107 protein-coding genes and 3 pseudogenes (2 of these 110 cut by a window edge) are annotated in these 111,962 nt (G+C 65.1%); 63 read left to right on the top strand and 47 right to left on the bottom strand.

Annotation, left to right across the window (positions count from 1 at the left end; all coding sequences use genetic code 11):
- The 4 genes from D1F64_RS01355 to fdhF all read left to right on the top strand — a co-directional run.
- A protein-coding gene (locus D1F64_RS01355) for an acyl-CoA dehydrogenase family protein (protein ID WP_117414339.1) crosses the window boundary here: on the top strand, positions 1-853 show its 3' portion. The gene continues 356 nt to the left of window position 1, outside the view; 853 of the gene's 1,209 nt are visible here — the last part of the coding sequence; the start codon falls outside the window, past its left edge; it ends in the stop codon at positions 851-853.
- 66 nt (positions 854-919) lie between these two features.
- Entirely contained in the window at positions 920-1,819 is a 900-nt protein-coding gene (locus D1F64_RS01350) for a LysR family transcriptional regulator (protein WP_117410957.1), read from the top strand.
- 104 nt (positions 1,820-1,923) lie between these two features.
- Positions 1,924-3,597, top strand: coding sequence for an NADH-ubiquinone oxidoreductase-F iron-sulfur binding region domain-containing protein (locus D1F64_RS01345; RefSeq protein ID WP_117410956.1), 1,674 nt, complete (start codon positions 1,924-1,926; stop codon positions 3,595-3,597).
- 1 nt (position 3,598) lies between these two features.
- Positions 3,599-6,373 (top strand): formate dehydrogenase subunit alpha, encoded by a 2,775-nt coding sequence (gene fdhF, locus D1F64_RS01340; protein ID WP_117410955.1) that lies wholly within the window; start codon positions 3,599-3,601, stop codon positions 6,371-6,373.
- 192 nt (positions 6,374-6,565) lie between these two features.
- On the opposite strand, the gene pyrF is transcribed toward fdhF, so the two are convergent.
- Positions 6,566-7,288, bottom strand: coding sequence for an orotidine-5'-phosphate decarboxylase (gene pyrF, locus D1F64_RS01335; protein WP_117410954.1), 723 nt, complete (start codon positions 7,286-7,288; stop codon positions 6,566-6,568).
- Positions 7,289-7,463: 175 nt separating this feature from the next.
- Here pyrF and hisB point away from each other — a divergent pair, with 175 nt between their 5' ends.
- From hisB to coaA, 7 genes are read left to right on the top strand one after another with little or no spacing between them, the layout of a single operon-like run.
- Positions 7,464-8,057 (top strand): imidazoleglycerol-phosphate dehydratase HisB, encoded by a 594-nt coding sequence (gene hisB, locus D1F64_RS01330; RefSeq protein WP_117410953.1) that lies wholly within the window; start codon positions 7,464-7,466, stop codon positions 8,055-8,057.
- A gap of 49 nt (positions 8,058-8,106) precedes the next feature.
- Entirely contained in the window at positions 8,107-8,586 is a 480-nt protein-coding gene (locus D1F64_RS01325; RefSeq protein ID WP_117410952.1) for a DUF2628 domain-containing protein, read from the top strand.
- Positions 8,583-9,230 carry an imidazole glycerol phosphate synthase subunit HisH gene (hisH, locus tag D1F64_RS01320; protein ID WP_117410951.1) on the top strand — a complete coding sequence of 216 codons (648 nt, stop codon included), beginning with the start codon at positions 8,583-8,585 and terminating at the stop codon, positions 9,228-9,230. Before D1F64_RS01325 ends, hisH begins: the two co-directional genes overlap by 4 nt.
- 37 nt (positions 9,231-9,267) lie before the next feature.
- Positions 9,268-10,008, top strand: a complete 741-nt coding sequence (hisA, locus tag D1F64_RS01315) for a 1-(5-phosphoribosyl)-5-[(5-phosphoribosylamino)methylideneamino]imidazole-4-carboxamide isomerase (RefSeq protein WP_117410950.1) — start codon at positions 9,268-9,270, stop codon at positions 10,006-10,008.
- On the top strand, positions 10,008-10,784 hold the full coding sequence (gene hisF / locus D1F64_RS01310; protein ID WP_205470607.1) for an imidazole glycerol phosphate synthase subunit HisF: 777 nt from the start codon (positions 10,008-10,010) through the stop codon (positions 10,782-10,784). Before hisA ends, hisF begins: the two co-directional genes overlap by 1 nt.
- A 39-nt stretch (positions 10,785-10,823) precedes the next feature.
- A complete protein-coding gene (locus D1F64_RS01305; protein WP_117410948.1) occupies positions 10,824-11,147 on the top strand; it encodes a phosphoribosyl-ATP diphosphatase in 324 nt (107 codons plus the stop codon).
- Positions 11,148-11,178: 31 nt separating this feature from the next.
- On the top strand, positions 11,179-12,132 hold the full coding sequence (coaA, locus tag D1F64_RS01300) for a type I pantothenate kinase (RefSeq protein WP_117410947.1): 954 nt from the start codon (positions 11,179-11,181) through the stop codon (positions 12,130-12,132).
- Between the two features lie 92 nt (positions 12,133-12,224).
- Here coaA and D1F64_RS01295 read toward each other — a convergent pair whose 3' ends face one another.
- Together D1F64_RS01295 and D1F64_RS01290 are read right to left on the bottom strand one after the other, a co-directional pair.
- Positions 12,225-13,916 (bottom strand): cache domain-containing protein, encoded by a 1,692-nt coding sequence (locus D1F64_RS01295; protein ID WP_117410946.1) that lies wholly within the window; start codon positions 13,914-13,916, stop codon positions 12,225-12,227.
- A gap of 155 nt (positions 13,917-14,071) precedes the next feature.
- Positions 14,072-16,267, bottom strand: coding sequence for a PBP1A family penicillin-binding protein (locus D1F64_RS01290; RefSeq protein WP_117410945.1), 2,196 nt, complete (start codon positions 16,265-16,267; stop codon positions 14,072-14,074).
- Between the two features lie 189 nt (positions 16,268-16,456).
- Here D1F64_RS01290 and D1F64_RS01285 point away from each other — a divergent pair, with 189 nt between their 5' ends.
- Positions 16,457-16,759, top strand: coding sequence for a DUF1330 domain-containing protein (locus D1F64_RS01285; RefSeq protein WP_117410944.1), 303 nt, complete (start codon positions 16,457-16,459; stop codon positions 16,757-16,759).
- A gap of 54 nt (positions 16,760-16,813) precedes the next feature.
- Here the strand turns inward: D1F64_RS01285 and D1F64_RS01280 are convergent, their stop codons facing one another.
- From D1F64_RS01280 to D1F64_RS01265, 4 genes are all read right to left on the bottom strand, one after another.
- On the bottom strand, positions 16,814-17,662 hold the full coding sequence (locus tag D1F64_RS01280) for a GNAT family N-acetyltransferase (RefSeq protein ID WP_248304829.1): 849 nt from the start codon (positions 17,660-17,662) through the stop codon (positions 16,814-16,816).
- A 348-nt stretch (positions 17,663-18,010) separates the two neighbouring features.
- Positions 18,011-19,918, bottom strand: coding sequence for an ATP-binding protein (locus tag D1F64_RS01275; RefSeq protein ID WP_248304828.1), 1,908 nt, complete (start codon positions 19,916-19,918; stop codon positions 18,011-18,013).
- Positions 19,819-20,382 (bottom strand): hypothetical protein, encoded by a 564-nt coding sequence (locus D1F64_RS22980; RefSeq protein ID WP_162901220.1) that lies wholly within the window; start codon positions 20,380-20,382, stop codon positions 19,819-19,821. The genes D1F64_RS01275 and D1F64_RS22980 overlap by 100 nt, the downstream gene beginning before the upstream one ends.
- Positions 20,383-20,471: 89 nt before the next feature.
- A complete protein-coding gene (locus tag D1F64_RS01265; RefSeq protein WP_117410941.1) occupies positions 20,472-22,478 on the bottom strand; it encodes a methyl-accepting chemotaxis protein in 2,007 nt (668 codons plus the stop codon).
- Between the two features lie 428 nt (positions 22,479-22,906).
- Between D1F64_RS01265 and D1F64_RS22975 the strand changes: the two genes are divergently transcribed.
- Positions 22,907-23,074, top strand: a complete 168-nt coding sequence (locus D1F64_RS22975) for a hypothetical protein (protein WP_162901219.1) — start codon at positions 22,907-22,909, stop codon at positions 23,072-23,074.
- 23 nt (positions 23,075-23,097) lie between these two features.
- Here the strand turns inward: D1F64_RS22975 and D1F64_RS01260 are convergent, their stop codons facing one another.
- From D1F64_RS01260 to rsmI, 8 genes and pseudogenes are all read right to left on the bottom strand, one after another.
- Positions 23,098-23,382: a hypothetical protein gene (locus tag D1F64_RS01260; RefSeq protein WP_117410940.1), complete on the bottom strand. Its 285-nt coding sequence runs from the start codon at positions 23,380-23,382 to the stop codon at positions 23,098-23,100.
- The gene (locus tag D1F64_RS01255) at positions 23,379-24,098 is read right to left on the bottom strand and encodes a hypothetical protein (protein ID WP_117410939.1); all 720 of its coding nucleotides are present in this window, start codon (positions 24,096-24,098) and stop codon (positions 23,379-23,381) included. Before D1F64_RS01255 ends, D1F64_RS01260 begins: the two co-directional genes overlap by 4 nt.
- 171 nt (positions 24,099-24,269) lie before the next feature.
- Entirely contained in the window at positions 24,270-24,617 is a 348-nt protein-coding gene (locus tag D1F64_RS24160; protein ID WP_248304827.1) for a hypothetical protein, read from the bottom strand.
- Between the two features lie 60 nt (positions 24,618-24,677).
- Positions 24,678-25,231 (bottom strand): annotated as a pseudogene (locus tag D1F64_RS24155) (ATP-binding protein); the annotation flags it as partial.
- Entirely contained in the window at positions 25,156-25,797 is a 642-nt protein-coding gene (locus D1F64_RS24150) for a magnesium chelatase domain-containing protein (RefSeq protein WP_248304569.1), read from the bottom strand. The pseudogene D1F64_RS24155 and the gene D1F64_RS24150, both read right to left, overlap by 76 nt.
- A 79-nt stretch (positions 25,798-25,876) precedes the next feature.
- Positions 25,877-26,821, bottom strand: coding sequence for a glutathione synthase (gshB, locus tag D1F64_RS01245; RefSeq protein ID WP_117410938.1), 945 nt, complete (start codon positions 26,819-26,821; stop codon positions 25,877-25,879).
- 178 nt (positions 26,822-26,999) lie between these two features.
- On the bottom strand, positions 27,000-27,371 hold the full coding sequence (locus D1F64_RS01240; protein WP_117410937.1) for a YraN family protein: 372 nt from the start codon (positions 27,369-27,371) through the stop codon (positions 27,000-27,002).
- Positions 27,361-28,353 carry a 16S rRNA (cytidine(1402)-2'-O)-methyltransferase gene (gene rsmI, locus D1F64_RS01235; protein ID WP_117410936.1) on the bottom strand — a complete coding sequence of 331 codons (993 nt, stop codon included), beginning with the start codon at positions 28,351-28,353 and terminating at the stop codon, positions 27,361-27,363. The genes D1F64_RS01240 and rsmI overlap by 11 nt, the downstream gene beginning before the upstream one ends.
- Before the next feature lie 242 nt (positions 28,354-28,595).
- Here rsmI and D1F64_RS01230 point away from each other — a divergent pair, with 242 nt between their 5' ends.
- The 6 genes from D1F64_RS01230 to D1F64_RS24145 all read left to right on the top strand — a co-directional run bounded on the left by D1F64_RS01230 (position 28,596) and on the right by D1F64_RS24145 (position 33,720).
- On the top strand, positions 28,596-29,819 hold the full coding sequence (locus D1F64_RS01230; protein WP_205470605.1) for a penicillin-binding protein activator: 1,224 nt from the start codon (positions 28,596-28,598) through the stop codon (positions 29,817-29,819).
- A 48-nt stretch (positions 29,820-29,867) separates the two neighbouring features.
- Entirely contained in the window at positions 29,868-31,076 is a 1,209-nt protein-coding gene (gene coaBC / locus D1F64_RS01225) for a bifunctional phosphopantothenoylcysteine decarboxylase/phosphopantothenate--cysteine ligase CoaBC (RefSeq protein WP_117410934.1), read from the top strand.
- A 21-nt stretch (positions 31,077-31,097) separates the two neighbouring features.
- Positions 31,098-31,553 carry a dUTP diphosphatase gene (gene dut, locus D1F64_RS01220; protein ID WP_117410933.1) on the top strand — a complete coding sequence of 152 codons (456 nt, stop codon included), beginning with the start codon at positions 31,098-31,100 and terminating at the stop codon, positions 31,551-31,553.
- A gap of 41 nt (positions 31,554-31,594) precedes the next feature.
- Entirely contained in the window at positions 31,595-32,263 is a 669-nt protein-coding gene (locus tag D1F64_RS01215) for an HAD-IA family hydrolase (protein WP_117410932.1), read from the top strand.
- A 203-nt stretch (positions 32,264-32,466) separates the two neighbouring features.
- Positions 32,467-33,429 (top strand): cysteine synthase A, encoded by a 963-nt coding sequence (cysK, locus tag D1F64_RS01210; RefSeq protein WP_117410931.1) that lies wholly within the window; start codon positions 32,467-32,469, stop codon positions 33,427-33,429.
- A 63-nt stretch (positions 33,430-33,492) separates the two neighbouring features.
- Positions 33,493-33,720, top strand: a complete 228-nt coding sequence (locus D1F64_RS24145; RefSeq protein WP_117414337.1) for a GDCCVxC domain-containing (seleno)protein — start codon at positions 33,493-33,495, stop codon at positions 33,718-33,720.
- Between the two features lie 51 nt (positions 33,721-33,771).
- Here D1F64_RS24145 and trpS read toward each other — a convergent pair whose 3' ends face one another.
- From trpS to D1F64_RS01170, 7 genes are all read right to left on the bottom strand, one after another.
- A complete protein-coding gene (gene trpS / locus D1F64_RS01200) occupies positions 33,772-34,824 on the bottom strand; it encodes a tryptophan--tRNA ligase (RefSeq protein ID WP_117410930.1) in 1,053 nt (350 codons plus the stop codon).
- Between the two features lie 97 nt (positions 34,825-34,921).
- Positions 34,922-36,481, bottom strand: coding sequence for a murein biosynthesis integral membrane protein MurJ (gene murJ, locus D1F64_RS01195; RefSeq protein WP_117410929.1), 1,560 nt, complete (start codon positions 36,479-36,481; stop codon positions 34,922-34,924).
- A gap of 67 nt (positions 36,482-36,548) precedes the next feature.
- The gene (locus D1F64_RS01190) at positions 36,549-39,374 is read right to left on the bottom strand and encodes a [protein-PII] uridylyltransferase (RefSeq protein WP_117410928.1); all 2,826 of its coding nucleotides are present in this window, start codon (positions 39,372-39,374) and stop codon (positions 36,549-36,551) included.
- Positions 39,375-39,539: 165 nt separating this feature from the next.
- Positions 39,540-39,911, bottom strand: coding sequence for a helix-turn-helix domain-containing protein (locus tag D1F64_RS01185; RefSeq protein WP_117410927.1), 372 nt, complete (start codon positions 39,909-39,911; stop codon positions 39,540-39,542).
- An 11-nt stretch (positions 39,912-39,922) separates the two neighbouring features.
- The gene (locus D1F64_RS01180; protein WP_248304568.1) at positions 39,923-40,534 is read right to left on the bottom strand and encodes a Smr/MutS family protein; all 612 of its coding nucleotides are present in this window, start codon (positions 40,532-40,534) and stop codon (positions 39,923-39,925) included.
- Positions 40,521-41,630: an MltA domain-containing protein gene (locus tag D1F64_RS01175; RefSeq protein ID WP_117414336.1), complete on the bottom strand. Its 1,110-nt coding sequence runs from the start codon at positions 41,628-41,630 to the stop codon at positions 40,521-40,523. The genes D1F64_RS01180 and D1F64_RS01175 overlap by 14 nt, the downstream gene beginning before the upstream one ends.
- 149 nt (positions 41,631-41,779) lie before the next feature.
- Complete coding sequence (locus tag D1F64_RS01170; RefSeq protein WP_117410925.1) at positions 41,780-42,493, bottom strand: Tim44/TimA family putative adaptor protein; 714 nt, start codon at positions 42,491-42,493, stop codon at positions 41,780-41,782.
- 396 nt (positions 42,494-42,889) lie between these two features.
- Between D1F64_RS01170 and D1F64_RS01165 the strand changes: the two genes are divergently transcribed.
- The 3 genes from D1F64_RS01165 (at position 42,890) to polA (ending at position 47,635) form a co-directional block, all read left to right on the top strand.
- The gene (locus D1F64_RS01165) at positions 42,890-43,390 is read left to right on the top strand and encodes an FxsA family protein (protein ID WP_117410924.1); all 501 of its coding nucleotides are present in this window, start codon (positions 42,890-42,892) and stop codon (positions 43,388-43,390) included.
- A gap of 158 nt (positions 43,391-43,548) precedes the next feature.
- Positions 43,549-44,604, top strand: a complete 1,056-nt coding sequence (locus tag D1F64_RS01160; RefSeq protein WP_205470604.1) for an acyltransferase family protein — start codon at positions 43,549-43,551, stop codon at positions 44,602-44,604.
- 109 nt (positions 44,605-44,713) lie between these two features.
- Complete coding sequence (gene polA, locus D1F64_RS01155; protein ID WP_117410923.1) at positions 44,714-47,635, top strand: DNA polymerase I; 2,922 nt, start codon at positions 44,714-44,716, stop codon at positions 47,633-47,635.
- 885 nt (positions 47,636-48,520) lie between these two features.
- Here polA and D1F64_RS01150 read toward each other — a convergent pair.
- From D1F64_RS01150 to acnA, 3 genes are all read right to left on the bottom strand, one after another.
- Positions 48,521-49,492, bottom strand: coding sequence for an IS110 family transposase (locus D1F64_RS01150; RefSeq protein WP_117410922.1), 972 nt, complete (start codon positions 49,490-49,492; stop codon positions 48,521-48,523).
- A gap of 482 nt (positions 49,493-49,974) precedes the next feature.
- Positions 49,975-50,421: a type II toxin-antitoxin system HicB family antitoxin gene (locus tag D1F64_RS01145; RefSeq protein ID WP_117410921.1), complete on the bottom strand. Its 447-nt coding sequence runs from the start codon at positions 50,419-50,421 to the stop codon at positions 49,975-49,977.
- Positions 50,422-50,854: 433 nt separating this feature from the next.
- Positions 50,855-53,536: an aconitate hydratase AcnA gene (gene acnA, locus D1F64_RS01135; protein ID WP_117410920.1), complete on the bottom strand. Its 2,682-nt coding sequence runs from the start codon at positions 53,534-53,536 to the stop codon at positions 50,855-50,857.
- 465 nt (positions 53,537-54,001) lie between these two features.
- On the opposite strand from acnA, the gene D1F64_RS01130 reads away from it, so the two are divergent.
- From D1F64_RS01130 to D1F64_RS01100, 7 genes are all read left to right on the top strand, one after another.
- Positions 54,002-54,463 (top strand): cupin domain-containing protein, encoded by a 462-nt coding sequence (locus D1F64_RS01130; protein ID WP_248304567.1) that lies wholly within the window; start codon positions 54,002-54,004, stop codon positions 54,461-54,463.
- A gap of 163 nt (positions 54,464-54,626) precedes the next feature.
- Positions 54,627-55,280 (top strand): heme ABC exporter ATP-binding protein CcmA, encoded by a 654-nt coding sequence (gene ccmA / locus D1F64_RS01125; protein WP_117410919.1) that lies wholly within the window; start codon positions 54,627-54,629, stop codon positions 55,278-55,280.
- Between the two features lie 38 nt (positions 55,281-55,318).
- The gene (gene ccmB, locus D1F64_RS01120) at positions 55,319-55,978 is read left to right on the top strand and encodes a heme exporter protein CcmB (RefSeq protein WP_117410918.1); all 660 of its coding nucleotides are present in this window, start codon (positions 55,319-55,321) and stop codon (positions 55,976-55,978) included.
- 68 nt (positions 55,979-56,046) lie between these two features.
- Positions 56,047-56,820, top strand: a complete 774-nt coding sequence (locus D1F64_RS01115) for a heme ABC transporter permease (RefSeq protein ID WP_117410917.1) — start codon at positions 56,047-56,049, stop codon at positions 56,818-56,820.
- 13 nt (positions 56,821-56,833) lie between these two features.
- On the top strand, positions 56,834-57,052 hold the full coding sequence (ccmD, locus tag D1F64_RS01110) for a heme exporter protein CcmD (protein WP_117410916.1): 219 nt from the start codon (positions 56,834-56,836) through the stop codon (positions 57,050-57,052).
- Positions 57,049-57,651: a DsbE family thiol:disulfide interchange protein gene (locus D1F64_RS01105; protein WP_117410915.1), complete on the top strand. Its 603-nt coding sequence runs from the start codon at positions 57,049-57,051 to the stop codon at positions 57,649-57,651. Before ccmD ends, D1F64_RS01105 begins: the two co-directional genes overlap by 4 nt.
- A 173-nt stretch (positions 57,652-57,824) precedes the next feature.
- Positions 57,825-58,586 (top strand): DUF1223 domain-containing protein, encoded by a 762-nt coding sequence (locus D1F64_RS01100; protein WP_248304566.1) that lies wholly within the window; start codon positions 57,825-57,827, stop codon positions 58,584-58,586.
- 94 nt (positions 58,587-58,680) lie between these two features.
- Here the strand turns inward: D1F64_RS01100 and D1F64_RS01095 are convergent, their stop codons facing one another.
- On the bottom strand, positions 58,681-59,910 hold the full coding sequence (locus tag D1F64_RS01095) for an ammonium transporter (protein WP_117410914.1): 1,230 nt from the start codon (positions 59,908-59,910) through the stop codon (positions 58,681-58,683).
- Positions 59,911-60,000: 90 nt separating this feature from the next.
- The gene (locus D1F64_RS22970; protein WP_162901218.1) at positions 60,001-60,468 is read right to left on the bottom strand and encodes a hypothetical protein; all 468 of its coding nucleotides are present in this window, start codon (positions 60,466-60,468) and stop codon (positions 60,001-60,003) included.
- On the opposite strand from D1F64_RS22970, the gene D1F64_RS01090 reads away from it, so the two are divergent.
- The gene (locus D1F64_RS01090) at positions 60,458-61,270 is read left to right on the top strand and encodes a ferredoxin--NADP reductase (RefSeq protein ID WP_117410913.1); all 813 of its coding nucleotides are present in this window, start codon (positions 60,458-60,460) and stop codon (positions 61,268-61,270) included. The two genes, D1F64_RS22970 and D1F64_RS01090, sit on opposite strands and share 11 nt — an antisense overlap.
- A gap of 18 nt (positions 61,271-61,288) precedes the next feature.
- On the opposite strand, the gene mutS is transcribed toward D1F64_RS01090, so the two are convergent.
- Entirely contained in the window at positions 61,289-63,967 is a 2,679-nt protein-coding gene (gene mutS, locus D1F64_RS01085; RefSeq protein ID WP_248304826.1) for a DNA mismatch repair protein MutS, read from the bottom strand.
- A 200-nt stretch (positions 63,968-64,167) separates the two neighbouring features.
- On the opposite strand from mutS, the gene D1F64_RS01080 reads away from it, so the two are divergent.
- From D1F64_RS01080 to D1F64_RS01045, 8 genes are all read left to right on the top strand, one after another.
- Entirely contained in the window at positions 64,168-66,447 is a 2,280-nt protein-coding gene (locus D1F64_RS01080; RefSeq protein WP_117410911.1) for an NADP-dependent malic enzyme, read from the top strand.
- A gap of 168 nt (positions 66,448-66,615) precedes the next feature.
- Entirely contained in the window at positions 66,616-67,272 is a 657-nt protein-coding gene (locus D1F64_RS01075; protein WP_117410910.1) for a phosphoribosylanthranilate isomerase, read from the top strand.
- Positions 67,273-67,283: 11 nt separating this feature from the next.
- A complete protein-coding gene (gene trpB, locus D1F64_RS01070) occupies positions 67,284-68,498 on the top strand; it encodes a tryptophan synthase subunit beta (protein WP_248304565.1) in 1,215 nt (404 codons plus the stop codon).
- A 59-nt stretch (positions 68,499-68,557) separates the two neighbouring features.
- Positions 68,558-68,992 (top strand): DUF2267 domain-containing protein, encoded by a 435-nt coding sequence (locus D1F64_RS01065; protein WP_117410908.1) that lies wholly within the window; start codon positions 68,558-68,560, stop codon positions 68,990-68,992.
- Between the two features lie 207 nt (positions 68,993-69,199).
- The gene (locus D1F64_RS01060; RefSeq protein ID WP_117410907.1) at positions 69,200-69,379 is read left to right on the top strand and encodes a DUF1127 domain-containing protein; all 180 of its coding nucleotides are present in this window, start codon (positions 69,200-69,202) and stop codon (positions 69,377-69,379) included.
- Between the two features lie 203 nt (positions 69,380-69,582).
- Positions 69,583-70,425, top strand: coding sequence for a tryptophan synthase subunit alpha (gene trpA / locus D1F64_RS01055; protein WP_117410906.1), 843 nt, complete (start codon positions 69,583-69,585; stop codon positions 70,423-70,425).
- Positions 70,426-70,464: 39 nt separating this feature from the next.
- Positions 70,465-71,415: an acetyl-CoA carboxylase, carboxyltransferase subunit beta gene (accD, locus tag D1F64_RS01050; protein ID WP_117410905.1), complete on the top strand. Its 951-nt coding sequence runs from the start codon at positions 70,465-70,467 to the stop codon at positions 71,413-71,415.
- Positions 71,416-71,435: 20 nt separating this feature from the next.
- On the top strand, positions 71,436-72,752 hold the full coding sequence (locus tag D1F64_RS01045; RefSeq protein ID WP_117410904.1) for a folylpolyglutamate synthase/dihydrofolate synthase family protein: 1,317 nt from the start codon (positions 71,436-71,438) through the stop codon (positions 72,750-72,752).
- Between the two features lie 28 nt (positions 72,753-72,780).
- On the opposite strand, the gene D1F64_RS01040 is transcribed toward D1F64_RS01045, so the two are convergent.
- From D1F64_RS01040 to D1F64_RS01030, 3 genes are all read right to left on the bottom strand, one after another.
- Complete coding sequence (locus D1F64_RS01040; protein ID WP_117410903.1) at positions 72,781-73,314, bottom strand: MmcB family DNA repair protein; 534 nt, start codon at positions 73,312-73,314, stop codon at positions 72,781-72,783.
- A gap of 73 nt (positions 73,315-73,387) precedes the next feature.
- Positions 73,388-73,903, bottom strand: coding sequence for a CAP domain-containing protein (locus tag D1F64_RS01035; protein ID WP_117410902.1), 516 nt, complete (start codon positions 73,901-73,903; stop codon positions 73,388-73,390).
- Complete coding sequence (locus D1F64_RS01030) at positions 73,903-74,373, bottom strand: SRPBCC domain-containing protein (protein ID WP_117410901.1); 471 nt, start codon at positions 74,371-74,373, stop codon at positions 73,903-73,905. Before D1F64_RS01030 ends, D1F64_RS01035 begins: the two co-directional genes overlap by 1 nt.
- Positions 74,374-74,655: 282 nt before the next feature.
- Between D1F64_RS01030 and D1F64_RS01025 the strand changes: the two genes are divergently transcribed.
- The 7 genes from D1F64_RS01025 to D1F64_RS00995 all read left to right on the top strand — a co-directional run bounded on the left by D1F64_RS01025 (position 74,656) and on the right by D1F64_RS00995 (position 80,799).
- Complete coding sequence (locus D1F64_RS01025) at positions 74,656-75,168, top strand: TIGR02281 family clan AA aspartic protease (protein WP_117410900.1); 513 nt, start codon at positions 74,656-74,658, stop codon at positions 75,166-75,168.
- A 167-nt stretch (positions 75,169-75,335) separates the two neighbouring features.
- Positions 75,336-76,835, top strand: coding sequence for a phosphomannomutase/phosphoglucomutase (locus D1F64_RS01020; protein ID WP_117410899.1), 1,500 nt, complete (start codon positions 75,336-75,338; stop codon positions 76,833-76,835).
- 7 nt (positions 76,836-76,842) lie between these two features.
- The gene (locus D1F64_RS01015) at positions 76,843-77,853 is read left to right on the top strand and encodes an aldose epimerase family protein (protein ID WP_117410898.1); all 1,011 of its coding nucleotides are present in this window, start codon (positions 76,843-76,845) and stop codon (positions 77,851-77,853) included.
- A 23-nt stretch (positions 77,854-77,876) separates the two neighbouring features.
- Positions 77,877-78,911: a histone deacetylase family protein gene (locus D1F64_RS01010; RefSeq protein WP_117410897.1), complete on the top strand. Its 1,035-nt coding sequence runs from the start codon at positions 77,877-77,879 to the stop codon at positions 78,909-78,911.
- 19 nt (positions 78,912-78,930) lie between these two features.
- Positions 78,931-79,530 carry a LysE family translocator gene (locus D1F64_RS01005; RefSeq protein ID WP_117410896.1) on the top strand — a complete coding sequence of 200 codons (600 nt, stop codon included), beginning with the start codon at positions 78,931-78,933 and terminating at the stop codon, positions 79,528-79,530.
- On the top strand, positions 79,527-80,453 hold the full coding sequence (phnD, locus tag D1F64_RS01000) for a phosphate/phosphite/phosphonate ABC transporter substrate-binding protein (RefSeq protein WP_117410895.1): 927 nt from the start codon (positions 79,527-79,529) through the stop codon (positions 80,451-80,453). The genes D1F64_RS01005 and phnD overlap by 4 nt, the downstream gene beginning before the upstream one ends.
- Before the next feature lie 106 nt (positions 80,454-80,559).
- Positions 80,560-80,799: a hypothetical protein gene (locus D1F64_RS00995; RefSeq protein WP_117410894.1), complete on the top strand. Its 240-nt coding sequence runs from the start codon at positions 80,560-80,562 to the stop codon at positions 80,797-80,799.
- Here D1F64_RS00995 and D1F64_RS00990 read toward each other — a convergent pair.
- From D1F64_RS00990 to D1F64_RS00970, 5 genes and pseudogenes are all read right to left on the bottom strand, one after another.
- Entirely contained in the window at positions 80,747-81,961 is a 1,215-nt protein-coding gene (locus tag D1F64_RS00990) for an acetate/propionate family kinase (RefSeq protein ID WP_117410893.1), read from the bottom strand. The genes D1F64_RS00995 and D1F64_RS00990 overlap by 53 nt on opposite strands.
- A pseudogene (locus D1F64_RS00985) lies at positions 81,958-83,372 on the bottom strand (bifunctional enoyl-CoA hydratase/phosphate acetyltransferase). Before D1F64_RS00985 ends, D1F64_RS00990 begins: the two are co-directional and overlap by 4 nt.
- A 192-nt stretch (positions 83,373-83,564) precedes the next feature.
- A complete protein-coding gene (locus tag D1F64_RS00980; protein ID WP_117410892.1) occupies positions 83,565-84,149 on the bottom strand; it encodes a TadE/TadG family type IV pilus assembly protein in 585 nt (194 codons plus the stop codon).
- Positions 84,146-84,739 carry a TadE/TadG family type IV pilus assembly protein gene (locus D1F64_RS00975; RefSeq protein WP_117410891.1) on the bottom strand — a complete coding sequence of 198 codons (594 nt, stop codon included), beginning with the start codon at positions 84,737-84,739 and terminating at the stop codon, positions 84,146-84,148. The genes D1F64_RS00980 and D1F64_RS00975 overlap by 4 nt, the downstream gene beginning before the upstream one ends.
- Before the next feature lie 286 nt (positions 84,740-85,025).
- Positions 85,026-85,502 (bottom strand): pilus assembly protein N-terminal domain-containing protein, encoded by a 477-nt coding sequence (locus D1F64_RS00970; RefSeq protein WP_117414331.1) that lies wholly within the window; start codon positions 85,500-85,502, stop codon positions 85,026-85,028.
- Positions 85,503-86,038: 536 nt separating this feature from the next.
- Here D1F64_RS00970 and D1F64_RS00965 point away from each other — a divergent pair.
- The 5 genes from D1F64_RS00965 (at position 86,039) to D1F64_RS00945 (ending at position 91,176) form a co-directional block, all read left to right on the top strand.
- Positions 86,039-86,218, top strand: a complete 180-nt coding sequence (locus D1F64_RS00965; RefSeq protein WP_117410890.1) for a Flp family type IVb pilin — start codon at positions 86,039-86,041, stop codon at positions 86,216-86,218.
- Between the two features lie 240 nt (positions 86,219-86,458).
- Entirely contained in the window at positions 86,459-86,962 is a 504-nt protein-coding gene (locus D1F64_RS00960; RefSeq protein WP_117410889.1) for a prepilin peptidase, read from the top strand.
- A 261-nt stretch (positions 86,963-87,223) separates the two neighbouring features.
- Positions 87,224-88,429, top strand: a complete 1,206-nt coding sequence (locus D1F64_RS00955; protein WP_117410888.1) for a PAS domain-containing protein — start codon at positions 87,224-87,226, stop codon at positions 88,427-88,429.
- Between the two features lie 445 nt (positions 88,430-88,874).
- A complete protein-coding gene (locus tag D1F64_RS00950; RefSeq protein ID WP_205470603.1) occupies positions 88,875-90,110 on the top strand; it encodes a cytochrome P450 in 1,236 nt (411 codons plus the stop codon).
- A gap of 58 nt (positions 90,111-90,168) precedes the next feature.
- Positions 90,169-91,176: a lysophospholipid acyltransferase family protein gene (locus D1F64_RS00945; RefSeq protein WP_117410886.1), complete on the top strand. Its 1,008-nt coding sequence runs from the start codon at positions 90,169-90,171 to the stop codon at positions 91,174-91,176.
- Between the two features lie 12 nt (positions 91,177-91,188).
- On the opposite strand, the gene D1F64_RS00940 is transcribed toward D1F64_RS00945, so the two are convergent.
- The gene (locus tag D1F64_RS00940; RefSeq protein WP_117410885.1) at positions 91,189-92,139 is read right to left on the bottom strand and encodes a catechol 2,3-dioxygenase; all 951 of its coding nucleotides are present in this window, start codon (positions 92,137-92,139) and stop codon (positions 91,189-91,191) included.
- Between the two features lie 140 nt (positions 92,140-92,279).
- A pseudogene (locus D1F64_RS00935) lies at positions 92,280-92,477 on the bottom strand (tripartite tricarboxylate transporter permease); the annotation flags it as partial.
- 180 nt (positions 92,478-92,657) lie between these two features.
- On the opposite strand from D1F64_RS00935, the gene D1F64_RS00930 reads away from it, so the two are divergent.
- The 3 genes from D1F64_RS00930 to D1F64_RS00920 all read left to right on the top strand — a co-directional run bounded on the left by D1F64_RS00930 (position 92,658) and on the right by D1F64_RS00920 (position 95,193).
- Positions 92,658-93,230 carry an NADPH-dependent FMN reductase gene (locus D1F64_RS00930; protein ID WP_117410883.1) on the top strand — a complete coding sequence of 191 codons (573 nt, stop codon included), beginning with the start codon at positions 92,658-92,660 and terminating at the stop codon, positions 93,228-93,230.
- A 35-nt stretch (positions 93,231-93,265) separates the two neighbouring features.
- The gene (locus D1F64_RS00925) at positions 93,266-93,865 is read left to right on the top strand and encodes a nuclear transport factor 2 family protein (RefSeq protein ID WP_117410882.1); all 600 of its coding nucleotides are present in this window, start codon (positions 93,266-93,268) and stop codon (positions 93,863-93,865) included.
- 464 nt (positions 93,866-94,329) lie between these two features.
- A complete protein-coding gene (locus D1F64_RS00920; protein ID WP_117410881.1) occupies positions 94,330-95,193 on the top strand; it encodes a DMT family transporter in 864 nt (287 codons plus the stop codon).
- Here D1F64_RS00920 and D1F64_RS00915 read toward each other — a convergent pair.
- Positions 95,190-96,419, bottom strand: coding sequence for a LysR family transcriptional regulator (locus D1F64_RS00915; protein WP_117410880.1), 1,230 nt, complete (start codon positions 96,417-96,419; stop codon positions 95,190-95,192). The genes D1F64_RS00920 and D1F64_RS00915 overlap by 4 nt on opposite strands.
- Positions 96,420-96,549: 130 nt before the next feature.
- Here D1F64_RS00915 and D1F64_RS00910 point away from each other — a divergent pair, with 130 nt between their 5' ends.
- The 8 genes from D1F64_RS00910 (at position 96,550) to D1F64_RS00875 (ending at position 105,002) form a co-directional block, all read left to right on the top strand.
- Positions 96,550-97,287 (top strand): PIG-L deacetylase family protein, encoded by a 738-nt coding sequence (locus D1F64_RS00910; protein ID WP_117414330.1) that lies wholly within the window; start codon positions 96,550-96,552, stop codon positions 97,285-97,287.
- The gene (locus D1F64_RS00905) at positions 97,287-97,985 is read left to right on the top strand and encodes a 4-carboxy-4-hydroxy-2-oxoadipate aldolase/oxaloacetate decarboxylase (protein ID WP_117410879.1); all 699 of its coding nucleotides are present in this window, start codon (positions 97,287-97,289) and stop codon (positions 97,983-97,985) included. The genes D1F64_RS00910 and D1F64_RS00905 overlap by 1 nt, the downstream gene beginning before the upstream one ends.
- A 79-nt stretch (positions 97,986-98,064) precedes the next feature.
- Positions 98,065-98,949 (top strand): amidohydrolase family protein, encoded by an 885-nt coding sequence (locus tag D1F64_RS00900; protein WP_205470602.1) that lies wholly within the window; start codon positions 98,065-98,067, stop codon positions 98,947-98,949.
- 263 nt (positions 98,950-99,212) lie between these two features.
- A complete protein-coding gene (locus D1F64_RS00895) occupies positions 99,213-100,277 on the top strand; it encodes a 4-oxalomesaconate tautomerase (protein ID WP_117410878.1) in 1,065 nt (354 codons plus the stop codon).
- A gap of 34 nt (positions 100,278-100,311) precedes the next feature.
- On the top strand, positions 100,312-101,202 hold the full coding sequence (locus tag D1F64_RS00890; RefSeq protein WP_117414328.1) for an NAD(P)-dependent oxidoreductase: 891 nt from the start codon (positions 100,312-100,314) through the stop codon (positions 101,200-101,202).
- Positions 101,203-101,406: 204 nt separating this feature from the next.
- Positions 101,407-103,218, top strand: coding sequence for an alpha-amylase family glycosyl hydrolase (locus D1F64_RS00885; protein ID WP_248304564.1), 1,812 nt, complete (start codon positions 101,407-101,409; stop codon positions 103,216-103,218).
- 93 nt (positions 103,219-103,311) lie between these two features.
- Positions 103,312-103,953 carry a DUF4433 domain-containing protein gene (locus D1F64_RS00880; RefSeq protein ID WP_117410876.1) on the top strand — a complete coding sequence of 214 codons (642 nt, stop codon included), beginning with the start codon at positions 103,312-103,314 and terminating at the stop codon, positions 103,951-103,953.
- 11 nt (positions 103,954-103,964) lie between these two features.
- Complete coding sequence (locus D1F64_RS00875) at positions 103,965-105,002, top strand: macro domain-containing protein (protein ID WP_117410875.1); 1,038 nt, start codon at positions 103,965-103,967, stop codon at positions 105,000-105,002.
- Between the two features lie 232 nt (positions 105,003-105,234).
- Here D1F64_RS00875 and D1F64_RS00865 read toward each other — a convergent pair whose 3' ends face one another.
- From D1F64_RS00865 to D1F64_RS00845, 5 genes are all read right to left on the bottom strand, one after another.
- Positions 105,235-105,783 (bottom strand): MBL fold metallo-hydrolase, encoded by a 549-nt coding sequence (locus D1F64_RS00865; RefSeq protein WP_117410873.1) that lies wholly within the window; start codon positions 105,781-105,783, stop codon positions 105,235-105,237.
- A 28-nt stretch (positions 105,784-105,811) separates the two neighbouring features.
- Entirely contained in the window at positions 105,812-106,018 is a 207-nt protein-coding gene (locus D1F64_RS00860; protein ID WP_117410872.1) for a hypothetical protein, read from the bottom strand.
- A 139-nt stretch (positions 106,019-106,157) separates the two neighbouring features.
- Entirely contained in the window at positions 106,158-107,504 is a 1,347-nt protein-coding gene (locus D1F64_RS00855; protein ID WP_117410871.1) for an ammonium transporter, read from the bottom strand.
- A gap of 22 nt (positions 107,505-107,526) precedes the next feature.
- On the bottom strand, positions 107,527-107,865 hold the full coding sequence (locus D1F64_RS00850) for a P-II family nitrogen regulator (RefSeq protein ID WP_117410870.1): 339 nt from the start codon (positions 107,863-107,865) through the stop codon (positions 107,527-107,529).
- A 336-nt stretch (positions 107,866-108,201) separates the two neighbouring features.
- Positions 108,202-108,747 carry a DUF924 family protein gene (locus D1F64_RS00845; protein ID WP_117410869.1) on the bottom strand — a complete coding sequence of 182 codons (546 nt, stop codon included), beginning with the start codon at positions 108,745-108,747 and terminating at the stop codon, positions 108,202-108,204.
- 155 nt (positions 108,748-108,902) lie between these two features.
- Here D1F64_RS00845 and D1F64_RS00840 point away from each other — a divergent pair, with 155 nt between their 5' ends.
- Positions 108,903-109,127 (top strand): sulfurtransferase TusA family protein, encoded by a 225-nt coding sequence (locus D1F64_RS00840; protein ID WP_117410868.1) that lies wholly within the window; start codon positions 108,903-108,905, stop codon positions 109,125-109,127.
- A gap of 21 nt (positions 109,128-109,148) precedes the next feature.
- On the opposite strand, the gene D1F64_RS00835 is transcribed toward D1F64_RS00840, so the two are convergent.
- Positions 109,149-109,448: a 4a-hydroxytetrahydrobiopterin dehydratase gene (locus D1F64_RS00835; protein ID WP_117410867.1), complete on the bottom strand. Its 300-nt coding sequence runs from the start codon at positions 109,446-109,448 to the stop codon at positions 109,149-109,151.
- A 281-nt stretch (positions 109,449-109,729) separates the two neighbouring features.
- On the opposite strand from D1F64_RS00835, the gene D1F64_RS00830 reads away from it, so the two are divergent.
- Positions 109,730-110,182 carry a host attachment family protein gene (locus D1F64_RS00830; RefSeq protein WP_117410866.1) on the top strand — a complete coding sequence of 151 codons (453 nt, stop codon included), beginning with the start codon at positions 109,730-109,732 and terminating at the stop codon, positions 110,180-110,182.
- A gap of 11 nt (positions 110,183-110,193) precedes the next feature.
- Here D1F64_RS00830 and D1F64_RS00825 read toward each other — a convergent pair whose 3' ends face one another.
- Both D1F64_RS00825 and D1F64_RS00820 read right to left on the bottom strand, forming a co-directional pair.
- On the bottom strand, positions 110,194-111,372 hold the full coding sequence (locus D1F64_RS00825) for an FAD-binding oxidoreductase (RefSeq protein WP_117410865.1): 1,179 nt from the start codon (positions 111,370-111,372) through the stop codon (positions 110,194-110,196).
- Positions 111,373-111,463: 91 nt separating this feature from the next.
- A protein-coding gene (locus D1F64_RS00820; RefSeq protein WP_117410864.1) for a phosphatase PAP2 family protein crosses the window boundary here: on the bottom strand, positions 111,464-111,962 show its 3' portion. The gene runs 383 nt beyond the window's last position; the window shows 499 of its 882 coding nt (coding positions 384-882); its start codon lies beyond the right edge, outside the window; it ends in the stop codon at positions 111,464-111,466.

The raw sequence follows: 111,962 nt of genomic DNA, 5'->3' as shown, positions 1-111,962 counted from the left end.
GCAGCCAATCGTCGACGGGGAGGTCAATTCCTCCTTCGTGATGACGGAGCCTCATCCCGGCGGCGGCTCGGATCCCGGCATGATTCAAACCCGCGCGGAACGCCACGGCAACGTGTGGAGAATTTATGGCCGCAAGTGGTTCATCTCGGGCGCCGCGATCGCCAAGCACTTCATCTTGATGGCGCGCACCAGCACGGACCCGAACGAGACGCGCAAGCACTTGACAGCTTTCCTGTTTCACCGCGACCAACCTGGCTGGCGCATCGTGCGGCGGATCGACAACATGGGGCCGGATGAGCACGGCGGCGTCTGCGAGCTGGAATTCGACGGGCTGGAGATTTCGGACCGTGATCGGCTGATGCAGGTCGGTGACGGCTTGAAGGTGACGCAAATCCGCCTGGGGCCGGCGCGCCTGACCCATTGCATGCGCTGGCTGGGGCTTTCCAAGCGGTGCATGGAGATCACTCAGGACTATGTCTCCACTCGTGAGGGCTTCGGTGTGAAACTTGGCGCGCGCGAATCCGTCCAGACGGCGCTCGGCGAGCTCGCGCACGACATCCAGATCGGCCGCCTGTTGGTGATGCATGCCGCCTGGAAGCTCGATGGGGGCGACCGCGCCCGAAAAGAAGTGTCCAGCGCCAAGATCCACGTGGCCGACACGCTGCACAAGGCTGCGGACACCGGTATCCAGCTCAACGGCGCACGAGGCTATTCCAACGACACGGTGCTCGAATGGATCTATCGTTATGCACGGTGTGCGCGTCTCGTGGATGGCGCTTCCGAGGTGCACAAGATGGTGCTGGCGCGCGCCTATGACGCGGAAGGCGGCGACTTCTGGCAATGGGGCGCCTGAGGTCGCTGTGCGCGGCAGGCGGACCTTGACGGGCCGCGCGGGAAACGGGAGAGGAATGCGGACGGCATGGATGTCAAGGATCTTCGTCTCGTCGTGGCGCTTGCGGAGCATCGCCATTTCGCCCGCGCCGCCGCGGCCAGCAGTATCTCTCAACCCGCGTTCTCCGCGCGCATCCGCAAGCTGGAAGAAGAACTCGGCGCGCCGATTGTCGAACGCGCCCAACGTTTTGAAGGTTTCACCGCCGAAGGCGAACGGGTCCTGTCGTGGGCGCGGCGCATCCTCGCCGATTGCGACGGACTGATTCAGGACATGGCCGACGCGCGCGATGTGTTGTCGGGCAAGCTGACCCTTGGCGTGGTGCCCTCTGCGCTGCCGGCCTGCGGTTGGCTGACGGGAGCCTTTGCGGCCGTCCACCCGGCGGTATCGGTGACGATCCTGTCGCGCACCTCGATCGCCATACAGGCGGGACTCGACGACTATTCCCTGGAAGCCGGCGTTTCCTATCTGACCAACGAACCGCTGCGCGGCGTTCGCACGGTGCCATTGTTCACCGAGCGTTATTGCCTCGTCGGCTCGCCGGACTTGCTCGCGCGGCCCGCCGGCACGGGCATTAGCTGGGCGGCGGCGGCGGCCTTGCCATTGTGCCTGCTCAGCGATGACATGCAGAACCGCCGCATCGTCAATGCGGCCTTCGCCTCGGTCCAGAAGGCGCCTGAGCCGCACGTGGTTACCAATTCCTTCACCGGCATTCTCAGCAATGTGCGCACGGGCCATTTCGCGACTGTGCTGCCGGAAGCCCAGGCGACCAATCATAATCTCGAGGGGCTGATCGCTCTGCCGCTGACGACGCCGGAGATAACCCAGAGCGTCGGCCTGATCATTCCCGACCGTGACCCGGTCCTGCCCGTCACGAAGCGTCTGATCGAACTCGCCGAAAACCTGCAGCACCCGATGCGATCAGTTTGATAATCAAAGCAAATCAACCGATCCGCATTCGCGATTTGCCGTCGTGGCCATAATACTAATCTAATGGAGGGTAAGTCCCGGTTTCGGGGACACGGGAGAAAGACATGCTCAAAAATGGCGCGAAGCGCCGGGATAATTCGAAACCGAAAGGCCGGCCACTTGACCTGACCGCGCTTTACGATGTCGAAACCCTGCTTGGTGAGGAGGCCCGCACGCCCGATCTGCTGATTGAGCATCTGCACAAGCTCCAGGACAAGTTTGGCTGCTTGCATGCCCGCCACCTGCGCGCGCTCGCTGATGCGATGCGTCTGTCGCAGGCCGAGGTGTTCGAGGTCGCCAGCTTCTACCACCATTTCGACATCGTCACCGAAGACGGCACGGCGCCGGCGCCGCTGACCGTCCGCGTCTGCGATTCGCTCTCCTGCGCGCTGGCCGGAGGTGAGGCGCTCGCCGAAAGGCTCGAGGGCCTGTGCGACAGCCAGAACGTGCGCGTGCAGCGGGTGCCGTGCATCGGCCGGTGTCAGCACGCACCTGCGGCGCAGGTCGGCAAACGCGCGGTCGACGTGGCCGACGAAGGCAAGATCATCTCCACCATCGCGGCCGGCGATACCACGCCGGAGATTCCCGCCTACACCGACCTCGCGGCCTATCAGGCGGACGGCGGCTATGCGCTGCTGAAGGCCGTCAAGGCCGGCGAGCACACGGTGGAAAGTCTCATCGAGCTGATGTCGGACGCGGGCCTGCGCGGACTTGGCGGCGCGGGCTTTCCCGTGGGCCGCAAGTGGTCCATCGTGCGCGAGCAGCCCAGCCCGAGGCTGATGACGGTCAACGCCGACGAGGGAGAGCCCGGCACCTTCAAGGACCGCGCCTATCTGGAAAGCGATCCGCACCGCATGCTGGAAGGCGCGCTGATCGCCGCCAATGTGGTCGGCGCGCAGCGCATCTACATCTATCTGCGCGACGAATATCCGGCCGCCCACGAGATCCTGACACGCGAGATCGCGGCGCTCGATGCCGCGGGCCTGACCAAGGAGATCGGCATCGATCTGCGGCGCGGCGCGGGCGCCTACATCTGCGGCGAGGAATCCGCGATGATCGAATCGATCGAGGGCAAGCGTGGCCTGCCACGCAACCGGCCGCCCTATATCGCGCAAGTGGGCCTGTTCGGCCGCCCGACCCTGAACCACAACGTCGAGACCCTGTTCTGGATTCGCGACATCGTGCAGAAGGGCGCGGATTGGTTCGCAAGCCAGGGACGCCGCGACCACAAGGGCCTGCGGTCCTTCTCGGTTTCAGGCCGCGTGAAGAACCCCGGCGTCAAGCTGGCCCCGGCCGGCATCACGGTGCTCGAACTGATCGAGGAATTCTGCGGCGGCATGGCCGATGGCCACGCCTTCAAGGGCTATCTGCCCGGCGGCGCGTCCGGTGGCATCCTGCCGGCGTCGCTCGGCGACATCCCACTCGATTTCGGCACGCTGGAAAAGCATGGCTCCTTTGTCGGCTCGCACGCTGTCGTCATCCTGTCCGACAAGGACGACATGCGGCAGGCGGCGCTCAACCTGATGCGCTTCTTCAAGCACGAGAGCTGCGGCCAATGCACGCCGTGCCGCTCCGGCACCGAGAAAATGGTCGACCTGCTGGCCAGCGGCAACTGGGACAAGGACCTGATTCACGATCTGGAACAGGTGATGCGCGACGCCTCGATCTGCGGCCTCGGCCAGGCAGCGTCGAACCCGGTCCGAACCGTCATGACGTTTTTCGCCAAGGAGGGCATGTGACATGACCACCCAGGGAATCACCTTTTCTCTCAACGGCCGCGACGTTGTCGCCGAGCCCGGGGAAACCATCTGGCAAGTGGCCAAGCGCGAAGGCGTCGCCATCCCGCATCTGTGCCACAAGGATTCGCCCGGCTACCGTTCGGACGGCAACTGCCGCGCCTGCATGGTGGAAGTGGAAGGCGAACGCACGCTGGCCGCATCCTGCATCCGCACGCCGTCCGAGGGCATGGTGGTGAAGAGCGAGGGCGAGCGCACCGAAAAGGCGCGCGCCATGGTCTTCGAGCTGCTGATGGCCGACCAGCCCAAGCGCGACGAGAGCCCCGATCCGGACAGCGATTTCTGGACATGGTCGGACCGGGTCGGCGTCTCCGCCTCCCGTTACGCGCCCGGTCAGGCAAAGCCGCGCGACATCTCCCACCCCGCCATGGCCGTGAACCTGGACGCCTGCATCTCGTGCGGGCTGTGTGAGCGCGCCTGCCGCGAAGTGCAGGTCAACGATGTCATCGGCATGAGCTATCGCGGCGGCCACACGGTGCCGACCTTCGATCTCAACGATCCGATGGGTCTGTCGACCTGCGTCGCCTGCGGCGAATGCGTTCAGGCATGCCCCACCGGCGCGCTGTTCGAGAAAACCCTGATGGACGCCGAGGCCAAGAAGCGCACCGTCTGGGCGGATTACACCGTCGACAGCGTCTGCCCCTATTGCGGCGTCGGCTGCCAGACCAAGGTGTCCGTAAAGAACGCCAAGATCGTTCAGGTCGACGGCCGCGACGGCCCGGCCAACGAGAACCGGCTCTGCGTCAAGGGCCGCTTCGGCTACGATTATGTGCGCCATCCGCACCGCCTGACCGAGCCGCTGATCCGCCGCGACGACGCGCCCAAGGATGCCTTCGCGGAAATGGACCCCGGCAACCCTTACGAGGTGTTCCGCAAGGCGACCTGGGAAGAGGCTTTGGCGCGCGCGGCATCAGGTCTCAAGACCCTCGCTGACGAGGATGGTGGCAAGGCGATCGCCGGCTTCGGCTCCGCCAAGGGCTCCAACGAGGAAGCCTATCTGTTCCAGAAGCTGATCCGTCAGGGGTTCGGCACCAACAACGTGGATCACTGCACCCGCCTGTGCCACGCATCGTCCGTGGCCGCGCTGATGGAAGGCGTGGGGTCGGGCGCTGTGTCCGCGCCGTTCACCGCGGCCGAGGATGCGGATTGCATCATCGTCATCGGCGCGCGGCCCGAGCAGAACCATCCCGTCGCCGCCACCTATCTCAAGCAGGCGGCCAAGCGCGGTGCCGAGTTGATCGTCATGGATCCGCGCGGCCAGGAGCTGATGCGCCACGCGACCCATTCGCTGCGCTTCAAGCCGGGCACGGACGTGGCGCTGCTCAATGCCATGCTGAACGTCATCGTCACGGAGAAGCTCTACGACGAGCAGTACATCCAGGCGCACGCCGACGGCTTCGAGGCGCTGAAGGAGAAGATCGTCGAGTTCTCTCCCGAGGAAATGGAGCCGGTCTGCGGCATCTCCGCCGACGAGATTCGCACCGTGGCGCGCAAATACGCCACCTCGCCGCGCTCGATCATCTTCTGGGGCATGGGCGTGTCGCAGCACGTGCACGGCACCGACAACGCCCGCTGCCTGATCGCGCTGGCGCTGACCACCGGCCAGGTCGGCCGTCCTGGCACCGGCCTGCACCCGCTGCGCGGCCAGAACAACGTCCAGGGCGCATCTGACGCCGGCCTGATCCCGATGCTCTATCCGGACTACCGCTCGGTCGAGGACATCAACATCCGCGGCGAGTTCGAGGATGCCTGGGGCCGGCCGCTGGATGCCAAGCGTGGCCTGACCGTCGTGGAGATCATCGACGCGATCCACGATGGCGAGATCCGAGGCATGTATGTGATGGGCGAGAACCCGGCGATGTCGGATCCCGACCAACTGCACGCGCGCTCGGCGCTCGCCAAGCTCGACCATCTGGTGGTGCAGGACATCTTCCTCACCGAGACGGCCTGGCACGCAGACGTGATCCTGCCGTCATCCGCACATGCGGAGAAGCTCGGCACCTTCACCAACACGAACCGTCAGGTGCAGATCGGCCGTCCGGTGCTGCCGCTGCCAGGCAACGCGCGTCAGGATTGGGAACTGATCGTCGAACTGGCCAACCGCGTCGGCCTCGACTGGCGCTACAAGAAGGGCGTTTCCGACGTTTACGAGGAAATGCGCGGGCACATGGCGTCGCTCGACAACATCCCGTGGTCACGGGTGGAAAGCGAAGGCTCGGTCACCTATCCGGCGGATTCCGAGGACAAGCCGGGCAACGAGATCATCTTCACCGACACCTTCCCCACGGCCGACGGCCGCGCCCGCATCGTTCCCGCCGCGGTGACGCCGCCCGACGAGCTGCCGGACGAGACCTATCCGCTGGTGCTCACCACCGGCCGCATGCTCGAGCATTGGCACACGGGCTCCATGACACGCCGGTCCGAGACGCTCGACGCACTTGAGCCGGAGCCCGTCGCGGCCATGAACCCGCGCGAGATCGAACGTCAGGGATTGGGCGTCGGCGACATGATCACCGTGTCCACCCGGCGCGGCGCGATCTCATTGACGCTGCGCTCCGACCGCGAAGTGGCCGACGGGATGATCTTCATTCCCTTCTGCTTCTTCGAGGCCCCGGCCAACCGGCTCACCAACCCGCAGCTCGATCCCTTCGGCAAGATCCCGGAGTTCAAGTTCTGCGCGGCGCGCGTGGACGCGATGCCCGCCGTGGCGGCGGAGTAGCCGGCGATCTTGACTGGAATACGGAAAAGGGCGGCCTCGCCGCCCTTTTTCATGCGCGGACACTGGATGGTCACGCGAAATGATGCGCGCCTAGAGCAGATCCGTTTCTTACAGAATCGGATCTTTGCTCTAAGTCCTTGTTTTGGCGCAAATCCGGACGGATAACCGGTGCCCACTTATCCTGGATTTGTTCTAAAGCGCGGCTTCGATCTCGGCGACGACGGCCTGCGCCGCCGCGCGGCGGTCGGCGGCTTGCGTGATCGGACGGCCGATGACGAGATAGTCCGAGCCGGCTGCAATCGCCTCGCCCGGCGTCATGATACGCTTCTGATCGCCCGCATCCGAGCCAGCGGGGCGGATGCCTGGGGTGACCAGCACCATGTCGGGGCCGGCGAGTTCCCGCAGCTGGCCGACTTCCAGCGGCGAGCAGACGATGCCGCCCATGCCGGCGGCTCTTGCGGCAATGGTGCGCGTCTTGACCAGTTCCTCGACATCGCCGTTATAACCGGCCGCCTTCATGTCCTCGGTGTCCATGGAGGTCAGCACCGTGACGCCGAGCAGGCAGACAGGGGCCTCGCCCCGGCCGGCGACGGCCGCGCGCATGGTCTTGGGATAGGCGTGGATGGTGACGAAATGCATGCCCATCCGGATGATGTTCTCGACCGCCTTCTGCACCGTGTTATCGATGTCCAGAAGCTTTACATCGAGAAACACCCTGTGCCCCTCGCGCGCCAGTTCCTCGGCGAACGGCAGGCCGCCGGCGAACTGCAATTGCATGCCCACCTTGTAGACGCCGACGACGCCTTTGGTTTCCTGAACGATCGCGCGGGCTTCTTCAACGGTGGCCACATCGAGCGGCAGGATCAGCCGGTCGGTTGCGGTCTCGGGCTTGAACGAGGGCAGTGTGGCTGGCATGCGGGCGCTCCGAATCACTCGAGTGCCTTCCGATTAGCATCGCGTCCGCGCGCTTGCGAGACAAAACGCCGCAAGCTTGCGCGCGCCAGCTATTTCAAAGCGCGTGGCGGGCTGATACAAAGCGCCGTCCGGGCAACGGCTTGGGTTGCACGATTTGGCAGTATGAGGATCCGCGATGCGCACGGCTTCGATTTCGCGCACGACCAAGGAAACCGACATTTCCGTCAGCGTCTCGCTGGACGGCACGGGCGCCTATGATGTGGCGACCGGGGTTGGTTTCCTCGACCACATGATCGAGCAGCTGGCGCGGCATTCGCTGATCGACATCACGGTGCGCGCGACCGGCGACACGCATATCGATTTCCACCACACCACGGAAGACGTGGGCATCGCGCTCGGCCAGGCCCTGCGCGAGGCGCTGGGCGACATGACAGGCATCACCCGCTATGGCGACGTGCATCTGGTGATGGACGAGGCAATGACCCGCTGCGGCGTCGACGTTTCCGGCCGCCCGTTCCTGGTGTGGCAGGTGGAATTTCGGACGCCCAAGGTCGGCGACTTCGACACCGAGCTGTTCGAGGAGTTTTTCCGCGCGTTTGCGATGAACGCCGGCATCACCCTGCATGTGACCAATCTCTATGGCTCCAACAGCCATCACATCGCCGAGACCTGCTTCAAGGCCGTGGCACGTGCCTTGCGCACCGCCGTGGAGCCCGATCCGCGCCAGACGGGCCGCGTTCCGTCCACCAAGGGTCAACTGGGCGGCTGACGCACGGCCCCGCGCGGCCATCAACGATCATGCACAGGGGTGCACACCCATGACCATCCACACTGTCATGTGTCCGCCGCCGTCCGGTGACGAGACCCGGGACGCGGAACGGATTGTCTTCATCAAGGAAGGCTTCTGCTGGCCGGCGCTGTTCTTTTCCCTGATCTGGCTGCTGTGGCACCGGATGTGGCTGGTGCTCGTGGGCTATCTCGCGATCGAAGCCGTCTTGCTGGTCGCCGGCGCGCTGATCGGCGGCCCCGCGGGTGGCGTGCTCTCGGCGCTTTTCGCCGTGCTCTTCGCGCTGGAGGCCAACGCCTTGCGCCGCTGGACGCTGGAAAGAGGCGGCTGGGAATTCGCGGGTGTCGTGTCCGGCGCCAATCTGGCGGAATGCGAGACGCGGTTCTTTCATCATTGGGTGGAAGCGGGAGCCCATCGCGCGCCGCAGCCTTTGGCCCCTGAGACACGCCGCGCGCAGGCGCCGAACGAGGATGTATTGGGCCTGTTTCCGGCTCCGGAGAATGCGCGATGAGCGTGGCGATTATCGATTACGGCTCGGGGAATCTGCGCTCGGCCACCAAGGCGTTCGAGCGCGCGGCGCGCGAGACCGGCCTGTTTCCTCAGGTGCGGCTGACGGCGGACCCGGATGTGGTGGCCGCCAGCGACCGCATCGTGCTGCCGGGTGTGGGCGCTTTCGCCGATTGCAAACGGGGTTTGGCTGCGGTCGACGGAATGGTCGATGCGCTCACCGAGGCGGTGATCGCCAGGGGCAAACCGTTCCTGGGCATCTGCGTCGGCATGCAACTGATGGCGACACGCGGCCTCGAGCATGAAGTGGCGCAAGGACTTGGCTGGATCCCCGGCGATGTCATCGCGATGAAACTCTCCGACCCCGCGCTGAAAATCCCGCACATGGGCTGGAACACCATCGATACGCGTCCGCACCCGGTGCTTGACGGCATCGAGACGGGCGAGCGCGGCAAGCACGCCTATTTCGTGCATTCCTATCATCTGGCGGCAGATGACCCCGCGCATGTGCTCGCAAGCTTCGAGTACGGCGGCACCTTCACCGCCATGGTCGGACGCGACAACATGATCGGCACTCAGTTCCACCCGGAAAAGAGCCAGCATCTGGGCCTGTCGCTGATCGCCAATTTCCTGAAATGGGCGCCGTGACCGGCGCTCTCCATCGACCTTACACAAGCGAAACCGAATGATCCTCTTTCCCGCCATCGACCTCAAGAACGGCCAGTGCGTGCGCCTGAAGCTCGGCGATATGGACCAGGCGACCGTCTTCAACGATGATCCAGGCGCCCAGGCCCGTGCGTTCCAGGACCAGGGATTCGAGTGGCTGCATGTGGTCGATCTCGACGGCGCGTTTGCCGGAGAGAGCCGTAATGGCGCGGCCGTTGACGCAATTCTCAAGGCGACGAGCAATCCGGTGCAGCTCGGCGGCGGCATCCGCACGATGGCGCATATCGACGCGTGGCTGGAAAAGGGCGTGGCCCGGGTGATCCTGGGCACCGTCGCCGTGCGCGATCCCCAATTGGTCAAGCAAGCCTGCAAGACATATCCCGGCCGCGTCGCCGTGGGCATCGACGCCAAGGGCGGCAAGGTGGCGGTGGAAGGCTGGGCGGAAACGTCGGAACTCACCGCCATCGATCTCGCGAAACGCTTCGAGGACGCAGGCGTCGCCGCGATCATCTACACCGACATCGAGCGAGACGGCATCCTCAAGGGGCTGAATATTGCCTCCACTCTGGAGCTGGCCAACGCCGTCTCGATCCCCGTCATCGCCTCGGGCGGCCTTGCCTCCATCGACGACATCAAGCGGCTGATCGAGCCCGATTGCGATATTCTCGAGGGCGCGATCACCGGCCGCGCGCTCTATGACGGCCGTCTCGATCCCAAGGAAGCCATGGACATGATCCGCGCCAGCCGGGAGGCTGTCTGATGCTGAAGGCCCGCGTGATCCCCTGTCTCGATGTCAAGGATGGTCGTGTCGTCAAGGGCGTCAATTTCGTCGATCTGGTCGATGCCGGCGATCCGGTGGCGGTCGCCAAGGCCTATGATTCGGCTGGCGCCGACGAATTGTGCTTCCTCGACATCACCGCCAGCCATGAAAAACGCGGCATCATTCTCGATGTCGTCCGCCGCACGGCCGAGGAATGCTTCATGCCGGTGACGGTCGGTGGCGGCGTTCGCTCCGTCGAGGACATCCGCAACCTCCTCAATGCGGGCGCCGACAAGGTGTCGATCATGACGGCCGCCGTGCACAACCGCGACTTCGTGCGCGAAGCGGCGGAAAAATTCGGCAGCCAGTGCATTGTCGTCGCCATCGACGCCAAGCGTGTGTCGGGCGAGGGCGAACCGCCGCGCTGGGAGATCTTTACCCACGGCGGGCGCACTCCCACGGGGCTCGATGCCGTGCAATACGCACGTGACGTGGTGGCGCTGGGCGCGGGTGAACTGCTGCTCACCTCGATGGACCGCGACGGCACCAAGATCGGCTTCGACGTGGAACTCACCCGCACCATCGCAGACGCGGTGCCTGTTCCGGTGATCGCCTCGGGCGGCGTCGGCACGCTGGATCATCTGGTCGAGGGGATCCGCGACGGCCACGCGACGGCGGTGCTGGCGGCCTCGATCTTTCACTTCGGTGAATACACCATCCACGAGGCGAAGCAGCACATGGCCGACGCGGGCGTCCCCATGCGTCTGGACGACTGATCGCGCGCAGGCTGCTTGCCGAAAGGGCCCATTCGACAGATGACCGATTTCACGCTTGAAGACCTCGCCTCCATCGTCGCCACGCGGGCGCGCTCGGATGACGAGACATCCTACACCCGCCAGTTGATCGGCAAGGGCATGGCGAAATGCGCCCAGAAGCTGGGCGAAGAGGCGGTCGAGACCGCAATCGCCGCCGTTCAGGGCGACAAGGCCGAACTGACGGCGGAAGCCGCCGACCTTCTCTTTCACCTCACAGTGGTGCTAGAAGCGGGCGGCGTGCCGCTCGGCGACGTTATGGCGGAGCTCGCCCGGCGCACCGGCCAGACGGGCCTTGAGGAAAAGGCGTCGCGGCCGCAGGATTAACAAGGACGCGGGACAGCCCGCGGTGGATTGCATGGACACCTCCATTCCCGACGAGCTGTCGCCCTATCGCGTCTTCACCGAAAGCGAATGGGCCCGCCTGCGCGCCGACACGCCGATGACACTGTCGGGCGAGGAAGTCACGCGCCTTCAGAGCCTCAATGATCCGGTGTCGTTCGCCCAGGTGGAGAGCATCTATCTGCCGCTCTCACGGCTGCTGTCGTTCTATGTCGAGGCGACCCTGAACGTGCATCTGGCGACCCGCCGGTTTCTGGGCACCAACGACACCAAGACGCCCTTCATCATCGGCATCGCAGGCTCCGTCGCTGTGGGGAAGTCGACCACGGCACGCCTGCTCCAGGCGCTGCTGGCGCGCTGGCCGGCGAGTCCCAAGGTGGATCTGGTCCCCACCGACGGCTTTCTGTTTCCCAACGCGGTGCTGCAGGAACAGGGACTGATGCGGCGCAAGGGGTTTCCGGAAAGCTACGACCTGCCGGAATTGCTGCGGTTTCTCTCGGAGATCAAGGCGGGGCGGCGCAACGTGAGCGCGCCAGTCTATTCGCACTTCTATTATGACGTGATGGCGGGCCAGCAACAGATCGTCGACCGCCCGGATATCCTTATCGTCGAGGGGCTGAACGTGCTGCAGACAAGCAAGTTGCCGCGTGACGGAAAGGCGATTCCCTACGTCTCGGATTTTTTCGATTTCTCGGTCTATATCGACGCCGACGAGGAAGTGCTGCGCGAGTGGTACGTGGAACGGTTCATGCGCCTGCGCGAGACCGCCTTCCGCGACCCCAGTTCGTTCTTCCACACATACAGCAAGCTGGGTGACAACACCGCTGTGGAGATCGCCAACGATCTCTGGGACAACATCAATCTGGTGAACCTGCGCGAAAACGTCGTGCCCACGCGTCCGCGCGCCGACCTGATCCTCACGAAGGGCGAAAGCCACGCCATCGAACGTGTGGATCTGCGTCGGATCTGATCCCAGCGGCGGTGTATATTCATGGGCGAATGAATCAAAAGGCCCGCCGGATTTCTCCGGCGGGCCTTTGCTGTATGCCGAGGTAGCCCCGATCAGGCGGCGGCCGCGTTTTCGCGGATGCTGTCGAGGAACGAGGTGACGCGTTCGCGCAGTATCTTCGCTTCGCTCTCCAGCGACAGAGACGCGTCGGAGACCATGGCGGCGGCGTCATTGGTCACATTGGCGGCCTGCGACACGCCTTCGATGTTGGTCGAGACGTCCTGGGTGCCCGTGGCGGCTTCCTGCACGTTGCGGGCGATTTCCGTGGTCGCGGCGCCCTGCTCCTCCACCGAGGCCGAGATGCTCGAGGTGATCTCATTGATCCGCCCGACCGTGTCGGTGATGGTGCTGATGGCGGTCACCGCCAGCTGGGTCTCGCTCTGGATGGAGGAAATCTGCGTTGAGATCTCTTCGGTCGCCTTCGACGTCTGGGTCGCCAGCTCCTTGACTTCCGCGGCCACCACCGCAAATCCCCGGCCCGCCTCGCCGGCGCGCGCCGCCTCGATGGTGGCGTTCAGCGCCAGCAGATTGGTCTGCTCGGCGATCGCCTGAATCAGCGAGACGACCTCGCCGATGCGACTGGCCGCTTCCGACAGGCCTTGGATGCGCACGTTGGTGGTGTCGGCCTGGGCGGAGGCCTGCGAGGCAATCTCGCTCGACGACGACACCTGGCGGCTGATTTCCGCAACGGAGGCCGCCAGTTCCTCGGCGGCAGAGGCCACCGTCTCGACGTTGCTGGAGGCTTGCGCCGCGGCGCTCGCCACCGTCATGGACTGGTTGGTGGTCTGCAGCGCGCCGGAGTTCAGGTCGCTTGAGGCGGTGCGCAGGTTGCTGACCGAGGTGGAGATCGTGTCCATCAGGCCGCCGATCTGGGTTTCGAACTCGGCCGACAGTCTCTGCATCGTCAGCGTGCGTGCATGATCGCTCTCACGCCGCGCGGTTTCCGCCGTCTCCAGAGTGCGCCGGGCGCGCTCGTTCGCGATGAACACCTCCATGGCGTTCGCCATCTCGCCGATCTCGTCGCCGCGATCGGTGCCCTCGACATCGATCTCGGTGTTGCCCTCGGCCAGGTCGCGCATGTTGCCGGTCAGCGAGGCCAGCGGCCGCGTCAGGCTGCGTATCCCCGTGAACGCCACACCAACGGCGATCAACCCGCCGACAAGTCCGATCACGATGATCTGGATCGCCCGCGTCCAGAAGGTCGCCTCCACATCGTCGGTGTACATTCCGGTGCCAATCACCCAGCCCCAAGGCTCGAAGGTTTCCGCCCAGCTCGTCTTGTCGAGCAGCTCCGTGCCGCCCTTGCGCACCTTGACATAAGACACGGCGCCGCCACCGGCCTTGGCCGCCGCGAACATTTCGCGGATGTGATACTTGCCGTTGTCATCGGTGGCGCTGAGGGCGTCGTCGCCTTCGGTCTTAGGATTGGAGGCAACCACGCGGGTGCCGTCAGCGGCATAGGCGAACACATAGTTGTTCCCGTCGTAGCGCAGGGCGCGGATGATGTTGCGCGCCTGGACGGTCGCCTCGTCATGCGTCAGCGCACCGGCCTTTTCCTGCGCGTCGAAATAGGTGGCGATCGACTTCGCCACTTCGACCAGCGTGCGGGTCTTGGCGATGCGCTCGCCATACAACACTGTGTTGAGCGATGTCAGGCCGACGCCGGCGATGATGACGGAGAGTACGGCAAGGGTCAGGACCGGGATCCAGATCTTGACGCCGATACCGAATTTATTAAAGGTCATGACACTGCCTAAGCAATTGGAAGGATTTGCGATATTCCCTTCCAACCTTTAACCCATGGTAAAAATTTCCGAGGTGCCGTAACGGCGGATCACGATTTTTTCGCCATGCAGCAAAGTTACGCGAATCCGCGGATCCAAATGACGCGCCGGCGGTATCAGCCGCCAAACAGCCTGCGGAAGAAGCCGCCCGAGGACGGCGGCGGGAGAATGCGGCCACCCTGCTCACCATTGACCGTGCGCAGGTTGCGCGGCGGCACAGGCACGTTTCCGTTGCTGTCCGCGAGCCGGTTCCAGCCCACCGGCACGCCCGGCAGCTCCGTGACCTGCACGCCCTCGTGCGCGGCGAGCATGTAGTCGTGCCAGATGCCGGCCGGCAGGCTGCCGCCCGTCGCCCCTTTGGTGGGGGAGTTGTCATCGTTGCCCAGCCACACGCCAGTGACCAGATCGGCCGTGAACCCGATGAACCAGGCGTCACGCAGATCCTGACTGGTTCCGGTCTTGCCGCCGGCCGGACGATCGCCGAGGCTGGCGCGCTTGCCGGTGCCTGTCTGCAACGTCTCCGCCATCATGCTGTTGATCTCGCGCAGCACATCCGGCTGAATCACCTGGCCCGGTCCACCGCCGGTCCGCTGGTACAGGATCTCGCCGCTCTGCGTGCGGATCGAGCGGATCACATGCGGCACGACGCCGTAGCCGCCGTTGGAAAACGGCACATAGGCGGCAGTGAGCTCGAGCGGCGTGACTTCCGAGGTGCCCAGCGCCAGCGACGGGTTGGCCTTGAGCGGCGAGGAAATGCCCAGCCGCTGCGCTGTGCGCGCCACCCGCGCGGGCCCGACCTCGTTCGCGAGCGATGCGGCGACGGTGTTGAGCGAATAGGCCAGCGCCATCTTCAGCGAGACGGGTCCGTAGTATTTCTTGGTGTAGTTCTTCGGCTGCCAGCCCTTGATCGAAATCGGTCTGTCGACGCGCATCGTCTCCGGCGTCAATCCACTCTCGAGCGCCGCCAGATAGACAAAGGGTTTGAAGGCCGACCCCGGCTGGCGCATGGCGACGACGGCGCGGTTGAACTGGCTCGAGGCATAGTCGCGGCCGCCGACCAGCGCCTTGATCGCGCCCGAGGTGTCCAGCGTGACGATGGCGCCCTGAGTAACGCCGAGTTTTCCGCCCTTGTCCGCCAGAGCCGCGCGCAGTTCCTTCTCGGCCTTGCGCTGCAGATCAAGATCGATGGTCGTGTCGACAATGAGATCCTCGGACACCGGGCCAACGTACCCGTCCAGCAGTTCCATTGCCCAGTCGGCAACGTAGTTCTCGGACGCGGAGTTGTGCCGCGAGACCACCTGCGCGGGCGCGGCGATGGCGTTCTTGGCCTGGTCCGCGCTGATGAAGCCGGTGTCGTGCATCGCCGTCAGCACCAGTTGGGCGCGGCGTTCGGCCAGATCGGGATTGCGTGTCGGCGCATAGCGCGAGGGCGCCTTCAGCAGGGCGGCCAGAGTCGCGGCTTCCGCAAGGCTCACCTGGCGCGCGGACTTCCCGAAATAGCGCCGCGCAGCTCCGTCCACACCGTAGGCGCCGGCGCCGAAATAGACGCGGTTGAGGTACATCTCCAGGATTTCATCCTTGGAGAATTTCGCCTCCAGCCACAGCGACAGCACCACCTCCTGCATCTTGCGGCTGATGGTGCGCTCGGGTTTGAGGAACAGATTCTTGGCAAGCTGCTGGGTCAGCGTGGAACCGCCTTGCACCAATGTGCCGCGCGTCAGATTGGTGACCATGGCGCGGGCGAGGCCGATCGGATCAATGCCGAAGTGGCTGCGGAAGCGCCGGTCCTCGATCGCGATGACGGCGTTGGGCAGATAGGCGGGGAGCTGTTCAAGCCGCACGGCTTCCCCGCCGGTGTCGCCGCGGTTGGCGATCAGCCGCCCCTGGACAGAGACGATCTGGATGTTGGGCGGCCGATTCGGCACGCGCCATTCGGAGCTCGGAGGCAGGTGTGCCGCGTAATAGGCCAGAACACCGGCAACGGTGATGATTCCCCAGATGCCGAGCACCACGCTCCAATAGGCGGTGCGCTTGAGAAGCCGGCCGAGCCGGCCACGGGACTTTGCCGCGCCGCGCTTGCGGCCCGAGGGTGCATTGGCGGCACGGCCTCTGGCCGCCGGGGCCTTGCCATTCTGTGTCTTGCCCGCGGGACCCTTGGCGGGCGCGCGGGGTTTGACGGAGGATTTCGGCGCGGGTTTGCCGCCGCGCTTTTCGGGCGGACGCACCTGGGCGCCCGGCGCTGCGCCCGCGCCACTTGTGACGCGTTCGAAGCTTGGTTCGATCCGTTCGCCCTGCCGTCTGCGCCTGACCATGCGGCTTGCCCGAAATGGTTGATACACCCGGTGCGCGGCCCATCTGCCGCACGCCCCCATCTCAAGGTTAAATGAGGCCTTTTAAGGGGCAGTTAAGCTTGACGGAATTCGCAATGGCTGACTCTCTTGTCGGCAACGGTTAACGCACCACCGGGTGCGGCCGCGAAAAAGCGCACAGGGAGCATTGAAATGACAAAGGGATATTGGGTCGCACGCGTCGATGTGCAGGATCCGGAAGCGTACAAGGAGTATGTCGCGGCGGGTGCGGCGGCGTTTTCGAAATACGGCGCGCGGTTTCTCGCGCGCGGCGGCAAGTTCGAGAAGCTGGAGGGCACATCACGGGCCCGCAATGTACTGATCGAGTTCGAAAGCTACGAGCAGGCGCTGGCTTGCTACAACTCGCCGGAATATCAGAAGGCCAAGGCCATCCGGACCCAGGTGTCGGAAGGCGATCTGATTATCATTGACGGCTATGACGGTCCGCAGCCGTGACGCAAAAATGCCGCGCATCCCGCCTTGGATGCGCGGCATCACCGATTCGGCGCATCAACTCGCGTAGCGGCTGGCGTCGGCGCCGTAGTAGTTCACATAGCGCGCGTTGAGCTTGGAGACGGGCATCACGATCAGCACGTCGGTGGTGCCGAACTGGTGGTCGACCACGGCCCCGTCGCCCACATAGGCGCCCAGCCTCAGGTATCCCTTGATCAGCGGAGGCAGCTCACGCAAGGCCGCGCGCTCGTCAATCGCCTCGTGCGGCATGCGGTTCATGTCCACGTAGCGGTCCTCGACGGCCCGCACGCGCCACTCTTCGGGCGCTGCCGCTTGGTGATGCAGGAACGACAGCGGCAGGGCGAGGCGTTCCGGATCCGTGCCTTCGATCGAGGCGCAGCCGATCATCGCATCGATGCCGTGCATCAGGATGTAGGACCAGATGCCGTGCCACAGCAGTTCGACGGTGCGCTTGTTGCGGTAGGGCTTGAGCACACAGGAACGGCCCAGTTCCAGAAAGCGCATGCCGGGCTTTGAATCGATGAGCTGCTGGATGTCGTATTCGCCGCTCGTATAGAAGCCGCCGTTTTGTTCGGCCACGTCCTGGCGCAGCAGGCGGTAGGTGCCGACGATCTTCGGCTTGAGCCGTCCGAACGGCTTGGCCCGCGTCGGCGCGTCGTGATCGAGCACGAGCAGGTGATCGCAAATACCGTCAAAGGCATCAATGTCGCGCTTGGCGTTCAGCGTCAGCGCATCGGCGATCGCCGACATTTCCTCATAGAATACATGATAGCGCAGCGCCTGCGCCTTGCGGACCTCGGACGCCTTGCGGGCAAGACGCACTTCCAGCGAGCCAATACGGCCGAGCGAGACGGTCTCGCCGGTCTGCGGCTTCAGTCCGGCCATGCCCGGAAAGCCCGCGCCGGGGATCCAGCGACCGTTGCCGGTGCGTCCCAGCGGCATGAACTTCCGCATCAGCATGGCGGGAGACAGCTTGCCATACTGCTTGCCGGGTGCTGACTGTTTCATAGGCGTTCGCCCTTGTTCCCCAAACGAACCGGTTTCCGGCTCAATGCGCCGCCGTCCGGTTCCATGCTCCTCACGCGCTTGTCGCGCGCGTCCGAATCAGTCCGCCGCGTTCACCGGCGAATTCCGACACATTGAGCATATTTCTCCGACAGTTCCATGACACATCAGATCGGGTCACGACCATCGTGGTAGGTACATTATCATAGATAGGGGAAAAAAGAGCGTTCAACACCCGGCCGCGGTGACTTGCGCCAGTGCCGCAAGCGCGCCGCGCAGGGCATCCGGGTCGAGAGGCTTTGTCAAAAAGCCGCTGGCGCCGGCGGCTTCGACCTCCGAGCGTGACTCCGGCATCACATCGGCGGTCAACGCGTAAACCGGCAACGGGGCGCGGTTGCGATCCGCCTCGCCGGCGCGTATGGCGCGGATGACCTCCAACCCGTCCACCTTGGGCATGTGCAGGTCGGTGAAGACCGCATCGAACGGTTGCCCGCCCGGCGCCCAGCTTTCCTTGACCGCGTCGATCGCCGCCTGCCCGTCCTGCACGACGATGGCCGTGTGGCCGAATTTTTCGACAAGCGCAACGGTGAGCCGCAGGTTGATCTCATTGTCCTCCGCGACAAGCAGCCGCAGGGCCGGGCCGGGCGGTGCGGTGTCATCGGCGCTTGAACCCGTCCAGTCGCCAGGCACATCGGTGATATCGCCGCCGCCGACAAGGGCTGCGGTAATCCGCAGCAGAGAGTGCGAGCGTACAGGCTTGATCAGATAGGCATCGAAACCCGCCGCCTTCAGCGCGGGCAGGCTCGCGCGCTGCGCCGGGGTAATGAGCACAAGGGCGGGCGCCGAATTTCCGGCCGAACGTTGCGCATCAAGCCAATTGGCGGGATCCGCGACACTCATGTGATCGACGATAAGGCCGGCCGCGGGATCACCGTTTGCGGTGCTTGCGTTGTCGGTTTGCGACGGGCTGCGGGTCCGGATCCTGACGCCCACGGCGGAAAGCCTTCGGGCGATCAGCGTTGCCTCGATGCCCTCGCTTGCGACGAGGTCGATCTGACGGCCGGCGAGAACAGGCTGCAGCGCCGCGGTCCCACCCGTGTCCGCACCGGGATGTGCGACATCGATGGTGAAGGAGAAGGACGCGCCGGAGCCCGGGTCGCTGCGAATCGCGATTGATCCGTTCATCCGTGCGACGATGCGCTGGGAGATCGCCAGGCCGAGACCGGTGCCACCGTAGCGGCGGGCGGGACCGTGATCGACCTGTTCGAATTCCTGAAACAGGCGCTTGGCCGCGTCCGGCGCGATGCCGATGCCCGTGTCGTGCACGCTGACCGATAGCCGGCACTGCGCGGCTCCCACCGATTGCGCGCAAATCTCGATCAACACGCCGCCGTCGTCCGTGAACTTGATGCCGTTGCCGGCAAGATTGATCAGCACCTGGCGCAGGCGCGGCCCGTCGATCAGCACCTGGGCCGGTACGTCGGGCGCCACATAGCCCGCGATCTCCAGCCCCTTGGCCTGGGCGCGCGGCGCGAGAAGCTCGACGACGCCTTCCACCAGCGCCTCGAGACCGGTGGGCCGCGGGGCCAGCTCCAGTTTTCCCGCCTCGACCTTTGAGAAATCCAGCACCTCGTCGATCAAGGTCATGAGGGCCTCTCCGGACGTGTGGATGGCATCGGCGTAACTGTTTTGCGCGGCGCTGAGTTGCGTGTCGCGCAGCAATCCGGTCATGCCGAGAATGCCGTTGAGCGGCGTGCGAATCTCGTGGCTGACGGTTGCGAGAAAGCGCGACTTGGCGCGATTGGCCGATTGCGCCTGGTCGCGGGCCTCCATCAGAGCGTCTTCCGCCGCCTTGCGCGGCGTCACGTCGCGCAGAATCGTCTGCACCAACGCGGCGCCGCTGCCGCTGTCACGCACCCGCACATCGAGTCGCGAGAACCAGCGCCAGCCGGCCACGGTTTCCAGTTTCAAATCCGGCGGGCCGGGGCGTTCGTTCGCGGGGTCGCCGTCCGCAGGCGGCGGATCCAGCGCCACCATCAGCGGCCGCCCGACGACCTGGTCGAGGTCCGCGCCGAAGCATCGCGAAAAGGCTTCGTTGGCGTAGACGACGCGGCCCTTGTCGTCGCGCCGGAAAATGACATCCCGAGCGCGTCGATGACAGAGCGATGGCGCTCATCCGATTCGCGCAGCTCCCACGCCTTGTCTTCCAGCCGTTCGGCATGGTCGCGCAGAAGATCGGCTTCCGCGTCGAGCGCGGCGATTCGGCCGGAGCGGCTCGCAAGCTCGGGTCCGAGCACGATCCACACGCCGCCGCAGCCCGCGAGGAAGGCAATGGCGACGCCTGCCAGAGGGCCCGGTGCGGGCACTGTGGCCAGTAGCACCGCGGCCAGGGCGCCGGCGACGACAAGAACGCCCGCAAGCGCGAGAGTCCGGCGCGAAGCACCAGCGACTGGTGTCGAATCCGGGGCAGGTTGGTCCTGGGTTCCGGAGCGCAGGCCACCGTCCGCTGCGGCGTCGCCGCGGACCGTGTCACGCTGACTGCCGACGGGATCCGCCGTGCCGCGCGCTGGTACTCGATGGCTGGTGTGCGACTGCAACATGGCGCGTGACGCGCTCCCCCTGGTCATGTCAGAGGGATCAGTGTGCCGCAAAGGACTTGCCAAAGCCTTGACGGCACACTGTTTGCGGATCAGGCGGCGCGGACGCCGTCAAGGAAGCGGCTGACCTCGCCGCGCAGCGATTCCGACTGCATCGACAGCTCGCCGGCCGCCGACAGCACCTGGCTTGCTGTAGAGCTGGAGGTTGCAGCCGCCTCGGTGACATGGCCGATGGAGCTGGAGACTTCCTGTGTGCCGATTGCGGCCTGCTGCACGTTACGGGCGATTTCCTGGGTGGCCGCGGACTGTTCCTCCACCGCGCCGGCGATGCTTGCCGCGATCTTGGTCAGATCATCGATCGAATTGGTCACAGCCGAAATCGCTTCCGTGGAACTCGCGGTCGCGTCCTGGATGGCGGCGATCTGCTCGGAGATATCCGTGGTCGCCTTCGACGTCTGGGTCGCCAGCTCCTTGACCTCGGAAGCCACAACCGCGAAGCCCTTGCCGGCTTCCCCGGCGCGCGCCGCCTCGATGGTGGCGTTAAGCGCCAGCAGGTTGGTCTGCTCGGCGATATCCTGGATCAGGCCGACGATGGCGCCGATCTTCTGGGCCGCGTCCGAGAGGGTTTTCACCTTGTCGACCATGACATTGGCTTCGCCCGCCGCCGCATTGGCCCTGTTGGAGGTTTCGCTGGCCTGACGGCCGATTTCCTCGACCGAGGCGGCCATCTCCTCGGACGCGGTGGCGACCGTCTGGACGTTGCTGGAGGCCTGTTCCGATGCGGCGGCCACATTGTTGGCCTGTTCGCTGGTCCGCGCGGCGGTGTCGGTCATGCTTTCGGCCGCCGACTGAAGTTCGGTGGCGGCGCCGGAGACCGTACCAACGATCGATCCGATCGCCGCGTCGAAGTCGTCGGCCAGCTTGTGCATCATTGCTTTCTGCTGCTTTTTCGCCTGCTCGCTTGCGACCTGCTGCTCCTCTTCCAGACGAAGCTTCTCGACTGCGTTTGCCTGGAACACCTGCACGGCTGCGGCCATGGAGCCGATTTCGTCCTTACGACCAACGCCGAAGATGGCGCCGTCGAGCTTGCCGCCGGCCAGCTCCGTCATGGCGTCCGTGATGGCGACGATGGCGCGCGGCAGGGTGGTTCCAAGAAACAGGGCGATGGCAAGGCCGAGCACCGTGAACAGGACGCCAAGCAACGTGGTGCGCGAAACAATGCCCGTGATTTCGCCTTCCGCGCGCGGTCCGAGATCGTTCTGGGTGTCGACGACGTCGGCGAGGACTGCCTGATATCCTGCGGTCATCTCCGGGCCGATCAGATCCAGGCCGTTTTCACGGTAGTCGCGGCGCTCGGCGAATTTGCTGGAGACCTGCTCGAGATCCGTCATGAAGCGTTCGGTCAGCTCGATCGCTTGCGTCGCCAGATTGCGGTGGTCGGTGGTTTCCAGTTTCCCGACAAGGTCTTTCAACTGATCCCGCGCCAGCGTCATGGTGCGGGACGCTTCCTCGTAGTCCTTTTGCGCGAGGCTCGCGAACAGCTGCTCTGTCGCGATGCGGCCCATCAGAACCTGTTCCTGGGCCCGGCCCGCGAAGTAGGAAGAGACCTGATCGCCGTCCTCATACGCGCTTTCCACGATCGCCGTCAGATTCTCCCGAATTTTCTGTCCCGCCTGCTCGAGGCCGACATGCAGCGCCGTGGTGTCGCTCTGGATGGAGGCATACCGTTCGAAGTCCGCCGCGTATTCGGACATGCCCGCTTGCAGCGTGTCGAGCTTCGCGATGCGGTCGGAATCCCGGAACAGCGCCTTGATCTCAGCGCCGCGCGCGCGAATGTCGGCGATTTTCTCATGCACGACGTCCGCGTCCGCCTCCTTGAAGCCGGTGCGGTAGTTCATCACGCCAAGGCGGACGCTGAGCAGGTCGCTGGTGGCGTCGTTGATGACCAGGCTCTGGCGGGCCGCGGAGCGGTATTCGGTGAACAGCGATTGCACATTGCCAAGTCCGACGACGGCGAGGGTCGCCGTGACCGCCAGCGCAGCGGCGATCACACCAACACCGGTGAACAGCTTGGCTTTGATGGAGACGTTCATTTTCATGGGTCACTCTGGTCTGTATTCGGACAGGCGCTCTCAGGTCAGGGGAGGTGACCGAGACCGTTACACTTGGAGTAAACAGGGAAAACGTTAAACAAAATGCTCACATATTGATAATATACTGATTGAAAATTCACGATCGTTTAGTTTGCATCTGACTTAGCGTAATAGTTACTTGGTTGAGACTATAGTTCATATATTCGAGTGAAGGCAACCCAGGATTGCGAATTCCGATTCTGTGGCGTCAAAAATTGTGATTTTATATTTGGATCTTCATGAATTGAACGTCCCGCCACGATGAAGCGCATGTTATATTTTCAATTTTAAATGCTCGTTTCATCCAATGCCGGGTATACGTCTGGAAATTCGGTGCGAAATAGTTGGCCCGTCGCCGCTTGCGGGCGGACGGTTCGAAAGTCCCCCCCTTCCTGATGAGCCCCGATGAGGCGGCGGTTTTGCGAAATCCCGTCGTCGCCGGCCACGGCGCCGGGCATCGCGGCGTGGAACAGGCACTGGCCGTAGGCGGAGATATCAATGGCAATGAATCGCAGAAGCGCCCCAAATTTTTGATTCGTCGCATTTGTTCTAAGACGAAGTGAAATTCACTTCATCTGGAAATGTTCTAGGCGAAAAGATCGAGCGCCAGAGCCGCCGCCCCGTCATGGATGACGCGACGGTCAACGCCCGGCGCATCCCGGCAGATGTCGGGCATGTGTGACTGGCCCCAAACGGAGCACGTGCAGAAGAAGACATAATGGCCGGCCTCGGGGTCAAGCAGCGCAAATGTGCTGTTGGGCAGAATGCCATGGACCCATTCCGCGCACAGATCCGATGGCGCCTCGGTGTCCCGGCCCACGGCGGCTATGGAGACCGGGGTGCGGATCGCCCTGAGACTGTCGGTGGTCATGCCGCGGATGGTGGGGCGGGCGCGAAGACGAACGCGGCCTTGATCCGGCTGTCCCTGTAGCTGTCAGACTGCCGGTCCCATGACGCGCGGAAGACCGGGTTCTCTTTCAGCAGCGCCGGGACTTTCTCTCCGATATCCGGAAATTCGCGCGGGCCGTTGCCCCACGGCTTGCCGCGCGCCCAATCCGTGAATACGGAAATGTCCGTGATGGCGCCGAGCAATGACAGCGCCGTGTAGCCTCCAAGCGAAAAGCCGGCGACATGGATCCGGTCGAAATCGATCCGCCCGGAGAACGGGCCGGCCGCATGATGATCCATCAGCACCGTGAGATCGCGCGCCCGCTCCCACCAGCACAGGAAGCCCTCTGCCCGGTAAGGTTCGGTCGCCGTGTTGCCGTGATGATTGGCGCCGATGACAATATGGCCCTGCTGAGCGAGGCGCTGCGCCAGCCAGGACAGTCCCGCGGCCGTCCCTCCCGTGCCATGCGACATGAGCACGACCGGAAAGGCGGGTTGGTCGTCGGCGAGACCGGCGTCCCGCGCGATTGGCTCCGGCAGGAACGGCGTGGCTTCGGTCAGGCTCGACGCGGTTGGCTGCTCGGCACTGTCGCGTGTCGGATACCACGCGGACCAGGCAATCGGCCGGGCCGCATTGCCGGACCAGTCCGACCGGTTCTCATCTGTTGCCTTTCCCGCGGTGAATCCGACGTTGAACACAGGTTTTCTCTATTCGGACTATCCTGCGGAACAGGAGATTAGATATTGAAATTTATGTCAATATAGTCCCCATGAAGCCGGCCCTTGGCCTTAGTCGCCGGCCACCGCGGAACATGGCCAGGTCACGGGATGCGGGAGAGCCCGACGCGTGGTGATGATTGACGAGGGTGCTCAGGCGGCGTGGGCGAGCGTGGTAGGCGCCCCGCGATAGCTCAGCGCCTCGGCGAGATGCGGCCGGCGCACGCGGGCCTCGCCGTCGAGATCCGCCAACGTGCGCGCGACCTTCAGAACGCGGTGATAGCCGCGCGCCGACAGATGCAGCATGTCGGCGGCGTCGCGCAGCAGCCGCACGCCGTCCGCGTCCAGCTCGGCGATGTCCTCGATCAGCCGCGCCGGGGCCTGCGCGTTGGTGCGCGCGGAAACCGCCAGCGGCTCGAACCGCTCCGCTTGCAGCGCACGGGCGGCGGCGACCCGGGCGGCGATATCCAGCGAGCCTTCCGACCGGCCGGGACTGATCATGTCATGGGCGGTGACCGCGGGCACCTCGATGCGCAGGTCGATGCGATCGAGAAACGGCCCCGAGAGGCGCGCCTGGTAGTCCGCGGCGCAGCGCTGTCCGCGCCGGCACTGGTGACCCGGTTCGCCCGCGTGGCCGCAGCGGCATGGGTTCATCGCGGTGACCAGTTGCACCCGCGCCGGATAGGACACCCGGTGGTTGGCGCGCGCGATCACTGTCTCGCCGGTTTCAAGCGGTTGGCGCAGACTGTCGAGCACCTGCGGATTGAACTCGGGCAACTCGTCAAGAAAGAGCACGCCGTTGTGGGCGAGCGACATTTCGCCCGGCTTGGCCTTCAGCCCGCCGCCCACGAGCGCCGCCATGGAGGCGGAGTGATGGGGGCGCGGAACGGCCTGCGGTCGGACAGCCGCCCGTCCGCCAACTCGCCGGCGATCGAGGCGATCATCGACACCTCCAGCAATTCCTTCGGCGTCAGCGGCGGAAGAATCGACGGCAGGCGCGCCGCAAGCATCGACTTTCCCGCTCCCGGCGGCCCGACCATCAGAAGATTGTGCCCGCCCGCAGCGGCCACTTCCAGCGCCCGGCGCGCGGTTTCCTGTCCGCGCACATCGGCCATGTCCGGCAGGTCGAAGGCGGGGCGTGCAACCGCGCCACCGGCCGGGAGAGAACCTGCGTGCCCTTGAAATGATTGGCGATGGCAATGAGGCTGCGCGGCGCGAGAATCGCCGTTTCCGCACCCGCCCAGGCGGCTTCAGAGCCGCAATCGGCGGGACAGATCAGCCCGCGTCCCATGGCGTTGGCGCCGATCGCCGCCGGCAGCACGCCGGCCACGGGCGCGATGGTGCCGTCCAGGCCGAGTTCGCCGACGACAACGTAGTCCGCCAGTTGGTCGCCCGGCACGGCGCCCATCGCCGCCATCAGCCCCAGCGCGATCGGCAGGTCGTAATGAGAGCCTTCCTTGGGCAGATCCGCTGGCGCCAGATTGACCGTGATGCGTTTGGCCGGCAGCGCCATGCCCGACGCGATCAGCGCGCTGCGCACCCGCTCGCGGCTTTCCGCGACCGCCTTGTCCGCCAGCCCGACGATGTTGAAGACAACGGCGCCCGGACCAACCTGCACCTGCACGTCAACGGGGATCGCCTCGACGCCTTGAAACGCCACTGTGGTAATCCGGCTGACCATGACCTCCTCCGCGCTCGCCGCACGCCCGAGATCACGTTACGTCAGTTATGACGAGGAGGCAAGAACGAAAAAGGAACATTCATTCGGAGCATTTGGCTTCGATCACGTCCCAGACGCGGCCGGCGATGTCGGGACCGCCGAGTTTCGCCACCGCGCGGATGCCGGTGGGTGCGGTGACATTGATCTCGGTCAGCATGCCATCGATCACGTCGATGCCCACGAGCAGCAGCCCGCGTTCGCGCAGGGCGGGCCCCAGCCGGGCGCAGATCTCGCGTTCGCGTTCCGACAGATCGGCTTCGCGCGCCGCACCCCCGCGCACCATGTTGGAGCGCAGATCACCAGGCGCCGGCACGCGGTTGACGGCGCCCGCGAATTCCCCGTCGACCAGAATAATCCGTTTGTCGCCATGCTTCACGTTGGGCAGGAAGCGCTGGATCACCCAGGGCTCGCGAAAGACGCTCGCGAAGAAATCATAGAGCGAGCCGTAGTTGAGATCATCCTGCGTGATGCGGAACACCGCCGCCCCGCCGTGACCGAACAGCGGCTTCATGACGATGTCGCCATGCTCGGCGCGAAACGCGTCGATCTCGTCGCGATCCCGGGTGACCAGCGTCGGCGGCATCAGATCGGCGAATTCGGTGACGAACAGTTTTTCCGGCGCATTGCGCACATGCGCCGGGTCATTCACGACAAGCGTGTCGGGATGGATTTTCTCCAGCATGTGGGTGGCCGCGATATAGGCCAGATCAAAGGGCGGATCCTGGCGCATCAGGATCACGTCGATTTCCGCAAGATCCGTGCGCACGCCCTCGCCCAGCGTGTAGTGGTCGCCCTTGACGTCGCGCACGGCGACGGGCTCAAGCCGGGCAAAGACCTTGTCGCCGATCATCGCCAGCCGGTCGGGCGTGTAGTGAAACAGCTGGTGGCCGCGCCTTTCCGCTTCCAGCATCAGCGCAAATGCGCTGTCGCCCGCGATGTTGACGGTCGAGATATGGTCCATCTGGACAGCGACGCGAAGCGGCATCGGCAGGGATCCTTTTGAAGGCGGTGCCTTGGCGGCGGACGCCGCGGGCGTTCATGACGTCATGGAAACGCGCACCACAAGCGGGCTTGAAAATCACATATGCGGTGCGATGCCCGATTTGTCCACGCCGCGCGCGAAGATTGCGGCAACGGGAAACGATTCCCGAGGCAGTCGGCCGTCAGCAATCCGCATCGAAGGCGTTCGGCATATGATGCGGCCATTGACCCGGCGCGATCAGCAGCGCGTCGAAGCGCAAGGTCGCGGCGTTGTAACGCGGGTTTCGCGACAGCCACAGGTTGGCAGCCTCGACGACACGGCGCCGGTTTGCGGGCGTGATGGCCTCCAGCGCAGCGTCCCGGGTGTCGCGCGCCTTCACCTCGACGATGGCGACGGTGCCCCCCCGCCGGGCGACCAGATCGATTTCGCCGCGCGGGGTGCGGTAGCGGCGCGCCAGAATGCGATACCCCTTCAGCCGCAGCCAAAGGGCCGCGCGGGCTTCCGCCTTTAGGCCCCACAGATGGGCGCGGCGGCGTTTGGGATCAGCCGTCATGACCTCCCGTGCCCTCATCCGCCGATGTCTCGTCACGCAACGCCAGCGCCCGCTTGTACAGCGCGCGGCGGTCGCGTCCGGTCTGCTTCGCGATCTGGCCCGCGGCGGCGCTCACAGGCAGATCCCGCAACGCATCGCGCAACAGCGCGTCCACATCCGCGTCGCTGGTTTCCTCCGCCTCCGGCGGCGCGATTGCAATGACGATCTCGCCCCTGGGCGGCGTGTCGGCAAACCGCTGCGCGAGGTCGCCAAGCGTGCCTCGCTCGAAGGTTTCGAATTTCTTGGTCAGCTCGCGCGCCACAGCGGCCGCACGCGCACCCCCAAGCACCTGCGCCATATCGCCAAGCGTTGCACCCAGCCGGCGGGGTGATTCGAAGAACACCTGGGTTGCCGGGACGTGCCGCAGATCCTCCAGCCGGCGGCGGCGGGCGGAGGACTTTTGCGGCAGAAACCCCGCGAAAAGAATCGTGTCGGTGGGCAGGCCGGCGCCCACGAGGGCGGCGAGCGGCGCCGATGCGCCCGGAATCGGAAACACCCGGAACCCTTCGGCCACCACGTCGCGAACCAGTCTGTAGCCGGGATCCGACAAGAGCGGCGTTCCGGCGTCGGAGACCTGGGCAACGACCTTGCCCTCGGCCAGCGCCGAGAGGATTTTCGGCCGCATCTTCGCGGCATTGTGCTCGTGATAGGCGATCAGCGGCGTGCGGATATCGTAGCGCTGTAGCAGAATGCGGGTGACGCGGGTATCCTCGCAGGCGATCATGTCCGCGCCGCTCAGCGTCTCCAGCGCCCGGATCGTGATATCGCGCAGGTTGCCGATCGGCGTCGAAACGATGTAGAGACCGGGTTCGATGCGCGGCGACGAAAAGCCCTGCGCCCCGATGCTGTAGCGGCCGGTGCCGGGTACCGCATTACGGGCGGGCTGATCGTCGGCGAAAGCCGCATCGGAAACCGCTGCGTCCGTCGTGTCCTCGGAGACCATATTCGTTCCGCTGTGTGGCGGTCGTGTCATAGAAGCGTGCCACCTGAATGCGGGTCCGGTGACCTCGGCTGCCATGAATCGTGCTGCCGGGACTGGGACTGCCGCGTGAATCGTGCACCCTGTTGTAGCGCCGAGACAACAAACCGGGCAAATTGGTGTCGTTGTTTTGACAGACTTCCACTAAATCGCCAAAATCGCTCGGCCTTTTGCCGGGGCGAAACAGGATCCGGGAGACCCAGAACGTGCTGCAGACAGGAAACGGGCGAACGAGCGGCGCGAAACGATGGGCGCTGGCGCTGACGCTGGGCGCGGGTCTGGGCTTGAGCGGCTGTACCGGCTCGACCACGGGCGTCTACCCGCAGTTCGACGGCCGCGGGCCGACTCAGGCGGCGCCGAGCGGCGATGTGCTGGGCAACGGGTCCGTGCGCGTGGCGCTGCTGCTGCCCAAATCGGCAACCGCGAACGCCGGCGAGATCGCCACCGTGTTCCGCAACGCGGCGGAACTGGCGATGAACGATTTCCAGGGCGCCGACATCCAGGTTCTCGTCAAGGACACCGGCGGCACCGCCGAGGGCGGCCGCGCGGCCGCGCAACAGGCGATTTCCGAGGGCGCGGAACTCATTCTCGGCCCCGTATTCTCGCCCGCCGTCAGCGGTGCGGGCCAGGCCGCACGCACGGCCGGCGTACCGGTTGTTGCGTTTTCCTCCGATGCATCCGCCGCGGCGCGCGGGGTCTATCTGCTCTCCTTCATGCCGCAGCAGGATACGGCGCGGGTGATTTCCTACGCCTCGAGTCAGGGCCGCAGGTCATTCGCGGCGCTGATTCCCGATAACGGCTACGGCGCCGTTGTGGAGGCAGCCTTCCGTCAGTCGGTCGGCCGGGCCGGCGGCCGCATCGTCGCCATCGAGCGGTACAAGGTCGACGCCGCCCGCGGTGTGGACTCCGCCGATCTGCAGGCCAAGACCAACACGATCGCCGAAGCCGCGAAGCAAGCCGATGCGATTTTCCTGCCCGACGGCGGCAGTGTTCCCGGCTATATCGCGCAGATCCTCTCGGCCAAGGGCATCGGCCGCGACAAGGTGACATTCCTGGGCAGCGGCCAGTGGGACAACACTCAGGTGCTGAACGAGCCGGCGCTCGCGGGCGGGCTGTATCCGGCGCCGGTGAAGCCCGGCTTCACGGCCTTCGCACAGCGCTATCAGGCCGCTTACGGCAGCGCACCGCCGCGCAACGCGACATTGGCCTATGACGCGACGCGGCTGGCTGCCGGGCTCGTGAGCAACGCCGGCCCGCGCCGTTTCGCCACCGGCGTGCTGACCAATCGCGATGGGTTCCTGGGCGTCGACGGGGTGTTCCGCTTCAACAGCGACGGCACCAACGAGCGCGGCCTGGCGATCTACGAGGCGACCGGCAGCGGCTCCCGACTCGTCGATCCCGCACCGCAGGCCTTCCCGGTCGGTTCCTGACGCCGCCGATGCCTCGGCTGGTTTCCCATGCGACACGGCGGTGACGGAATGCTGCAGGGCAAACGCATCCTGTTGATCATCAGTGGCGGCATCGCCGCCTACAAGGCGCTCGATCTGATCCGGCGGCTGCGCGAGCGCGGCGCGCAGGTGCGCGCCGTGATGACCGCGGGCGCGCAGAACTTCGTCACGCCGCTCAGCGTGGGCGCGCTAACCGCCGACACCGTGTTCACCGACCTCTTTGATCGCGACGCCGAGCACGATGTCGGCCACATCCGGCTGTCGCGCGAGGCGGATCTGATCGTCATCGCGCCCGCCACGGCTGATCTTTTGGCCAAGATGGCCCATGGGCTGGCGGACGATCTCGCCACGGCGGTGTTGCTGGCCGCCGACAAGCCCGTGCTTGCCGCGCCGGCCATGAACCCGCGCATGTGGCAGCATCCGGCCACGCGCCGCAATCTAGCAACACTCGAGGCTGATGGGGTCGCCTTCGTCGGCCCCAACACCGGCGAGATGGCGGAAAGCAAAGAGGCCGGGCCCGGCCGCATGGCCGAGCCGATGGAAATTCTGGCCGCGATCGACGCGGCGCTGGGTCCAGTGGATGCTCCGCTGGCGGGGGTCAAGCTCCTCGTGACCTCCGGGCCGACCCACGAGCCGATCGACCCGGTGCGCTATCTCGCCAACCGCTCGTCGGGCAAACAGGGCCACGCCATCGCCGCCGCCGCTGCCGCCGCAGGAGCAGACGTGACGCTGGTCTCGGGGCCCGTGTCGATTGCCGATCCCGCGGGCGTCACGACGGTGCATGTGGAGACGGCACGCGAGATGCTGGCCGCCGTTGAGCGCGCTCTGCCCTGCGACGTGGCCGTGATGGCCGCGGCAGTCGCCGATTGGCGGGTGGATACCGAGCAGGGTGACAAGATCAAGAAGGACGCGTCTGGCCAACCCCCGGCGCTGGGCTTCGTCGAGAACCCCGATATTCTGGCGACCGTCTCCAAGGCGGCAGACCGGCCACGCCTGGTGGTCGGGTTCGCGGCCGAGACCAGCGCGTTGATTGCCAACGCCAAGTCCAAGCTCGCGCGCAAGGGCTGCGACTGGATCGTCGCCAATGACGTGAACCACGCAGGCGGCGTGATGGGCGGCGACGCCAACACAGTGCGCATCGTCTCGCGTGACGGTGTCGAGGAGTGGCCGAAAATGGACAAGGTGGAGGTCGCGCGCCGGCTCGTTGCCCGTATCGCCGCCAGCCTGAACAAGTCCTGAGTTCGAACGAAAGTCAGCCGAATGAGCGTGCCCGTCAAATTCCAGCGCCTGCCCAATGGCGTGGGCCTGCCGCAGCCGGCCTATCAGAGCGATGAGGCGGCGGGGCTGGATCTGACAGCGGCCGTGGACGAGGGTGCGCCCGTCGTTATCGCGCCGGGGGCCTATGCGATGATCGAGACCGGCATCGCGATAGCCCTGCCGCCGGGGTTCGAGGGTCAGGTGCGGCCGCGCTCAGGCCTGGCAGCGCGCCATGGCGTGACCGTGCTGAATGCGCCGGGCACGGTGGATTCGGACTACCGCGGCGAGATCAAGGTGCTGCTGATCAACCACGGGAGCAAACCCTTCGAGGTCAGCCGGGGCGCGCGCATCGCCCAGCTCGTGGTCGCGCGGGTGTATCGCGCCGAGCTGCAGCAAACCGGCAGTCTGGACGACTCCGGGCGCGGCACCGGCGGCTTCGGGTCAACCGGAACGCACTGACATCGCGCCCCACAGTCCTCACAGTTCCCTGGAATTCCATCATGCTGCCTGATCTGGTCATCTTCGATTGCGACGGCGTTCTCGTCGATACCGAAAAGCGTTCCAACGAGATGCTGGCGGACGTCCTGACCCGCGACGGCTTTCCCATGACCTATGCGGAAAGTCGAAGGACTTTCACAGGCCGCAGCGCGGCGTCGATCCAGAAGATGGTCGAGGCGCAAAGCGGGCTGGACCTGGGCGCGGACTGGGTCGATCGGTTGCACAGCGAAACCGAAGCGATTTTCGCGCAGGGCGTTCCGGCGATTCCCGGGGTTCATGCGCAGATCGAGCGGCTGCATGCCGCGGGCGTGCCGTTTTGCGTCGCCTCCTCCGGCCTGGTCTCCAAGATGCGCATCACGCTCGGCGTCACCGGCCTTCTGCCGCTATTGGGCGATGTGCTGTTTTCCGCCTCCATGGTCGAAAACGGCAAGCCGGCGCCGGATCTTTTTTTGCACGCGGCGCGCAGCATGGGGCATGAGCCGGCGGGCTGCGTTGTCGTCGAGGACAGTGTCCCGGGCGTGTTGGCGGCGGTGGCCGCCGGCATGCGCGCCGTGGGCTATGCGGGTGACCCGGAGACCAGCGCAGAGGCGTTGAGGGCCGCAGGCGCAGACGTCATCCATGACATGGCGGCGCTTGGCGGCATGCTGGGGCTGTCGCCCGCGGCCGCCTGACGCGCGGGTCGCTGCGAGCACTGAATCTCTGCCAAGACGGCGTGTCTTGTTGGAACAATTTTTTCCGCCATATGCGGAGAAGGCGGCAAAGCGGACTCGCGCATTTTGACAAGCAGTTCTAGTCTTCTGCCTCCCGGCCGCAGAAGCCGGGTTGCAAGAGACGTTCATCCAACGATTTTTAGCGAAGTGGCGAGGAACCCCAAATGACCGAGCAGCGCGGACGAGGCCGGATTTACAACTCCATCGTGGACACGGTCGGCGACACGCCGATCGTACGGCTGGACCGGCTTGCCAAGGAAAAGAGCGTCAATGCGAACCTGCTGGCGAAGCTGGAATTCTTCAACCCGCTGAGCAGCGTCAAGGACCGCATCGGCGTCGCCATGATCGACGCGCTGGAGCGGGACGGCAAGATCACGCCGGGCAAGACGACGCTGGTCGAGCCGACGTCGGGCAACACCGGCATCGCGCTGGCCTTCGTGGCGGCGGCGCGCGGCTACCGCATCATTCTGGTGATGCCGGAGACCATGTCGGTGGAACGGCGCAAGATGCTGGCGCTGCTTGGCGCCGAACTCGAACTCACCGATGGCTCCAAGGGGATGAAGGGGGCGCTGGCCCGCGCGGACGAATTGCTGTCCGAGATTCCCGACGCCGTGATGCCGCAGCAGTTCGAGAACCCGGCCAATCCGGAGATCCACCGCAAGACGACAGCCGAGGAAATCTGGAACGACACCAAGGGCAACATCGACGTCTTCGTCTCCGGCATCGGCACGGGCGGCACGATCACCGGCGTCTCCCAGGTGCTCAAGAGCCGCAAACCCGACCTGCACGTGGTCGCCGTAGAACCGGCCGACAGCCCGATCCTGTCCGGCGGCCAGCCCGGCCCGCACAAGATCCAGGGCATCGGCGCGGGCATCATCCCGGCAATTCTCGACACTTCCGCCTATGATGAGGTGATCACCGTCACCAACGACGAGTCCTTCGAGATGGCGCGCCTGGTGGCGAAGCTGGAAGGCCTGCCGGTCGGCATCTCGTCCGGCGCCGCGCTGACTGCCGCGATCAAGGTCGGCCAGCGGCCGGAGATGGTGGGCAAGACGATCGTGGTGATCATCCCGTCCTTCGCGGAACGCTATCTGTCGACCGCGCTGTTCGAAGGGCTGGACGTCTGAGCGTGCGACGGCGGACTTGGGAAAACGACGTGAATGTCCGCTGAGCAAACGAAGGCCGCTGCAATGACGACGATTCTTCAATCGACGTTGACCTGTCCCCGTTGCGGTCATGCGGAATGCGAGCAGATGCCGACGGACGCCTGCCAGTTCTTCTACACATGCAAGGGGTGCGGGGGTCTGCTCAAACCGAAAGCGGGTGATTGCTGCGTGTTTTGTTCGTTCGGCGATGTGCCATGCCCGCCGATCCAGGACGCCCGCGCGTCGGGCAAGGACGCACACTGTTGCCCATAGCAACAGGGGCGGCTCGTAAGCCGCCCCCAGAATGCCCAACGTTTCCGGGTCTCAGCCCTTGCGGGTCGACAGGAAGCCGGTGATGTCCTTGACGCCCTGCATGACCGGACGCGCAATGGCGTCGGCGCGGTCGGCGCCGGCTCCCAGCACCTGGTCGATATAGGCCGTGTCGTCCTTCAAGCGGCGCATCTCATCGGCGATCGGCGCGAGCTTGGCGACCGCGAGGTCGGCCAGCGCGGGCTTGAAAGTGGAGAACTGCGAGCCGCCGAAGTCGTTCAGCACCTGTTCCGGGCTGTGTTCAGCGAGCGCCGCGTAGATGCCGACCAGATTGGCCGCCTCGGGACGGTCCTTCAGCCCGTCGGTCTCGCTGGGCAACGCTTCGGCGTCCGTCTTCGCCTTGCGGATCTTCTTCGAAATCGTGTCGGCGTCATCGGTCAGATTGATGCGCGACAGATCGGAAGGGTCGGATTTCGACATCTTCTTGGTGCCCTCGCGCAAGCTCATCACCCGGGTGGCGGGGCCCGCGATGATCGGCTCGGTCAGCGGGAAATAGCCCGCCTCCGGATCGTGACCCATGTCCGCGATCCGTCCGGCGTAATCGTTGTTGAATTTCTGCGCGATGTCGCGGGTCAGCTCCAGATGCTGCTTCTGATCCTCGCCCACCGGCACATGGGTCGCCCTGTACAGCAGAATGTCGGCGGCCATCAGGTTGGGATAGACGAACAGGCCTGTCGAGGCGTTCTCGCGGTTCTTGCCGGCCTTTTCCTTGAACTGGGTCATCCGGTTGAGCCAGCCCATGCGGGCGACGCAATTGAAGATCCACGCCAGTTCGGCGTGTCCCGAGACCTGGCTCTGGTTGAAGATGATGCTCTTCTTGGGGTCGATGCCGGCGGCGATATAGGCGCTGGCCACTTCGCGAATGGCGGCCTGCAGCTCGGCCGGCTCCTGCCAGACCGTGATGGCGTGCATGTCGACGACGCAATAGAGGCAAGGATGGGTGTCCTGCATGGCGACAAACCGGGTGATGGCACCCAGATAGTTGCCCAGATGCAGGTTTCCGGTCGGCTGGACGCCGGAAAAGACACGCGGCTCGAACACGCTCATCAAATGTTTCCCTGTGTGCGGGCCTTGTGGACAGGCCCTGATCAACGGGCCCGGACGGATGGGGTCCGCCGCAAAAAGCCCGCGCGGTTATCGCCAACTATCGTTTGGAGCGCAAGGCTTTCAGCCGCGCAGCAATGTCGACCGCGCCGGTCAGCTGCACGAAGAGCGCGAAGGCGGTCATGCCGCCAGTGACCAGCAGGGCAAGGGCGGCAACGCGCAGGATCAGGGCGGGTGCCGCGAGCCAGTCCTCCAAAGCCCAGGCGCCGGCATAGACGCAGCCGCCCATCAGGAGGCTCGCCAGGAGCATCAGAGGCAGCCGCTTCGCAAGGGCCGCGTCGGGCACGAAGTCGCCACGCCGCCACAGGGTGATGACCAGCAGCAGCGCATTGGCCCATCCGGCGAGTGACGTCGCCAGTGCAATGCCCACGTGCGCCAGGAACGGATACAGCGCGAAGGCGCCGACAACGTTGATCACCATGGCGGCGCCGGCGAACCACATCGGCGTCTTGGTGTCCTCACGGGCGAAGAACGCCGGCGAGAAGACCTTGATCAGCACAAACGACGGCAACCCGACGCCGAACGCGGCCAGCGCGGCAGTGGTGGCCTGTGTGTCTGCGGCGCTGAAGGCGCCGCGCTGAAACAGCACCGAGATGATGGGGTGCGGGATGACGATCAGGGCGATGGCGGCAGGCAAGGTCAACGCCAGGGCGAACTCGAGTGCCCGGTTCTGGGTATGGAGCACCCCGTCGCCGTTTCCAGCGCGCAATTGCCGCGACAGATCGGGCAGCAACACCACGCCGATGGCGATGCCGACGACGCCGAGCGGCAACTGGTACACGCGGTCGGCGTAGTAGAGATAGGAGACGGCGCTGGCCTGGGTTGATGCGATGATCGTCCCCACGGCGATGTTGATCTGGGTGATGCCGCCGGCGATGACGCCGGGAACGCCCAGTTGCAGCAGCCGCTTCACGCCCGGCGTCAGCCGGGGGCGCTTCATCGACAGGTGGAAGCCGTAGCGCTTGAGGGCCGTGGCCAGGGCGACCAGTTGCACCAGGCCCGCGAGCGCCACGCCGCCGGCCAGCACGATGCCGCTCTCCCGGCCCGCGTCGAGCCCAAGCACCGCGATCAGACCCAGCACCGCGATCATCACGACGTTGAGCAGCACCGGCGCGAAGGCGGCGGCGGCGAACCGTTCAAACGTGTTCAGAATGCCGCCGAGAAAGGCGATGAGCGACATGCACAGCAGATAGGGAAAGGTGATGCGCGACAGCAGCACCGCGAGATCGTATTTGTCCGGGTCGCTGTAGAACCCGGGCGCCAGCACCCACACCAGCGCCGGCATGGCGACTTCCGCGATCGCGGTGATCACCAAAAGGGTCCAGAACAGCCCGGCGAGGACTTCCTCGCCAAACCGGCGCGCGCCCTCCTCGCCCTGCTCCTCGAGCGACCGGGCGAACAGCGGCACGAAGGCGGAGTTGAACGCGCCCTCGGCGAACAATCGCCGAAACAGGTTGGGCAGCCGGAACGCGACGAAGAAGGCGTCGGCCACGGGTCCCGTCCCGATGATCGCGGCCATGGTGACATCGCGTATGAAGCCCAGCAGGCGGCTCGACAGGGTCGCTCCACCCACCGTGACGAAATGCTTCAAGAGGCTCATCGCGGCAGCTCTCTCACCCTTGGCGGATGCGTCGGGAACACGGGAGCAGGGCGGGCGGGCGCGGTGATCATTTCACGCTCGTCATGCTGCGCCAGGCGGCCTTCGCCTGTTTGACGGGCTTGGCGGGCTGAACGCCGTCGAAGGCGGCGGCGATGCGCTCGCGGATCTTGACCTGGCGGGCGACATTGGCGATTTTCTGTCCCGTCAGGTCGGTCACGTAGAATACATCCACCGCGCGCTCGCCGAAGGTCGCGATATGCGCGGAGGCGATGTTGAGATTGAGAGCCGAGATCTCGCGCGTCAGGTCGTAGAGCAAGCCCGGACGGTCGAGGCCGGAGGTCTCCAGGACCGTGTAGCGGTCGGACCAGGAATTGTTGACCAGCACCTCGGTTTCCAGCCGGAAGACCTTGGAGCGGCTGCGCGTCGCGGCCTTCTGGGCGACGCTGTTCGGCAGCTTCTCCTCTCCCAACAGCGTCCGGGAGATCAGCGTGGTGATGCGTTCGCCGCGCCGTCGCTCATCTGCGTCGTCCGGCAGTTCGCGGGTCACAAAGATCGTGTCGAGCGCCAGGCCGTCGGTGGTGGTGTAGATCTGCGCATCGACGATGTTGGCGCCGGCCACGAAGCACGACCCGGCGATCGTCGACAGCAGGCGCGGGTGGTCGGCGGCCAGCACGGTGATCTCGGTGATACCCTCAAAGGCGTGGGTGGTCACTTTGCTCGCGAGCTGCTTGCCGGAGGCATCCGCATCGCGGATCATTTCGGCGTGCATCAGTTTCTGCGGCAGATCCACCCGCAGCCAATAGGACGGGTAGTGGCGCTCGCGGTAGGCTTCGATTTCCGCGGCACTCCAGCCTTCCAATTCCTCGGCCAGTTCGCGCTGGGCCGCTTCGACCCGCTTGCTGCTGGCCGGCAGGCTGTAGCCGCCCGCCAGAACCGGCTCGCACTCGTAGTACAGCGTGCGCAGCAGTTGTCCCTTCCAGCCGTTGAACACATTGGGCCCGACGGCGCGGATGTCGGCGACGGTGAGCACCAGGAGCAGCTTCAGCCGCTCCGGGCTCTGCACCACCTCGGCGAAATCCGTGATCGTCTTGCGGTCGTTGAGATCGCGCGACTGGGCGACGGTGCTCATCAGCAGATGGTGTTCGATCAGCCAGGCGACGGTTTCGGTTTCCGCGGCGTTCAGGCCGAACCGCGGACACAGCCGGCGGGCGATGCGCGCTCCCGCGATGGAATGATCCTCCGGCCTGCCCTTGGCGATATCGTGCAGGAACAGCGCCACATACAGAACCTTGCGGTTTTGCGTGGTCTTGAGGATCTCGGTCGACAGCGGATGATCGTCGCCCTGTTCGCCGCGCTCGATTTCCGACAGCACGCCAATGGCGCGCAGCAGGTGCTCGTCCACCGTGTAGTGATGATACATGTTGAACTGCATCATCGCCTCGACCTTGCCGAAGTCGGGCACGAAGCGTGACAGCACCCCGGCCTCGCTCATCCGCCGCAGCACGGTTTCCGGATCCCCGCGCGAGGTCAGGATACCGATGAACAGCCGGTTGGCTTCCGGGTTTTCGCGCAGAGACCGGTCGATCAGCCGCCGCGAGCGCCGCACCAGCTTCATCAGTTCGGGATGAAACAGCAGGTCGTGGCGCTCGGCGAGCGAAAAGGCCCGGATCAGGTTGATCGGGTCCTTCTTGAAGACATCCGCATGAGCGATGTTGAGCCGGTCGTTCTCGACCACGAAATCCTTGCTGCTGCCCAGCGGCTGCCGCCGGCTCGAGCGCTTCAGCGTGTTGAGGAAGCGCGACAGGCCCGGCGTCTGCTTGGCGTGTTTTTCCTCAAGCGCGGCGCACAGGATGCGCGTCAGGTCGCCCACGTCCTTGGCGATGAGGAAATAGTGCTTCATGAAGCGTTCCACATCGTGCTGGCCGGGATGCTCGGTATAGCTCAGACGCTGGGCGATCTCGCGCTGGATGTCGAACGAAAGCCGCTCCTCGGGCCGCCCGGTGAGGAAGTGCATGTGGCAGCGCACCGCCCAAAGAAAATCGTCGCATTGCACGAAGCGGTTGTATTCGGCCCGCGAGAACACCCCGGCCTTCACCAGCTCGTTGCCCGAGCGCAGGCGGTAGAAATATTTGGCGATCCAGAACAGCGTGTGCAGGTCACGCAGGCCGCCCTTGCCCTCCTTGACGTTGGGCTCGACCAGATAGCGGGACTGGCCCTGGCGGCGGTGCCGCTCGTCGCGTTCGGCCAGCTTCGCGGCTATGAACTCCGGTCCGGTGTTCTTCACCACCTCGTTGTCGAAGCGCTCGATCAATTCCTCGGCCAGGTCCTTGTGGCCCCAGACGTAACGGGCTTCCAGAATGGCGGTGCGGATCGTCATGTCGCTGCGCGACAGGCGGAGCGATTCGCCGACGGTGCGGGTGGCGTGGCCCACCTTCAGACCGAGGTCCCACAACAGATACAGGATATATTCGACGACCGATTCGCCCCACGGCGTCTGCTTGTAGGGCAGCAGGAACAGCAGATCGATATCGGAGGCCGGCGCCAGCGTGCCCCGGCCGTAGCCGCCCACGGCCACAACGGACATGTGCTCGGCGGCGGACGGATTTTGCACCCGATAGACATGAAACACCGCGAAATCGTAGATCACGCGAATGATCTCGTCCTGCAGGAAGCACAGCCGACGGGCGCAGAGATGGCCGCCGCCGTCCTCGCGCAGCGCCTGCTCAACCTTGTCGCGCCCTTCCTGGTAGACTTCCTTGAGCCGCGCCAGAACCGCCGAGCGCACCCCGAGATCGGTGCCATCACCGCCGAACGGTTTCGTCAACGCCGAGAACTCGTGGCGCAGGGCGGCCGAGTCGATCAGCTCGGGAAAGGGCTCGGTGAGTGATGTCATGCAGGTATTTCCGATGAAACTGGATCATAGGTCAACAGAGCGCGCGGGTCGTCAACGATGTATTCCGCGTCCGGCGGGTGGGCGGGGTCCGGTGGCCGCGAGGCGATTGTATCGGGCAGAAATTGGGTGCAATTCAGACCAACGGGGATCTCGTATTCGGGCCTCTTACACACCGTCCTTGGCCGCGGCAACGCGTACCTGATGCAGCACATGATCGAGCGAACTCTTTGAAAGACCATGAATCTTCATGGCGAGAAGATTGGCGAGCTCGGTTGCCTCGGGCTCCAGGCCCGCCGTGTCGACCGTGACCCGCGGATCGGAGATCTCGGCAAGACGCTGCAGTTCCTCCGCCTCGTCCCAGATCACGTTGAAGAAGCCGATGATCCTGTGCACCATGAACCATGTGGGCCGGCCGCGCTTGCCATGTTCGAGCGCCGACAGATAGGCGCTGGAAACCTGCAGCTCGGCGGCCATTTCCTTCAAGGTGATGCCGCGCTTGCGGCGCAATTCGCGCACTTTCGCGCCAAACGGGGTCATTGCGCTGCCTTTCAGAAACCGTGGAAGCCATGCGGCGGCTTGCGCCGCCGGATGCGGACGTAAAGCGCACCCGAACCGCCGTGCGATGCGTGCGCCTCTTCAAAGCCGTTCACAAGATCGCGGAACTGCGGCAGTTGCAGCCAATGCGGCACCATTCGCCGCAGCACGCCGCGCCCGTCGTATCCATCGCCCCCCTTGCCGGTGATCACAAGCACCACCTTGTGGCCGCGCGCCTGCGCGCCCGCCAGATAGCTGTGCAAGCGGCCATGCGCCTCGGACTGGGTCAGCCCATGCAGATCGATGCGGCCGTCGATCGCCGTGCGGCCCCGCACCAGCCGCTGCAGCATGCGCCTGTCGAGCGCGCCAGGCGATGGCGCCGCCGGCGCCGTCTTTTTCAAAGGCGGCGCGACCAGCCGGCCGGCGAGGGCTGTGGTCGCCTTCGGCTTTTCCGGTGTCTTGGCCGCAACGGCCGCGGGTTTGTCCTTCGCCAGGGCCTGCTTGCCGACCGCGCGCACGCGTGTGTCGCCGGGCAGCGGCTTGAGCGTTTCGGTCACCCGTTTCCACAGGGTGTGCTCCTCGGCCGACAGGGCGCGTTTGCGGCGTTTGCGCTCATTTTCGCTCACGCTCCGCCTCCCTCGCAAGGCGCGAGCCGCGCGGTACCAGGCGAACGAATTCCGCGGCATGACGGATCCGCCCGGCACGAAGGCCCGCCGCCTCACCGGACCCAAGGTAAAGATCGCCCCGCGCCGGACCCTTGATGGCGGAGCCCGTGTCCTGGGCGATCATCAGATGCCGGAACGGTTGCCCGGTCCCGGTGGTGTCCTCGGGCAGATCGGCGGTCACGAAAATCGGCGTGCCGTAGGCATAGAACGCAGGATCGATCGCGATGCTGCGCGCCGCCGTCAGCGACACACCCGCCGCGCCGATGGGACCGGCGGACGGATCGGCGATCGCGACCTCGCGGAAGAAGATGTAAGAGCGGTTGGCCTGCATCAGCGCGCGCGCCTCATCGGGATTGTCGCGCAACCAGTCGCGCAAACGCTCCATACTCATGTCGTCGCGGGCAATGGCGCCCCGCTCGATCAGCAGCCGGCCGATGGGCGTATAGGGATGTCCGCTCTTGGCCGCATAGGCGATCCGCATCAGCGAGCCGTCTTGAAGCCGGATGCGGGCCGACCCCTGGATATGGATAAAGAAGGCGTCGATCGGATCCTCGACCCAGACGATCTCAAGCCCGCGATCCTTCAAGGCGCCCGCCTCGATCGCGGCGCGGTCGGGATGCTCGACAAGGCCGTCTTTCGTGCGCCGGGCGAATTGCAGCGCCGGGTCCAGCACCTGCGGCCGCGAGGTCTCGTCCAGCCGCACGAGATCGGTGGGCGCCGCGTACAAGGGCACCTGGAACCGGCTGCTGCGCGTGCGCGCGCCGGCGATCTCGGGCTCGAAGTAACCGGTGACGAATCCGGGCGCATCCACCCGCAGGGGAAGGAAATGGTCTTCGAAGAACCGCCGCGCCGCGTCGCCGTCATTCTCGGCGACACGCAAGGCGCGGGCGCACAGATCCGCCTGGATCCGCAGGGCTTCCACGCCGGATGCCGGCGCCGCGTCGGAGCGGGCGCCGCAGCCTGTCCGAAAGGCTTCAAGCGCGGCTGCGTGATTGTCCTCCGCCCAGCCGGCGAGCGCCTCGAAGCGAACCGGTGTGAGGGAAGAGCCGTGGGTCATGGAACCTTGCGCGGCGATGGGAAAGACGGCGGAACCGCAGACCAGAACGACAAGAACGGCGGCCCATGCCCCGCGCGCTCCCGGGCGTCGGCGCGGCGCGCCTGAACGCGTCAGCGGTCGCGGACACTGCCGCGCCGGCCGCCGCCAATTCATTCCGCCGCTTCGGTGGCCACCAGCTTCCAGTTCGGGTCCTGCGTGCTGGTGTCGCGCGAGAAGGTCCAGATATCGGTGACCTCGGTCACCTGGTTCGGGTCGCCCTCGATGATCGCACCGTCCTCGTTGCGGGTGGCGGAGATCAGCTGGCTGCGGAAGCGCACCGTCACCTGGGCGATGGACTTCTTCAGCGTCGCTTCGACGATTTCCGCCTTGTCGATGCCCACGAAGGTGGATTCAACCGTCTCACCGCGCGCCTCGCGGCCATCGATGGCGGAGACGAAGCCCTCATAGACCTCGCGCGACAGCAGGCCCTTGAGGCTCTTGCGGTCCCCTTCGGCAAACGCGGTGACGATCATCTCGTAGGCGGCCTTCGCGCCCTGGACGAAGTGCTGCGGATCGAAGCTGCGGTCGGCGGAGATGATCGAGCGCAAGGCTTCGTTCAGCGCCGAGCCTTCGGGCGCGAGCTTGGCCAGCTTCTGATCCTGATGTGTCGCGTCACGGTCTTCATCGTCCGGCTTGCCGCCGATGCTCACGACGTTGTCGTTGGAACCGGCATCGGAATCGGAATCGGCATCGCGCGATGAATAGGGATCGAACGGCGGCCGTTCGCTGCCGGTGCGGCGGCCAAGCACGCTGCGCAGCCGGAAAAAGATAGCCACCGCCAGCACGAGGAAGATAATGTTGTAGATGTCGAGAAAGTCACCCATATCGCGCTACCGGCCTATGTTCGATCCTGTCGTACGATTTCTATCGGCATGCGCCGTCGGCGCTTTTGGGCGTCCGCGCAACTGCCTGCCGCACGAAGCCGTTCCGATGATCGATTTCTAATGTAAGGCTTCTTGAACCAGCATCCAGCGGCCAGCACAAGTCCAGAGTGCTTTTCATGACCAAAGGACGACAAAAATCGGCTCAAGCAGCATCGGTACGTACGTAAACAGGCAATTTCCCCGACGTCGCGAAGCCTCAGGGCGGTACGACGCACAGGATCACCTTGCACCGCGGACGCCTTCATAGAGGCATTCTCCCAGGCACTGGCACTCGGCCTCCATACACCCTATTTACGGGTCCAAGGCCCACAAGCCAGTCCAACAGCGCGAGATGTCATGAACCCCGGTTTGATCCTATTGCTGTCCCTGCTCGGGATTCCGATCCTGGAAATCGCCGTGTTCATTCTGGTCGGCGGCCAGATCGGCGTCTTCGCGACGCTGGCGATGATTTTCGTGACCGCCGTCATCGGCACGGCGCTGTTGCGCCATCAGGGATTTTCGTTGCTGGCGCGTGTGCGCGCCGAAACCGACGCGGGCCGCGTGCCCGGCGAGGAGCTGGGCCACGGCGCGATGATCCTGGTCGCCGGTGTGTTGCTGCTGACCCCCGGATTCGTCACCGACGCGCTCGGCTTCCTGCTGTTCGTGCCGCCGGTGCGGCATGCGATCTGGCGGTTCATCGTCACGCGGCTCGACGTCAGCACGATCTCCATGTCGGCGGGCGGCTTCCGCGCGCGGAGCGGGCCGCAAGGGCAGGACCATGTGGTCGATCTCGACGAGGACGAGTGGTCGCGCAAGAACAATCCCGACACGCCCTGGCGGCAGGACCGCCTGCGCTGACGCCTTCGCATGGACGCCGCCAAGTGTTGGCAGCCTTTCCCGCATCTGTGATCCGTAGGTAAAATCCGTGAGGGATTGTTTACCCTTTTTACCGATTTCCGCACTGCAATCGTGATTTTTAACCGTGTCTTTCAGCCTGCTTCCGCATGGTGACGTCCATGAACACAGGCAGCGGGAACACGGCAATGCGGCAGGCGGAGCGGATCGACTGGGTCGACTATGCAAAGGGATTTTGCATCATCTTCGTGGTGATGATGCACTCGACGCTTGGCGTCGAGAAAGCGGCGGGCGCCGAGGGCTGGATGGGCCATGTGGTCGCATTCGCGCAGCCGTTCCGCATGCCCGACTTCTTTCTGATCTCCGGCCTGTTTCTCAGCCTGGTCATCGACCGCGACTGGCGCTCCTATCTCGACAAGAAGGTCATCCACTTCGTGTATTTCTACGCGCTGTGGGTAACCATCCAGTTCGCCATCAAGGCGCCGGGTTTCGCAAGCGAGCTCGGCTGGGACGGCACGCTGCTGGCGTATCTGGAAGCCTATGTCGAGCCCTTCGGCACGCTGTGGTTCATCTACATCCTGCCGATCTTCTTCGTCGTCACCAAGCTCGCGCGCCAGGTTGGCATCCCGTGGCAGGTGATGCTGGTCGTGGCCGCGGCGCTTGAAATCGCGCCGATCGAGACCGGCGCCCTGCTGGTGGACGAATTCGCCGGCCGCTTCGTCTTCTTCTATGCCGGTTACGTCTTCGCGCCGCATGTCTTCCGCCTCGCCGCCTGGGCCATGGCGCATGCCGGTCCGGCGATCGCCGGCCTCGCGATCTGGGGGCTGGTCAACGGCATTCTGGTCGCCATGGGCTTCTCGCACATGCCCTTCGTCTCGCTGGGCCTGGGCGCGATCGGCGCGACCGCCGTGGTGCTGGTCTCGGCGCTGCTCTCGCGGGTCTCGCTGTTCGGCTTCCTGCGCTTCTGCGGCGAGAACTCGATCGTCGTCTATCTGGCCTTCTTCCTGCCGATGGGCGTCAGCCGCGCGGCCTTGCTGAAAACCGGCATCATCACCGACCTAGGCACCATCTCGGTGCTCGTCACCGCGGCCGGCGTCATCGGCCCGCTGATGCTGTTCTGGATCGTGCGGGGCACGCGCTTCGACTTCCTGTTCAAGCGCCCGGCCTGGGCGACCCTTGGCAGGGCGAAAACTCCAGCGCTGCAACCGGCCGAATAGGCCGCCGCCTGACGAGACCGGCGAGAGCCGGTCACATCAGGCGGGAAAGAAACCGCCCTGTGGCGTTTTCTGCCTTTTAAAGCGCCGCCGCCATGGGCATGATCCGCCCATGTCCAGCGAATCCAAGATCTCCCGTCCCCTCGCCCCTGGCGACCATGTGTTTCTGGTCGACGGCTCGTCGTATATTTTCCGCGCCTACCACGCGCTGCCGCCGCTGACGCGCAAGTCGGACGGGCTGCCGGTGGGCGCCGTCGCGGGTTTCTGCAACATGCTGTGGAAGCTGCTGCGCGAGGCCGATGAAACAGCGGCGGGCGTCACGCCGACGCACATCGCGGTGATCTTCGATCATTCGGCGAAAACCTTCCGCAACGAGATCTACGACCAGTACAAGGCCCAGCGGCCCGACGTGCCCGAGGACCTGCGGCCGCAATTCTCCATCATTCGCGACGCTGTGCGCGCCTTCAACGTGGCGAGCATCGAGCAGGAAGGCTTTGAGGCCGACGACCTGATCGCCACCTACACCCGCCAGGCGGTGGAAGCGGGCGCCGACGTCACCATCATCTCGTCGGACAAGGATCTGATGCAGTTGATCCAACCCGGCGTCGCCATGGTCGACACCATGAAGAACAAGCGCATTGAGGCGCCGGAGGTTCAGGAGAAATTCGGCGTCGCGCCGGACAAGGTGGTGGACGTTCAGGCGTTGGCGGGCGACAGCGTGGACAACGTGCCCGGCGTGCCCGGGATCGGGGTGAAGACCGCTGCCCAGCTGATCAACGAATACGGCGATCTGGAGAACCTCCTCGCGCACGCCTCCGAGATCAAGCAGACCAAGCGGCGCGAAAACCTCATCGAATTCGCCGAACAGGCGCGAATCTCCCGCCGTCTGGTGGAGCTCGACCAGAACATGCCGGTGGACGTGGCGCTTGCCGACAGCGCGGTACAGCCGCTCGACGGCGAGAAGGCGGTCGCCTTCCTCAAGGCGATGGAATTCACCACGCTGACCCGCCGCGTGGCGGAACTCAGCGAGACCAGCGCCGAGGACATCGAGGCCACCGAGGTCGCGATCAAGGGCTGGGAAAGCCCGACGCCGGTGGCCAGCTCCGCAACGTCCGGCGACAGTGGCGAGGCGACGCCTTCCGCGCTTGCCGAGCGCCGGGCAGCAAACATCGGCGCGCTGCCGATCGACCATTCCGCTTACGAGACCGTCACCACGCTGGAGGCGCTGCAGGTCTGGATCGACGCAGCCTTCGAGGCCGGCTTCGTGGCGGTCGACACGGAAACCACTTCGCTCGACACCATGCAGGCGGAGATCGTCGGAATCTCGCTGGCGACCGAGCCGGGCAAGGCCTGCTACATCCCGCTCGGCCATGTCGACGGCGAGGGCGACCTGTTGGGCGGCGGCGGGCTGGTCGAGGGCCAAATTCCGCGCGATGAGGCACTAAAGGCGCTCAAGCCGCTGCTCGAGGCCCCAAGCGTTCTCAAGATCGCGCAGAACCTGAAATACGACTGGGTGATCTTCAAGCGGCTCGGCGTGGAGGTCGCGCCCTACGACGACACCATGCTGCTGTCCTATGCGCTGGATGCCGGCAAGGGCGGCAACGGCATGGACGCGCTTTCCGAGCGCTGGCTCGGCCACGTGCCGATCAAATACGCGGAGGTCGCCGGCAAGGGCAAGACGCTGGTCACCTTCGACAAGGTCTCCATCGAGAAGGCCTCGGCCTATGCGGCGGAGGACGCAGACGTCACGCTGCGGCTGTGGCTGATCCTCAAACCGCGCCTGCCGGGCGAACAGATCGCCACCGTCTACGAGACGCTGGAGCGGCCGATGGTGCCGGTGCTGGCGCGCATGGAAATGCGCGGCATCACCGTGGACCGGCAGATGCTGTCGCGGCTCTCGGGCGAGCTGGCGCAGGGCGCCGCCGCGCTGGAAGCCGAAATCCACGAACTGGCCGGCAAGCCGTTCAATGTCGGCTCGCCGAAGCAGCTCGGCGACATCCTGTTCGGTGAAATGGGCCTGCCCGGCGGCAAGAAGACCAAGACCGGCGCCTGGTCGACCTCGGCCTCCGTGCTCGACGACCTGGCGGCCGAAGGCCACGAGCTGCCCTCGCGGATTGTCGAATGGCGGCAGCTCTCGAAGCTGAAATCGACCTACACCGACGCGCTGCCCGGCTACATCAACGCCGAGACCGGCCGCGTGCACACCTCCTATGCGCTGGCGGCGACCACGACCGGGCGGCTGTCCTCGTCCGAGCCCAACCTGCAGAACATTCCGGTGCGCACCGAGGCCGGCCGCAAGATCCGCAAGGCCTTCATCGCGCCGCAGGGTTTCAAGCTGCTGTCGGCCGACTACAGCCAGATCGAGCTGCGCGTTCTCGCTCACATGGCGGAGATTCCGCAGCTCGTGCAGGCCTTCGCCGACGGGCTCGACATCCATGCGATGACCGCGAGCGAGATGTTCGGCGTGCCCATCGAGGGCATGGACCCGATGATCCGCCGCCGCGCCAAGGCAATCAATTTCGGCATCATCTACGGCATCTCCGCCTTCGGCCTCGCCAACCAGCTCGGCATCTCGCGCGGCGAGGCGGGCGATTACATCAAGAAGTATTTCGAGCGTTTCCCCGGCATCCGCGACTTCATGGAGGAGACGAAATCCTTCGTGCACGCCAACGGCTACGTGAAGACGATCTTTGGCCGCAAGGCGCATTATCCCGACGTCAACACCAAGAACCCCAACATGCGCGCGTTTTACGAACGCGCGGCGATCAACGCGCCGATCCAGGGCTCCGCCGCCGATATTCTCCGGCGAGCCATGGTGCGCATGGAGGACGCGCTGAAGGCGGCGAAGCTTGACGCCAAGATGCTGCTGCAGGTGCACGACGAGCTGATCTTCGAGGTGCCCGAGGATCAGGCGGACGCCACGATTCCGGTCGTCTCCCGCACCATGGAGGACGCGCCCCACCCCGCGCTTTCCATGCGCGTGCCGCTGCAGGTCGACGCCCGCGCCGCCGACACCTGGGACGAGGCGCACTAGCGAGCAACGGCGGGGCGAGCCGCATCCGCGCCCTCTCCCCATGGGAGAGGGGATTGAAGGCCACCTCTCCGCTCGTCATGCCGGACTTGATCCGGCATCCATGCCGATATTGTTCAGCACGGGAGGCGGTAGCCGCGGCTGGGCAGACCTTCGGAACCTTGATGGCATCCCTGAATGGATGCATCACGGCATGGGTCACGTGTCTGCGGGGCGCCGCTGCGCGCTGCACCGCGCATGAGATGACGCGGAGGGTTTAGTCGGGTTTTCGTAAATGCCCGAAATGCCCACACGATGACGTCGTCCTGAGGAGGGTCGGAGGCCCGTCTCGAAAGACCGGCGTGTGAACCCGGTCCAACACCAAACCCGCCGCACCCTTTCGGGCCGGCGTTTTCCGGGAATTGGCAAGGCGCGGGCGACACCGCCTGCGCAGTGTGAGCAAAAGCTGTTTCTTCGGCGGACGCACCCGCGCCTTGCCCGTGACGTTTTACCGGCGCTACCTGCCAATCCACCGAAGCCGTTTTCAATTGAGACCCCGGCCCTCCGACTGAACGGAGGCTCCGACGCAAACCGGCAGCTCCAGCCTACTCTGGTCCGTTACGCCCTTTCAGCCGGAACCGTCACGATCCCCGACCCACGCGAACGGACGGTCCGATCACGGTCCCGCTGTGGAGCCGGGCGAGGGGGGGAATGATACGACATGTCCTGAGGGCGGGGATTAGTTTTTGGTGGGCCCGCTGCATCCAGCCAGGATCTACCACCCCACCCAGGGCCGCCGTATCCGCCAAAGCTTGCCGCCTCCGCCTTGGTGTCCCGTCTCCACCAGGCCTACCGCCTCCGCCCCCTCTCCCATGGGGAGAGGGTTGGGGTGAGCATCTGTGTTTCAGGTCAAGCGTGTTTTGGGGTCCACAGTCTGTCCTCCTTGAGCAGGGTGTTGGCGAGGATGATGAGCTTTCGCATGACGGCGGTGAGGGCGACCTTGGGTTTTTTGGCGTTGTCGCGCAGGCGTTTGTAGAAGGCGGCGAGGTCGGGATTGTACCTGGCGGCGGACAGCGCTGCCCAATAGAGCGCGCGGCGGGGCATGGCGCGGCCGCCCCTGATGTGGCGCGGCCCCCGGATGTCGCCGCTGTCGTTGGCGAGGGGGGCGACGCCGGCCAGGCTGGCGCAGGCGTGGCGGTCGAGCTGGCCGAGCTCGGACATGTCGGCGATCAGCACGGCGGCGACGGTGGCGCCGATGCCGGGGATCGAGGTGAGGATGGCCTGGCGCCGCGCCAGCCCCGGATCGTCGGTGATGCGGCGCCCGATCTCGCGGGCCAGCCGCGCGATGTGCCTGTCGAGGCCGGCCAGCCGCCGCCTGAGCTCGGCCTTGAGGACGGCGACGTGGCTGGCCGTCAGCCGGTTGGCGAGCGCGGTGCGCTCCTGGGTCGCGGCGGCGCGCGCATGCACCAGCTCCCGCAGGTCCTCGAGCGCTTCGGGCGCCGGCGGCGTGGCCTGGGGGGCCAGCGTCGCGCCGAGGATCGCCAGCATTTTCGCGTCGACGCGGTCGGTCTTGGCGCGGCTGCCGAGGACTTCGGCGAACAGCCGCGCGCGCAGCGGGTTGACGACCGCCACCGGCCAGCCGGCCTGGGCCAGCGAGCGGTGGACGAGCCGATGGTAGCTGGCCGTCGGCTCCAGCACGACGCGCGCGACGTCGTGTCGGGCCAGCAGTCGCTTCAGCCGGCTCACGCCGTCGCGGTCGTTGGCGAGCCTCAGGCCGTGCCCGAGGGGATGCAGGTGGATGTCGAGATGGTCTTTACAGACGTCGATGCCGACGTAGACTGGCTGTGCGCTGGGTGTTTGCGGCTGGATCTGGCCTTGCATGCGGGTCTGGCTCCCAATCATCTGTTCAGAACAGGCGCAAAGGGATCGGCGGACCAGGCTCACCCACGGGTCTCGACCAAGGGGATCGCGGCCCCGTCGATCCGGCCGCGTGCGGATGGCCATCCGCACGCGGCCAGCACAAATCATCGCCGATTTGCGCTGGAAACAACATGCAAGGGGCTGCAAAGCTCACAGCGATACAGATGGTCCGGCGCCCCTCACCCGCGCCTGCGGCGCGACCTCTCCCCGTGGGAGAGGTGATTGGCGGCTGGCATCGGACGATCCGTCATGCCGGACATGATCCGGCATCGATGCCGATATGGCTCAGCACGGGAGGCGGTGCGAAGGGCTACGACGCAGTGCGGATCCGCGATGGCGTTCCCGTATAGCAGCATCACGGCATCGATCCCGTGTCTGCGGCGCACACGCTGCGCCGCAGACACGGGATGACGCGAAGAGTTTAAAACGATGTCCCAAAATCGTCAGGCGGCGTCCTCGACGCTGACGACGAGGCGCTTGCCGAGCGCCTTCAGGGTCTCTTCGAGAGCCGGCAGCTTGGTCTTGTGGTCGGGATCAAGCCTGCGGCGGATTTCCTTGTGGTCGACGCCGAGTTTGCGCGCCAGCTCGCTCTGGCTGATTGCCGGATCCTTGGCCTGCGCGGCGCGAAACGCTTCGATCAGCGCGATTTTCGCTGCAAAACGCGCTGGAACCGCGACCGACACCAGGGCGCCGCCGCTGGCCGCCGCGATCGGCAAGGCCGCCTCATCGTCGAGACGCCCGAGCAGCGCCACCGTGAGCGCGTCCTCGGCCATCTCCAGCGCTTTGGCGCGGGTCTCCCCGCCCGTGATCGCTTCGGGCACGTCTGGAAACGTCACGACAAACCCGCCGTCGGGATCGGGGGTGAGGAGGGCTTTGTAGATGTAGGACATGGACAGGCCTTCGGCTTTTGCCAGAGGGGACGCGTAACAGATGCACTGTCTCAATCGAGGCCAAGTTGCTTTCGAATGATTCTTGTCATCAACGGCGACAGCTTCTCTGGAATGGTCGTCACTCTTTGACCGACCCTCACACGAAAATGGCTGCCTTTGCCCTTCTTGGTATCGACCTTAACAAAGAGACTGCGCGCGCGAGCAAGCGCGCGAATCTCGCGTAGAAACTGAACCCGAGAGGGCATTTGTTCTCCTCCGTCGCGGAGAGTGTCCATACACCGTTTGACTCATAGTCCGTGCCTCTCGGATCAGCCTCTAGTGAGCTTTGTAGTGAAATTGGGACAAAAATGTCCCAATGTCAAGCAAGCAAAAAAGGCCGCCCGATGGGCGGCCCTTTCATTTATCGCGAGCATCGGGCCTGAGCCCGAAGCCCTTAGCTGTTAACGAGGTTCCTGAGCACGTAGTGCAGGATGCCGCCGGCCTTCATGTAGTCGAGCTCGTCGACCGTATCGACGCGGCAGAGCACCTCGATGGTCTTTTTGGTGCCGTCCTCGTATTCGACCTCGATGTCCATCATCTGGCGCGGGGTGATGTCTTTGATGCCCTTGACGGAGACCTTTTCCTTGCCGGTGATGCCGTGGCTCTGCCAGCTCTCGCCTTCCTTAAAGGTGAGCGGCAGCACGCCCATGCCGACCAGGTTGGAGCGGTGGATGCGCTCGAAGGACTGGGCGATGACGGCCCGCACGCCGAGCAGCACGGTGCCCTTGGCGGCCCAGTCACGCGAGGAGCCGGAGCCGTATTCCTTGCCGGCGAAGATCACCAGAGGCTGGCCGGCCTCCTTGTATTCCATCGCCGCGTCGTAGATCCACTTCTGCTCGCCGTCCTTCACGGTGACGCCGCCTTCGACGCCCGGGACCATCTGGTTCTTGATGCGGATGTTGGCAAACGTGCCGCGCATCATCACCTGGTGGTTGCCGCGGCGCGCGCCGTAGGAGTTGAAGTCGACGGGGCGCACCTGATGCTCGCGCAGGTAGTTGCCCGCGGGACCTTCCGCCTTGATGTTGCCGGCCGGAGAAATGTGGTCGGTGGTGATGGAGTCGAGGAAGATGCTCAGAACCGCAGCGTTCTCGATGTCCTCAAGCGGCTTGGGCTCCATGGTCATGCCCTCGAAGTAGGGCGGGTTCTGGACGTAGGTGGAGGTCGGCGGCCAGTCGTAGGTCATGCCGCCCTCGACCTTGATGGCCTGCCAGTGCTCGTCGCCCTTGAAGACGTCGGAATAGCGCTCGCGGAACATGCCCTCGTTGATCGAGGTGCGGATCAGGTCGGTGATTTCCTGCGTCGTCGGCCAGATGTCCTTGAGGTACACCGGGTTGCCGTCCTTGTCGTCGCCCAGCGACTCCGTGGTGATGTCGACGTTCAGGTTGCCGGCGATGGCGTAGGCGACAACCAGCGGCGGCGAGGCCAGGTAGTTGGCGCGCACGTCCGGATTGACGCGGCCCTCAAAGTTGCGGTTGCCCGAGAGCACCGAGCAGGCGATCAGGTCGTGCTCGGCGATGGCCTCGGAGATTTCCTCCGGCAGCGGGCCGGAGTTGCCGATGCAGGTGGTGCAGCCGTAGCCGGCGAGCGAGAAGCCGAGCGCGTCGAGATCGCCCTGCAAGCCGGCCTTCTCGAGATAGTCGGTGACCACCTGCGAGCCGGGCGCCAGCGAGGTCTTCACCCACGGCTTGACCTTCAGGCCCTTGGCGAGCGCGTTGCGCGCCACGAGGCCCGCGCCGATCAGCACGGAGGGATTGGAGGTGTTGGTGCAGGACGTGATGGCGGCGATCACAACGTCGCCGTTGCCCAGATCATGGTCGCGGCCCTTGACGGGAACGCGCTTGGTGACATCGGCCGCCTTGTTGAACTCGTCGGTCATGGTCTTGACGAAGCCGGTGGCGGCGTCCGACAGGCTGATGCGGTCCTGCGGGCGCTTCGGCCCGGAGATCGACGGCACCACGGTGGAAATGTCGAGGCCCAGCGTTTCAGTGAACACCGGATCGGCTGCGTCCGAGGTGCGGAACATGCCCTGCGCCTTGGCATAGGCTTCCACCAGCGCCACCCGGTCGGCGTCGCGGCCGGTGGATTTCAGATAACCGATCGTTTCGTTGTCGACAGGGAAGAAGCCGCAGGTCGCGCCGTATTCCGGCGCCATGTTGGCGATGGTCGCCGCGTCCTCGATGGACAGGTTGTCCAGGCCTGGGCCGTAGAACTCGACGAACTTGCCGACCACGCCCTTGGCGCGCAGCATTTCCACCACCCGCAGCACCAGATCGGTGGCGGTGATGCCTTCGTTGAGCTTGCCGTCAAGGCGGAAGCCGACGACTTCCGGGATCATCATGGAGATCGGCTGGCCGAGCATCGCAGCCTCGGCCTCGATGCCACCCACGCCCCAGCCCAGAACGGCCAGGCCGTTGACCATGGTGGTGTGCGAATCGGTGCCCACCAGCGTGTCCGGATAGGCGATGGTCTCGCCGTTCTCTTCCTTGGTCCAGACGGTCTGCGCCAGGTATTCCAGGTTCACCTGATGGCAGATGCCGGTTCCCGGCGGCACGGCACGGAAGTTGTCAAACGCCGACTGGCCCCAGCGCAGGAACTCGTAGCGCTCGCCGTTGCGCTTGTATTCCATCTCGACGTTTTTCCTGAAGGCGTCCGGCGTGCCGAAATAGTCGATCATCACCGAGTGATCGATGACCAGATCAACCGGCACCAGCGGGTTGACCTTCTTGGGGTCGCCGCCGAGCTTCACGGCCGCGTCGCGCATCGCGGCGAGATCGACCACGGCGGGAACGCCGGTGAAGTCCTGCATCAGCACGCGCGCCGGGCGGTAGGCGATCTCCTGGGTCGACTTGCGCGTCACCAGCCACGTGGCGACGGCGCGGATGTCGTCCGCCTTGACCGTGCGGTCGTCCTCGAAGCGCAGCAGGTTCTCCAGCAGCACCTTCAGGGAGAACGGAAGCCGGGAGATCCCCTCCAGGCCGTTCTTCTCCGCGTCGGGCAGCGAGAAATAGGTGTAGCTCTTGTCACCGACCTGCAGGGTCTTGCGGCATTTGAAGCTGTCGAGCGATTGTGTCGTCACGGCTGGCGATCCCTTTAACGTTCGTGCGCGGCCCCCGTCCACCGGCGGAGCGCCACACGAGATTTATCTGCCTGGCGGCTTGATCCTGTAAAATCGTACACCATTGTACACAAGATCAGCTGGTTCGCCAATGGAGCCCATGGGTCGCTTTGTCTGAATGGGGAAATTCAGCCATAATCGATCCACAGGACGGGCCGGCAAGGATGCCGACATAACCGGAAATCATTGACGGCCCGTTGCGCGCCGGGCCGGATGCGCCGGCAAGCCGCGGAAGGGGCAGCCCGTTGGGCGGTGTCATCCGGTCGCCGGCGGAAGTTGCCGCCCTATAGCGAATTTTTTGGAGCCATTCCAGAGTGACGAAAGGCGAATGGCCGATTTTGTCGAAATTGCCCGGAAAACGAGCGATATTTAACTTTTCTCGGGCATGAAGCGGGGATGATTGTCCAAAGATTCGGGAACGCTTTCATGAGACTGCATCGTCGCGCCGCCGCTCTGTCTCTCATCCTTGCCATGGGCTTCGCCGTCCCGGTCGCCGCCAAGGACGCCAAGGACACCGCCGGAACGGCCGGCGCCGAGTACAAACGGGTCATCGATCTTCTGGAAGGCGACAAGACGAACATCGGCCAGCTTCTGCATTATCCGTCTGGTCCGCTGAAGATGTCGTCGCTGATCGTCACCATGAAGCCCGGCGAGGCGACCGGGCGCCACATGCATCCGGTGCCGACCTATGGCTACATCATGGAAGGCGAGGTGACGCTGACCTACGAGACCGGCGGCACGGAGATCACCAAGGTCTACAAGGCCGGCGACGCCTTCATGGAAGCCATCCACACGTGGCACAACGGCAAGGCCACCGGCGACGTGCCGACGCGGATTCTGGCGATCTTCATGGGCGTCGATGGCGTGCCCAACGTGATTCGCCCCTGAATTCAGGTGCGTTCAAGTCCCGCCCCTTGACGAATGCGCGGGCGCGGGCATGGTGACGCACGCCCGCGTTGCGGGCCGGAGTGGTGCGGGCCAATGTGCCGCGCAAGTGTCTGAATCGCCCTCACCGGCGGCCGCTTGGCCGGTGTCATCGCGCGGGAGAAACATGCTCAAGCTGGTTGCCGACCGACTCGCCGTGGACCGTGGTGGACGGCAGGTCTTCGCGGAGCTGTCGTTTTCGGTCCTCGCCGGCGAAGCCTTGCTGGTGCGCGGGCCCAATGGCGTGGGCAAGTCCAGTCTGCTGCGCACCATCGCCGGGCTGGTGCCTGCGGCGGAAGGAACGATCCGCATCGAACGGACCGGTGAGGAAGAGGCGGCCGAGGGTATCGGCGCGCGCTGCCACTATTTCGGCCATTCCGATGCGCTCAAGACGCCGATGACGGTGGCCGAGAATCTCGGCTTCTGGCGCGATTTTCACGGCCATCCCTCTGTCACGGTCGATCAGGCGCTGGATCGCGTCGGGCTGGCCGACATCGCCCATCTGCCCGCCGCCTATCTGTCCGCGGGCCAGCGCCGGCGGCTGTCGCTGTCGCGGCTTCTGGTCTCTCATCGCCCCGTCTGGCTGCTCGACGAGCCGACATCGGCGCTCGACGCGGCCTCCGAACAGGCGTTGATCACAATCATGCAGGAGCACCTGGCCTCGGGCGGGCTGATCATTGCCGCCACCCACGCGGATCTGCCGCTCGACGGCGCCCGGGCGCTCTGGATGCAACCGGGAGCGGGCGGCGACGACCCCGCGGACGAGGAGGCCTTCGCATGAGCGTGCCGCCCGTTTCGTCACCGGCGACGCGCTCACCGATGCTGAGCCTGTTCGTGCGCGAAATGCAGCTCGCCGTGCGCGTCGGCGGCAGCGCCCTCATGGGCGTGCTGTTCTTTCTGTGCGTGATCACGGTGGTCCCCTTCGGCATCGGCCCCGACCTCAATCTGCTGGCGCGAATCGGCCCGGCGATTTTGTGGATCGGCGCCCTGCTGGCGACGCTGCTGGGGCTTGACCGGCTGTTTCAGGCTGACCGCGACGACGGCTCGCTCGATCTTTTGCTGATGTCCGGCCAGCCGCTGGAGCTGGTGGTGCTGGTCAAATGCCTGGCGCACTGGACCGCCACGGGGCTGCCGCTGGTCATCGCCGCGCCCTTGCTGGCGGTGTTTCTCAATCTCGAGCCAATGGCCATCGCGGCGGTCACCGCAACGCTTTTCGTGGGCACCCCGGCGCTGACGCTGATCGGCGGCATCGGCGCGGCGCTGACCGTCAGTCTGCGGCGTGGCGGGCTGCTGCTGGCGATCCTGGTGCTGCCGCTGACGATTCCCGTGCTGATCTTCGGCGTGAGTGCCGCGACCGCGGCGATTTCCATCTCCGTCCCGTTCCGCACGCCCTTCTTGATCCTCTGCGCGCTAACCCTCATATCGGCGGTGATCGGACCGCTTGCGGCGGCCGCGGCACTCAGGTTCTCGTCCGATTGACGGGGCGAGCGATGGGCTGCGCGGATCGCCGCATTGATGCGGCCGCGTTCCCGGTTTAGAACGGTTCCATGGCACTCATCGACTTGGCAAACCCGACCCGTTTTTTGGCGCTGGCGAACCGGATTGTTCCGTGGCTCGCGGGCATGACCGTGGCCGCCTTCGCGGTGGGCCTCTACCTGACCTTTTTCGTGGCGCCCGACGACTATCAGCAGGGCGCCACGGTGAAGATCATGTTCATTCACGTGCCCTTCGCCTGGCTCGGCATGTTCTGTTACTCGCTGATGGCCGCCTCGGCGATCGGGACGCTGGTCTGGAAGCATCCGCTGGCCGACGTCTCCGCCAAGGCGGCGGCGCCGCTCGGCGCGGCCTTCACCTTCCTGTCGCTGGTCACCGGCTCGCTATGGGGCAAGCCCATGTGGGGCACCTGGTGGGTGTGGGACGCGCGGCTGACCTCCGTGCTGGTGCTGTTCATCATGTACCTGGGCCTGATCGCCCTGTGGCGCACCATCGAAGATCCGATCCGCGCCGGCAAGGCGGCGGCGATCCTGATTCTGGTGGGCTTCATCAACATCCCGATCATCAAGTTCTCGGTGGAATGGTGGAACACGCTGCACCAGCCGGCGTCGGTCATGCGGATCGATGGCCCGACGGTGCATCCGTCGATCCTGGTGCCGCTGCTGGTAATGACGCTGGCCTTTACGCTGCTGTTTCTGACGCTGCATCTGATGGCCATGCGCAACGAAATCCTGCGCCGCCGGATCCGCGCGCTGCGGATGCGTGAGGCCTCGGCGTCGACGGGCGTGTCGACAATGGCGCCGGCCGACGCGACGCCCGCGCAATGACCGGAGCATACGCATGACCGCGCTCGGCCCCCATTCCGCCTATATTCTTGCGTCCTATGCCATCTCGCTGGCAGTGGTGCTCGGCGTCATCGTGTGGGTGCTCGCCGATCAGCGGCGGCAGAAACGGGCACTTTCCGATCTGGAGGCACGCGGCATCACACGGCGCTCGCGCGGCAAGGCCGCACGGGAGCAGGCTGCCGCAGACCAGACCGCCGGAGAACGAACAGCATGACTGACACCACGGACAAGACATCGCCTCCGCGCAGGAAGATTCCGGTCCTGGTGCTGCTGCCGCTTGTCGTCTTCGGCCTGCTCGCCGTGCTGTTTTTCGTGCAGTTGCGCTCCGGCAAGGATACCAGCGCGATCCCCTCCGCGCTGATCGACAAGAGCGTGCCGGAGTTCGTTCTGCCGGCGCTCGACGGGCTCGAGCGGGACGGCGCGCCCGTCCCCGGGCTTGCGTCGGCCGACCTGAAGGGCCGGGTATCGGTCGTCAACATCTTCGCCTCGTGGTGCGCGCCCTGCCGCGCCGAGCATCCGCTGTTGATGGATCTGGCCCGCGACGACCGGATCGCCCTGACCGGCATCAACTACAAGGACAAGGGGCCGAACGCGCGCCGCTTTCTCGGCTCGCTGGGCAATCCGTACGAGCGCGTCGGCGTCGACGAGAACGGCCGCGCGGCCATCGACTGGGGCGTGTACGGCGTGCCGGAAACGTTCATCATCGGCGCGGACGGCCGCATTCGCTACAAGTTCATCGGCCCGCTGTCGCCGCAGTCCTATCGCAGCGTGTTCCTGCCGCAGCTCGAAAAGGTTCTCGCCGCGACGCCATAGACGGCGTGCCGCCGGAACGGCGCTACCCTTCGTAAAAACACCAATTAACTCTGTCACCCCAACGTGACTTTTCATTGATCGGGGCCGATACTATCGTCCCGCTCACTGAAGTGCGCCCGTGTTCAAAAAAATGGGCTCCCGCACCGGGAATCAGACAGAAAACGAGAAACGACATGGCGTTGACGACAGTCCGCATGATCGCGGCAACGCTTGGTCTGGCGTTCGCTTGCCACCCCGCCGCGGCCGGTTCCGACACCGCCTCGCATGAGGCTCCGAAAGCCGTGATCGAGCTGTTCACAAGCCAGGGGTGCTCGTCGTGTCCGCCGGCCGACCGGCTGATCGGCGACCTCAGCGAGAATGACGACTATGTGGTTCTGTCGCTGCCGGTCGACTACTGGGATTATCTCGGCTGGAAGGACACCCTGGCCAGCTCCGACAACAGCGCCCGCCAGCGCGCCTACGCCGAGACCCGGGGCGACCGGGCCGTCTACACGCCGCAGGTGGTTGTCAACGGCCGCCGCCACGTGGTGGGCAGCAACGCAAACGGCATCCACACGGCGATCCGGATCGGCGGCGGGCTGCCGGTCCGCGTGGGCGCCCACATGACCGCCGATTCGCTGGCCGTGGATATTGGCGCGGCGGGCGATGCCACCGATGCCGCCATGGCGACCGTGTGGCTGGTGCTCTTCGACCGCGCCAAGGACGTCGTGATCAAGCGCGGCGAGAACCGCGGCCGGACGATCACCTATCACAATGTGGTGCGCACGATGCAAGTCGTGGGCATGTGGAAGCGCAAGGCGGCGGTGATCGAGCTGCCGAAATCCGAGATCCTCAAGTCGGGCGCCGACGGCTGCGCCGTGCTGGTGCAGGTGGAAGACAACGGCCGCCCCGGTCCGATCATCGGCGCGGCCTATCTGCATGGCGCCTCGATGTGACCGCCGGCGGCTCTGCCGCTGACGTTCTTGCTCAAACACAACGCCCGGCGGAGTCCTCCGCCGGGCGTTGTGCGTCTGTCCCGGACCGCTGTGGTCAGCGGCCGGTGACGTCGTATTCCGGATTGGCGCTGATCTTGTGGATCGCCAAATCCGCGCCCTGGTGCTCGTCGGCGGCGGAGAGGCGGATGCCGGTCGCCGATTTCAGCAGGCCGTAGACGACGAACCCCGCCGCGAACGCATAGGCCACGCCGCCGAGCGTGCCCGCGAGCTGGCTGGCGAACGTCACCCCGCCAAGACCGCCCAGCGCCGTGAGACCGAAGATGCCGGCCGCGATGCCGCCCCAGGCGCCGCAGATGCCGTGCAGCGCCCAGACACCGAGCACGTCGTCGATCTTCAGCTTCTCCTGGCAGGTGATGAAACCCTTCACAAATACCGCGCCGGCGACCGCGCCGACGGCCAGCGATCCGATCGGGTGCATGATGTCGGAACCCGCGCAGACGGCGACGAGGCCGGCCAGCGCGCCGTTGTGCACGAAGCCCGGGTCGTTGCGCCCGACCAGCAGGGCGGCAAGAATGCCGCCGGCCATGGCCATCAGCGAGTTCATCGCCACGAGTCCGGTGACCGCCTGCAGCGATTGCGCGCTCATCACGTTGAAGCCGAACCAGCCCACGCAGAGCATCCACGACCCCATGGCCAGCCACGGGATGTTGGACGGCGGAATGCCGACGGAGCGGCCGTCCTTCGTGTAGCGCCCGATGCGCGGCCCCAGCAGCAGCACGGCGCCCAGGGCGATCCAACCGCCGACCGCGTGCACCACGACCGAGCCCGCGAAATCATGGAACGGCGCGCCGAATGTCGCCTCGAGCCAGCCCTGGATGCCGAAATTGCCGCCCCAGACCACGCCCTCGAACAGCGGGTAGACCAGCGCCACCAGCACCACCGTCGCCAGGCATTGGGGCAGGAACTTCATGCGCTCCGCGATGCCGCCGGAGATGATCGCCGGAATGGCGGCGGCAAAGGTCGCCAGGAAGAAGAACTTGACCAGCGACAGGCCCTGCGGCTCGAAGGCTCCGCCCGCCACGGTGCCGGACAGGACGGCCGCGTTGACAAAGAACGTGGTGCCGTAGGCAACCGCGTAGCCGACGAAGAAATAGGCGAGCGTGGACAGAGCGAAATCGACGAGGATCTTGACCAGCGCGTTGACCTGGTTCTTGTGGCGCACGGTGCCGACTTCGAGAAACGCGAAGCCGCCGTGCATGGCGAACACCAGTATGGCGCCGAGGAGGACGAAGAAAACGTCGCCCCCCGCGAATGAATCAGTCATTCCAGTTGCCCCCAAATTGTGCAGGATGACCGCTTGTGCGGTCGGATTTGAGGTCATTGCATTCAAACTGCATGCCAACTAATCAGATGCCTAGAGAAAGACCGGTCCTTTGCGCGATTTTTTGGCGTTTTGCCCGATCGACTCCGGCCGCGCCCTCGATTCACTGCAATATTTATAGGCACATTGCTTATAAAATAGGCGAACGGCATCAGGGGCATTCTCTGTTGCGGCTGACCACACAACGGTGCGGTGCGGCGAAAAATTTTGCCCAAATGCCCCGATATTTAGGCGGTTCGCCGCTACACAATGCAGCGGCGCGGCGGCTACTGTGCGCTCACGCTTCGATGCCGCGCCGGCCTGAAGGGCGATGCTGCCCGTGGGCGGATTGCCGCGGTTGCTTCGTTTCGTTTGAAAGCCGCGGCGGTTCATGGCAAAACCAACGCTTGCGGGAAACAGCCGCTGCGGCAACCGGCTCCATGTGCCGCAACGCACGAGATTATGAACACGAGTGCCGGCGGCGCCCGCCGCGATTTCCAGGATCCCCAATATGAACGTCATGACCAAAGTGGATGAGCTGACCGAAGCCGCGCCGGCCAACACCTTCGTTGAGACCGTCACCATGGTTCAGCACTACACGGAGTCGCTGTTTCGCTTCCGCATGACGCGGCCGGCCAGCTTCCGCTTCCGCTCGGGCGAATTCGTCATGATCGGCCTGATGATCGACGGCAAGCCGCTGTTTCGCGCCTATTCCATCGCCAGCCCCTCATGGGACGAGGAACTGGAGTTCTTCTCCATCAAGGTGCCGAACGGCCCGCTGACCCAGCATCTGGAGAAGATCCAGCCGGGCGATGCGATCCTGATGAAGAAGAAGCCCACCGGCACGCTGGTCAACGATGCGCTGATCCCGGGAAAGCGCGTCTACATGTTCTCCACCGGCACGGGCGTCGCGCCCTTCGCCAGCCTGATCCGCGATCCGGAGACCTACGACAAGTTCGAGGAAGTCATCCTCACCCAGACATGCCGCACGGTGGCCGAGCTGGCCTACGCCAAGCAGTTGGTCGAGGAAACCAAGAACGATCCGCTGATTGGCGAGCTGGCCAAGGAGCGGCTGCGGCTGTTCACCTCGGTGACCCGCGAAGACTATCCGGTGCGCGGCCGCATCACGACGCTGATCGAGAGCGGCGAGCTGTTCGAGCGGCTCGGCCTGCCGCCGCTGGATCCGGGCACGGACCGCGGCATGATCTGCGGCTCCATGGCCATGCTCAAGGACACCAAGGCGGTTCTTGAAGCCCGCGGCCTGACCGAGGGCGCCAACAACAAGCCGGCCGAATTCGTCGTCGAGCGCGCGTTCGTGGGCTAGGCGGCAGCGGATCGCAACTCACCCCTTCTTCAGTACCGCCCGTTTGGCCCTGAGCGCGTAGAGCGCCTCCAGCGCATCGCGCGGCGTCATCTCGTCGGGATCGAGGCCGTCGAGCAGCACGCCAAGTTCATCGGAGTGCGGCGCAGCGCTCGTCGCCGGCGCCACATGCGCGGCGAACAACGGCAGATCGTCGATCAGCGCCTGCGACGGCGCCTTGCGGTCCTGCTCCTCGAGCTGGTCGAGCACGGCGCGGGCGCGTTCCACCACTGCGTGGGGAAGCCCCGCAAGCTTGGCGACCTGGATGCCATAGGAGCGGTCGGCCGATCCCGGCACGATCTCGTGCAGGAACACCACATCGCCCTTCCACTCCTTGACGCGCACGGTGGCGTTGACCAGCCGGTCGAGCCGCTGCGACAGCGCCGTGAGCTCGTGATAATGGGTGGCGAAGAGCGCGCGCGAGCGGTTGACCTCGTGCAGGTGCTCGATGGCCGCCCAGGCGATCGACAGACCGTCGAAGGTGGCGGTACCGCGTCCGATCTCGTCGAGAATCACCAGGGAGCGCTCGCCGGCCTGATTGAGGATCGCCGCCGTTTCCACCATCTCCACCATAAAGGTCGAGCGTCCGCGCGCCAGATCGTCGGCCGCGCCGACGCGCGAGAACAGCCGGTCAACCACGCCGATATGGGCGGCGCGTGCCGGCACGAAAGAGCCCATTTGCGCCAGAACCGCGATCAGCGCGTTCTGGCGCAGGAACGTCGATTTACCCGCCATGTTGGGGCCTGTGATCAGCCAGATCTGGCCGCTGTCGCGGCCCTTTTCCGGCCCCAGCGCGGAGTCGTTGGCCACGAACGGTTCGCCGCTGTCGCGCTTGAGCGCCTGTTCCACCACCGGATGACGGCCACCGTCGATCTCGAACGCCAGCGAGGCGTCGACGTGGGGACGCACATAGCCCTCGCTTTCGGCCAGCACCGCCAGAGCGCTTGAGACGTCGAGCATGGCGAGCGCATCGGCCGCCGCCTTGATGAAGGCGCCCGCCTCCACCACCGCCGTTCGCAGGTTCTCGAAGGTCTCCAGCTCGATCGCCAGCGCCCGCTGACCCGCATTGGCGATTTTTGTCGCTAGATCACCGAGCTCGACCGTGGTGAAGCGCATGGCTCCGGCCATCGTCTGACGGTGGATGAAGGTCTCATTGTGCGGCTCGGCGAGCATTTTCGTGGCCTGCGCCGCAGGCACCTCGATGAACCAGCCCAGCACATTGTTGTGCTTGATCTTCAACGCCCGGATGCCGGCCGCATCGGCGTAGCCGGCCTGCAGCCCCGCGATCACCTTGCGGCTTTCGTCGCGCAGGGACCGCAGCTCGTCAAGATCCGCGCGATAGCCCGCGCGCAGAAAGCCGCCGTCGCGGGCCAGCAGCGGCATGTCGTCGGCAAGAGCCATGCTGAGTTCGCGCGCCAGCGCCACGGGCGCCTCGCGCAGGCGGCGTTCGGCGGCCGCCACATGCGCCGGCCGTTCCTGCTGTGGGCCCTCCAGAAGCCGGGCGATGGCGCCTGAAGCCTCGAGCCCGGCGCGAATTGTGTCGAGATCGCGCGGGCCGCCGCGCTGCAGCGCCAGACGCGACAGGGCGCGCGGCATGTCGGGCGCGGATTTGAGAGCCTCGCGCAGGCGTTCGCGCAACATCAGATCGTCGGCAAAGAATGCCAGCGCGTCCTGCCGCGCGCCGATCTCGCCGGGATCGGTCAGCGGGGCGGCGAGCCGGGACGCGAGCAGGCGCGATCCGCCGCCGGTGACCGTGCGGTCGATGGCCGAGAGCAGCGAGCCGCGCTTCTCGCCGCTCAGCGTGCGCATCAGCTCCAGATTGGTGCGCGTCGCCGCGTCGATCATCATGGCGCGACCGGCGCCGTCGCGCGCCGGCGGGTCCAGCGGCGGCCGTTCGCCGAGCTGGGTCTTTTCCACGTAGGCGACCACGGCAGAGGCGGCGGCGAGTTCGGCGCGCGTGAAGGCGCCAAAACCGTCGAGCGTCGCGACGCCGAAATAGCGTCCCAGCCGGTCCGCCGCCGTGGCGCTGTCAAACAGCGCGCGCGAGACGGGAGACACCGCAGCGCCCGCACTAGTCCAGATGGAGCGCAACTGCGGATCGGCGTCCACCGTGTCGGCGATGACAATCTCGCTCGGATCGATGCGGGCGATTTCGGCGGGCAGCCCCGTCAGGTCGCATTCCGATACGCGGAAGGCGCCGGTCGAGATGTCGATCCAGGCCAAGCCGAAGGTGCCCGCGCCGTCCGTCTCGCCGTCGGCGCCGGAGCGCACCCGGGAAATCGCCGCCAGATAGTTGTTGGCAGAGGCGTCCAGCAGCCGGTCTTCGGTCAGCGTGCCCGGTGTGACCAGCCGCACCACGTCGCGCCGCACCACCGACTTGGCGCCGCGTTTTCTGGCCTCCGCCGGATCCTCGGTCTGCTCGCACACGGCGACGCGGAACCCCAGCGCGATCAGCTTCTGCAGATAATCGTCCGCCGCGTGCACCGGCACGCCGCACATGGGAATGTCTTCGCCCAGGTGCTTGCCGCGCTTGGTCAGCGTAATCCCGAGCGCCCGCGACGCGGCTTCCGCATCGTGAAAAAACAGCTCGTAGAAGTCGCCCATCCGGTAGAACAGCAGGCTGTCGGGATTGGCCGTCTTGATTTCGATATATTGCTCCATCATGGGCGTTATCCGCGCATTGGCGGCGTCCGGAGCGGTCTTCGGCGGGTGGGCTGTGTGTGTCGACATGCGTGAACGGTAGCAAACTGCGGCCGCTGTTTCACCGCCGCCGGAGGCCAAGCCGGGTTGTGGCTTCCATTTTCGGGGGATAATGTCCGCTTCCCGCCGCTCGTCGCAACAGCACAAGAACGAGACAAGACATGCCAGGCACAGACAAGACCGCAAAGAACGGCCTTTCTTTCACGGACCAGGAAGCGCTTCAATTTCATCAGGAAGGCCGTCCGGGCAAGCTGGAAATTTCGCCGACCAAGCCGATGGCGACGCAACGCGACCTGTCGCTTGCCTATAGCCCCGGCGTGGCCGTGCCTGTGCTGGCGATCGCGGCGGATCCGTCCAAGGCGTTCGATTACACCAACCGCGGCAACATGGTTGGCGTGATCACCAACGGCTCGGCGATCCTCGGGCTCGGCAATCTGGGTCCGCTGGCCGCCAAGCCGGTGATGGAAGGCAAGGCGGTGCTGTTCAAGCGCTTCGCCGACATCGACGCCATCGACATTGGCGTCGACACCCAGGATGTCGACGAGTTCGTCAACTGCGTGCGGTTCCTGGGCACCTCCTTCGGCGGCATCAATCTCGAGGATATCAAGGCCCCGGAGTGCTTCCAGATCGAGGCGCGGCTGCGCGAGCTGATGGACATCCCGGTGTTCCACGACGACCAGCACGGCACGGCGATCATCGCGGCCGCCGGCATCATCAACGCCATGCATCTGACCGGCCGCGACATCGCGACGACGAAGCTGGTTTGCAACGGCGCGGGCGCCGCCGGCATCGCCTGCATCGAGCTCATCAAGGCGATGGGCATGCCGCACGACAACGTCATCCTGTGCGACACCAAGGGTCCGATCTACGAGGGCCGCGAAGACGGCATGAACCAGTGGAAGTCGGCCCATGCGTCGAAGACCGACGCGCGCAGCCTGGCGGACGCCATGAAGGGCGCCGATATCTTCTTCGGCGTTTCCGTCAAGGGCGCGCTGACCAAGGACATGGTCGCCTCGATGGCCGACAAGCCGATCATCTTCGCCATGGCCAATCCGGATCCCGAAATCACGGCGGAGGAAGTCGCCGAGGTGCGCGACGACGCCATCATGGCGACCGGCCGCTCCGACTATCCCAACCAGGTCAACAACGTCCTGGGCTTTCCCTACATCTTCCGCGGCGCGCTCGACGTGCAGGCCAGCACGATCAACGAGGCGATGAAGATCGCCGCCGCCAACGCGCTGGCCGAACTCGCCCGCGAGGATGTGCCCGACGAGGTCGCCGCCGCCTATCGCGGCAAGCGGCCGAAGTTCGGCCCCGATTACATCATCCCCGTGCCTTTCGATCCCCGGCTGATCACGGCGGTGCCCGCCGCCGTCGCGCAAGCCGCGATGGACAGCGGCGTCGCGCGCAAGCCGATCGTCGACATGGACGCCTACCGCATGCACCTGAGCGCCCGGCGCAATCCGGTCGCAGGTTCGCTGCAGAGCATCATCACCAAGGTGCGGCAGGCGCCCAAGCGCGTGGTCTTCGCCGAGGGCGAGGAGATCCAGGTCATTCGCGCGGCCATGAGCTTCGTGAGCCAGGGTCTGGGCACGGCCGTGCTGATCGGCCGCGAGGACACGATCCGCGCCACCGCGGAAACCGCCGGAATCGATCTGAAGGTCGGAATCGAGATCGAGAATGCCCGTGCCTCGACGAAGAACGCCGCCTATGCCGAGCATCTCTACAGCCGGCTGCAGCGCAAAGGCTACCTGCTGCGCGACTGCCAGCGGCTGGTCAACAACGACCGCAACTACTGGGGTGCCATCATGGTGGCCAAAGGAGATGCGGACGCCATGGTGACGGGTGTCACGCGGAACTATTCCGTGGCGCTGGACACCGTGCGCCAGGTCGTCGACACCAAGCCCGGCCACCGGGTCATCGGCGTCTCACTGGTGCTGGCGCGCGGCCGCACGGTGCTGGTCGCCGACACCGCCGTGCACGACATGCCGAACTCCGAGGAACTGGCGGACATCGCGGTGGAGGCGGCCCATGTCGCGCGCCGTCTCGGCTATGAGCCGCGGATCGCCATGCTGGCCTATTCGACCTTCGGCCACCCGGCCGGCGAGCGCTCCGAAAAGGTGCAGCAGGCGGTCAAGATCCTGGATTCGCGCGGGGTGGACTTCGAGTACGATGGCGACATGGCCGCCGACGTGGCGCTGAACATGGAGCAGATGGCGTCCTATCCGTTCTGCCGTCTCACGGGTCCGGCCAATGTGCTGATCATGCCGGCCTTCCACTCCGCCTCGATCTCCACCAAGATGCTGCAGGAGCTCGGCGGATCGACGGTGATCGGCCCGCTGCTCGTCGGCCTCGACAAGCCCGTGCAGATCGTCTCGCTCGGCGCCAAGGACAGCGACATCGCCAACATGGCGGCGATCGCGGCCTATGATGTGACGTGAACATGTCGGCGCTGCGGCTGAATTTGTCCGGGGCCGCGCGGACAAACCACGGATGACAACGTCCCGGGTCTGCGGAGCACCGCTTTCGCGCTGCGCCGCGCCCGGGATGACCCGCAAAAACATTTTGCCCCTGGAAGCCTCCGGGGACGTCAGAGCCGGATCGCAATCATGCCCTCGCCCGTCACCATAAAAATCTGCGGACTGTCGACGCGGGAGACCATGGCCGTCGCGCTGGAGGCGGGCGCCGGCATGGTGGGGCTGGTGTTTTTTCCCAAGAGCCCGCGGCACGTGTCGTATGATCAGGCGTCCGAGCTTGCGGCCATGGCGCGGGGCCGCGCGGAGATCGTCGCGCTGACGGTGGATGCGGACGATACGCTGCTGGGCGAGATCGTCGCCAAGGTCGCCCCGGACTGGCTGCAGTTGCACGGCTCCGAAAGCCCTGAGCGCGTGCGCGAGATTGCCGAAAAATTCGGCTGCCGGGTGATCAAGGCGATCGGCGTGCGCGCCGCCGCCGATATTGCCAAGGCTACTGCCTATGAGCCTGTCTGCGACATGATCCTGTTCGACAGCAAGCCGCCGAAAGACGCGGACGTTCCCGGCGGATCGGGGCTGTCTTTCGACTGGCATCTGATGGAAGATCTTGACCTTGCCAAGCCCTTCATGCTTTCCGGGGGGCTGGATGCTGGTAATGTCGCCGAGGCCCTGTCCATCACCCGTGCCCGCGCCGTCGATGTCTCTTCGGGCGTCGAGCGGGAAAGGGGCGTCAAGGACCCGGCGCTGATCCGCGCTTTTGTGGCCGCCGTAAACGGCGGTATACCCTGCTAATGGAGACCGCCGTGAGCACTCAGCCGAACACCCTGCGTTCCGGACCCGATCTGACCGGGCATTTCGGCATCTTCGGCGGCCGCTTCGTCGCCGAAACGCTGATGCCGCTGATCCTCGATCTGGAGCAGGCCTATAAGGACGCCAAGGCGGACCCCGCCTATGCGGCGCAGCTTTCAGACCTCAACACCCACTACACCGGCCGTCCCTCGCCGCTCTATTTCGCCGAGCGGCTGACCGACGAGCTGGGCGGCGCGAAGATCTATTTCAAGCGCGACGAGCTCAACCACACCGGCAGCCACAAGATCAACAACTGCCTCGGCCAGATCCTGCTGGCCAAGCGCATGGGCAAGACGCGGATCATCGCGGAGACCGGCGCCGGCCAGCACGGGGTTGCCACCGCCACCGTCTGCGCGCGCTTCGGCCTGCCCTGCGTCGTCTACATGGGCAAGGCGGACATCGAGCGTCAGGCGCCGAACGTCGTGCGCATGCAGTTGCTCGGCGCAGAGGTGATTCCGGTCACCGCCGGCGCGGGCACGCTCAAGGACGCCATGAACGAGGCGCTGCGCGACTGGGTGACCAACGTCGAGGACACCTATTACCTGATCGGCACGGCGGCCGGTCCGCATCCCTATCCGGAGATGGTGCGCGATTTCCAGTCGGTGATCGGCCAGGAACTGCGCGAGCAGATGACGCAGGCCGAAGGCCGTCTGCCGGACGCGCTGGTCGCCGCCGTCGGCGGCGGCTCCAACGCCATCGGCCTGTTCCATCCGTTCCTCGATGACGCCGATATCAAGATCTTCGGCGTCGAGGCCGGCGGCAAAGGACTGGACGGCGACGAGCATTGCGCCTCGCTCAACGCCGGACGGCCCGGCGTGCTGCATGGCAACCGCACCTATCTGCTGCAGAACGACGACGGCCAGATCCTGGAAGGCCATTCGATCTCGGCCGGCCTCGACTATCCCGGCATCGGCCCGGAGCACTCGTGGCTTAAGGAAATCGGCCGCGTGACCTACGTGCCGGCCACCGACGACGAGGCGCTCAACGCGTTCCAGGTGCTGACCCGGCTCGAGGGCATCATCCCGGCGCTGGAGCCGGCCCATGCGCTGGCCTATGTGATGAAGCTGGCGCCGACCATGGCCAAGGACCAGATCATCGTCATGAACCTCTGCGGCCGCGGCGACAAGGACGTCTTCACCGTCGGCAAGATTCTGGGGTACGACCTGTAGAGGCCGTATCGCGCGGGCAGACCGCGCGCCGCGCGCAGTCCCATGATCGAGGCACGCCGATGCCGATGCCTGACGAGTATCAGAGAGCCGGTCAGATCTTTGACCGGTTCCTCCACGACGCCGGCGCCGCGCTCGATCTCACGACGCGCAACCAGACCTACACGGTGGTTCAGAGCGTGTTGTTGGTGTTCCGCCGCCGGCTGACGATCACGCAGGGCCTGCGCTTCGCCGATGAGCTTCCAGCCGTCCTGCGGGCGCTCTTTGTCAAGGAATGGGATGTGGCGGCGCCTCCGATGCCATTCGCGGGCAGGGACGTTCTGTCGGAGGAAGTCCGGATGTTGCGCCGTCATCACAATTTCGCGCCGCCAACCGCCATTCGCGACGTGGCCCGCGCCCTGCGCGGACATGTGGATGCGCGCGGCTTCGATGTCATGCTGGCTACGTTGCCGCGGGAAGCCGCCGCCTTCTGGTCTTCAGACGGCCACGAGTGGTAGAGCGCCTCGCTGGCTGCGGTTCCGGCGGGCGTTTTCTCGCCGCCGACGAGACCCATGCCACAGACGCATGGGAGATCTGCGAAGCGATCAGTTGTGCTGCGGTGCAATATCTCCAATATCAGGGGCAACAGCAGCCTCATGATTGGAGAAAAGCCAATGTCCTCTCAATCCGTTCTCCACGCTCCGCACTCCGCTCGCGAAACCGCAGTGGCGTCGTCCGTGTTCGCCGGCATCGCCTCCTTCTTCACCGCGATCGGCCACGCCCGGCACGCACAGTTCACCTACGAGCGTCTCGCCCGCATGAGTGACGCGGAACTCGCCAACCAGGGCCTGACCCGCAACGACCTGCCGCGTTACGCTTTCGAAAGCGCCTTCGGCAGCCACTGAATTGATCACCCGCGCACGTCAGACGGTCGGTTGCGGCTGTTTTGACGCCCGCGGGCACCTGCCTGGATTGACAGAAGGTCGCTCTGCCTCCTACATCCAGACGGACACTGTGCGGTCTGGAGTGGATTACGGCGAAGACGGCTTGCGTTCTCGCCCACAATGCTGCTCCGCCGCCCCTGAACCGGCTGGATGAGAACCGCAGCATGACACAAACACGCATCGACCGCCGCTTCGCCGCATGTGCCGAGAAGGGCCGTCCCGCGTTGGTGACCTTCATCACCGCCGGCGATCCGGACACCGGCACATCGCTTGCGCTTCTCAAGGCGCTGCCCGCGGCCGGCGCCGATGTGATTGAACTCGGCATGCCGTTTTCCGACCCCATGGCCGAGGGCATTCCCATCCAGCGCGCCTCCCAGCGGGCACTGGCCGCCGGCCAGACCATGAAGAAGACGCTGGAAATGGTTCGCGCCTTCCGCGAGAGCGACGGCGACACGCCGATCGTCCTGATGGGCTACTACAATCCGATCTACTCCTACGGCAACGATGCCTTTCTCGCCGATGCCAAGGCCGCCGGCGTCGACGGGCTGATCATCGTTGATCTGCCGCCGGAGGAAGACGACGAACTCTGCGTGCCCGCGCTGAAGGCCGGACTGAATTTCATCCGCCTCGCCACCCCCACCACCGATGACGCCCGCCTTCCCGCCGTGCTCGCCAACACCTCCGGTTTCGTCTACTACGTGTCCATCACCGGCATCACCGGCACCGCCGCGCCCGATGCCGATCGGGTTGCCGTCGCCGTCAACCGCATCAAGGGCCACACCAGCCTGCCGATCGCTGTCGGCTTCGGCGTGAAGACCGCCGATCAGGCGCGCGAGATCGGCCGCAACGCCGACGGCGTCGTCGTCGGCTCCGCGCTCGTGGAGGCGGTGCGCAACAGCCTCGACTCGGACGGCCGCGCCACACAAACGACGGTTTCCGCCGTTACACAGCTTGTTGCCGAACTGAGCCGCGGCGTGCATGCCGCCCGTTCGGAAGCTGCCGAATAATCCGTTACCTGGGTAACGCGAAGAGACGGAACATCTGCCTTGAACTGGATCAACAGTGTCGTTCGGCCGAAACTTCAGAGCTTCCTGAACAAACGGGAATCGCCCGAGAACCTCTGGATCAAGTGCCCCGAGACCGGCGAAATGGTCTTCCACCGCGATCTGGAAGCCAACCAGTGGGTTGTGCCGACTTCCGGCCATCACATGCGCATTTCCGCGCGCCAGCGGCTGGAGTATTTCTTCGACGAGGGCACGTTCGAGACGCACCCCACGCCCGAGGTCGTCACTGATCCGCTGAAATTCCGCGACGAGCGCCGCTACGTCGACCGGCTGCGCGACGCCAAGGCGAAAACCGGCATGGAAGACGCCGTGCTGGTGGCCAGCGGCGCGGTGAAGGGCGATCCGTTCACCGTCGCCGTGCAGGATTTCAGTTTCATGGGCGGCTCGCTCGGCATGGCCGCCGGCGAGGCGATCATCACGGGGCTGAACATCGCGCGCGCGAACAGCACGCCCTTCGTGCTGTTCGCGGCCTCCGGCGGCGCGCGCATGCAGGAAGGCATCCTGTCGCTGATGCAGATGCCGCGCACCACGGTCGCCATCCAGCAGCTTCAGGAAGCCGGCCTGCCCTATATCGTGGTGCTGACGAACCCGACCACCGGCGGCGTCACGGCGTCCTACGCGATGCTGGGCGACATTCATATCTCCGAACCCGGCGCGCTGATCGGCTTCGCCGGGCCGCGCGTCATCGAGCAGACAATCCGGGAGAAACTGCCCGAGGGATTTCAGCGCGCCGAGTTCCTCCAGGAGCACGGCATGGTCGATCTGGTGGTGCATCGCCATGAGCTGGCCGAAACGATCGCGCGCATCTGCTCGGTTCTGATGAAGCGGCCCGCGCCTGGCGTGGCCGCGCCGGTCAAGACGCCTGCCGCAGATGCCGACGGGGCGGGCAATGCACCGCCCAAGGCGGACGCCACCGAAGCGCCTCGGACCTGAGGAAGGCGGCGTCTCCGACCATGGATCAAAGCACAGCCGTTCTGGAGCGCCTGCTGGGGCTCCACCCGAAAGAGATCGACCTGTCGCTGGACCGCTTGCAGCGGCTGCTGGATGCTCTGGGCAATCCCGAGCGCTCGCTGCCGCCGACGATTCACATCGCGGGCACCAACGGCAAGGGATCAACAACGGCCTTCATGCGGGCGATCCTGGAAGCCGACGGCAAAAGCGTCCATGTCTATACCTCACCGCATCTGGTGCGCTTTCACGAGCGGATTCGCCTTGGCCAACCCGGCGGCGGGCGGCTGGTCGCCGATGACGTTCTGAATGCGGCGCTGCTGCGCTGCGAATACGTCAATGATGGCGCGCAGATCACCTTTTTCGAGATCAGCACCGCGGTGGCGCTGTGTCTTTTCGCGGAACATCCGGCCGATGTGCTGTTGCTGGAAGTCGGACTGGGTGGCCGTTTCGATGCCACCAATGTGATCGAAAAGCCGATCGTCAGTGTCATCACCGCGATCTCCCTGGATCACGAACGCTTCCTCGGCAGCCGTCTGGAAGGCATAGCGCTGGAAAAGGCCGGCATCCTCAAGCGCGGCGCCCCGGCGGTGACCTCTCCCCAGGACGACGTGGTGCGCGCGGTCATCGAGGCGGAAGCAGAGGCGCTTGGCGCGCCGCTGGCCATCGGCGGCCAGGACTGGAGCGCGTTCGAGGAGCACGGCCGCCTGATCTATCAAGATGAGGGCGGACTTCTGGATCTGCCGTTGCCGAGACTGACCGGGCAGCACCAGGTCGTCAACGCGGGCACGGCCATCGCGGCGCTTCGCGCGGCCGGCGTCTGGCCCGGCATGAGCGCGACCGAACAGGGTCTGCGCACCGTATCCTGGCCCGCGCGCCTGCAGCGGCTGACGCATGGGCGGCTGTTCAAGCACGCGCCCGAGGGAGCCGATATCTGGCTCGACGGCGGCCACAACCCGGCCGCCGGCGTGGCCATCGCCAGCGCCATGGCGGACCTCGATGACCGGCTCGACCGGCCGCTCTACCTGGTCTGCGGCATGCTCAACACCAAGGATCCGATCGGCTTCTTCCGGCCCTTCGAGGGTCTGGCGCGGCACGTGATGACGATCCCGCTGATCTCGTCGGCGGCCGGCATCAGCGCCGAGGACCTGGCGCGCAACGCGGCCGAGGCCGGTCTCGACTGCGAGCCCGCGCCGTCGATCGATGCGGCGCTGAAACGCGTCGGACAACTGTGCGGCGACGGCCCGCCGCGCATTCTCATCTGCGGATCGCTTTATCTCGCCGGTGACGCGCTGGCCCTTAACGGCACCCCGCCGGAATAGACGCCCCGGGCCCCAAAGCAGCCGAACTCTAAAGCAGACTATCCCCGACCAATCCGCCGCGACTCAGGCGCGGATCCATCAGGTCGTGCAGCCGCGTCGCCGCCATGCGCGCGAACCGCAGGGTCACGGCCTTGCGCCGCGCCCCGGCCAGCTTGTGCAGCGTTGCCTCACGCAGGATCTCCGCGCCATAGCCATCCGAAAGCATCAGGCCTGCGTCCTGCGGAAACGGATCGAGCGGCACCTCGGGGGCGGTCGCGAAATACAGCCGGTCGCAGAAGTCGCGGTAATCGGGCCACTTCTTGTCGGCACGCAGATCGGCCAGCGATGATTTCACCTCGATGATCCAGATTTCGCCGGTCCTGGCGATAGCCACCAGATCCGCCCGGCGGCCGCTGACCAGGGTCATCTCGGCGATGCAGCTCGCGCCGAGCTGACGGATCAGCCGGCCCACGCCGCGCCGGACCCTTAAGGCCGTCTCCGACTGGCGTCCGTCGATGAGCCGCTCGGGCGTGTCGGGGTCGAGCCAACTTTCCAGCGATTCGTCGGGCAAAAGATCAGCCATGAGGCAGCCTCCTTCGGCTGTATTGTTCCTGTTATGTTCGGTCGGGTCAAGAGGCGCGGCCGCCTCCTGGCGCTCAGGACTCCGACCGCGCCATGATCAGCGCCCAAAAATTGCGGTAGGTGCCGTCAGCCCGGTTGGTGCGCGCCAGCCCCATCTGCGTGACATTGGGGTTCAGCAGATTGCGGTCATGGCCAGACGACCCGTGCCAGCCGTCAAACGCCGCTTGCAGCGTCGCGTAGCCGTAGCCGAGGTTTTCCGCCGCCGCGTCATGCTTGATGCCATGCGCGGTGAGGCGGGCGTACAAGCCGCTTCTGCTGTGCTTCGGCGACTTGAGCCTGTCGCGCCGCGCGATGTGATCGGCCATGTCCTGGGCGGCGAGACGCAGATCATTCGAGGCGGTGAGCGGCGCCACGCCATGTTGCGCGCGATAGCTGTTGAGAATGCTCAGCACCTGCTGCTGGTCGACGGGCTGATGACTCAGCTCCACCTCGCCGATGCCCGGCAAGCCGCCCGCGCAGCCCGAAAGCAGCAGGGCGGCCGCCAGAACGACGGCGTACGGACGGGCGCGCCACACATTCGGCCGGGTCATCACGCGATGTCGCCGCCCGCGACCGTGCTGGCCAGGGCCGCGAGCTTCTGCAGGTGACGCTGCCAACCCCGTGCGTGGGCTGCGATTAGGGCCGCTGGATCGTCGGTTCTCACATGTTGCCAATCGCAATGCTCCAGTATCAGGCGGCAGCCGTTGGGGTCTTCACGCGGCGGAGTCTCCTCGAGCATGATACGCACGCGGGACTGGCCCGACCAGCTGTTGTCTGCCCATGTCATCTCCAGGAGCGCGGGCGGCTCGCACCGCAGCACCGTGCCGTTGGTGACCACCGGCTGGCCGTCCCGCTCCCATTCCTCGCGAAAATGTCCGCCGGCGCGCGCGTCCAGCGTCACGTGTGCGCCCCACCATATGGACAGCGCTTCCGGCGTGCTCAAGAGGATCCAGGCCGCCTCAATCGGGATCGGAAGATCGAGCTCGATCCGGATGTCATATTCGCCGGTCGTCAGCTGCATCGAAATTCTCCGCCTGGGCCCGCCAACGATGTGCTGGGTGCATGCCCGCCTGTCATCAGATCAACCGTTCAGCACCGGGGTCGTTCCAGGAAAAGACTCGGTCGATGACGGGCAGCGCCGGACAGATGACAACAATACCGTATTTGCACGCCCGCATTCACCCGGTGATAACGCTCACCGTGGCATTGTGGACAGGATGTCCGCTTGGGTTCTGCCCAGCAGGGACGTCGCGGGCGGAAGAGCCGCCCCGAAGCGGTGAAAACTGGGACCAGGAAACGCGGCATGCTGCGCTATCTTCTTCTTCTGGCCATCGCTGTGGCCGCCGCGGTCGAAGGGCCGGGGCTGATGCAGTCGCTGATGCAGGAGCGGTCCTCCGAGGTTGCCGCCATACGCGCCGAGACACCGCCGGAGACCTATGGGGGCGGTCGCAGGGTCATGCTCGAGGCCGGCCCGGGCGGGCACTACGCCACCCGCGCCCGCATCAACAACCGCTGGGTCGACGTCATGGTCGACACGGGCGCCACCACCGTGGCGATCCCCTATGAGGAGGCCGTGCGTTTGGGCATGCGGCCCGGCAACTCCGATTTCACCCTCGAAACCCGCACCGCCAACGGAATCCGCTACTCCGCACCGGTCCGGCTCGACGAGGTGCGCATCGGCGACATCATCCTGCACGACGTGGATGGCTTGGTCTCTCCGCGCGGCGCGCTCTCGGTCACCCTGCTCGGCATGTCGTTCCTGGGGCGCCTCGGCGGTGTCGAGATGCGCGACGGCCGTCTGGTGATGACGCAATAGCGCACGTCATCCCGGCGCATGCCGCGGTCTCGCGGCAATCCAACCATGCTATTGTCATTTTCCGCTGCTTTGATTCCCGCGCCGTGTCACCTTCCGGCACCCCGCCCGTTCGCCCCTCAGGGCATCCATGCTGCCGATTGACCAGCCAGAGCATTTCAGGAGCCCGCATGTTTCCCAAGCCCGTCCCGCAGTTGACGCCGAACACCTATGCCTTCGAATCCGCGCCCATGGTCAAGCCGACGGGGTTTCGCGAGTACGATGCGCGCTGGCTGTTTGAGAAGGAAATCAACCTTATGGGCGTTCAGGCGCTCGGGATGGGGCTGGGGACGCTGCTGCACGAATTGGGCGTGAAGCCGGAGATCGTCACCGCGCACGACTACCGCGCCTATTCCGCCTCCATCAAGATGGCGCTGGTCACCGGGCTGATGGCGGCGGGCGTCAAGGTGCACGACATTGGCCTGGGCATCACGCCGATGGCCTATTTCGCGCAGTTCGAACTCGATGTACCGGCGGTGGCCATGGTCACCGCCTCGCACAACGACAACGGCTGGACCGGCGTGAAGATGGGCGCCAACCGGCCGCTGACCTTCGGCCCCGACGAGATGGGCCGGCTGAAGGAGATCGTCCTGGAGGCGTCGTTCACGCTGCGCGACGGGGGCGCCTACCGGTTCGTCGAGAATTTTTCCGACCGCTACATCGCCTCGCTGACCAGCCGGGAGACACTGAAAAAGCCGATCAAGGTGGTCGCGGCCTGCGGCAACGGCACGGCGGGCGCCTTCGCGGAACGCATTCTGACCGCCATCGGAGCCGAGGTGATCCCGCTCGACTGCGAGCTCGACCACAGTTTCCCGCGCTACAATCCCAATCCCGAAGACATGGAAATGCTGCACGCCCTGCGCGACAAGGTGCTGGAAACCGGCGCCGATGTGGGCCTGGGCTTTGACGGCGACGGCGACCGCTGCGGCGTCGTCGACAACACCGGCGAGGAAATCTTCGCCGACAAGGTGGGCGTGATGCTGGCGCGGGACATCTCCGCGCTCAATCCCGGCTGCCAGTTCGTCGTCGACGTGAAATCCACCGGTCTTTACAACACCGACCCGGTGCTTCAGGCCAACGGCGCGAAGACGGACTACTGGAAGACCGGCCATTCCTACATCAAGCGCCGGGTCAACGAGCTCGACGCCATCGTGGGATTCGAGAAATCGGGCCATTATTTCTTCAACGCGCCGATCGGCCGCGGCTATGACGACGGTTTTGTTTCCGCGTTCGCCATCCTCGACATGCTGGACCGCAATCCGGACAAGTCGATGGCCGATCTGCGCGAGGCGCTGCCGAAGACCTGGGGCTCGCCCACCATGTCGCCGCATTGCGACGACGAGACCAAATACGGCGTCGTCGACACGGTGGTGGCGCGGTTCGAGGCCATGAAACAAGCCGGCGAAACGATCGATGGACACGCGATCGTCGATCTGATCACCGTCAACGGCGTGCGCGTGGTCACGGATGACGGCACCTGGGGGCTGGTGCGGGCGTCGTCGAATAAGCCCGAGCTGGTGGTCGTCGTCGAAAGCCCGGTGTCGGAGGCACGCATGCGCGAGATGTTCCATTCCGTCGACGTCATCCTTCGCGAGAACGGCGAAGTCGGCGCCTACAACCAGACGATCTGAGGCCCCCATGCTTGCAGCAGGAGAATCCGCCGTCTTTGGACGTCTCGACGACGGCGCCGAGATCCGCGAATGCGCGATCGCCGCGGGCGGCCTTTCGGCGTCCATTCTCACCTATGGGGCGGCCGTGCGCCGCTTGCGCGTCGGCGGGCGCGACGTCGTTCTGGGACTGGAGACGCTTGAGGACTATGTCCTGCACTCGCCGCACATGGGGGCGATCGCCGGTCGCTACGCCAATCGCATCAAGGGCGGGCGTTTCGAGCTTGACGGCGTGCCGGTGCAACTCACCTGCAACGAGGGTGACAACCATTTGCACGGCGGCGCGCGGGGGTTCGGCAAGCGCGCCTGGCAGCTCGAGCAGCACGACAAGCGTAGCGTGCTGCTGAAGTATGTCTCCCGGGACGGAGAGGAAGGCTATCCGGGCCGTGTGGAGGCGCTGTGCCGCTACACGCTGACCGGATCCGGCGCCTTGCGCATCAAGCTCACGGCGACCACGGACGCGCCGACGCTGGTGAACCTTGCCCATCACAGCTATTTCAATCTCGGGGGCGGCGCGGACGTTCTCGACCATACCGTCGAGATCGCCGCCGAGCGCTATCTGCCGATCGATGCCGAGGCGATTCCCACAGGCCAAATCCGCAAGGTTGACTGGACGCCGTACGATTTCCGCGAGGGGCGCCGGATCCGCCGCAAGCCGTCCGAGAAAGACGTGATCTTCGATCACAACTTCTGCCTGGCCGACGCGCCGCGCGGAGATCTGGGTTTCGCGGCCTCGGTCGAAGCGCCGGACGAAGATTGCCGCATGGAGGTCTGGACCACCGAACCGGGCCTGCAGTTCTACGACGGGGCCAAGCTCAACGTGCCGGTTGCCGGCCTCGACGGCCGCCGCTACGGTCCGTGCGCCGGATTCTGCATGGAGCCGCAGCGCTGGCCCGACAGCCCCAATCATGCTGATTTCCCAGGCGCGGTGTTGCGTCCGGGTGAAAGCTACAGCCAGGTCACGGAATACCGTTTCGCCTGAGCCCGTCTCTGCAGAGTACCTGTATGAAAACCGTCTTCTCCGAACTGCAGCTGAATCACAGGCCGACGTTCGAGCTTTCCGATGGCGCCATGGCGCCGGCGGTGGAACTGCCCGCGCGCGCCGAATTCGTGCGCGACCGCATCGTGGAAACCGGCCTCGGCGCGATTCAGCCGCCGGATGCGTTCGGACGAGGTCCGCTCGAGAGGGTGCACAGCCGCGCCTATCTCGATTTCATGGACGGTTTCCGCGCGCAATGCGAGCGCGAGGGCCGCACGGGCGAGGTGTTTCCCTTCTGTTGGCCAACCGCGGGTCTGCGCGCAGACGTGACCCCGCGCCATCTCGACGGGCAATTGGGCCGTTATTCCTTCGATGCGGGCACACCCATCGGTCCGGAGAGCTGGCGGGCCGCGAAGGTCAGCGCCGACACCGCGCTCAGTGCGGCGCGGCTCGTGAAGGACGGCGAACGAGCCGCCTTCGCCCTGTGCCGCCCGCCCGGCCATCACGCCATGAGCGACCGGTTCGGCGGCTACTGCTTTGTGAATAATGCGGCCGTGGCCGCCCAATACCTGCGCGATCAGAGCGCGGCGCGCATCGCAATACTCGACGTAGACTACCATCACGGCAACGGCACCCAAGAGATCTTCTACGAGCGCTCCGACGTGCTGTTTCTGTCGATCCACGCCGATCCGGCCGACGAGTATCCCTATTTCCTCGGCTATGCCGACGAGACGGGCACCGGCGAAGGCGCGGGGTTCAACCAGAACTGGCCGCTGGCCATCGGCACGGACTGGGACGGCTGGAGCGCGGCGCTGGACGCCGCCTGCGGCCGGGTCATGACGTTCGGCGCGGATGTGGCCGTGATCTCGCTGGGGCTGGACCCCTACGAGCACGATCCGATCTCGCGCTTCCGCCTGCAATCGGGCGATTTTACCCGCCTCGGCGCGCGGCTCGAAAAGCTCGGCCTGCCGACGCTCTTCGTCATGGAGGGCGGCTATGCCATCGACGCGCTTGGCGTGAACTGCGTCAACGTGCTGTCCGGTTTCGAAGACGCGCGCTGATCCCATCAGGAGGGCTGTCATGCTGTGGATTCTGTTCATTCCGGCCTGTTTCGCGCTCAATATGGCGCCGGGCCCCAACAACCTCACCGCGTTCGCCAACGGCGCACGGCTCGGCTTCTGGCCGGGAATGGCGGCGGGCATGGGGCGCATGCCCGCGTTTGCGATTCTGATCACGGCAGCGGCTGCAGGACTGGGCGTCGCGCTGGCCGCCTCCGCCGTCGCCTTCACCGTGATCAAGTTCGCCGGGGCCCTGTATCTGATCTACATCGGCATCCGCATGTGGCGCGCCCGGGTCGGCGAACTCGAAGTCTCGGCGGGCCTGTCGGTGAGGCAGCTCGCGCGGCGCGATTTTCTCATCGCCATCGCCAACCCCAAGGCGATCGCCGTGTTCACCGCCTTCTTTCCGCAGTTCCTGGATCTTTCGGCTCCCATCGCGCCGCAGTTCGTGCAACTGGGCGCCGCTTTCCTCGTCATGGAGGTGGTGGCCGTGGCGATCTACGTGATCGCCGGACGGCTGCTGCGCGGCGTGGTCAGCTCGACGGGCATGGCCCGTGTGCTCAACAAGGGAGTCGGCGGCTTTCTGGTGTTCTCCGGCGCCTCGCTGGCGCTGTCGCGATGACCCGGATCGGGCGTCTTCTGTCCTTGTTGCTGCTGGCCATAGTCCTGGGCGGCGTGGCGTCGTCGAGCGCCCTTGCGCAGGAGGACACCGGCGACTGGCGTGCGGAACAGAAGGTGCTACGCATCGGGATCCTCGCCACGGGCGGCGCCGAACGGCGCGTCGCGGCGGCGCGGCCGTTCGAGGCCTATGTCTCCGATGTCATCGGCATGCCGGTCGAACTGGTGCCCCTGCGCGACATGCGCGTGCTGATCGACGCCATCGTCAACGCGCGCATCGACTATGCGCCGCTGAGCGCCAGCGCCTATGCCGCCGGCTGGACGCTGTGCCGGTGTCTCGAGCCTCTGGCGGCGCCGCTGGCCGAGGACGAGACCGCCGGTTTCCATGCCATTGTCGTGACCCGGGCAGACAGCGGTTTACGCCGGCTGGCGGATCTCAAGGACAAGGCGCTGGTCTATGCGCAGCCCTCGTCGGTCGCCGGGTATCTGCTCCCGCGTGCCGCCTTCCGCGCCGAAGGCATCGAGGACGAGACCTTCTTCGGCCGGATCGGCCATGCGGCCGGACCGGTCGCCGCCGTCACCGCGATGCTCAAGGGTGAGTATGACGCGGCGCTCGCCTGGTCGTCGCTGGAGGGGGAGGCGGCGTCGGGCTACAGCCGCGGCACCCTGCGCACGATGATCGCCGAGGGCACGCTCGCCATGGAGGATATCCGCATCGTCTGGCAGTCACGGCTGATTCCGCATGGGCCGCACGTGGTGCGCGTCAACCTCGCCGAGGAACTCAAGACGCTGCTGCGCGCCGCGCTGTTCGACCTCGCCGCGGCCGATCCGGACGCCTACGACGCGATCGAGCCCGCGTTTCCCGGCGGATTCGCCGCGGTCAGCGCCGATTCCTATGCCCCCCTTGTGCAGATTTTTTCCCGCTGAGGCCACCCGACTGGCCCGGTTTCGAGGGAACTTCTCCGCGCGTATTCCGTTGGTTCCATATATCGCCACTCTCGGATGCGGCCGCGCAAACGATGGAGAAACGATCATGTGGACCCGGATTTTCATAAGTGTGCTTGTCTTCATGCAGATCAATGCCGTGCTGTTTGGCGCCGGCATCGTCGCCGTTCTGGTGGTTCCGGCGCTGAAGGCGCAGGCGATGATGCTGCTTCCGGCTGTCGTGGTGGCCAGTCTGGTGATCGCGCTGCCGGTCTCGTGGTGGCTTGCTCCGCGCCTCAGGTTGCCGCGCTGGAGACGCCGGCGACATGCAGCGAATGCCGGGCAATAACCACTTCCTCGTTCGTGCGGATGACAAGAACCCGGCAACGCGAGCCGGGCGCTGAGATATCAGCCTCGTTCGCGGCATTGCGCGCTGCATCGACGGATAGCCCCAGCCAGTCCATGTTCTCACAGATACGGGCGCGGATCAGGGCCGAATTCTCGCCGATGCCGCCGGTGAACACGAGCGCATCGATGCCCGCGACCGTAGCCGCCATGGCGCCGATCTCGCGGCGAACGCGATAGACGAAATAGTCGATCGCCTGGGCCGCGTGCGGCTCCTCGCTGGCCTCCAGCACGCGCATGTCCGCGCTGATACCGGAGAGCCCCTTCAGACCGGAACGATTGTACAGCAGATCGGTGAGGGCCGGCGCGTCCATGCCCTTGGCGCTCATCAGGTAAAGCAGCACGCCGGGATCCAGCTGCCCGCAGCGCGTCCCCATCGGCAGTCCGTCAAGCGCCGTGAACCCCATCGACGAGCCGACGCTTCGCCCGTCCTTGATCGCGCACATCGAGGCGCCATTGCCCAGATGCGCCACCACGACCCGCCCCGAGGCGAGCGTCGGGTGCGTCTGGCGCAGCCGGCTGGAGATGTAGTCGTAGGACAGTCCGTGGAACCCATAGCGGCGGATGCCCTCGTCATAAAGCGCGCGCGGCAGCGCGAACGTGTCGTTCACCCAGGGATGCGTGCGATGAAAGGCGGTGTCGAAACAGGCGACCTGAGGCGCATCGGGAAAGGCGGCGCGGGCCGCGTCAATTCCGGCCAGGTTGTGCGGCTGGTGCAGCGGCGCCAGCGGCTCCAGCAACGCCAGTTCGGCACGCATCGCCGTATCCACGATGACCGACCGGCTGTGCGCCGCGCCTCCATGAACCACCCGGTGCCCGACGACCGCGATCCGCGCATCGGCGTGCCGGCGCGCCAGAAACTCCAGGATCACATCGAGCGCGGCGGCATGACTGGACGCCTCGCCGGGCGCCAGATCACGGGCCTCGACCGGTGTCCCACATTCATCCTGCGCCCTGAAACGCGGCTGCTCGCCCAGACCTTCGACGCGGCCGCGGCAGACTTCGGCCGGATCACCGCTCCCCGGCACGTCCGTCCCCGTGCCATCGAACAACGCGAACTTGATGCTTGAGGAGCCGGCGTTCAGGACCAGCACCGCGCCCGTCATGACGCATCGTCCTCCGAGGGCGCGGTCACGACCTCTCCGGTTCTGGTCCAATGGGCGTGCAGCATCGCCAGCGCGCAGGAGGCGAGGCGCGAGCGATCGTCGTCCGCGCGGCTGGTCAGGATGACAGGCACCTTCGCGCCAACCACCAGGCCCGCCGCCTGGGCATGCGACAGGAAGGTCAGCTCCTTGGCGAGCATGTTGCCCGCTTCCATGTTGGGAACGATCAGCACGTCCGCATGACCCGCCACAAGAGACGTGATGCCCTTGGTGCGCGCGGCATTGGCATCGATGGCGTTGTCCATCGCCAGGGGGCCGTCGACGACCCCGCCGCGTATCTGCCCGCGCTCGGCCATCTTGGAGAGCACAGCGGCATCCAGGGTTGAGGGGATCGCCGGCGTCACGGTTTCCACCGCGGACAGCACGCCGACCTTCGGCGTTGTGATGCCGATGGAACGCGCCACATCGATGGCATTCTGGGTGATGTCGACCTTGGCCTTGAGATCCGGAGAGATATTGATGGCGGCGTCGGAAATGATCATCGGCGCGGGCCGTCCCGGCACGTCCATGACGAAGACATGGCTGAGCCGCCGTTCGGTCCGCAATCCCTGCTGCCTGTCGAGGAGCTGATGCAACAGGGTGTCGCTGTGCAGATGCCCCTTCATGAGGGCGCGGGCGCGGCCCTCCCGCACCAGCGCGATGCCCCGGGCCACCGCATCGGGCGCGCTGGCGATGTCGATGATCTCGATACCGGCAAGCGTCTTGCCGAGCGATTCCGCCGTCTCTTCGATCGCCTTGCGGTTGCCGATCAGGATCGGTGTGATCAGACCCGCCTCGGCGGCCAGCAAGGCGCCGCCGAGCGAATGGGCGTCGTCGGGGGCAATCACCGCCGTCGGCAGCGGCGGCAGCCGTTGCGCGAGCGCGACAAGGCGGTCGAAGTTCTGGTGGCGTTCCACGAGGATATGAGGAATCTCATGCGGCTCGAGCCGCACCGTGCGCTCGGGGCGGAAACCCGGGCCTCGCCATCCGCGATCAGCGCGCCATCGTCCCGCGTCACCTGGGTGGCCAGCAGGACGATGCCGTCCGGCTCCTTTGCCGTGACGCGCACGGTCACCGTCAGCGTGTCGCCTTCGAGCGCGCGCTCGAGGAAACGGAATGTCTGGCCGCGGTAGATCGTGCCGGGTCCTGGCAGAATGTTGCCAAGGACGGCTGAAATCAGCGTCCCCACCCACATCGACGGCGCGATGGCGCGGTCCGTCTTGCCATCGCCCGTGTGGTCGATGTCCGGGATATGCAGGGGGTTCAGGTTGCCTGACGCATTGGCGAAGATGAACAGGTCGTTGGCGGTGCAAGTCCGCGTGATGGACGCGCTGTCGCCGACCTCGATCTGCTCATAGGTCTTGTTTGTCACCATGATCGCCCCGCCTGATCGCCGCCGCCACTTGCCGACCCGTATTAGCGGATTAGTGGCGGGGAGACTTTGACATGCCTCACGGGTGCCATGGCAAGCCCCGCCGGACGTCTATTGGCCGCAGCGTCGCCGGCAGGTCACGCCGCGCAGCGTCGCGATGGAGCGCCTGATCGAGCTCTTCGCGAGGTTGATGCACTATGTGGGGTCTGGAATCTTCTGCACCAGCCGCGGCCGCAGCAGAAAGGTCTCACCAAGCGCAATATTGTCCGCGATGACGGAGGTGAACATCGGCGTGTAGTTGAAGCTGGAGACGGCGATGATTATCGTCGTATTGGCGATCTTGACCGCTGCCGGAATATCGATCGGCGGCGCGGCGTTCTCCGTCCACGCCGAAGCGGTCTGATAGGCGCGGCTCCAGTCGACGGTCGCGTTTCCGTCCGAATCGAACTCGACGGAGGAGACCACGATCCCCAGAGTGTCGGCCGGATAGGGTTGAAGGATAATCTTGCTGACCTTGAAGATGTCCGCCAGGTCGCTGGTCGAGACCGTGGTGGCCTGAGCAACGAGATCCGCAACCGTGCTGGCCACCTGCGTCACCTTGCGGTCATAGGTCAGGGCCCGCGTCAATTCGACCGTGCCCATCAGCAGCACGAGGAGAATGGGCAGGATCAGGGCGAATTCCACCGCCGCGATACCGCGCTGGCATCGGTACAGGCCGGAAATCCTGCCCGCGATGGTCTGGCACGCACGCGCGATGCGCTGGTGGCTGGCCTGGATCATGATCCGCCCGACGCTGTTGGGAAGGGTTCGTTGCGGAAAGCGGCGATGGAGGCGATCAATCGCGTACCGTCGGCGAGATCGCTGAAGTCGACTCCGAAATAGGAACCGGCCATCGGCCAGCGGTAGAAGGCCCGCATGACGACGATCTGAGACGCGGACCCGGTCTGATATGAGAAATCCTCGATCAGCTTGTCATCCTCGTCGATGAGCGGCGTCTCCGCCCAGGTGCTGAAGGACGTGTAGGTCTTCACGTCGATGCTCAGCCGGTCGGCGGAGAAAAAGCCGGGCAGGTGCCCCATCACTTCCTGCTTGAAACCGTCCGCGTCGAGCGAGGCCTTCTGAGCCTGGCCCGTGCGGATCAGCCGCGCGCTTTCGGCAACCGCGTTGTCCAGGACCTCGCCCGCGAAGAAAACCAGACCGATCTCGATGAGGAATGCCAGAAGGACGAGAAACGGCATCGCCACGAGGGCGAATTCGATCGCCGTCGATCCGCTCTCGTTGCGCCTGAACCGGCGTAACCGGCCAACAAACGACGGCCTGCGCGCCGGTTCTTTGGGAAGAGAAGCGCTGACGCTATGGCGTTGGGACATCGGGTACGCCTCTGACGTTCATCCGTGGGGTCGTTCTGACAAAATGGTCCGCGCATGCCGAAAGGCACAGGGGACCGCCATTCGCCGCACCATGCCTGCCGTTACGGCTCGTGGCCGGACATCTACGTATCAAGGAGTATCAGCAAAACCTTGCTGAACCCTTGCCGCGGTGTGCCGGATTCCGAAATTGCAAACTGCCTTGTCGGGCAGACGTCCCGCTGCCCGCGTCATAAACCGAGACGCCTGTGCCATTTCGAGACCCGGTCCGCGTCCGGCGTTCCGGCGGCTATTCCTGGCCGCTGTCCGCTGAGGTCGTCGCAATGGCCGAGTGCTGGGTCGCCTGCTCGCCGGTGGTTTTGAAGAAGTCGTCGTGATCGCCCATGTTCAAGGTGGGCTGACAGGTCGGCGCACAATTGTAGCTGAAGCGGCTGCCGCTGCGCTGAACGGTCACGATGCCGCCTTCCGGCGCCTGCACCACGATCACCTCGTCGACGATCGGCTGGCCTTCCGTATCCAGAATGACCAGATTGGTGGTGCCGTAGGATTTCCCCGTGATGATCAGCGTCGTCGGGTCGTTGATCACCACATCGGCGATCGACGGGTTGCCGATGATGATCGTCCCTGCCTCGCCCTCTATATGAAAGACCTTCGCCCGGTCGACGATGACGGACACCGTCCCTTCGGCCGACGCCGGAGCGGCAAGGCAGAGCGACACCGCCGCGAGGCCTGCCGAGAGTGCGATCCTGAAGCGCGGAGAACCCATGGTTCCCTCCATCGTCATTGATGAGTGCATGGGCGGAGTGTCGCGGCTTTAGGTGAATGAATGCCTAACATCCGCCGCACCGCCGGCCTCACAGGCATGAGGGCAGACGTCTTCCATGGCGCGTGCGAAGCGGCCATCGCCAATTGCGGTGCGATGCCGGTGGCGCGGTGCCAGCTGAAAACGGCATCCGTCGCGAGTGTCGCGCCCCATACGGCGGGCGTAACCCGCGCCACATCAGGCAGCGCGCAAGCAATGCCGCTTCTCGTTGAACCAGTTATAAACAAATGTGCAGCATATTTTATTCGAACAGGTCGACTTCCAGTTTTGCAACGCGTTACATGGTAAATAAAAGTTGCCCATTGAAAGTAATTTCTCTTTAACCATGCTGGAAAAGTCAACTTGGAATCGCAAATTGCGAGCAGCTGTTAACTCGGTGGCAATAACCCCTTCGTATTCTGGCGTCAGTTTCGAGCGGCCGAGCCAAAAACATCCGCCGAACAGGTGCTGTCAAAACACGTGGAACTAGGAGCAAAATCATGAAGACCATTTTCGCCCGTTTTCTGAATGACGAGTCCGGCGCAACCGCTATCGAGTATGGCCTGATCGCCGCCCTGGTCGCCGTCGCCGTGATCGGCGCCCTCACGACCCTGGGCACCGATCTGACAGCGACGTTCACAAGGGTCTCGACCGACCTGACGGCGGCCAACGCCAAGTAGTTCAGTCGAACAAGGTTCGGTACCATATCGCGCTTGCGCGTAGAGCACCGGACGGATTGTTTGGTTCGATCCGAAAACCGGGTGGCGAACGTCACCCGGTTTTCCCCAAATCCCCGCTCCGGCGGGGATTTTTTTTGCCCGCCGCAAGGGATCGGCCGGACGTCACCGGTGAGAATGGCTTAACCGGATGTTCAGCGTCGCGATGCTAGCGTGCCGCCGTCGTCCATCAGGGTTGTTCCGATGCTGCAAACCGCCGCCTTCGCCGTCTTTCCCGTCATCGTCACGCTGGCCGCCGTCTCGGACCTCATGACAATGACGATCTCCAACCGGTTCTCCATCGCCCTGATCATCGGGTTCGCGGTGCTCGCGCCCTGGCTGCCGGGCATGAACCTCCCTCTGGCGGGCATGCATCTGGCAGCCGCCGCTTTGGTTCTAACGGTCACCTTCTCGCTGTTCGCCTTCGGCATCATCGGCGGCGGCGATGCCAAGCTTGCAGCCGTGATCGCCCTGTGGCTCGGCTGGGGGCCGCTGTTCGCCTTTGCCGTCTACACCACCATGATCGGCGCCGCCCTGTGCATTGCCCTGCTGGCCTTCCGCTCGATTCCCATTCCCATCATTGCGATGCGTCAGGACTGGATCATGCGCCTGCATGACCGTAAGGAAGGCGCGCCCTACGGCATCGCGCTCGCCGCCTCGGCGATGCTGGTCTATCCCGACAGCCTGTGGTCGGTCCTTCTCGGCTGAATACGCCGGAGTACGCCGCACTGTCATTGCGGGCGGGTGGCGATCTCACCGCCGGACAGGAACACCGCCCTGTCGCGGCCCACGCAGCGTGCCGGCCTACTCGGAGACGTACGTGCAAATACTGTTATTTATACGTATATTACATGAATGCAAACCTTCGAAAGGCCATTCGCATTGACCACGACCAGTTGAACAATTCTTTTTAAACAATTTTGCGCGATCCTTTCTTTTCGACTTCCATTCAGAGCGGATCATTTCTTGATGCCTTTGCCAGGCCAACAGCAAGCCGCCTCAGACGATCCCGGTCTCGATGCCGAGATACCGGGTCTCGACAGCCTTTTGGCAACCTTGCGCATCGCGCAGTGGCACTATGATCCCAATGCCAACACACTGACGTGGAAGCAGAGCTTCGGCAGCGGCGCCGATCGCCACCATCCGACAATGACGGAGCCGCTGGCGGCCGTGCTTGAGCGCTACACTCCCGACCACCGGCCTGATCTGCTGGCGCATTTCGAAACGGCGCTGCTCGAGGGACATTCGGGTCCGAGCCGTTTCGCCGTCTTCACCCGGACGGGCGACCAGACCTTCATCGAGAGCGTCGCAAGCCGCGTTGAGGGCCCGGACGGGCGGCCCCATGTCAAGGGAATCTACCGCAATTGCGCTTCCGACGTGGGCACGGAACTTTCGCTGCGCGAGTTCATGGGCCTGCTGGGAAAAATGACCACCGCCTCGCGCAGCGCGATCATCCTGATCGACAGCCACGGCGGCATCCGATCGGTCAATTCCGCATTTTGCAAAACCTTCCGGCTGCCCGCGGATCACGGGCTGGTGGGCCGCAATATTCGCAATGTCCCCGGCCGGCTGGGAAAAGGCCTGGTCAGCACGCTGGTGCCGCTGCTCGAGATGGGCAACCAGGATGTGAAAGCGCAAAAGCGCTTTATCCTGCCAGACGGCACGGAACTGATGCTCCAGTACCGGGTATTCCGCTTTGGCGCCATCGGCCGTCCCGGCGGATTGCTGTTCAAGGCGGATCTCGATACCTCCGGTGACGTGGACATGGGCGCTCTGTTCGATCACCTGCCAACCCCCATGGTCGCGATTCAGATGAATGATCACCGGATTGTCGCGACCAATGCGATGGCCCGGCGCTTCTTCGGGCTGCGCAAGGAGCACCTGATGGAGGAGGACATAACGAGGCGAATCCTCAGCCCGTCGGATATGCGCACGATGATGAATTCCGTGTCCTCGCTCGGCATCGAGAATGGCCACGTCTGTCAGATCAGCAGCGTGCACGGTGACACCCAGACCTACCGCCTGCGCGCCCTGCCCTATAGCGACAATGACCGCCGGCTGCTGATCATCGAGTTCCACATCAGCGCGAAAGATCAGAAAGCGGCGCGCGGCGGAACGCCGGCGCCGCATCGCAAGGGCCTGCTCAAGCGTGTGGTCCAGCACCTCGATTTCTGACGGCAGACGGCGCGCCATGCTGCTGACAAGATCGACAGCGGATGTATCCCGTGATTGACCGTCCCCGCGGCTGAGCGGCTGCGGCGGCGCAAAACCGCCCTTGCCGGTGCTGACACGGAACTGATTTCTCGACATGTGTCTTGCCGGCTGGAAAATGCAACCGTCGTTGGGTAAACAGACCGGATGGGCAGATCTGCAATGTCGCCGGGATTGCGCCTGCCGGCAGGCCATGAGTTATGAAGCGGACATTGATTGTTGGTTGAACAATGAACATCAAGCCCGATGTCGCGAAGGCGTCCGCGCCGCTGCCTGAGGAGTTCGTGCCCCCTACCCGTACCGGGCGGAGAGCCGCGGGTCCCTGATCACCCTGGTCGGCGCGGCGCGGCGCAACTTTCTGTCCATCTGGACCGCGAAATCCTTTTCTCGTCCGCTCGACTACATCAATGTGCTGCGCCGTCAGGTCGTCATCTGCAACAATCCGCGCTTCGTTCAGGAAGCCTTCGTCAAGAAGCACGCCAATTTCCAGCGCAAGACGCCGCAGATGCGCATGGCGCTGCAGCCTCTGCTCGGCGATGGACTCTTTGTATCCGATCAGGAGGTGTGGCAGCGCCGGCGCAAGATCGTCGCGCCGATCATCCACACGTCCCGCCTGCGGGACTTCGCGCCCGTGATGATCGAGACCGCGTGCGAGAAGCGTGCCGAGTGGCGCGGGCGCGGCGACGGGGCGGCGATCGATGCACTTGCGGAAATGGCGCATCTGACAGCGGAAATCATTTGCCGCACGATCTTCGGCCGCGATCTCGGGCAAACCTACGCGGCGGAGATCGTGGAGGCGTTCTCCGACTATCAGCGGCATGTCGACCAGATCGACCTGCCATCCATGCTCGGATTGCCCGAATGGCTACCGCGCTGGCGGGGCCGGGCGGTGAAGCGTTCGGTGCGCCGCATTCACGCGGTGCTCGACGAGATCATCGATGGTTATGCGGCGCGCCAGAGCAACGGCGAAAGCTCGGTGATCGGCGGTCTGCTGGACGCGCGCGACGACGACGGCAAGCCGCTTGGCAAGGACGCCATCCGCAACGAGGCGGCCGTGATCTTCATGGCCGGGCACGAGACCACCGCCAACACCATGGCGTGGGCGTGGTTCCTGCTGTCGCAGGCGCCATGGGCGGCCAACCGACTGCACACGGAACTCGATACGGTGCTGGGCGGCAGGGTGCCGCGGCTCGACGACGTGCCGCAGTTTCCCTACACACGGGCGATCATCGAGGAGACGCTGCGGCTCTATCCGCCGGTGCCCATTTTGGGGCGCGAGGCGATGGCGGCGGACAGGTTTGGCAATACGGAGGTGCGCAAGGGCGCGCTCGTGCTGGTGGTGCCGTGGCTGCTGCATCGCAATCCGACGCTGTGGTCCAAACCCGATCACTTCATGCCCGAGCGGTTCCTGCCCGGCGGCGACGGCGCGAACCAGTCGAAATACGGCTATGTGCCCTTCAGCATCGGTCCGCGCATCTGCGCGGGGCTGGCGTTCGGACTGAACGAGGCAATTCTCTGCCTTGCGGTCCTTGCCCAGGAATTCGCGCTCGACCTGGCCCCGGGGAAAGTGGTCGAGCCGGTCTGCCGGCTGACGCTGCGGCCGGGGGACCGGCTGCCGATGACTCTTCATCCGCGCAAGCCTTGAGGACGCGCGTCATGGCAGCAGGACACCCGAAAACCGGCGCCCGCGAGACGGCCGCGCCATGAAACTCGAGGACATTCCGTTCGACGTCACGCGGCCGCTTGAGCCGAAGGGACCGGGACTTGGAGCGCTGCGCGGGGGTCCCGCCGCCCGGCGACGGTTTGTGGCCCACTGGATCGCCGATCCGTTGCAGGGCGGCATCAACCTTGTGACACACCACGCCTTGCGGCTGCTGCCCTCGCCCTGGTGCACGCGCTTTGGCGGCGCGATGGCCGGTCTTGCCCGAACGCGCTTCGCGCAACGCCCGTTCGCTCTGCGGATCGCCGCAAATCTCTCAGCCCTGCGTCCAGACCTCGCCGCGGATCCCGATGCGTTCCGTGACAGCCACGCGCGCTGGTGGGCCAACGCCGGACGCGCCTACGCCGAATACTCCGTCGTCGGGCGGCTTTGGCATGAGGGCCGGGTCGAAGTCGCGGGCATGGAGCATCTGGACGCCGCGCAAAAGACCGGCCGGCCGCTGGTCTTCGCAGGCGTGCATCTGGGCAACTGGGAACTGGTGTTCGTTGCCTTGCAGAACCTGCCCGAGAAGCCGATGTGCGGCACCTTCCAGCCCGAGCCGAACCGTTTCGCCAACACGGTGGTTCACAATCTGCGCAAGCGATACGGCGGCTATGTGTTTCCGCCGGGCAAGCGTTCGGCGATGCACATCGTGCGGATCCTGAAATCCGGTGCGGCGAACCTGGTGATGTTCGTGGACGAGGTGCGCGGCTTCCAGATCCACCTGCCGCTCCTGGGCCGCCGTCCGCCGGAGCGCGGCAACGCGGTGAACGTGCTGAAGATCGCGCGCGTCACGAACGCGGTGATCCTGCCGGTCTACATGCTGCGGCTGAAGGATTCCCGCTTCCGGCTGACGATCCTGCCGCCGTTCGAACCCGAGGCGAGCGGCGACGCGGAGCGCGACCTTCCGCGCAACGTCACCGGGCTTAACGACATCTTCGAGCCCGTCATCCGCGCCAATGTCGAGCAATGGCACATGCTGCCCGAATTGCGGCTGCCGCCCGGCGCGTGATCGCGCTTGCGTCTATTCTCCGACCGGCGGCGTGCCGTGCGTATGGAACGAGGAAATGGTCTGCAGGCCCCAGGCCTGACCCTTCTTGCGTTCGGTCTCCGTCCAGGTGATCGGCTTCCAGTCGGGCGCCATGATCAGCCTGGCGCCGGCATTGGCGACCTCGACGCGGTTGCCGGCCGGCTCGTAGACATAGAGGAAGAAGGTCTGCTGCACGGCGTGCTTGTGCGGGCCCGTCTCGATGTAGACGCCGTTTTCCAGGAAGATGTCGGCCGCCTGCAGGATCTGCTCGCGCTGGTCGAGCGCATAGGTCACATGGTGAAAGCGGCCGTGCGAGCCGGTGTGGTCGCCGGTGTAGGCGATGTCGTAGCTCTTGTTGTTGGTTGTGAACCAGCAGCCGCCCAGCTTGCCGGAATCCAGCATGATCTGCTCAGTGATGCGCGAGCCCAGCGCCTTGGGGATGAAATCGGCGATGGCGTCGACGTCGGCGGCCAGAAGATTGAGGTGGTCGATACGGCGCACACAAACGCCGCGTCCGTGCATGCGCTGCGCCTGGTTCTTCAGCGCGGGCTTCTCAGCTTCCGGCGCTTCGTACCACCGGGTGTCGTAGTAGAGCTCAAAAATGTGATTGTCCGGGTCGCGGAAGCGATAGGCCTTGCCGTGGCCCAGATCGCCGTCCGTCCAGCCAATGCCGCAGCCCATCGCCTCGATCGCCGCTACGCGGCGCGCGAGCGCTTCGGGGCTGGACGTGCGGTATCCGATATGGCCGACGCCCGTGGTGCCGGACGCGGTCAGTTTCAGCGTATGGAATTCATAGTCGTCCCAGGCACGCAGATAGACGGAATCGCCTTCGCGGCCGGACTCTGTCAGCCCGAGGATGTTGACGAAGAAGTCGAGGCTCTGTTCCGGCTTGTTGGTGTAAAGCTCCAGGTGGCCCAGATGTGCGACGTCGTAACAGGGTTCCATGTGTTCCTCGCCGGTGCTGACAGGTCCTCGTCCGGGCCGCGTGCGGATGCGCCGGGATCGATTGATCGAAGTGAGATGCTACATGCGCGCGCGCGTCCGGCAATGGAAATAGCAATGCATCGTACGGTGATAAATTTTCCCTATGGGCGGCTTTCCCTCACCGCGCCCCAAAGGCTGGCGAGCACGATGACCAGCGCCACGCCGAGGCAGACGGCGCTGATCGGACGTTCAATGAAAACGCTTGGATCACCGCGCGAAATCAGCAGCGAGCGGCGCAGATTCTGTTCCATCAACGGCCCGGGAACCAGACCCAGCAGCAGCGGCGCAGGCTGGAAGTCGAGCAACAGCGCTGAGTCGGCGCGCGCCGCGCAGGAAAACGGAAGACGAGGTGCGGCCCCCGTCTTCTGGAACCTTCGCGCGGATGGATGCGTTCCCCCAAAGCATATGTGTTCAGGCGCGCGAATTGACGTAGCCTGACACCCACGAACTTCCTCTCCCACAGCAATGGACGGCAAAGAATGACCGATAGCGGAAAACTCAACATCGTGACCCTGTGCGGCAGCCTGCGCGAGGGCTCCTTCAATGCAGCACTCTTGCGCGCGCTGCCCGAACTCGCGCCAGACCGTATGAGCTTCACGCCCGCGGTCTCCATCGCCGGAATCCCGCTCTACAATGCAGACGATCAGAATGCCGACGGCTTCCCCGACGCGGTGAAGGCACTGGGCGATCAGATCCGCGCCGCCGACGGCGTCATCATCGCCACGCCGGAGTACAATTATTCGGTGACCGGCGTACTGAAGAACGCCATCGACTGGGTTTCCCGCCTGCCTGACCAGCCGTTCAAGGACAAGCCGGTGGCCATCCAGTCCACGTCCGGCGGCCTGCTCGGCGGCGCGCGCGCGCAGTATCACCTGCGCCAGATCATGGTGTTTTTGGAGGCCATGATGTTTAACAAGCCCGAGATCATGGTGACCTTCGCCAAGGGCAAATTCGACGAGAACACCCTGGCGCTCACCGACGAGCCGACGCGCGACATCGTCGGCAAGCAGCTCGATGCGTTCGCTGGCTTCATCGGCAAGGTGGGCGGCTAGCGCCGCGACAATCGCAGGCAGAAGGGGGGTAGCCGATGAGTGACGAACGGGCGGAAAGACACGCGATTCGCGACCTGATCGAGAACTGGGTGGTCTGGCGTGATGCCGCCGATTGGGAGCGGTTCCGCACCGTCTGGCACGACGACGGGGTGATGATGGCGACCTGGTTCCAGGGGACCGGCGACGAGTTCATCAAGGTCAGCCGGGAAGGGTTCGAGCGCGGCGTCAACATCCTGCATTTCCTCGGCGGCCAGTCGATCGACCTCGCGGGCGACCGCGCGATCTCGCAGACCAAGATGACGATCTCCCAGCGCGCAATGGTGCACGATGTGGCCGTCGACGTGGTCTGCACCGGGCGGTTCTACGATTTCCTCGAAAAGCGGAACGGAAAATGGGGCGTCGTGCTGCGCCAGCCGATCTACGAGAAGGACCGCATGGACCCGATCGATCCCTCGGCACGGCTTGAGCTCGACGCGGATCTTCTGGCGCAATTCCCCGAAGGCTACCGCCATCTCGCCTATCTGCAGACCGGCATCGGCTACAAGATCAAGCGCGACATGCCGGGTCTCAAGGGTCCGGAGGTCGAGGCGCTCTACGCGCGCGGCAAGGCATGGCTCGGCGGCGGGGCGCTGTAGCGGCATATCCGGTCTTCGCGGAATCGACCGTTCGGACTTGCCAGGGCGACGAGATCTGAAATGCCACGAGGTGGAGACCTGGCCGCACAAGCGGCCGATCCTTCGAGACGCCGTCTTCGATGGCTCCTCAGGATGACGTCATCGTGTTGATATCTTTTTGAGAAAATAACACACTCAACATCATCGTGAGGAGGCCCGAAGGGCCGTCTCGAAGGATCGGCCCAATGTTCGGAGGCCAGATCCGGCAGGGGCCCAACTTGTTCTGGCGGCCGTGGGTTTTCATGACCGAGAGAACCGTCGGCGCGTCATGATCACGACCATCACTCCGTGTCCGATGTCTCCCCCAGGCGCGGTTTTTTGCGTCATGCGGCTTCTCTTTCCCTCCTGCCGCTGTAGGATCTCGGCAACTCCGACCGGTCAGCCGGTATCCCCGCCCGCAAACTCCCGATTCCGAAAGGTCTCGCATGCTGGATGCCGCGCATGTCCTGGCGCTCGCCTCGGCCGCCTGTTTCGGCCTCGGGCTGGTGCTGATGCAGCGCGGGCTGGCGTTCCTGCCGCCGCTGCGCGGCTCGGCGATCAGCGTGCCGCTGGCCTTTCTCGTGATGGTCGTCGTGGCGCCTTTCACGGTGGACTGGCCGGATCTGGATCTCACCGCGATCGGCATCTTCGCCGCCATCGGAATTCTGTTTCCTTCGGTGGTCGTGCTGCTGACCTATCAGTCGAACTTCCGCATCGGCCCCTATCTGACCGCCAGCCTCGGCAATCTGGCGCCTCTGTTCGCAGTGCTCTTTGCGATTCTCGTCTTTGGCGAATGGCCGAGCTGGCCGCAGGCGATCGCGATTGCCACGATCGTCGCCGGCGCGACCGCCATGGTCAGCGGCGCCAACGGCCGCGCACGCGACTGGCGGCTTTCCGCGCTGCTGCTGCCGCTCACCGCCGCGATGATCCGCGGTCTGGTGCAGCCCACGGTGAAAATCGGCCTGGAGTACTGGCCCGATCCCTTCGCGGCGCTGCTGTTCTGCTATCTGGTCTCCACCGCTGTCCTTCTGGCGGCGAATGCGATCCGCTGGCGCGAGCCCTTCGCGCTGACGCGCGAGGGCCTGGCCTGGTTCTCCGGCGTCGGCATCGCCAATGGCGCGGCGGTGCTCTTGATGTATGGCGCGCTCAACCGCGGCAGCGTCATGGAGGTCGCGCCGCTGGTCGCCGCCTTCCCGCTGGCGACGCTGGCTTTCGGCTGGTTCTTCGCCACCACCCGGCGTGCGGACGCGCGCACCGCCTTCGGCGTGGCGCTGGCGGTGGCCGGGGTCGTGCTGCTGATTGTCTATTAGATAGGCTGTTCTTCCCGGGCGACGGCGTCTTCCAGCGCCGCGATGAAGGCGGATTGCAGCCGCGTCGGGTGCCAGTTGCGCCGCAGCGTCAGGCCGATGGGGCGCGGCGGATCGTTCAGCGCCACCGGCAGGGCGGTCAGCAGGCCGGTGCGCTCCTCGTAGGTGACCTGACGACGCGACAGGATCGCCAGCCGGTCGCTCTTGAGCAGCAGTCCGCGCAGCACCACCAGCGACGAGGTGACGATCAGTCCCGGCGGCGGCGCCTCGTTGCCGGTACGCATCAGCGCGTCGAAATGTTCGCGTGTCGGCGTGCTGGCGCGCGGTACCACCCAGCCGTAGCGCCTGAGATCGTCGATGCCGATGGTCGTGCGGCCCGCGAGCGGATGGCCGCGCCGGGCGATCACCGACAGGGTATCGAAAAACAGCGCGCGCTCCTCCACGTCGTCGGCGGGCGCGGGCTCGCGCAGCGCGCCGATCAGCATGTCGATCTCGCCCGTGCGCAGGGCCGTCAGCTGCCCGTCGTAGGGGCCGTCGATGACGCTGATCTCGGCATCCGGATAGGCGCCCGTCATCCCGGCCAGTGCCGCGGGCACCAGCTCCGTTCGCACCAGCGGCAATGTCCCGATGATGAGCCGGCCCCGGACTACGCCCTTGGCCGCTTCCAGGTCCTCGCCGGCGGCCTCAATTTCCTTGAACGCCAGGCTGGCGCGCATGGCCAGCAGCCGGCCGTGAGGCGTCAAGGCAACACCGTGGCTGATGCGTTCGAACAGCGGCACGCCGGCGAGCTTTTCCAGATCCCGCCCCGCCCGGTGCACGGACGGCTGCGCCTGGTCGATAGCCCGCGCGGCGGCCGAAAAGCTGCCGGTCTGCGAAATGGCGATCAGCGCGCGCAGCTGCGTCGTCGTCGCCATGCGGTCGAGCGGCGCCGGCCGCGCCCGAGCGTTGCGCCGCGCGCTCTCGCCGATTCGCCGCGCCGCCCCGTCCAGCAGATCCAGCGCCCGGTCGACGCGCAACAGCATGATCTCGCCCAGCGGCGTGGGGTACATCCCAGTGCTGCGGCGTTCGAAAAACCGGCAGTCGAAACGCTTCTCCAGCCGTCCGATGGCCTGGGTCACGGCGGGCTGCGACAGATGCGCCTGCCGCGCGGCGCCGTGCACGGAGCGCAGATGCGCGGTCAGGCTGAAGGCGCGCAAGTGATGGAAATTCGGCAGCTCTTGTGCTGTCATTCGGATTGCTCCGGTGGTTCGAGCAATATCTATAGCAAAATCTTATCAAGGCGAGAGACAATCGGAATTCCGCGCAGCGGCCGCTTGTCACATGGTCCGCGCACAAACGCATATCGAGGAGTGCATGTTCATGGCGGAGTCGAACCCGACCGCGCTGGTTGTGAGCGCCCATTCGGCGGATTTCGTGTGGCGGGCCGGCGGCGCCATCGCGCTGCACGCGGCCAAGGGCTACGACGTGACCGTCGTCTGCCTGTCCTACGGCGAGCGCGGCGAAAGCGCCAAGCTGTGGAAGAATGAAGGCTGCACCCTGGAGCATGTGAAGACGGAGCGCCGCAAAGAGGCCGAGAACGCCGCCGCGGCGCTTGGCGTACACGACATCCAGTTCTTCGACATCGGCGACTATCCGCTCGGCATCACCGAGGACGCGAAGTACAAGCTCGTCGACACGATGCGTAAAGTGGCGCCGCAGTTCATTCTCAGCCACTCGCTGGACGATCCCTACAACACCGATCATCCGGCCACGACGAAGATGACGCTGGAATGTCGCATGATCGCGCAGGCCTGGGGCCACAACCCGGGTGAAAAGATCCTCGGCGCGCCGCAGCTCTATCTGTTCGAGCCGCACCAGACGGAGCAATGCGGCTGGAAGCCGGACGTGCTGCTCGACATCACGTCCGTATGGGACAAGAAATACGCCGCCATCCAGTGCATGCAGGGCCAGGAGCACCTGTGGGAGTATTACACCCGCGTCGGCAAGCAGCGTGGCGTTCAGGCCAAGCGCAACTCCGGCGGCCAGGCCGGCGGCAAACCCGTGGAATACGGCGAGGGATATCAGTCGATCTTCCCGCGCATGGTGGGAGAACTCTGATGGCCGGCACATATCCGAATCTTGGCGAGCACGTCGTCGTGCAGGACATCGAGCGCGCGGACGCGGCGGTCATCAAGGGCCTGGCAGAATGTGGCGTCGCCACCGTGCACGAAGCGCAGGGCCGCTTCGGCCTGCTGTCGGAGAAGATGCGGCCGATCTATTCCGGCGCGCGCATCGCTGGCTCCGCCGTCACCGTCTCCATTCCGCCGTGCGACAACTGGATGATCCATGTGGCCGTGGAGCAGTGCAAGCCCGGCGACATTCTCGTCGTCGCGCCCACCTCGCCGTCGAATGCGGGTTATTTCGGCGATCTGCTGGCGACCTCGCTGAAGGGCCGCGGCGTCGCCGGTCTGATCATCGACGGCGGCGTGCGCGACATCCGCGATCTGACCGAAATGCAGTTTCCCGTCTGGGCCAGCTCCATCTTCGCCCAGGGCACCGTGAAGGAGACGCTGGGTTCCGTGAACGTGCCTGTGGTCTGCGCTGGCGGCCCGGTCAATCCCGGCGACGTGATTGTCGCTGATGACGACGGCGTCTGCGTGGTGCCTCTCGCCGATGCGGTATCGGTGCTAGAGAAGGCGCATGCGCGCGAGGCCAAGGAAGCCCAGACGCGGGCGCGGCTGACCAGCGGCGAGCTCGGGCTGGATATCTACAACATGCGAGAGCGGCTGAAGGAAAAGGGCCTGAAGTACATCTGACCGGACCGGTTGGGCTATAACCGGCGGCGTCGCGCGTGCAGCGCGGCGCCGCAAGGCCGAACAGTCTGGACACGCAAGGATGACCATGAGCGCCGAGTATCTCGCTTTCCACCCGAACCCGAAGAAGCCGGATCTCGCGGTGCCCAAGGGCGCCGTCGACGCGCATTGCCACGTATTCGGGCCGGCTGCGACATTTCCCTTTGCGCGGCAGCGCTCCTACACGCCGGTGGATGCGTCAAAGGAACAGTTGCGCGCGCTGCACGATCATCTGGGGTTCGAGCGGGCCGTCGTGGTTCAGGCGAGCTGCCACGGCACCGACAACGCCGCACTGGTCGATTCTCTGGAATCGAGCGGCGGCAAGTATCGCGGCATCGCCATGGTGAAACCGGATGTCGAGGACGCGGAACTGTCGCGGCTCGATGCGGCGGGGGTCCGCGGCTCGCGCTTCAATTTCGTCAAACACCTGGGCTCGGACGCGGCACTCGAAGCGCTGAACGTGCTCTCCAAGCGCTACGGCGCGCTCGGCTGGCACGTGGTGATCTATTTCGACACCGAGAAGATTCATGAGCTTGCGCCGGTGATCGCCGATCTGCCGGTGCCCGTGGTCATCGACCACATGGGCCGGGTGGATCCGGCCCTGGGGCTCGATCAGCCGGGCCTTGCTCTGCTCAAGGGCCTGCTCGCCGCCCGCAAGGATATCTGGGTCAAGGTGTCGGGTTCCGAACGTCTGTCGCACGAGGGGCCGCCGTTCACCGATGTGGTGCCGCTGGCGCGCCATCTGGTGGAGAGTTTTCCCGACCAGGTGCTGTGGGGCACGGACTGGCCGCATCCCAACATGAAGACATGGGTGCCCGACGACGGGCAACTCGTCGACTTGCTCGGCGAGATCGCCCCGGATCCGGCGCTTCTGCAAAAGCTGCTGGTCGACAACCCGATGCGGCTCTATTGGCCGGAAGAAGGCTGAGGCGGCTGGTTCCATCGTTCGGCCGGCGTCACCCAATATCCTCGGGCTTGTCCGAGGATCCATGCGGCGGCTTCCGTGTCATGCCCGCGAAGGCGGGCATCCAGTAACCACTGGCCTCGCAGCCTGTGCGCCAACACCGGCCACACGGGGTACTGGATCCCCGGGAAGGCCTCCGGCCTCCCGAGGATGACACCGCAGGAAACAAAGTTGATAACGCGCGCGCGGCAACGCGTTGCGGTGATGATACGAGGCGGGAGATCAGCATGACACGACAGATCGCCATTCCCTGCATGCAGATGCGCGGCGGCACCTCCAAGGGCGCCTATTTCCTGGCCTCCGACCTGCCGCGGGACCCGGCCGCGCGCGACGCGCTGCTGCTCAAGATCATGGGTTCGCCCGACCCCAAACAGATCGACGGCATCGGCGGCGCGCATCCCCTGACGAGCAAGGTGGCCGTCGTCGGCCCCTCCAGCCGCAACGATTGCGACGTCGACTATCTGTTCCTTCAGGTGGTGCCGGACAAGCCGATCGTCTCCGATCAGCAGAACTGCGGCAATATTCTCGCCGGCATCGGTCCCTTCGCCGTCGAGCGCGGGCTTGTGCCGGTCGCGGGCGAGCTGACCACCGTTCGGGTGCATATGGTCAATTCCGCCGCTCGCGCCGATCTGGTGGTGGAGACGCCGCAGGGTGAAGTGGCCTATGAGGGCGATGCCATGATCGACGGCGTGCCGGGGCACCATGCGCCGGTGGTGCAGAATTATTTCGACACAGCCGGCTCGCAATGCGGTGCCCTGCTGCCCAGCGGAAACGCGGTGGATGTGATCGACGGGGTGTCCGTGACGCTGATCGACAATGGCATGCCGAACGTCATCCTGAAGGCGGCCGACTTCGGCATCACGGGTTACGAGACCCCGGCGGAACTCGAGGAAAACCAGGCGCTCAAGCAGCGCATCGAGGCGATCCGCCTGAAGGCCGGCGCGATGATGAACCTCGGTGACGTCGCGTCGAAGACGGTGCCGAAAATGTGCCTGGTCGCCCCGCCCCGCAACGGCGGCGCGATCGCCACGCGCAGTTTCATTCCGCAGCGCGTGCACGAGACCATCGGCGTGCTGGCCGCAGCCACGGTGCTCGCCGCCTGTCTAGTTCCGGGAACCGTGGCCGCCGAGGTGTCGGGGGCGCTGTCCGGCAACCCGTGCCGCGCCGACATCGAGCATCCAGGCGGCGCGCTGACGGTGGAAGTGGAAATGCGCGACGGCCAGCCCGTGCGCTCGGGCATCATCCGCACGGCACGCAAACTGTTCGACGGCACGGTCTTCGCACTGGCCTGAAGCCGATAACTTATTGAAACAAAAGGAGACGCCGGTGACCAACAGCAGCACGCGCATCGCGCTGATCGGCTTCGGCGAAGCCGGCGGCATTCTGGGCGCGGATCTGGCGAAGGTGGCCGGCGTGGCTGTCGCCGCCTACGACATCAAGCTCGACGATCCGCAGACCGCGTCGGCCATGCGCGCAAAGATCCGGGAGGCGCAGGTCGAGGAGCGGGGATCTCTTGAGGCGCTTCTGGCAGATGCCGATATCGTCATCTCGGCGGTGACCGCCAGTGCCGCGCGCGGCGTCGCGCAAGCCGCCGGACCTAAGATGCGGGCGGGACAGAGTTTTCTCGACATCAACTCGGTGGCGCCGGAAACCAAGCGGGCGAATGCGGGCGATATCGAGGCCTCGGGTGCGGCCTATGTGGACGTGGCGGTGATGGCGCCGGTGCCGCCCAAACGCCTCGGCGTGCCGATGCTTCTGGGCGGCGCGAGCGCGGACAAGATGGCGGAAACATTAACGAATTTCGGCGTCAACGCGCGCGCGGTCTCCACTGATGTCGGCTATGCGTCGGCGATCAAGATGTGCCGTTCGATCATGATCAAGGGGCTGGAAGCGCTCACCGTCGAGTGCACCATGACCGCGCGCCACTACGGCGTCGAGGAGCCGGTGCTGGCGTCGCTGCAGGCCTCCTTCCCGGGCATGGGCTGGGACGGCGAGTTGCCGGACTATCTGGTCAGCCGGGTCGCGGAACACGGCCGCCGCCGCGCCGAGGAGCTGCGCGAAGTCGTTGTGACCGTTGCAGATTCAGGCCAGGAGCCGCGGATGGCGCCGGCCATTGCCGCGGCGCAGGACGCGCTGGTCGACAGCATGGAGGAGGCGGGAATCGCCTATGAGGAGCCCTTCAGCTGGCGCGCACTGGCGGATACGTTGCGGCGTTGAGCTGCACATCAAACGGTTCAACTTGTCAGACAAAATTCCTGTCCAGTTGCGCGAAATTTGACGATATTCGAAACGAATTTGAATGATATTTGATCGCAATTCGCGATCGAAAAGCGCAGTGCGCGACGGCAACGGCTTTCATCACAGCTCCAGCTGAGGCAGGATGGATAGGACAGCAACGCTTTCCTATCCGGCATGACACGCTTGACCGAGACACCCGCACCTTCTCCGGACCCGAACGCCGGCTCCAGCCCGCCGCCCGAGACGCCCCGGCCGCGCGCCTCTCTGCTGAGCGCGCGTCTGAAGGCCAATCTGCAGGTCATCTATCCCGAGCATGACATCGCGGCGCTGACGGCCAAGGTGCTGGATGCCTTCTGGCCGGAAGGATCAAGGCCCCGCTCCCAGGCCCGGCGGGTCGCCACCTCGCTGTGGTCGGAACGCGACACAGTGCTGATCACCTATGGCGACAGCTTCATCGACGGCGAGCATCCGCCGCTGACCCTGCTGCACGATTTCCTCAAGCGCCACGTCGGCAAGGCGATCAACGGCGTGCATATCCTGCCGTTCTTCCCCTACACCTCGGACGACGGATTCTCGGTGGTCGACTACCGGCAGGTGAATTCTGCGCTGGGCACCTGGGACTACATCGAGCGCATCGGTGCGGAATACCGGCTGATGGCGGATCTGGTGCTCAACCATGTCTCGAGCCATTCGGCGTGGTTCTCCGACTACCTGCAGGGCAACGCGCCGGGCAGCGGCTTTTTCGTGGAGGCCGATCCCGACACGGACACCTCCGCCGTGGTGCGCCCGCGCGCCGGCCCCCTGCTGCGCAAGGTCGAGACGGCCTCGGGCGAGAAACACGTCTGGTGCACCTTCAGCCCCGACCAGGTCGATCTGAATTTCGCCAATCCAGAGGTGCTGCTGGAGTTTCTGCGCATCCTGCGGTTTCACATCGATCACGGCGTGCGCACGGTGCGGCTGGACGCCGTGGCTTTCATCTGGAAGCAGCTCGGCACCGCCTGCATCAACCTGCCGCAGGCGCATGAGATCGTCCGGCTGATGCGCACGCTGGTGGATTACGCCGACGAGAAGGTGGTGCTGATCACCGAGACCAACGTGCCGATCCATGAGAATCTCAGCTATTTCGGCAACCGCAACGAGGCGCATGCGGTCTATAATTTCTCGCTGCCGCCGCTGATGCTGCATGCGCTGTTGACCGGCACCTCGGTGCATCTCAACGCCTGGCAGATGGCCATGCCGCCAGCGCAGCTTGGCTGCGCGTTTCTCAATTTCGTCGCCTCGCACGACGGCATCGGCCTGCGGCCCGCCGAAGGGCTGCTCGACGACAACGAGATCGACGCGATGATCGACGCGGTGCGCGGTTTCGGCGGCCTGGTCAGCCTGCGCTCGCTCAACGGCGGCGGCGCGCGGCCCTACGAGATCAACGTCTCGCTGTTCGACGCGCTGAAGGGCACGGCGGACGGCGGCGCGGACGCCTATCAGCGCGTGCGCTTCCTGTGCGCGCAGACCGTGATGATGGCGCTGGAAGGCATTCCCGCCTTCTATGTGCACAGCCTGCTGGCGACGCCGAACGATCTGGCGCGGGTGGAAAAGACCCAGGCCAACCGCGCCATCAACCGTCACCAGTGGGATTATCCGGAGTTGAACGCGCTGCTGGAGGATCCGGCGAGTCCGCAATCGGTGGTGCTCGCCGAGATGACCCGGCGCATCGCCATCCGCACGCGCCAGCCGGCGTTCCATCCCAACGCCACCCAGTTCACGCTGCAGCTGGGCCACGCGCTGTTCGGCTTCTGGCGCCAGAGCATGGACCGCTCGCAGTCGATCTTCGTGATCGCCAACATGACGGACCAGGCGCAGGAACTGCCACTGATCTCGCTCAACCTGATTTCCGGCGACGCGTGGTGCGACCTGCTCAGCGGCAATGACCTGCCCGACATCCGCTCCAGCCTGCGGCTCGAGCCCTACCAGTGCGTGTGGATTTCTAACCGTAGGTGAGGGGGAAGATGTTTTGATATACGACCTCTTCCGGGTAGGAGGACCTTAAATGAAAGGCTTGACTGCTTGCGCGGAGAGTGGCTCATTCGAAAAATGGCAGCCCCCGTACAACCTAAAATTTATCATATCGTTCATGTTGATAATCTTCCGTCGATTGTAGCGGATGGTGGTCTGTCGTCAGACGCTGTGATGATGCAGCGGGAAGGGGGCGCAGTGATCGGAATGCAGAGTATCAAGCAGCGGCGACTTGGCCTGCCTGTATCCTGCCACATGGGAACGTGCGTAGGTGAATATGTCCCGTTCTATTTTTGTTCACGATCAATTATGTTGTTTGTGATTCACTGCTCGAACCACCCCGAACTTGCTTACCGGGGAGGTCAGCAGCCGATCGTCCATCTCGAAGCCGATTTGCATCAGGTGGTTCAATGGGCGGAAGAGAACAAGCAGCGCTGGGCGTTCTCGTTGTCGAATGCAGGGGCGGTTTATACTCAGTTCCGGGCTGACTTAGATCAACTGAATGAAATTGATTGGGATGCCGTCGCGGCTAGAGATTTTCGATCAGCGGATATTAAAGAAGGAAAGCAGGCTGAATTTCTCGTGCAGCATGTATTCCCCTGGCATCTGGTGGAACGGATCGGAGTTTATTCTAACGGAATTGCGCAACGGGTATCGAACGCTTTGTCAACTGCAGCTCATCGACCAACAATAGAAATAAAAAGAGAATGGTACTATTGAGGAGCAATGGCATGATTAAATTTAAATCTGGGAACATTTTGAATGAGGATGCGGAAGCAATCGTCAATACGGTCAACTGTGTCGGCATCATGGGTCGTGGCATTGCTCTGCAGTTCAAGAATGACTTTCCCGCAAACTTCAAGGCGTACAAAGCCGCATGTGATCGCGAAGAAGTTCAGCCGGGCAAGATGTTCGTGTTCGAGACCGGCACCTTCACCAACCCGAAGTTCATCATCAACTTCCCGACCAAGCGCCATTGGCGTGGCAAAAGCCGCATGGAGGATATCGACACCGGTCTCAAGGCCCTTGTCAAAGAAATCCGCGATCGCGGCATCCGCTCGATCGCCATCCCGCCGCTTGGCAGCGGCCTTGGCGGCCTCAACTGGTCTGACGTGCGCCAACGTATCGAAGAGAACCTTCGCGGCGCTAACGATCTGGATGTGATCATCTTTGAGCCGAATAGCGCGGCCGTGGCCACCAAGTCACGCGAAGTTCCAAAAATGACGGCTGGTCGTGCAGCCTTGGTCGCGCTGATGGACCGCTATCTTGGCGGCTTGATGGATCCGTTCGTGACGCTTCTGGAAGTACACAAGCTGATGTATTTCATGCAGGAGGCCGGTGAGCCGTTGCGGCTGAAATATGAAAAGGCACCCTATGGCCCATATGCCGAAAACCTGCGACATGTGCTTCGCGCAGTCGAAGGCCATCTCGTAGCGGGCTATGCGGACGGAGGAGATGCTCCGGACAAGCAGATCGAACTCGTTCCGGGCGCGGTGAAGGATGCCGAGGCATTCTTGACCGGCAAGCGGGAGACTGTCAGCCGCTTTGAGCATGTGGGTAAGCTGGTCGAGGGGTTCGAAACACCCTTCGGGCTTGAATTGCTCGCAACTGTTCATTGGGTCGTCAAGCACGAGAATGCGACGTCGCCTAAGGAGGCAGCGACGAAGGTCTACGGTTGGAACGATCGCAAGAAGCGTTTCTCGGAACGTCAGATCGGCATCGCCTTTGAGACACTTCTTGAAAAGGGATGGGTTTCGGCCGAGCTGTAGATCGACCCGATCGAAGTTGTCTCCATTTTATTCCGCGTTGTTAGCTTCCACGGCCTCCTTCATCTCGCACAGCAGGTCGGGGAAGGCGCTCTGAACGCGGCTCCACTTGGGGATGAAAGGGCTTCTGGCGGGTTGTCGAGGAATGTCTGCCTCCATGATGTTGGCGGCGAGTTCTACCGCTTCCCCGTGAACGCCACGGCCCTTGGCGCAAGGCGAGCGCTGTCCGCGCCGCTCACACACCCCAGAGCATGAAGTAATGCGCGATGATCTCGTTGAGCCGCTTCTTGCCGAAGCTCGGATCGTGCCCGCCGTGCACGATTGAGACGTCCAGCGCCTGCAGCTTGAGCATGGTCTCGATGTAATCCGGCACGCTCATGCCGGGGCCGTCGTAGATCAGCGGCCCGTCGTAGATCGCATCGCCGGCAAACAGGATTCCGGTCTTTTCCTCAAACAGCGCGATGCTGCCCGGCAAGTGCCCCGGCACATGCAGCACGGAAAACCGCCGGTCTCGCAGATCCACCACATCGCCTTCCTCGAGCAGGCCGGTCGCCGGAGCGCCTTGCAGATTGTAGGTTTTCGGGTCGTAGCCCGCATGGGGCAGGGCATCGATCAGCATCTCGCCGATCGGCGGATAGCCCGCCTCCTCGAACAGCCTCAGCAGTGAATCCGGGATCTCGTCGCGGATCAGCGTGTTCATGCCGCGCGGGCGCACCATGGCGTCGGCCTCGATCGGGTGCACCAGGCGGTGTTCGAACTCGTGCACGCCGCCGATGTGATCCATATGCGTGTGGGCCGAGACGCAGACGATGTCACTGAGCGGCTTGCGTGAGCGGCACAATCGGCACAATGCCCATTCCCGTGTCAATCATCAGTTCGCGGTCGCGGCCGCGCAGAAACACCATGTTCGCCTGCTCGAGCACATGCACATGCGGCTCGATGAGCATATGGGCGGTGTCATCCAGCGGTTTTCCGGAAAACCAGGCATCGGCGACGGGATAACTTTCGAGCGCGATCATGGAGCGCCTTTCACGACGGAGTGGCGTCTGACAGGCAAGTTCCAGACCACTCGCGGCCCAAACGAAAAAGGCCCGGGCGCAAGGCCCGGGCCAGTCTTCGGCCGGGGGAGGATCCGGCCTGCATTCAGGGTTGGAAGGGTCAGACGCGCTGGCTGCCCTGTCCAAACTCGGGGTAGGCTTCCACGCCGATTTCGACCTTGTCGAGACCCAGCGCTTCTTCCTCTTCGCTCACCCGGATGCCGATGGTGGCCTTCAGGATGAACCACACGATGCCGGAGGCGATCATCGTGAAGGCGCCGATGGCGACGATGCCGGTCAGCTGCACCGTGTAGCTGGCGTCCGAATTGGACCAGGCCACGATGAAGGTGCCCCAGATGCCCGCCAGAAGGTGGACGGGGATGGCGCCGACGACGTCGTCGATCTTCAGCTTGTCGAGCATCGGGACCGCGAAGACCACGATTGCGCCGCCCACGCCGCCGATGATGACCGCCTGCAGGACGGAGGGAGCCAGCGGCTCGGCGGTGATGGAGACCAGACCGGCGAGCGCGCCGTTGAGCGCCATCGTGACGTCGACCTTCTTGTAAAGGATCTGCGTCAGGATCATCGCCACGACAACGCCGGCGGCAGCCGCCATGTTGGTGTTGGCGAAGATGCGGGAGACGTCGGTGACGTCACCGATGGTGCCCATGGCGAGCTGCGAGGCGCCGTTGAAGCCAAACCAGCCGAGCCACAGGATGAAGGTGCCCAGGGTTGCCAGCGGCATGGAGGAGCCCGGGAACGGGGTCACCTGGCCGCCGGGGCCGTACTTGCCCTTGCGGGCGCCGAGGATCAGAGCGCCGGAGAGAGCCGCCCAGCCGCCGACCGAATGCACCAGCGTGGAGCCTGCGAAGTCGGAGAAGCCCATGACGTCGAGCCAGCCCGTGCCCCACTCCCACGAACCCGTGATCGGGTAGATGAAGCCGGTCAGGACGACGGTGAAGATCAGGAAGGGCCACAGCTTGATGCGCTCGGCCAGGGTGCCGGAGACGATCGAGGCGGTGGTGGCGCAGAACACCATCTGGAAGTACCAGTCCGACGCCGTCGAATAACCGGTGTCCAGCGAGTCGCCGCCCACCGCATCGAAGGAATAGGGGCCGAACGAGCCCATGAAGCCGCCGTCAACGCCGGTGTACATGAGGTTGTAGCCGGTGATCCAGAACATCAGGCCGGCAATGGAATACAGGGCGATGTTCTTCAGGCACTGCATGGACACGTTCTTGGAACGCACCAGGCCCGCCTCGAGCATGGCGAAGCCGGCCGCCATCCACATGACCAGGAAGCCGCCGATCAGGAACAGCAGCGTGTTGAAGATGTAGGCAGTGTCGGCCGCTTTCGCGAATTCCGGCGCCGCCGCTTCGGTGGCATCTTGCGCCAGCGCCGGAGACGCGGCGGCGATGATGCCAAGCGCGGTCAGAGACAGACCGCCAATAAGTGTGGATTTTTTCATAAAATTAGCCCTCGATTGGCACTTAGAGCGCTTCGGCGTCGGTTTCGCCGGTGCGGATGCGGACGACCTGATCGATCGAGTAGACGAAGATCTTGCCGTCGCCGATCTGACCGGTTTTCGCAGCGATGCTGATGGCTTCCACGACCTTGTCGACCGTGTCGGTGGCGACCGCCACCTCGATCTTCAGTTTCGGAAGGAAGCTGACGGCGTATTCCGTACCCCGGTAGATCTCGGTGTGACCTTTCTGGCGGCCGTAACCCTTTACCTCGGTAACGGTGAGACCCTGGACGCCGATCCCCGTGAGGGCGTCGCGCACCTCGTCGAGTTTGAACGGCTTGATAATGGCCATGACAATTTTCATGTTCGGTTCCCGTATCCTTCTTGTGAGCCGCCGGATCACGTCGCCGCCCCAGCCGCGACGCATGCAGGATGATCGGGCGGGCCCGATTTCCGGCTGCGACTTGCCCATCCCTATCAAGGTCCGTGCCAACACCGAATAAAACACCGAAAGGAGCGCCGCGGGGCACTCCTTGTTTTGCCACAAGCTATTGATTTAAAAAGTGTAAATTGCCGTTCTCGAAGACCGGCCTCGAGGCGCTGATTGAAAAACAGGCAAAGCCTGCGTTTTGATCAGATACTGTGCAGATTGCCTGCGCACGCCTGATTAAAAATTGTGCATTCGTGCAATGGCAGGCCGTCAGGCGCCAAACCCGCCCGAATCCAGGAACGCCTGCTCGGCGGCCGTCGTCGTGCGGCCCAAAACCTTGTTTCTATGCGGAAAACGTCCAAACCTGCGGATCACATCCATGTGCACCAGCGCATAGAAATACGTTTCCTGCTCGCCGTTCTGGCGGAACAGGTCGACCGAACGCTCCTGCGCGGCCATGTCTTCCGCGTGTTCGAAGGGCAGGAAGAAGAAGGCGCGCGCCACCGAAGGGAAGGCGCGATGAAAGCCACGCTCGAGCGACAGCGCCGCCAGATCCAGCGCCCTGGCGTCCATGGCGAAGGCGCGTGAATCCTCGCGGAACAGGTTGCGGGGCAACTGGTCGAGGTGGAGGATCAGCGCCAGCATGCCGTGCGGCGTCTCCGCCCAGCCGTCGAGGTCTCCCGCGGCCGCCCGCTCATGGCTGTCGAGAAACCGCGCCCGCAGGTCCGCGTCAAACTCGTCCGAACGCGCGAACCATTTGGCAGGTCCCGCCCGCCACCAGAAATCGAGAATGTCGAGAGGATCGGGATGCTGCATCGGACTTCCTTTGGTGTGGCGACAGGTTGACATATTCGCTGCCAAGCTGACATAGGCAGGAAGGCGGGGCGAGACAATTCCCGCGCCCGGCCACCCCTCGGCCGTGCCGCAAACGTGGACCATCGCATGCACAAGCCCGCCCCGACCCGACGCTCCTGGACCTGCGCGGCCTGATCTGCCCGCTGCCGGTGCTCAAGACCGCCAAGGCGATGAAACCGATGGCGGCGGGAGCCCGCGTGCTCGTCGAGGTCACCGATCCGATGGCGCGCATCGACATCCCGCATTTCTGCGCCGAGCACGGGCACCGGCTTGTCGCCACCGAGACGGTCTCGGCCGACGGCGGCGAGATCCTGCGGTTCACCATCGAGAAGGCATCGTAAAGCGCCGCGGACCGCCACAGGCTAACGCGTGTATGCGTCCATCGCCTTGGCCAGCCGGATGTCCTTGGCTGTCAGCCCGCCCGCGTCATGGGTCGACAGGGTAACCTCGACCCGGTTGTAGACATTGAACCACTCCGGGTGGTGATTGGTCTTCTCCGCCATCAGCGCCGCCCGCGCCATCCAGCCGAACGCTTCGCTGAACGAATTGAACATGAAGGTCTTGGTGATGGCGTCGCGGCCCTCGGCCATCGACCAGCCGTCGAGTGCGGCCAAGGCCTCGGCGCGCCCGGCCTCATTCAGCGTCGCGGCTTTCTCGCTCATTGCACCGTATCCTCCTGTTTGCCCACATTCCGCGCAACGATAGCATCCCCGCATCACTTTCCGCGCCCGCCATCCAATTCTCGCCACGGAACAGGCATTCACTGGGACCAGCGCCGCCCCGGCCGGGGCATGGATGGGGCGCCCCGCGAATCGCCGCGACCCGATCCAGATCAAGGCGCGCGGCCGTCTCCCGCGTTCTGATGGGGCCGGTCGCCGGGCCGTGCGGGGCCGACAACCCGGCGCGCCCGATCATCGGAATGAACACTGAGGAGTAGCCTTCAATGAGCGGAATTCGGATCGCACATGACGCGTGGGTATTGGTTGGGGACGGGGAGAAGGCCCTGTTCTTCCGCAATGAAGGCGACGGACTTTACCCCAATCTCAAGGTGATCCGCGTGCTGGAGCACGACAACCCCGCCAACCGCGAGCAGGCGGCCGACGCGCCGGGGCGGATGAGCGACGGGCCGAGCCCGCATTCCAGCTCGATGGAGAACACCGACTGGCACGTGCTGGAAAAGGAGCGCTTCGCGAAAACCCTGGCCGACGCACTCTACAAGGCGGCGCACAGGAACGAGTTCAAGCATCTGGTCCTGGTCGCCCCGCCGGTGGTGCTCGGCGCCCTGCGCAAGGCGCTGCACAGCGAGGTCTCCTCAAAGGTCACCGCGGAATTCGACAAGACGCTGACCAAGCACTCGGTCGCGGATATCGAGAAGATCCTCACCGCGCACGACTGAAGCGTTTCGCGTCAGATCACGCAGCGCTCGGGCGCGGGGCGGTTGTCCCGCACCCGCTCGTATCCGAAGACCGACAGATCGAGGGTGTCGAAGCGCCCCAGCGTGATCAGTTCGGCCACGGCGCGCCCGGCGGCCGGCGCCTGCTGCAAGCCGTGGCCGGAAAATCCGTTGGCGAAGAGAAAATTCGTCATCTCGGGATGCGTGCCGATCACCGCGTTCTGGTCGAGGCGGTTGTAGTCGTAATGGCCCGCCCAGGCCGGGCCCGGCTTGATCGCCTCGAACGCCGGCGCGCGTTCGGCCAGCGCCGGCCAGATGATCTCGTCGAACAGCGGCCAGTCCACATCGAAATCATCCGCGTCCGCGCGCGCGTCGGCCTCCGGCGCCGGAGAGACGCCGCAGATGTAGCCCGCGCCTTCCGGGCGCACATAGACGCCGCTGACATCGACCATCAACGGCAGGCGCGGCAGTTCCTCGCGGCACTGGAAGGTGAAGACGCAGCGCTTGCGCGGCTCCACGGGCAGTGCGATGCCGGCGAGCGCCGCCACATCGCCCGCGCCTGGCCCCGCCGCATTGACCAGCGCACCGCAGCCAAGCAGCGCCCCGGACGCAAGCCCGACGCCCGCGACCGACCCGCCGCGTGTATCGATCCCCGTCACCGCGTCGGTGATCAGCGTCACGCCCGCGGCCCTGCATGCGCTCTTCAGGCAGCCCAGCAGCAGATGCGCGTCGAACCAGCCCTCGCCCGAACGGCCGAAACAGCCCGCCGCCAGCCCGTCTGTGTTGATCCACGGAAACCGCTGCTTGAGCGCGTCCGGCGGCATCAGCGCGATATCCGCGCCCTCGGCGATCTGCAGCGCGTGACTTGCCGCCAGCACGGGATAGCCCGCCGCGCCGGCGAGCATCAGATAGCCGCCCTCGATGAGGCCGACGTCGGCGTCCGGCCCAAAACGGCTCTTGAGCGTGCGCAGAAACTCGAGCCCGAACAGTGACAGACGGATGTTTTCCGCCGTGGAGAACTGCTGGCGGATGGAGGCGGCGGACAATGTGGTCGCCGCCCGGCGGTAGGCGGGATCCTTCTCGATCACCGCGATGGAGCCAGAAAACCCCGGCTGCTGTGTCAGGAAATAGGCGGTGGACAGCCCGACCACGGCTCCGCCGACAATGACGACGTCGAAATTCTGAGTGGGCATGCGCGGGTTCCGAACCTAATTGAAGCCGACGGTAGATCATGCGCTTGGCAAAGCAAGTCGCGGCGATGCGGAACGGGGCAGGACGGCGCGCTCAGGAGCGGCGGGCGCGGATCGCCTCGCGAATGCGCCTGCGCAAATGATCGGCCGTCTCGCGCAGCCACCAGCCGAAACGGGCCAGCGTCCGGTCCAGCGCGTCGTCGGTGAGAAAACGCGGAGTGTCGCGGTAGAAAAGCCGGTGCGCCAGCAGCACGACCAGCCCCGTCAGACACCACGACAGCAGGCTATCGGACAGGAAATGCCCGCCGAAGGCCACCCGGTTAAGCGACACCGCGAAACCCAGCAGGCCGGCGGCGAGAGCGGTGGGAATGCGCCAGGCGCGCGGCACCACCAGCGCCAGCGCCAGAAACCACAGGCCCGACGCGCCCTCGCCGGAGACGAACGAGCAGTTGTCGGCGCAGTAATCGGTGAAGCGCCATACCGGAACATAGGGCAGATCGCCGCCGAACATCTCGACGTAGCGCGGCCGCGGCCGGCCGGAATAGCTCTTGAGGATGCCGTTGACCAGCAGCCCGGGACCCAGCGCCAGGGTG

The sequence above is a fragment of the Breoghania sp. L-A4 genome (assembly GCF_003432385.1).
Classification (GTDB): domain Bacteria; phylum Pseudomonadota; class Alphaproteobacteria; order Rhizobiales; family Stappiaceae; genus Breoghania.
Note: the sequence above shows the minus strand (reverse complement) of the source record. Positions and strands in the feature narration are given on the sequence as shown.

Excerpts from the sequence above, each read along its gene's own strand:
- murJ (WP_117410929.1), bottom strand. The coding sequence starts at position 36,481 with ATGAGCCTCTTGAAGCATTTCGTCACGGTGGGTGGAGCGACCCTGTCG.
- D1F64_RS01165 (WP_117410924.1), top strand. The coding sequence starts at position 42,890 with ATGAACCCCGGTTTGATCCTATTGCTGTCCCTGCTCGGGATTCCGATC.
- pyrF (WP_117410954.1), bottom strand. The coding sequence starts at position 7,288 with ATGCCAGCCACACTGCCCTCGTTCAAGCCCGAGACCGCAACCGACCGG.
- D1F64_RS24150 (WP_248304569.1), bottom strand. The coding sequence starts at position 25,797 with ATGGTCAGCCGGATTACCACAGTGGCGTTTCAAGGCGTCGAGGCGATC.
- D1F64_RS22980 (WP_162901220.1), bottom strand. The coding sequence starts at position 20,382 with ATGTTGCAGTCGCACACCAGCCATCGAGTACCAGCGCGCGGCACGGCG.
- D1F64_RS01035 (WP_117410902.1), bottom strand. The coding sequence starts at position 73,903 with ATGACCCGGCCGAATGTGTGGCGCGCCCGTCCGTACGCCGTCGTTCTG.
- D1F64_RS01145 (WP_117410921.1), bottom strand. The coding sequence starts at position 50,421 with ATGTCCTACATCTACAAAGCCCTCCTCACCCCCGATCCCGACGGCGGG.
- hisF (WP_205470607.1), top strand. The coding sequence starts at position 10,008 with ATGCTGAAGGCCCGCGTGATCCCCTGTCTCGATGTCAAGGATGGTCGT.
- hisA (WP_117410950.1), top strand. The coding sequence starts at position 9,268 with ATGATCCTCTTTCCCGCCATCGACCTCAAGAACGGCCAGTGCGTGCGC.
- phnD (WP_117410895.1), top strand. The coding sequence starts at position 79,527 with ATGACCCGGATCGGGCGTCTTCTGTCCTTGTTGCTGCTGGCCATAGTC.
- D1F64_RS01025 (WP_117410900.1), top strand. The coding sequence starts at position 74,656 with ATGCTGCGCTATCTTCTTCTTCTGGCCATCGCTGTGGCCGCCGCGGTC.
- D1F64_RS00865 (WP_117410873.1), bottom strand. The coding sequence starts at position 105,783 with ATGGATCACATCGGCGGCGTGCACGAGTTCGAACACCGCCTGGTGCAC.
- D1F64_RS00970 (WP_117414331.1), bottom strand. The coding sequence starts at position 85,502 with ATGGGTTCTCCGCGCTTCAGGATCGCACTCTCGGCAGGCCTCGCGGCG.
- D1F64_RS24145 (WP_117414337.1), top strand. The coding sequence starts at position 33,493 with ATGACGACGATTCTTCAATCGACGTTGACCTGTCCCCGTTGCGGTCAT.
- dut (WP_117410933.1), top strand. The coding sequence starts at position 31,098 with ATGAGCGTGCCCGTCAAATTCCAGCGCCTGCCCAATGGCGTGGGCCTG.
- D1F64_RS00895 (WP_117410878.1), top strand. The coding sequence starts at position 99,213 with ATGACACGACAGATCGCCATTCCCTGCATGCAGATGCGCGGCGGCACC.
- D1F64_RS01290 (WP_117410945.1), bottom strand. The coding sequence starts at position 16,267 with ATGGTCAGGCGCAGACGGCAGGGCGAACGGATCGAACCAAGCTTCGAA.
- coaBC (WP_117410934.1), top strand. The coding sequence starts at position 29,868 with ATGCTGCAGGGCAAACGCATCCTGTTGATCATCAGTGGCGGCATCGCC.
- D1F64_RS00920 (WP_117410881.1), top strand. The coding sequence starts at position 94,330 with ATGCTGGATGCCGCGCATGTCCTGGCGCTCGCCTCGGCCGCCTGTTTC.
- D1F64_RS00835 (WP_117410867.1), bottom strand. The coding sequence starts at position 109,448 with ATGAGCGAGAAAGCCGCGACGCTGAATGAGGCCGGGCGCGCCGAGGCC.
- D1F64_RS01010 (WP_117410897.1), top strand. The coding sequence starts at position 77,877 with ATGAAAACCGTCTTCTCCGAACTGCAGCTGAATCACAGGCCGACGTTC.
- D1F64_RS01350 (WP_117410957.1), top strand. The coding sequence starts at position 920 with ATGGATGTCAAGGATCTTCGTCTCGTCGTGGCGCTTGCGGAGCATCGC.
- D1F64_RS24160 (WP_248304827.1), bottom strand. The coding sequence starts at position 24,617 with ATGATCAGTCCCGGCCGGTCGGAAGGCTCGCTGGATATCGCCGCCCGG.
- D1F64_RS00930 (WP_117410883.1), top strand. The coding sequence starts at position 92,658 with ATGACCGATAGCGGAAAACTCAACATCGTGACCCTGTGCGGCAGCCTG.
- D1F64_RS01105 (WP_117410915.1), top strand. The coding sequence starts at position 57,049 with ATGACTGACACCACGGACAAGACATCGCCTCCGCGCAGGAAGATTCCG.
- D1F64_RS00875 (WP_117410875.1), top strand. The coding sequence starts at position 103,965 with ATGATTAAATTTAAATCTGGGAACATTTTGAATGAGGATGCGGAAGCA.
- D1F64_RS01005 (WP_117410896.1), top strand. The coding sequence starts at position 78,931 with ATGCTGTGGATTCTGTTCATTCCGGCCTGTTTCGCGCTCAATATGGCG.
- D1F64_RS01240 (WP_117410937.1), bottom strand. The coding sequence starts at position 27,371 with ATGACGGCTGATCCCAAACGCCGCCGCGCCCATCTGTGGGGCCTAAAG.
- D1F64_RS01040 (WP_117410903.1), bottom strand. The coding sequence starts at position 73,314 with ATGGCTGATCTTTTGCCCGACGAATCGCTGGAAAGTTGGCTCGACCCC.
- mutS (WP_248304826.1), bottom strand. The coding sequence starts at position 63,967 with ATGGAGCAATATATCGAAATCAAGACGGCCAATCCCGACAGCCTGCTG.
- D1F64_RS01190 (WP_117410928.1), bottom strand. The coding sequence starts at position 39,374 with ATGACATCACTCACCGAGCCCTTTCCCGAGCTGATCGACTCGGCCGCC.
- D1F64_RS00975 (WP_117410891.1), bottom strand. The coding sequence starts at position 84,739 with ATGTCCCAACGCCATAGCGTCAGCGCTTCTCTTCCCAAAGAACCGGCG.
- hisH (WP_117410951.1), top strand. The coding sequence starts at position 8,583 with ATGAGCGTGGCGATTATCGATTACGGCTCGGGGAATCTGCGCTCGGCC.
- D1F64_RS00980 (WP_117410892.1), bottom strand. The coding sequence starts at position 84,149 with ATGATCCAGGCCAGCCACCAGCGCATCGCGCGTGCGTGCCAGACCATC.
- D1F64_RS00900 (WP_205470602.1), top strand. The coding sequence starts at position 98,065 with ATGACCATGAGCGCCGAGTATCTCGCTTTCCACCCGAACCCGAAGAAG.
- D1F64_RS01030 (WP_117410901.1), bottom strand. The coding sequence starts at position 74,373 with ATGCAGCTGACGACCGGCGAATATGACATCCGGATCGAGCTCGATCTT.
- D1F64_RS01160 (WP_205470604.1), top strand. The coding sequence starts at position 43,549 with ATGAACACAGGCAGCGGGAACACGGCAATGCGGCAGGCGGAGCGGATC.
- D1F64_RS01305 (WP_117410948.1), top strand. The coding sequence starts at position 10,824 with ATGACCGATTTCACGCTTGAAGACCTCGCCTCCATCGTCGCCACGCGG.
- D1F64_RS00845 (WP_117410869.1), bottom strand. The coding sequence starts at position 108,747 with ATGCAGCATCCCGATCCTCTCGACATTCTCGATTTCTGGTGGCGGGCG.
- D1F64_RS01185 (WP_117410927.1), bottom strand. The coding sequence starts at position 39,911 with ATGACCCCGTTTGGCGCGAAAGTGCGCGAATTGCGCCGCAAGCGCGGC.
- coaA (WP_117410947.1), top strand. The coding sequence starts at position 11,179 with ATGGACACCTCCATTCCCGACGAGCTGTCGCCCTATCGCGTCTTCACC.
- D1F64_RS01150 (WP_117410922.1), bottom strand. The coding sequence starts at position 49,492 with ATGCAAGGCCAGATCCAGCCGCAAACACCCAGCGCACAGCCAGTCTAC.
- trpS (WP_117410930.1), bottom strand. The coding sequence starts at position 34,824 with ATGAGCGTGTTCGAGCCGCGTGTCTTTTCCGGCGTCCAGCCGACCGGA.
- D1F64_RS01130 (WP_248304567.1), top strand. The coding sequence starts at position 54,002 with ATGAGACTGCATCGTCGCGCCGCCGCTCTGTCTCTCATCCTTGCCATG.
- D1F64_RS00960 (WP_117410889.1), top strand. The coding sequence starts at position 86,459 with ATGCTGCAAACCGCCGCCTTCGCCGTCTTTCCCGTCATCGTCACGCTG.
- D1F64_RS01170 (WP_117410925.1), bottom strand. The coding sequence starts at position 42,493 with ATGGGTGACTTTCTCGACATCTACAACATTATCTTCCTCGTGCTGGCG.
- D1F64_RS00830 (WP_117410866.1), top strand. The coding sequence starts at position 109,730 with ATGAGCGGAATTCGGATCGCACATGACGCGTGGGTATTGGTTGGGGAC.
- trpA (WP_117410906.1), top strand. The coding sequence starts at position 69,583 with ATGACACAAACACGCATCGACCGCCGCTTCGCCGCATGTGCCGAGAAG.
- D1F64_RS01065 (WP_117410908.1), top strand. The coding sequence starts at position 68,558 with ATGCCGATGCCTGACGAGTATCAGAGAGCCGGTCAGATCTTTGACCGG.
- D1F64_RS00940 (WP_117410885.1), bottom strand. The coding sequence starts at position 92,139 with ATGGAACCCTGTTACGACGTCGCACATCTGGGCCACCTGGAGCTTTAC.
- D1F64_RS01020 (WP_117410899.1), top strand. The coding sequence starts at position 75,336 with ATGTTTCCCAAGCCCGTCCCGCAGTTGACGCCGAACACCTATGCCTTC.
- rsmI (WP_117410936.1), bottom strand. The coding sequence starts at position 28,353 with ATGGTCTCCGAGGACACGACGGACGCAGCGGTTTCCGATGCGGCTTTC.
- polA (WP_117410923.1), top strand. The coding sequence starts at position 44,714 with ATGTCCAGCGAATCCAAGATCTCCCGTCCCCTCGCCCCTGGCGACCAT.
- D1F64_RS00905 (WP_117410879.1), top strand. The coding sequence starts at position 97,287 with ATGGCCGGCACATATCCGAATCTTGGCGAGCACGTCGTCGTGCAGGAC.
- ccmD (WP_117410916.1), top strand. The coding sequence starts at position 56,834 with ATGACCGCGCTCGGCCCCCATTCCGCCTATATTCTTGCGTCCTATGCC.
- D1F64_RS01285 (WP_117410944.1), top strand. The coding sequence starts at position 16,457 with ATGACAAAGGGATATTGGGTCGCACGCGTCGATGTGCAGGATCCGGAA.
- D1F64_RS01075 (WP_117410910.1), top strand. The coding sequence starts at position 66,616 with ATGCCCTCGCCCGTCACCATAAAAATCTGCGGACTGTCGACGCGGGAG.
- D1F64_RS00850 (WP_117410870.1), bottom strand. The coding sequence starts at position 107,865 with ATGAAAATTGTCATGGCCATTATCAAGCCGTTCAAACTCGACGAGGTG.
- D1F64_RS00995 (WP_117410894.1), top strand. The coding sequence starts at position 80,560 with ATGTGGACCCGGATTTTCATAAGTGTGCTTGTCTTCATGCAGATCAAT.
- D1F64_RS00915 (WP_117410880.1), bottom strand. The coding sequence starts at position 96,419 with ATGACAGCACAAGAGCTGCCGAATTTCCATCACTTGCGCGCCTTCAGC.
- ccmB (WP_117410918.1), top strand. The coding sequence starts at position 55,319 with ATGCTGAGCCTGTTCGTGCGCGAAATGCAGCTCGCCGTGCGCGTCGGC.
- D1F64_RS01175 (WP_117414336.1), bottom strand. The coding sequence starts at position 41,630 with ATGACCCACGGCTCTTCCCTCACACCGGTTCGCTTCGAGGCGCTCGCC.
- D1F64_RS00965 (WP_117410890.1), top strand. The coding sequence starts at position 86,039 with ATGAAGACCATTTTCGCCCGTTTTCTGAATGACGAGTCCGGCGCAACC.
- D1F64_RS01095 (WP_117410914.1), bottom strand. The coding sequence starts at position 59,910 with ATGACTGATTCATTCGCGGGGGGCGACGTTTTCTTCGTCCTCCTCGGC.
- D1F64_RS01265 (WP_117410941.1), bottom strand. The coding sequence starts at position 22,478 with ATGAAAATGAACGTCTCCATCAAAGCCAAGCTGTTCACCGGTGTTGGT.
- D1F64_RS01260 (WP_117410940.1), bottom strand. The coding sequence starts at position 23,382 with ATGACCACCGACAGTCTCAGGGCGATCCGCACCCCGGTCTCCATAGCC.
- D1F64_RS01115 (WP_117410917.1), top strand. The coding sequence starts at position 56,047 with ATGGCACTCATCGACTTGGCAAACCCGACCCGTTTTTTGGCGCTGGCG.
- fdhF (WP_117410955.1), top strand. The coding sequence starts at position 3,599 with ATGACCACCCAGGGAATCACCTTTTCTCTCAACGGCCGCGACGTTGTC.
- D1F64_RS00955 (WP_117410888.1), top strand. The coding sequence starts at position 87,224 with ATGCCTTTGCCAGGCCAACAGCAAGCCGCCTCAGACGATCCCGGTCTC.
- D1F64_RS22975 (WP_162901219.1), top strand. The coding sequence starts at position 22,907 with ATGAGCCCCGATGAGGCGGCGGTTTTGCGAAATCCCGTCGTCGCCGGC.
- D1F64_RS01080 (WP_117410911.1), top strand. The coding sequence starts at position 64,168 with ATGCCAGGCACAGACAAGACCGCAAAGAACGGCCTTTCTTTCACGGAC.
- D1F64_RS00825 (WP_117410865.1), bottom strand. The coding sequence starts at position 111,372 with ATGCCCACTCAGAATTTCGACGTCGTCATTGTCGGCGGAGCCGTGGTC.
- D1F64_RS01325 (WP_117410952.1), top strand. The coding sequence starts at position 8,107 with ATGACCATCCACACTGTCATGTGTCCGCCGCCGTCCGGTGACGAGACC.
- gshB (WP_117410938.1), bottom strand. The coding sequence starts at position 26,821 with ATGCCGCTTCGCGTCGCTGTCCAGATGGACCATATCTCGACCGTCAAC.
- ccmA (WP_117410919.1), top strand. The coding sequence starts at position 54,627 with ATGCTCAAGCTGGTTGCCGACCGACTCGCCGTGGACCGTGGTGGACGG.
- D1F64_RS01015 (WP_117410898.1), top strand. The coding sequence starts at position 76,843 with ATGCTTGCAGCAGGAGAATCCGCCGTCTTTGGACGTCTCGACGACGGC.
- D1F64_RS01280 (WP_248304829.1), bottom strand. The coding sequence starts at position 17,662 with ATGGCCGGACTGAAGCCGCAGACCGGCGAGACCGTCTCGCTCGGCCGT.
- D1F64_RS00855 (WP_117410871.1), bottom strand. The coding sequence starts at position 107,504 with ATGAAAAAATCCACACTTATTGGCGGTCTGTCTCTGACCGCGCTTGGC.
- D1F64_RS00925 (WP_117410882.1), top strand. The coding sequence starts at position 93,266 with ATGAGTGACGAACGGGCGGAAAGACACGCGATTCGCGACCTGATCGAG.
- D1F64_RS00910 (WP_117414330.1), top strand. The coding sequence starts at position 96,550 with ATGGCGGAGTCGAACCCGACCGCGCTGGTTGTGAGCGCCCATTCGGCG.
- D1F64_RS01295 (WP_117410946.1), bottom strand. The coding sequence starts at position 13,916 with ATGACCTTTAATAAATTCGGTATCGGCGTCAAGATCTGGATCCCGGTC.
- D1F64_RS22970 (WP_162901218.1), bottom strand. The coding sequence starts at position 60,468 with ATGACGTTCATATTGGGGATCCTGGAAATCGCGGCGGGCGCCGCCGGC.
- hisB (WP_117410953.1), top strand. The coding sequence starts at position 7,464 with ATGCGCACGGCTTCGATTTCGCGCACGACCAAGGAAACCGACATTTCC.
- D1F64_RS01215 (WP_117410932.1), top strand. The coding sequence starts at position 31,595 with ATGCTGCCTGATCTGGTCATCTTCGATTGCGACGGCGTTCTCGTCGAT.
- D1F64_RS00860 (WP_117410872.1), bottom strand. The coding sequence starts at position 106,018 with ATGATCGCGCTCGAAAGTTATCCCGTCGCCGATGCCTGGTTTTCCGGA.
- D1F64_RS01090 (WP_117410913.1), top strand. The coding sequence starts at position 60,458 with ATGAACGTCATGACCAAAGTGGATGAGCTGACCGAAGCCGCGCCGGCC.
- D1F64_RS00880 (WP_117410876.1), top strand. The coding sequence starts at position 103,312 with ATGGCAGCCCCCGTACAACCTAAAATTTATCATATCGTTCATGTTGAT.
- D1F64_RS00990 (WP_117410893.1), bottom strand. The coding sequence starts at position 81,961 with ATGACGGGCGCGGTGCTGGTCCTGAACGCCGGCTCCTCAAGCATCAAG.
- D1F64_RS01100 (WP_248304566.1), top strand. The coding sequence starts at position 57,825 with ATGGCGTTGACGACAGTCCGCATGATCGCGGCAACGCTTGGTCTGGCG.
- D1F64_RS01345 (WP_117410956.1), top strand. The coding sequence starts at position 1,924 with ATGCTCAAAAATGGCGCGAAGCGCCGGGATAATTCGAAACCGAAAGGC.
- cysK (WP_117410931.1), top strand. The coding sequence starts at position 32,467 with ATGACCGAGCAGCGCGGACGAGGCCGGATTTACAACTCCATCGTGGAC.
- D1F64_RS01045 (WP_117410904.1), top strand. The coding sequence starts at position 71,436 with ATGGATCAAAGCACAGCCGTTCTGGAGCGCCTGCTGGGGCTCCACCCG.
- D1F64_RS00945 (WP_117410886.1), top strand. The coding sequence starts at position 90,169 with ATGAAACTCGAGGACATTCCGTTCGACGTCACGCGGCCGCTTGAGCCG.